This is a genomic window from Streptomyces sp. NPDC059499, assembly GCF_042749285.1.
Taxonomy (GTDB): Bacteria; Actinomycetota; Actinomycetes; order Streptomycetales; family Streptomycetaceae; genus Streptomyces.
Map to the genome: position 1 here is coordinate 24921 of NZ_JBHYTT010000019.1, position 110450 is coordinate 135370.

116 protein-coding genes, 1 tRNA gene and 1 pseudogene (1 of these 118 only partly in view) are annotated in these 110450 nt (G+C 70.6%); 57 read left to right on the forward strand and 61 right to left on the reverse strand.

Annotated features, from left to right (window positions below):
- The 3 genes from ACFW9O_RS31390 to ACFW9O_RS31400 all read right to left on the reverse strand — a co-directional run.
- Nucleotides 1-536: YncE family protein (locus tag ACFW9O_RS31390; protein WP_384614047.1), on the reverse strand; the 536-nt coding region annotated here is incomplete at its 3' end.
- Entirely contained in the window at nt 533-1147 is a 615-nt protein-coding gene (locus tag ACFW9O_RS31395) for an ankyrin repeat domain-containing protein (protein ID WP_384614049.1), read from the reverse strand. The genes ACFW9O_RS31390 and ACFW9O_RS31395, both read right to left, overlap by 4 nt.
- A 41-nt stretch (nt 1148-1188) precedes the next feature.
- Nucleotides 1189-1746, reverse strand: coding sequence for a heme-binding protein (locus ACFW9O_RS31400; RefSeq protein WP_351172905.1), 558 nt, complete (start codon nt 1744-1746; stop codon nt 1189-1191).
- Between the two features lie 354 nt (nt 1747-2100).
- Here ACFW9O_RS31400 and ACFW9O_RS31405 point away from each other — a divergent pair, with 354 nt between their 5' ends.
- The 3 genes from ACFW9O_RS31405 to ACFW9O_RS31415 all read left to right on the forward strand — a co-directional run bounded on the left by ACFW9O_RS31405 (nt 2101) and on the right by ACFW9O_RS31415 (nt 4722).
- Nucleotides 2101-3447 carry a sensor histidine kinase gene (locus tag ACFW9O_RS31405; protein ID WP_384614052.1) on the forward strand — a complete coding sequence of 449 codons (1347 nt, stop codon included), beginning with the start codon at nt 2101-2103 and terminating at the stop codon, nt 3445-3447.
- Nucleotides 3444-4082, forward strand: a complete 639-nt coding sequence (locus tag ACFW9O_RS31410) for a response regulator transcription factor (protein ID WP_351172911.1) — start codon at nt 3444-3446, stop codon at nt 4080-4082. The genes ACFW9O_RS31405 and ACFW9O_RS31410 overlap by 4 nt, the downstream gene beginning before the upstream one ends.
- A gap of 142 nt (nt 4083-4224) precedes the next feature.
- Nucleotides 4225-4722, forward strand: coding sequence for a hypothetical protein (locus tag ACFW9O_RS31415; protein WP_031093423.1), 498 nt, complete (start codon nt 4225-4227; stop codon nt 4720-4722).
- Nucleotides 4723-4729: 7 nt separating this feature from the next.
- On the opposite strand, the gene ACFW9O_RS31420 is transcribed toward ACFW9O_RS31415, so the two are convergent.
- Nucleotides 4730-5437 (reverse strand): pentapeptide repeat-containing protein, encoded by a 708-nt coding sequence (locus tag ACFW9O_RS31420; RefSeq protein WP_384614055.1) that lies wholly within the window; start codon nt 5435-5437, stop codon nt 4730-4732.
- 97 nt (nt 5438-5534) lie between these two features.
- On the opposite strand from ACFW9O_RS31420, the gene ACFW9O_RS31425 reads away from it, so the two are divergent.
- Nucleotides 5535-6728, forward strand: coding sequence for an NAD(P)-binding protein (locus ACFW9O_RS31425; protein ID WP_384614057.1), 1194 nt, complete (start codon nt 5535-5537; stop codon nt 6726-6728).
- A gap of 50 nt (nt 6729-6778) precedes the next feature.
- Nucleotides 6779-7780: a zinc-binding dehydrogenase gene (locus ACFW9O_RS31430; protein WP_384614059.1), complete on the forward strand. Its 1002-nt coding sequence runs from the start codon at nt 6779-6781 to the stop codon at nt 7778-7780.
- Between the two features lie 23 nt (nt 7781-7803).
- On the opposite strand, the gene ACFW9O_RS31435 is transcribed toward ACFW9O_RS31430, so the two are convergent.
- Nucleotides 7804-8280, reverse strand: coding sequence for a GNAT family N-acetyltransferase (locus ACFW9O_RS31435; protein WP_384614061.1), 477 nt, complete (start codon nt 8278-8280; stop codon nt 7804-7806).
- A gap of 162 nt (nt 8281-8442) precedes the next feature.
- Between ACFW9O_RS31435 and ACFW9O_RS31440 the strand changes: the two genes are divergently transcribed.
- From ACFW9O_RS31440 to ACFW9O_RS31450, 3 genes are all read left to right on the forward strand, one after another.
- Nucleotides 8443-9843: an FAD-dependent oxidoreductase gene (locus ACFW9O_RS31440; RefSeq protein WP_351172926.1), complete on the forward strand. Its 1401-nt coding sequence runs from the start codon at nt 8443-8445 to the stop codon at nt 9841-9843.
- A gap of 269 nt (nt 9844-10112) precedes the next feature.
- Entirely contained in the window at nt 10113-10799 is a 687-nt protein-coding gene (locus tag ACFW9O_RS31445; protein ID WP_384614063.1) for a TNT domain-containing protein, read from the forward strand.
- A gap of 81 nt (nt 10800-10880) precedes the next feature.
- Complete coding sequence (locus tag ACFW9O_RS31450; protein ID WP_384614064.1) at nt 10881-11246, forward strand: hypothetical protein; 366 nt, start codon at nt 10881-10883, stop codon at nt 11244-11246.
- A 100-nt stretch (nt 11247-11346) separates the two neighbouring features.
- Here the strand turns inward: ACFW9O_RS31450 and ACFW9O_RS31455 are convergent.
- A tRNA-Thr gene (locus ACFW9O_RS31455) sits at nt 11347-11421 on the reverse strand.
- 177 nt (nt 11422-11598) lie between these two features.
- Here ACFW9O_RS31455 and ACFW9O_RS31460 point away from each other — a divergent pair.
- The 3 genes from ACFW9O_RS31460 (at nt 11599) to ACFW9O_RS31470 (ending at nt 14141) form a co-directional block, all read left to right on the forward strand.
- A complete protein-coding gene (locus ACFW9O_RS31460; RefSeq protein ID WP_384614065.1) occupies nt 11599-12735 on the forward strand; it encodes an ABC transporter ATP-binding protein in 1137 nt (378 codons plus the stop codon).
- Nucleotides 12736-12971: 236 nt separating this feature from the next.
- Nucleotides 12972-13385, forward strand: coding sequence for a hypothetical protein (locus ACFW9O_RS31465; RefSeq protein ID WP_351172943.1), 414 nt, complete (start codon nt 12972-12974; stop codon nt 13383-13385).
- A 36-nt stretch (nt 13386-13421) separates the two neighbouring features.
- Nucleotides 13422-14141: a nucleotidyltransferase family protein gene (locus tag ACFW9O_RS31470; RefSeq protein ID WP_351172946.1), complete on the forward strand. Its 720-nt coding sequence runs from the start codon at nt 13422-13424 to the stop codon at nt 14139-14141.
- Nucleotides 14142-14214: 73 nt separating this feature from the next.
- Here the strand turns inward: ACFW9O_RS31470 and ACFW9O_RS31475 are convergent, their stop codons facing one another.
- A complete protein-coding gene (locus ACFW9O_RS31475) occupies nt 14215-15819 on the reverse strand; it encodes a DoxX family membrane protein (RefSeq protein WP_384614067.1) in 1605 nt (534 codons plus the stop codon).
- 162 nt (nt 15820-15981) lie between these two features.
- On the opposite strand from ACFW9O_RS31475, the gene ACFW9O_RS31480 reads away from it, so the two are divergent.
- Together ACFW9O_RS31480 and ACFW9O_RS31485 are read left to right on the forward strand one after the other, a co-directional pair.
- On the forward strand, nt 15982-17463 hold the full coding sequence (locus ACFW9O_RS31480; RefSeq protein ID WP_351180175.1) for a hypothetical protein: 1482 nt from the start codon (nt 15982-15984) through the stop codon (nt 17461-17463).
- A 30-nt stretch (nt 17464-17493) separates the two neighbouring features.
- Nucleotides 17494-18117, forward strand: a complete 624-nt coding sequence (locus ACFW9O_RS31485) for an NUDIX hydrolase (RefSeq protein ID WP_384614069.1) — start codon at nt 17494-17496, stop codon at nt 18115-18117.
- A gap of 33 nt (nt 18118-18150) precedes the next feature.
- Here ACFW9O_RS31485 and rlmB read toward each other — a convergent pair whose 3' ends face one another.
- The 5 genes from rlmB to ACFW9O_RS31510 form a co-directional block, all read right to left on the reverse strand.
- On the reverse strand, nt 18151-19107 hold the full coding sequence (gene rlmB, locus ACFW9O_RS31490) for a 23S rRNA (guanosine(2251)-2'-O)-methyltransferase RlmB (RefSeq protein WP_351180170.1): 957 nt from the start codon (nt 19105-19107) through the stop codon (nt 18151-18153).
- A 108-nt stretch (nt 19108-19215) separates the two neighbouring features.
- Nucleotides 19216-20616, reverse strand: coding sequence for a cysteine--tRNA ligase (cysS, locus tag ACFW9O_RS31495; protein ID WP_351180167.1), 1401 nt, complete (start codon nt 20614-20616; stop codon nt 19216-19218).
- 181 nt (nt 20617-20797) lie between these two features.
- Nucleotides 20798-21307: a 2-C-methyl-D-erythritol 2,4-cyclodiphosphate synthase gene (gene ispF / locus ACFW9O_RS31500; RefSeq protein ID WP_329208670.1), complete on the reverse strand. Its 510-nt coding sequence runs from the start codon at nt 21305-21307 to the stop codon at nt 20798-20800.
- Complete coding sequence (gene ispD / locus ACFW9O_RS31505) at nt 21297-22061, reverse strand: 2-C-methyl-D-erythritol 4-phosphate cytidylyltransferase (RefSeq protein ID WP_351180163.1); 765 nt, start codon at nt 22059-22061, stop codon at nt 21297-21299. Before ispD ends, ispF begins: the two co-directional genes overlap by 11 nt.
- A 268-nt stretch (nt 22062-22329) precedes the next feature.
- Nucleotides 22330-22812: a CarD family transcriptional regulator gene (locus tag ACFW9O_RS31510; protein WP_006380568.1), complete on the reverse strand. Its 483-nt coding sequence runs from the start codon at nt 22810-22812 to the stop codon at nt 22330-22332.
- Nucleotides 22813-23436: 624 nt separating this feature from the next.
- On the opposite strand from ACFW9O_RS31510, the gene ACFW9O_RS31515 reads away from it, so the two are divergent.
- Nucleotides 23437-24111: a DUF461 domain-containing protein gene (locus ACFW9O_RS31515; RefSeq protein ID WP_384614073.1), complete on the forward strand. Its 675-nt coding sequence runs from the start codon at nt 23437-23439 to the stop codon at nt 24109-24111.
- Nucleotides 24112-24225: 114 nt separating this feature from the next.
- On the opposite strand, the gene ACFW9O_RS31520 is transcribed toward ACFW9O_RS31515, so the two are convergent.
- Together ACFW9O_RS31520 and ACFW9O_RS31525 are read right to left on the reverse strand one after the other, a co-directional pair.
- Complete coding sequence (locus ACFW9O_RS31520) at nt 24226-24906, reverse strand: response regulator transcription factor (protein ID WP_006377546.1); 681 nt, start codon at nt 24904-24906, stop codon at nt 24226-24228.
- On the reverse strand, nt 24903-26174 hold the full coding sequence (locus ACFW9O_RS31525) for an ATP-binding protein (protein WP_351180156.1): 1272 nt from the start codon (nt 26172-26174) through the stop codon (nt 24903-24905). Before ACFW9O_RS31525 ends, ACFW9O_RS31520 begins: the two co-directional genes overlap by 4 nt.
- A gap of 226 nt (nt 26175-26400) precedes the next feature.
- On the opposite strand from ACFW9O_RS31525, the gene phoU reads away from it, so the two are divergent.
- Nucleotides 26401-27078, forward strand: coding sequence for a phosphate signaling complex protein PhoU (gene phoU, locus ACFW9O_RS31530; RefSeq protein ID WP_351180153.1), 678 nt, complete (start codon nt 26401-26403; stop codon nt 27076-27078).
- A gap of 188 nt (nt 27079-27266) precedes the next feature.
- On the forward strand, nt 27267-27416 hold the full coding sequence (locus ACFW9O_RS31535) for a hypothetical protein (protein ID WP_351180150.1): 150 nt from the start codon (nt 27267-27269) through the stop codon (nt 27414-27416).
- Nucleotides 27417-27558: 142 nt separating this feature from the next.
- Here ACFW9O_RS31535 and ACFW9O_RS31540 read toward each other — a convergent pair whose 3' ends face one another.
- Nucleotides 27559-28821: an MDR family MFS transporter gene (locus ACFW9O_RS31540; RefSeq protein WP_384614076.1), complete on the reverse strand. Its 1263-nt coding sequence runs from the start codon at nt 28819-28821 to the stop codon at nt 27559-27561.
- Between the two features lie 201 nt (nt 28822-29022).
- Between ACFW9O_RS31540 and ACFW9O_RS31545 the strand changes: the two genes are divergently transcribed.
- Nucleotides 29023-29784: a phosphoglyceromutase gene (locus ACFW9O_RS31545; RefSeq protein WP_356426355.1), complete on the forward strand. Its 762-nt coding sequence runs from the start codon at nt 29023-29025 to the stop codon at nt 29782-29784.
- Nucleotides 29785-29885: 101 nt separating this feature from the next.
- Here ACFW9O_RS31545 and ACFW9O_RS31550 read toward each other — a convergent pair whose 3' ends face one another.
- From ACFW9O_RS31550 to ACFW9O_RS31585, 8 genes are all read right to left on the reverse strand, one after another.
- On the reverse strand, nt 29886-30377 hold the full coding sequence (locus ACFW9O_RS31550) for a DUF5959 family protein (RefSeq protein ID WP_384614077.1): 492 nt from the start codon (nt 30375-30377) through the stop codon (nt 29886-29888).
- A gap of 334 nt (nt 30378-30711) precedes the next feature.
- Complete coding sequence (locus ACFW9O_RS31555) at nt 30712-32097, reverse strand: hypothetical protein (RefSeq protein ID WP_384614079.1); 1386 nt, start codon at nt 32095-32097, stop codon at nt 30712-30714.
- A 705-nt stretch (nt 32098-32802) separates the two neighbouring features.
- Nucleotides 32803-33363, reverse strand: coding sequence for a tetratricopeptide repeat protein (locus ACFW9O_RS31560; protein ID WP_384614081.1), 561 nt, complete (start codon nt 33361-33363; stop codon nt 32803-32805).
- Nucleotides 33364-33448: 85 nt separating this feature from the next.
- On the reverse strand, nt 33449-33850 hold the full coding sequence (locus tag ACFW9O_RS31565; protein WP_384614082.1) for a thiol-disulfide oxidoreductase DCC family protein: 402 nt from the start codon (nt 33848-33850) through the stop codon (nt 33449-33451).
- An 84-nt stretch (nt 33851-33934) separates the two neighbouring features.
- Entirely contained in the window at nt 33935-34726 is a 792-nt protein-coding gene (locus ACFW9O_RS31570) for a phosphatase PAP2 family protein (protein WP_384614084.1), read from the reverse strand.
- Complete coding sequence (locus ACFW9O_RS31575; RefSeq protein WP_351178218.1) at nt 34727-35680, reverse strand: YihY/virulence factor BrkB family protein; 954 nt, start codon at nt 35678-35680, stop codon at nt 34727-34729.
- 1 nt (nt 35681) lies between these two features.
- The gene (locus tag ACFW9O_RS31580) at nt 35682-37466 is read right to left on the reverse strand and encodes a diacylglycerol kinase family protein (protein ID WP_384614087.1); all 1785 of its coding nucleotides are present in this window, start codon (nt 37464-37466) and stop codon (nt 35682-35684) included.
- A gap of 235 nt (nt 37467-37701) precedes the next feature.
- Nucleotides 37702-38646 (reverse strand): MerR family transcriptional regulator, encoded by a 945-nt coding sequence (locus tag ACFW9O_RS31585; protein WP_384614089.1) that lies wholly within the window; start codon nt 38644-38646, stop codon nt 37702-37704.
- A gap of 233 nt (nt 38647-38879) precedes the next feature.
- Here ACFW9O_RS31585 and ACFW9O_RS31590 point away from each other — a divergent pair, with 233 nt between their 5' ends.
- From ACFW9O_RS31590 to ACFW9O_RS31600, 3 genes are read left to right on the forward strand one after another with little or no spacing between them, the layout of a single operon-like run.
- On the forward strand, nt 38880-39128 hold the full coding sequence (locus ACFW9O_RS31590) for a hypothetical protein (protein ID WP_351178224.1): 249 nt from the start codon (nt 38880-38882) through the stop codon (nt 39126-39128).
- Nucleotides 39125-39367, forward strand: a complete 243-nt coding sequence (locus ACFW9O_RS31595) for a hypothetical protein (protein WP_351178227.1) — start codon at nt 39125-39127, stop codon at nt 39365-39367. Before ACFW9O_RS31590 ends, ACFW9O_RS31595 begins: the two co-directional genes overlap by 4 nt.
- A gap of 17 nt (nt 39368-39384) precedes the next feature.
- Complete coding sequence (locus ACFW9O_RS31600) at nt 39385-40389, forward strand: phosphotransferase family protein (protein ID WP_384614091.1); 1005 nt, start codon at nt 39385-39387, stop codon at nt 40387-40389.
- Between the two features lie 24 nt (nt 40390-40413).
- On the opposite strand, the gene ACFW9O_RS31605 is transcribed toward ACFW9O_RS31600, so the two are convergent.
- From ACFW9O_RS31605 to mshA, 3 genes are all read right to left on the reverse strand, one after another.
- Nucleotides 40414-42174 carry a glycosyl hydrolase family 28-related protein gene (locus ACFW9O_RS31605; RefSeq protein WP_384614092.1) on the reverse strand — a complete coding sequence of 587 codons (1761 nt, stop codon included), beginning with the start codon at nt 42172-42174 and terminating at the stop codon, nt 40414-40416.
- Between the two features lie 120 nt (nt 42175-42294).
- Nucleotides 42295-42804, reverse strand: a complete 510-nt coding sequence (locus ACFW9O_RS31610; protein ID WP_384614094.1) for a YbjN domain-containing protein — start codon at nt 42802-42804, stop codon at nt 42295-42297.
- Between the two features lie 37 nt (nt 42805-42841).
- Nucleotides 42842-44194: a D-inositol-3-phosphate glycosyltransferase gene (gene mshA, locus ACFW9O_RS31615; RefSeq protein ID WP_351166755.1), complete on the reverse strand. Its 1353-nt coding sequence runs from the start codon at nt 44192-44194 to the stop codon at nt 42842-42844.
- Nucleotides 44195-44390: 196 nt separating this feature from the next.
- Between mshA and ACFW9O_RS31620 the strand changes: the two genes are divergently transcribed.
- From ACFW9O_RS31620 to ACFW9O_RS31630, 3 genes are all read left to right on the forward strand, one after another.
- A complete protein-coding gene (locus tag ACFW9O_RS31620) occupies nt 44391-45176 on the forward strand; it encodes a class I SAM-dependent methyltransferase (protein WP_384614096.1) in 786 nt (261 codons plus the stop codon).
- 223 nt (nt 45177-45399) lie between these two features.
- On the forward strand, nt 45400-46473 hold the full coding sequence (locus ACFW9O_RS31625; protein WP_384614098.1) for an NlpC/P60 family protein: 1074 nt from the start codon (nt 45400-45402) through the stop codon (nt 46471-46473).
- A 245-nt stretch (nt 46474-46718) separates the two neighbouring features.
- Nucleotides 46719-48047, forward strand: a complete 1329-nt coding sequence (locus tag ACFW9O_RS31630; protein ID WP_384614100.1) for a PP2C family protein-serine/threonine phosphatase — start codon at nt 46719-46721, stop codon at nt 48045-48047.
- Here ACFW9O_RS31630 and ACFW9O_RS31635 read toward each other — a convergent pair.
- From ACFW9O_RS31635 to ACFW9O_RS31650, 4 genes are all read right to left on the reverse strand, one after another.
- Complete coding sequence (locus tag ACFW9O_RS31635; RefSeq protein WP_351166733.1) at nt 48029-48364, reverse strand: DUF2516 family protein; 336 nt, start codon at nt 48362-48364, stop codon at nt 48029-48031. The genes ACFW9O_RS31630 and ACFW9O_RS31635 overlap by 19 nt on opposite strands.
- Nucleotides 48365-48478: 114 nt before the next feature.
- The gene (locus ACFW9O_RS31640; protein WP_384614102.1) at nt 48479-49108 is read right to left on the reverse strand and encodes a hypothetical protein; all 630 of its coding nucleotides are present in this window, start codon (nt 49106-49108) and stop codon (nt 48479-48481) included.
- Nucleotides 49109-49135: 27 nt separating this feature from the next.
- Entirely contained in the window at nt 49136-49645 is a 510-nt protein-coding gene (locus tag ACFW9O_RS31645) for a helix-turn-helix transcriptional regulator (RefSeq protein ID WP_351166729.1), read from the reverse strand.
- Between the two features lie 231 nt (nt 49646-49876).
- Nucleotides 49877-51001 (reverse strand): FAD-dependent oxidoreductase, encoded by a 1125-nt coding sequence (locus ACFW9O_RS31650; RefSeq protein ID WP_384614103.1) that lies wholly within the window; start codon nt 50999-51001, stop codon nt 49877-49879.
- A 58-nt stretch (nt 51002-51059) separates the two neighbouring features.
- On the opposite strand from ACFW9O_RS31650, the gene ACFW9O_RS31655 reads away from it, so the two are divergent.
- The 4 genes from ACFW9O_RS31655 (at nt 51060) to ACFW9O_RS31670 (ending at nt 55207) form a co-directional block, all read left to right on the forward strand.
- Nucleotides 51060-51752: a TetR/AcrR family transcriptional regulator gene (locus ACFW9O_RS31655; protein ID WP_384614105.1), complete on the forward strand. Its 693-nt coding sequence runs from the start codon at nt 51060-51062 to the stop codon at nt 51750-51752.
- 41 nt (nt 51753-51793) lie between these two features.
- The gene (locus ACFW9O_RS31660; RefSeq protein WP_384614106.1) at nt 51794-52603 is read left to right on the forward strand and encodes a hypothetical protein; all 810 of its coding nucleotides are present in this window, start codon (nt 51794-51796) and stop codon (nt 52601-52603) included.
- An 85-nt stretch (nt 52604-52688) separates the two neighbouring features.
- Complete coding sequence (locus ACFW9O_RS31665; RefSeq protein WP_384614108.1) at nt 52689-54671, forward strand: hypothetical protein; 1983 nt, start codon at nt 52689-52691, stop codon at nt 54669-54671.
- A gap of 74 nt (nt 54672-54745) precedes the next feature.
- Nucleotides 54746-55207, forward strand: coding sequence for an NUDIX hydrolase (locus tag ACFW9O_RS31670; RefSeq protein WP_384614110.1), 462 nt, complete (start codon nt 54746-54748; stop codon nt 55205-55207).
- A 36-nt stretch (nt 55208-55243) separates the two neighbouring features.
- Here the strand turns inward: ACFW9O_RS31670 and rox are convergent, their stop codons facing one another.
- From rox to ACFW9O_RS31695, 5 genes are all read right to left on the reverse strand, one after another.
- On the reverse strand, nt 55244-56674 hold the full coding sequence (gene rox / locus ACFW9O_RS31675) for a rifampin monooxygenase (protein ID WP_384614112.1): 1431 nt from the start codon (nt 56672-56674) through the stop codon (nt 55244-55246).
- 297 nt (nt 56675-56971) lie between these two features.
- Nucleotides 56972-57481 carry a DinB family protein gene (locus tag ACFW9O_RS31680; protein WP_384614114.1) on the reverse strand — a complete coding sequence of 170 codons (510 nt, stop codon included), beginning with the start codon at nt 57479-57481 and terminating at the stop codon, nt 56972-56974.
- Nucleotides 57482-57580: 99 nt separating this feature from the next.
- A complete protein-coding gene (locus ACFW9O_RS31685) occupies nt 57581-59968 on the reverse strand; it encodes an ATP-binding cassette domain-containing protein (RefSeq protein WP_384614115.1) in 2388 nt (795 codons plus the stop codon).
- Between the two features lie 138 nt (nt 59969-60106).
- On the reverse strand, nt 60107-60523 hold the full coding sequence (locus tag ACFW9O_RS31690; protein WP_351166711.1) for a VOC family protein: 417 nt from the start codon (nt 60521-60523) through the stop codon (nt 60107-60109).
- Nucleotides 60524-60533: 10 nt separating this feature from the next.
- Entirely contained in the window at nt 60534-60956 is a 423-nt protein-coding gene (locus ACFW9O_RS31695) for a helix-turn-helix transcriptional regulator (RefSeq protein WP_351166709.1), read from the reverse strand.
- Between the two features lie 115 nt (nt 60957-61071).
- On the opposite strand from ACFW9O_RS31695, the gene ACFW9O_RS31700 reads away from it, so the two are divergent.
- From ACFW9O_RS31700 to ACFW9O_RS31730, 7 genes and pseudogenes are all read left to right on the forward strand, one after another.
- Nucleotides 61072-61419 carry a hypothetical protein gene (locus ACFW9O_RS31700; RefSeq protein ID WP_384614117.1) on the forward strand — a complete coding sequence of 116 codons (348 nt, stop codon included), beginning with the start codon at nt 61072-61074 and terminating at the stop codon, nt 61417-61419.
- Nucleotides 61420-61489: 70 nt separating this feature from the next.
- Nucleotides 61490-61840, forward strand: coding sequence for a deoxyxylulose-5-phosphate synthase (locus ACFW9O_RS31705; RefSeq protein WP_384614119.1), 351 nt, complete (start codon nt 61490-61492; stop codon nt 61838-61840).
- A 51-nt stretch (nt 61841-61891) separates the two neighbouring features.
- Nucleotides 61892-62380 (forward strand): MarR family winged helix-turn-helix transcriptional regulator, encoded by a 489-nt coding sequence (locus tag ACFW9O_RS31710; protein WP_351166703.1) that lies wholly within the window; start codon nt 61892-61894, stop codon nt 62378-62380.
- A gap of 89 nt (nt 62381-62469) precedes the next feature.
- Nucleotides 62470-63921 (forward strand): MFS transporter, encoded by a 1452-nt coding sequence (locus ACFW9O_RS31715; protein WP_384614121.1) that lies wholly within the window; start codon nt 62470-62472, stop codon nt 63919-63921.
- 12 nt (nt 63922-63933) lie between these two features.
- Nucleotides 63934-64422 carry a TIGR03618 family F420-dependent PPOX class oxidoreductase gene (locus tag ACFW9O_RS31720; RefSeq protein WP_384614123.1) on the forward strand — a complete coding sequence of 163 codons (489 nt, stop codon included), beginning with the start codon at nt 63934-63936 and terminating at the stop codon, nt 64420-64422.
- A pseudogene (locus ACFW9O_RS31725) lies at nt 64419-65096 on the forward strand (HAD-IA family hydrolase); the annotation flags it as partial. The gene ACFW9O_RS31720 and the pseudogene ACFW9O_RS31725, both read left to right, overlap by 4 nt.
- Before the next feature lie 39 nt (nt 65097-65135).
- Nucleotides 65136-65738 (forward strand): HAD family hydrolase, encoded by a 603-nt coding sequence (locus ACFW9O_RS31730; RefSeq protein WP_384614206.1) that lies wholly within the window; start codon nt 65136-65138, stop codon nt 65736-65738.
- Between the two features lie 18 nt (nt 65739-65756).
- Here the strand turns inward: ACFW9O_RS31730 and ACFW9O_RS31735 are convergent, their stop codons facing one another.
- On the reverse strand, nt 65757-66410 hold the full coding sequence (locus tag ACFW9O_RS31735; RefSeq protein ID WP_384614124.1) for a TetR/AcrR family transcriptional regulator: 654 nt from the start codon (nt 66408-66410) through the stop codon (nt 65757-65759).
- A 19-nt stretch (nt 66411-66429) separates the two neighbouring features.
- On the reverse strand, nt 66430-67224 hold the full coding sequence (locus ACFW9O_RS31740) for a TetR/AcrR family transcriptional regulator (RefSeq protein WP_384614126.1): 795 nt from the start codon (nt 67222-67224) through the stop codon (nt 66430-66432).
- Between the two features lie 98 nt (nt 67225-67322).
- Here ACFW9O_RS31740 and ACFW9O_RS31745 point away from each other — a divergent pair, with 98 nt between their 5' ends.
- Both ACFW9O_RS31745 and ACFW9O_RS31750 read left to right on the forward strand, forming a co-directional pair.
- Complete coding sequence (locus tag ACFW9O_RS31745) at nt 67323-68279, forward strand: ATP-binding cassette domain-containing protein (protein ID WP_384614127.1); 957 nt, start codon at nt 67323-67325, stop codon at nt 68277-68279.
- The gene (locus ACFW9O_RS31750) at nt 68272-69045 is read left to right on the forward strand and encodes an ABC transporter permease (protein WP_384614129.1); all 774 of its coding nucleotides are present in this window, start codon (nt 68272-68274) and stop codon (nt 69043-69045) included. Before ACFW9O_RS31745 ends, ACFW9O_RS31750 begins: the two co-directional genes overlap by 8 nt.
- Here the strand turns inward: ACFW9O_RS31750 and ACFW9O_RS31755 are convergent.
- The 3 genes from ACFW9O_RS31755 to ACFW9O_RS31765 form a co-directional block, all read right to left on the reverse strand.
- On the reverse strand, nt 69026-70141 hold the full coding sequence (locus ACFW9O_RS31755) for a phosphotransferase (protein ID WP_384614131.1): 1116 nt from the start codon (nt 70139-70141) through the stop codon (nt 69026-69028). The two genes, ACFW9O_RS31750 and ACFW9O_RS31755, sit on opposite strands and share 20 nt — an antisense overlap.
- An 88-nt stretch (nt 70142-70229) precedes the next feature.
- The gene (locus ACFW9O_RS31760; protein WP_384614133.1) at nt 70230-71024 is read right to left on the reverse strand and encodes an HAD family hydrolase; all 795 of its coding nucleotides are present in this window, start codon (nt 71022-71024) and stop codon (nt 70230-70232) included.
- Nucleotides 71025-71124: 100 nt separating this feature from the next.
- Nucleotides 71125-71994, reverse strand: a complete 870-nt coding sequence (locus ACFW9O_RS31765) for a winged helix-turn-helix domain-containing protein (protein WP_384614208.1) — start codon at nt 71992-71994, stop codon at nt 71125-71127.
- 246 nt (nt 71995-72240) lie between these two features.
- Here ACFW9O_RS31765 and ACFW9O_RS31770 point away from each other — a divergent pair, with 246 nt between their 5' ends.
- Nucleotides 72241-72408, forward strand: a complete 168-nt coding sequence (locus tag ACFW9O_RS31770) for a hypothetical protein (protein WP_384614135.1) — start codon at nt 72241-72243, stop codon at nt 72406-72408.
- Between the two features lie 43 nt (nt 72409-72451).
- Here the strand turns inward: ACFW9O_RS31770 and ACFW9O_RS31775 are convergent, their stop codons facing one another.
- The 3 genes from ACFW9O_RS31775 to ACFW9O_RS31785 all read right to left on the reverse strand — a co-directional run bounded on the left by ACFW9O_RS31775 (nt 72452) and on the right by ACFW9O_RS31785 (nt 75527).
- A complete protein-coding gene (locus ACFW9O_RS31775) occupies nt 72452-73702 on the reverse strand; it encodes a GNAT family N-acetyltransferase (protein WP_384614137.1) in 1251 nt (416 codons plus the stop codon).
- A gap of 115 nt (nt 73703-73817) precedes the next feature.
- Nucleotides 73818-74786, reverse strand: a complete 969-nt coding sequence (locus ACFW9O_RS31780) for an asparaginase (RefSeq protein ID WP_384614139.1) — start codon at nt 74784-74786, stop codon at nt 73818-73820.
- Between the two features lie 54 nt (nt 74787-74840).
- Complete coding sequence (locus ACFW9O_RS31785) at nt 74841-75527, reverse strand: ABC transporter substrate-binding protein (RefSeq protein ID WP_384614140.1); 687 nt, start codon at nt 75525-75527, stop codon at nt 74841-74843.
- 115 nt (nt 75528-75642) lie between these two features.
- Between ACFW9O_RS31785 and dtd the strand changes: the two genes are divergently transcribed.
- A complete protein-coding gene (gene dtd, locus ACFW9O_RS31790; RefSeq protein ID WP_384614142.1) occupies nt 75643-76092 on the forward strand; it encodes a D-aminoacyl-tRNA deacylase in 450 nt (149 codons plus the stop codon).
- A gap of 29 nt (nt 76093-76121) precedes the next feature.
- On the opposite strand, the gene ACFW9O_RS31795 is transcribed toward dtd, so the two are convergent.
- The 6 genes from ACFW9O_RS31795 to ACFW9O_RS31820 all read right to left on the reverse strand — a co-directional run bounded on the left by ACFW9O_RS31795 (nt 76122) and on the right by ACFW9O_RS31820 (nt 81062).
- The gene (locus tag ACFW9O_RS31795) at nt 76122-77087 is read right to left on the reverse strand and encodes a YgfZ/GcvT domain-containing protein (RefSeq protein WP_384614144.1); all 966 of its coding nucleotides are present in this window, start codon (nt 77085-77087) and stop codon (nt 76122-76124) included.
- A 20-nt stretch (nt 77088-77107) separates the two neighbouring features.
- Nucleotides 77108-77602 carry a Fur family transcriptional regulator gene (locus ACFW9O_RS31800; protein ID WP_384614145.1) on the reverse strand — a complete coding sequence of 165 codons (495 nt, stop codon included), beginning with the start codon at nt 77600-77602 and terminating at the stop codon, nt 77108-77110.
- 60 nt (nt 77603-77662) lie between these two features.
- Nucleotides 77663-78235, reverse strand: a complete 573-nt coding sequence (locus tag ACFW9O_RS31805) for an FABP family protein (RefSeq protein ID WP_384614147.1) — start codon at nt 78233-78235, stop codon at nt 77663-77665.
- 255 nt (nt 78236-78490) lie between these two features.
- Complete coding sequence (locus ACFW9O_RS31810; protein ID WP_384614149.1) at nt 78491-79438, reverse strand: hypothetical protein; 948 nt, start codon at nt 79436-79438, stop codon at nt 78491-78493.
- Nucleotides 79435-80247 carry a hypothetical protein gene (locus ACFW9O_RS31815; protein WP_384614151.1) on the reverse strand — a complete coding sequence of 271 codons (813 nt, stop codon included), beginning with the start codon at nt 80245-80247 and terminating at the stop codon, nt 79435-79437. Before ACFW9O_RS31815 ends, ACFW9O_RS31810 begins: the two co-directional genes overlap by 4 nt.
- Nucleotides 80244-81062, reverse strand: a complete 819-nt coding sequence (locus tag ACFW9O_RS31820) for a hypothetical protein (RefSeq protein WP_384614152.1) — start codon at nt 81060-81062, stop codon at nt 80244-80246. The genes ACFW9O_RS31815 and ACFW9O_RS31820 overlap by 4 nt, the downstream gene beginning before the upstream one ends.
- Nucleotides 81063-81231: 169 nt before the next feature.
- On the opposite strand from ACFW9O_RS31820, the gene ACFW9O_RS31825 reads away from it, so the two are divergent.
- Complete coding sequence (locus ACFW9O_RS31825; RefSeq protein WP_384614154.1) at nt 81232-81594, forward strand: DsrE family protein; 363 nt, start codon at nt 81232-81234, stop codon at nt 81592-81594.
- Nucleotides 81595-81614: 20 nt separating this feature from the next.
- Here ACFW9O_RS31825 and ACFW9O_RS31830 read toward each other — a convergent pair whose 3' ends face one another.
- The 8 genes from ACFW9O_RS31830 to ACFW9O_RS31865 all read right to left on the reverse strand — a co-directional run bounded on the left by ACFW9O_RS31830 (nt 81615) and on the right by ACFW9O_RS31865 (nt 87040).
- Nucleotides 81615-81989: a DUF3099 domain-containing protein gene (locus ACFW9O_RS31830; RefSeq protein ID WP_384614155.1), complete on the reverse strand. Its 375-nt coding sequence runs from the start codon at nt 81987-81989 to the stop codon at nt 81615-81617.
- Nucleotides 81990-81998: 9 nt separating this feature from the next.
- Nucleotides 81999-82286: a DUF1416 domain-containing protein gene (locus ACFW9O_RS31835; protein ID WP_014154938.1), complete on the reverse strand. Its 288-nt coding sequence runs from the start codon at nt 82284-82286 to the stop codon at nt 81999-82001.
- Nucleotides 82287-82331: 45 nt separating this feature from the next.
- On the reverse strand, nt 82332-83171 hold the full coding sequence (locus ACFW9O_RS31840) for a sulfurtransferase (RefSeq protein ID WP_383187402.1): 840 nt from the start codon (nt 83169-83171) through the stop codon (nt 82332-82334).
- A gap of 150 nt (nt 83172-83321) precedes the next feature.
- Nucleotides 83322-83402 (reverse strand): putative leader peptide, encoded by an 81-nt coding sequence (locus ACFW9O_RS31845; RefSeq protein ID WP_350310325.1) that lies wholly within the window; start codon nt 83400-83402, stop codon nt 83322-83324.
- A 251-nt stretch (nt 83403-83653) separates the two neighbouring features.
- A complete protein-coding gene (locus ACFW9O_RS31850; protein WP_384614157.1) occupies nt 83654-84349 on the reverse strand; it encodes a DUF2993 domain-containing protein in 696 nt (231 codons plus the stop codon).
- A gap of 144 nt (nt 84350-84493) precedes the next feature.
- Complete coding sequence (locus tag ACFW9O_RS31855; protein ID WP_384614159.1) at nt 84494-85816, reverse strand: hypothetical protein; 1323 nt, start codon at nt 85814-85816, stop codon at nt 84494-84496.
- Nucleotides 85817-85826: 10 nt separating this feature from the next.
- Nucleotides 85827-86081 carry a MoaD/ThiS family protein gene (locus ACFW9O_RS31860; protein WP_351166650.1) on the reverse strand — a complete coding sequence of 85 codons (255 nt, stop codon included), beginning with the start codon at nt 86079-86081 and terminating at the stop codon, nt 85827-85829.
- Between the two features lie 41 nt (nt 86082-86122).
- A complete protein-coding gene (locus tag ACFW9O_RS31865; RefSeq protein ID WP_384614162.1) occupies nt 86123-87040 on the reverse strand; it encodes an alpha/beta hydrolase in 918 nt (305 codons plus the stop codon).
- A gap of 298 nt (nt 87041-87338) precedes the next feature.
- Here ACFW9O_RS31865 and ACFW9O_RS31870 point away from each other — a divergent pair, with 298 nt between their 5' ends.
- The 5 genes from ACFW9O_RS31870 to ACFW9O_RS31890 all read left to right on the forward strand — a co-directional run bounded on the left by ACFW9O_RS31870 (nt 87339) and on the right by ACFW9O_RS31890 (nt 92691).
- Nucleotides 87339-88142, forward strand: a complete 804-nt coding sequence (locus ACFW9O_RS31870) for a response regulator transcription factor (RefSeq protein ID WP_351166646.1) — start codon at nt 87339-87341, stop codon at nt 88140-88142.
- A 24-nt stretch (nt 88143-88166) separates the two neighbouring features.
- Complete coding sequence (locus tag ACFW9O_RS31875) at nt 88167-89210, forward strand: LacI family DNA-binding transcriptional regulator (RefSeq protein WP_329208754.1); 1044 nt, start codon at nt 88167-88169, stop codon at nt 89208-89210.
- 93 nt (nt 89211-89303) lie between these two features.
- Nucleotides 89304-90383, forward strand: a complete 1080-nt coding sequence (locus ACFW9O_RS31880; RefSeq protein ID WP_384614164.1) for a S1C family serine protease — start codon at nt 89304-89306, stop codon at nt 90381-90383.
- Between the two features lie 158 nt (nt 90384-90541).
- Complete coding sequence (locus ACFW9O_RS31885) at nt 90542-91273, forward strand: response regulator transcription factor (RefSeq protein WP_351166751.1); 732 nt, start codon at nt 90542-90544, stop codon at nt 91271-91273.
- Complete coding sequence (locus ACFW9O_RS31890) at nt 91270-92691, forward strand: sensor histidine kinase (RefSeq protein WP_384614166.1); 1422 nt, start codon at nt 91270-91272, stop codon at nt 92689-92691. The genes ACFW9O_RS31885 and ACFW9O_RS31890 overlap by 4 nt, the downstream gene beginning before the upstream one ends.
- Before the next feature lie 7 nt (nt 92692-92698).
- On the opposite strand, the gene ACFW9O_RS31895 is transcribed toward ACFW9O_RS31890, so the two are convergent.
- The gene (locus tag ACFW9O_RS31895; protein ID WP_384614168.1) at nt 92699-93592 is read right to left on the reverse strand and encodes a phosphatidylinositol-specific phospholipase C; all 894 of its coding nucleotides are present in this window, start codon (nt 93590-93592) and stop codon (nt 92699-92701) included.
- 161 nt (nt 93593-93753) lie between these two features.
- Complete coding sequence (locus ACFW9O_RS31900) at nt 93754-95568, reverse strand: bifunctional metallophosphatase/5'-nucleotidase (protein WP_384614169.1); 1815 nt, start codon at nt 95566-95568, stop codon at nt 93754-93756.
- Nucleotides 95569-95926: 358 nt separating this feature from the next.
- Here ACFW9O_RS31900 and ACFW9O_RS31905 point away from each other — a divergent pair, with 358 nt between their 5' ends.
- From ACFW9O_RS31905 to pstB, 12 genes are all read left to right on the forward strand, one after another.
- Nucleotides 95927-96616, forward strand: a complete 690-nt coding sequence (locus ACFW9O_RS31905; protein WP_384614171.1) for a hypothetical protein — start codon at nt 95927-95929, stop codon at nt 96614-96616.
- A gap of 120 nt (nt 96617-96736) precedes the next feature.
- On the forward strand, nt 96737-97660 hold the full coding sequence (gene mshD, locus ACFW9O_RS31910; RefSeq protein WP_384614173.1) for a mycothiol synthase: 924 nt from the start codon (nt 96737-96739) through the stop codon (nt 97658-97660).
- Between the two features lie 101 nt (nt 97661-97761).
- Nucleotides 97762-98172 (forward strand): GntR family transcriptional regulator, encoded by a 411-nt coding sequence (locus ACFW9O_RS31915; RefSeq protein ID WP_351166632.1) that lies wholly within the window; start codon nt 97762-97764, stop codon nt 98170-98172.
- Nucleotides 98169-99071, forward strand: a complete 903-nt coding sequence (locus ACFW9O_RS31920) for an ABC transporter ATP-binding protein (protein ID WP_384614175.1) — start codon at nt 98169-98171, stop codon at nt 99069-99071. The genes ACFW9O_RS31915 and ACFW9O_RS31920 overlap by 4 nt, the downstream gene beginning before the upstream one ends.
- Nucleotides 99068-100051, forward strand: coding sequence for a hypothetical protein (locus tag ACFW9O_RS31925; RefSeq protein ID WP_384614177.1), 984 nt, complete (start codon nt 99068-99070; stop codon nt 100049-100051). Before ACFW9O_RS31920 ends, ACFW9O_RS31925 begins: the two co-directional genes overlap by 4 nt.
- Before the next feature lie 267 nt (nt 100052-100318).
- Nucleotides 100319-102571, forward strand: coding sequence for an RNA degradosome polyphosphate kinase (locus ACFW9O_RS31930; RefSeq protein WP_351166626.1), 2253 nt, complete (start codon nt 100319-100321; stop codon nt 102569-102571).
- Complete coding sequence (locus ACFW9O_RS31935) at nt 102558-103577, forward strand: CHAD domain-containing protein (protein ID WP_384614179.1); 1020 nt, start codon at nt 102558-102560, stop codon at nt 103575-103577. Before ACFW9O_RS31930 ends, ACFW9O_RS31935 begins: the two co-directional genes overlap by 14 nt.
- On the forward strand, nt 103574-104005 hold the full coding sequence (locus tag ACFW9O_RS31940; RefSeq protein ID WP_384614181.1) for an NUDIX hydrolase: 432 nt from the start codon (nt 103574-103576) through the stop codon (nt 104003-104005). Before ACFW9O_RS31935 ends, ACFW9O_RS31940 begins: the two co-directional genes overlap by 4 nt.
- A gap of 272 nt (nt 104006-104277) precedes the next feature.
- Nucleotides 104278-105414, forward strand: coding sequence for a phosphate ABC transporter substrate-binding protein PstS (gene pstS / locus ACFW9O_RS31945; protein ID WP_351166616.1), 1137 nt, complete (start codon nt 104278-104280; stop codon nt 105412-105414).
- A gap of 127 nt (nt 105415-105541) precedes the next feature.
- Nucleotides 105542-106534 carry a phosphate ABC transporter permease subunit PstC gene (gene pstC / locus ACFW9O_RS31950; RefSeq protein WP_351166614.1) on the forward strand — a complete coding sequence of 331 codons (993 nt, stop codon included), beginning with the start codon at nt 105542-105544 and terminating at the stop codon, nt 106532-106534.
- Nucleotides 106531-107619: a phosphate ABC transporter permease PstA gene (gene pstA / locus ACFW9O_RS31955; protein WP_384614183.1), complete on the forward strand. Its 1089-nt coding sequence runs from the start codon at nt 106531-106533 to the stop codon at nt 107617-107619. Before pstC ends, pstA begins: the two co-directional genes overlap by 4 nt.
- 39 nt (nt 107620-107658) lie before the next feature.
- On the forward strand, nt 107659-108435 hold the full coding sequence (gene pstB, locus ACFW9O_RS31960) for a phosphate ABC transporter ATP-binding protein PstB (RefSeq protein WP_329208772.1): 777 nt from the start codon (nt 107659-107661) through the stop codon (nt 108433-108435).
- 148 nt (nt 108436-108583) lie between these two features.
- Here pstB and ACFW9O_RS31965 read toward each other — a convergent pair whose 3' ends face one another.
- Nucleotides 108584-109582 (reverse strand): inorganic phosphate transporter, encoded by a 999-nt coding sequence (locus tag ACFW9O_RS31965; RefSeq protein ID WP_329208773.1) that lies wholly within the window; start codon nt 109580-109582, stop codon nt 108584-108586.
- 5 nt (nt 109583-109587) lie between these two features.
- Nucleotides 109588-110208, reverse strand: a complete 621-nt coding sequence (locus tag ACFW9O_RS31970; RefSeq protein WP_329208774.1) for a DUF47 family protein — start codon at nt 110206-110208, stop codon at nt 109588-109590.
- Nucleotides 110209-110427: 219 nt separating this feature from the next.
- Between ACFW9O_RS31970 and ACFW9O_RS31975 the strand changes: the two genes are divergently transcribed.
- Nucleotides 110428-110450: the start of a metal-sensitive transcriptional regulator gene (locus ACFW9O_RS31975; RefSeq protein ID WP_329208775.1), read on the forward strand. The gene runs 334 nt beyond the window's last position; 23 of the gene's 357 nt are visible here — the first part of the coding sequence; the start codon lies at nt 110428-110430; its stop codon lies beyond the right edge, outside the window.

Consider the following 110450-nt stretch of genomic DNA (forward strand, 5'->3'; position numbering starts at 1 on the left):
TCGTAGGGCCGGCGGCCGACCGGGACGGTGGCGGTGACCTCGCGGGTCGCGGTGTCGATGACCTCCAGCACCCCGTTCCCGCCCGGGACGTTGACGCCGACGTAGACATGCGCGCCGTCGGGCGCGAGGGCGATGCCCATGCCACCGCCCCGGTACTCACCCGTCGTGACCGGGCCCGATTCCGTCGCGTAGGGGATGACGTCGAGACGGGTCCGCGTCGCCGTGTCGATGACCGCCACCCCCTCGGCGGTCGCCACCCAGGCCCGGCCGTCCTCGCCGACGGTCAGGCCGTACGGAGCGGTGCCGGCCTCCACCGACCCGTCAGGGCCCGCGCCCCGGCCCCGACCCGGATCGACGAACGTCACGGTGTCACCGCCGAAGTCGGCGACGAGAAGGGTCCCGTGCGGTGTGCGCTCCTGGGCCGCTCCCACTTCGAGCGTGGGCCGGGGCGCGTCCGCAGAGGTCTGGGTACCCGTCGCACAGCCCGCGAGCAACAGGGCGGCAGCCACCGCGGGCACCGCCCTGCGGACGCTCACCGGGAGCCCCCGGTGCCGGCCGCGTCCCGGAGCAGCGCCACCATCTCCGAGAAACCGCGACGCTCCGCGTGCTCCAGAGCCGTGACCCCGTCGCCGTCCGGCAGCCCGGGCGTCGCGCCCGCCGCCAGCAGCACCTCGACGATCTCCTGGTGCGCCCGTCCTCCGTCGCCGAGGATCACGGCCTCCAGCAGGGCCGTCCAGCCCAGCCGGTTGACGTGGTCGACGTCGATGTCGGTGACCCGGAGCACCTCCCGCACGTAGGCGACATGTCCGCGCTCGCTCGCCGGGATCAGCGAGATGCCGCCGAACCGGTTGCGGAGCGTCAGGTCGGGGGCCGCCGGCAGCAGGACATGCAGCATCGCCACGCTGCCGGTGACCCCGGTGACCAGCCAGGGGCTGTCCTCGCGGTTGTCCTGCGCGTCGGGGGAGGCGCCCGCCGCGACCAGCAGCCGCGCCGCTTCGACGTGGTCACCGAGAGCCGCCAGGAGCAGCGGGGTGCGCAGCTCCTCGTCGCGGGCCTCGACACGGGCCCCGCCCCCCAGCGCGGCCCGCACCCCTTCGGTGTCGCCGGTACGGGCGGCGTCGAGCAGCCGGTGGTCGACGGCGTTCATCTGCTTCTCCTTGCGACGTACGGGAACGAGGGCGGCGGCGACTACTTCGCCAGCGCCGCGACGCCCGCCGCGGCGAACTTCTCGTCGAGGTCGCCGCTCGGGGCCCCGGCCACTCCGATGCCCGCCACCGGGGCGCCCTTGACCTGCACGGGCGCGCCGCCCGCCAGGAACAGTGTGCCGGGGATGTCCTTCAGGTTCGGGGCCTGCTCCAGGCGCTGGGTCAGCTCGGAGGTGGGGGCGTTCCAGGACACGGCGGTGTACGCCTTCTTCACGGCGGACTCGGGGGACTGCGGGCCCGCGCCGTCGCCGCGCAGCGTCACGAGGGTGTTGCCGTTGCGGTCGACCACGGCGACCGAGACACGCTGGTTCTCCTTCTTCGCGGCGTCGAGGGTGGCCTGCGCGGCCTTCGTCGCGGCGGCCACGGTCAGGTGGGTGGACTGCTGGAGGTTCCGGTCGGCGGTGTCGGCCTTGACGGCGGCGGCGGGCGCGGCGGCCGGGGCGGACGCGTTCGCGGACATCGCACCGAACGTTCCGGCGCTCAGGGCGGCTGCGGCGACGGCACCGGTCAGGACGCGGGTACGCAGAGACATCTTCTTCATCGTGGGCTCCTCGGTGATTCGGCTCGGCCTTGTGCCTGCTCCGGTATCGATCCTCCGGCCGGATCCGGGCCCGTACGGTCGGCGTACCGGCTCGATGCCGCACGCAGGTCGGCCGACGGCCCCATCAGCCGATCGGTTGATGCGGGTGTGGCCCGCCGGGGTCACCATGGGGATATCCGCGCAGGCGGCACGGGGTCGGCACGGGCCGGCACCGGGTCGGCGCAGGGTGCACGGCAGTCGTCGCGGGCGGGCGCCGCGGGTCGACGGGCCGGCAACAGGTCGACGTCCGGGGTCATCGGCAGGTCGTCCGGATCACCGGTCGTCCAGGTCATCGGCAGGAGCGCGAGGTACGAGGTGCAGGACCGAAGCGAGCCGGTGTCCGCCGCGGACCGGACCCCCGGGCCCGGCCGGGGCACCCGCCCCGGCACCGGCCCGGACCCCCGCCCGGATGCCGACCCGGCCGCCGACCGCGCCGCCGACCCGGATGCCCGGTGGCTGGCCCTCCTCACGCACGCCGCGTTCTTCCTGCTGCTCGGCGCCTCGCTCGCCCGTTTCCTGATGCGCCACCCCGGCGAGACCCGCACCCCGTGGATCATCGCGTTGTCGGTGACCCTCGCCGTGCTCTATCTCCTGGGCCCGGTGCTCGGCTCCCGGCCCACGTCGCGGCGGCTGATCCGGCTCGGCGTCCTCGTCGTCGTCTGGATGGTGCTGGTCCTGCTCGCGCCGAGCTTCGCGTGGTGCGCGGTGCCGCTCTTCTACACCGGGCTGCGGATCCTGCCACCCCGCGCCGCACTGGCCCTGGTCGCCCTCCTCACCGTGTTCGTCGTCGGCGCGCAACTGCGGCTGGCGGACGGCTTCGACCCGAATCTGGTGCTGGCCCCGCCCGCCGTCGCGGCCGTCGCCACCGCCGTCTTCGTCCATATGCAGCGCCAGGCCGTACTCCAGCAGGAACTGGCCTCCCGTCAGCGCGAACTGATCGACGACCTGCTGCGCACCCGGCGCGAACTGGCCGCCACCGAACGCCGCGAGGGAACCCTCGCCGAACGCCAGCGGCTCTCCATGGAGATCCACGACACCCTCGCCCAGGGACTGTCGAGCCAGCAGATGCTGCTCCAGGCGGCGGACCGCTCCTGGGACGCCGATCCGACGGCCGCACGCCGCCATGTCCGGACGGCGACAGGCATCGCGGAACGCAACCTGGCCGAGGCCCGCCGCTTCGTGCACGACCTGGCCCCCGCCGACCTGGCGGAGGGCGGCGGCCTCGAAGCGGCACTGCACGCCCTCGCCGCACGCGAGACGGCACAGTCGCACGGCCGGATCGCCGTCCGCTGCCATGTGGAGGGCACCCCGCTCGCCACGCTGCCCGACCGGGTGCAGTCGGCGCTGCTGCGGATCGCACAGGGGGCGCTGGCCAACGTGACCGAACACGCCGACGCGACCGCCGCGGGACTCACCCTGACCCACCTGGACGACCGTGTCGTCCTCGACATCGCCGACGACGGCCGCGGTTTCGGCCCGGCCGAAACGGCACCACGCCCACCGGGCGGTGTACGCGGCCACGGGCTGCCCGCCATGCGCGCCCGGGTCCAGCAGCTCGGCGGCACACTCACGATCGAATCGGCGCCGGGCGAGGGAACGGTCCTGTCCGCCGTCGTCCCCCTGCCCGCCGCAACCGCACCCCCTCCGGAGGAACCCCGATGACGCCGCCCGACACCGGAGCCGTACGGATCCTCCTCTGCGACGACCACGCCGTGGTACGCGCCGGACTGCTCGCCCTCCTCGGCAGCGAACCGGACATCGAGGTCGTCGGCGAGGCCGGCAGCGGCGAGGAAGCCGTCGCCCTGGCCGCCCGGCTCACCCCGGACGTCGTCCTGATGGACCTCCAGCTGGGCCCGGGCATCGACGGCGTCGAAGCCACCCGCCGGATCGCCGGCACGGGGGACACCCACGTCCTCGTCCTCACCACGTACGACACGGACGCCGACATCACCCGCGCCATCGAGGCGGGTGCCACCGGCTACCTGCTCAAGGCCGAACGCCCGGAGGAGCTGTTCGCCGCGATCCGCTCGGCGGCACAGGGACGCACCACCCTGTCCCCGCCCGTCGCCAGCCGCGTCATGGCCCACATGCGCAAACCCCGCCCCACCCTGACCGAACGCGAACTCGACATCCTGGGCCAGCTCTCCCAGGGCCTCGGCAACCGGGACATCGCACGTGCCCTGTTCATCAGCGAGGCCACCGTCAAGACCCACCTGGGCCGGATCTACGACAAGCTCGGCGTCGACACCCGGGCGGGCGCGGTCTCCGTCGCCAAGGAGCAGCGACTCCTGCCGTAAGGACTGTCCCTCGTGCGGATCACGCCGGGCTGCCCTGTCCCTGCCCTGTCCCGCATGCGGATCACGCCGGGCCTGCCCTGTCCTCCCATGACCCCGCGGACGGGCGGACCGGACACGTCACCGGGCATGACACCATCGAACCGTGCTCGACATCGGCTACTCCCTCTCCCGGCGCTTCCCGGACCCCCCGCAGACCGACTACCGCCGGGCGGACGTCCGCGCCCTGCGGCACGACCTCTTCTCCGGCGACGTCTACCTCGCGGACACCAAGGCGGACCGCGAAGTATCCACAGCCTGGGGATGGGTGCCCGTACTCGACTTCGCCTGGGCCCTCTGCGACATCGTCGAACAGATCGACCGGGACCCCCGCGGCAACCGCTCGCACCGGCAGCAGTACGCCGAGCTCGACTTCACCGAATCGTCCGACCGCATGCTCTTCGAGCGCCGCTTCGGCTGGGTCGACGTCGAAGCCGACTGGATGCCCGGCGACGAGCCCCCGCTCACCTTCAGCCACTCCCTCCTGCGCCGCGAAGCCCGCGACTTCCTGCACGACCTGATCGCCGACCTGGCCGACATGCACGAAGGCCTCGCCGACAACCCCGTCGTCTGGGACCTGCAGGCCCGCTTCCCCCGCCTCTGAGGCAGGCTCACGCCTCCACCCGCACCCCGATCTGCGCCGCGAACGCCGGAGCGAGCTCCATCAGCTGGGACGGGCTGATCACCGCCCCGGCCAGCCGCTCCACCCCCCGTGCGATATCGAGCTCGGCAACCGTCCGCAGGTCCACCGACTCCATCCGCACGGCACTGAAGTCGGCCCGCTTGAGCACACAGTCGCGGAACTCCACCCGCACCAGCTGCGCCTCCCCGAAGTCCGGCTCCGACAGCACACAGCCCTCGAACACCACGTCCTTCAGCCGGGCCTTGCGCAGATTCAGGTAATCGATCTTCCCGCCGCGCACCAGCACGCGCTCCAGCACCGCACCGTGCAGCTGCACCCCGCCCAGGCGCGCGTCCACGACCTCCACATCGCGCAGCGACGCCCCCGCGAGATCGGTGCCCACTCCCCGTACGCCCGTCAGCACCGAGTCGATGAACCGGGCCCGGACCAGCTCCGTACGGTCCAGGGCGCATTCCCGCAGCTCACAGTCCATGAAGCGCGCACCGGGACCCGAGGCGTCCGTCAGATCGACACGATCGAACCGCACGCCGTCGTAGTCCCCGTCCGGCTCCAGCCCCTCCCCCTCGTACGTCACGAGCGGCGGCAGCCTGACCTCCGGCCGTCGCGCCGCCGCCACGGTGTCCTTCGCGCCCGCACCCCTGCCGCTCCTGTTGCCTCTGCCTGCCATGCACCCCATCGTGACGCACACCACCGACAACGCCCCGGACCGATGTCACAGACCCGCCCCGCCGAAACGTCCTGTGCACAGCAGCGCCCACCGCAAGGAGACCAACATGCAGCGCATCCACATCGTCGGCGGCGGCCTCGCAGGACTCACCGCGGCCATCACCGCCGCCGAATCGCGCGTCCCGGTCACCCTCCACGAAGCCCACCGCACCCTCGGCGGACGGGCCAGGACCGCCGAGGGCCCCTACCTCACCAACGAGGGCCCGCACGCCCTCTACCGCCGCGGACCGCACTGGACCTGGCTCGAGAAGCGAAAGCTCCTCGGCCCGCTCGCCTCCGTACCGCTCCTCGAAGGCACCCGCTTCCTCTTCCGCCGCAACGGCGCCCTGCGCAGGACCCCGCCCCTCGCCCTGCTCCGCCTCGCCCGCCGACGCGGCGCCCCCGTCGACACCGACTTCCTCAGCTGGGCCACCCGGCAGACAGGCGAGGAGGGCGCCCGCGCGGCCGCGCACTACATGGGCGTGGCGCTCTTCCACCACGACCCCGGATCGCTCTCGGCCGCCTTCGTACAGGAGCGGCTCCGGCGCGCCACCGCCCTGCCGCCCGAAGCCCACTACCCCATCGGCGGCTGGGCGCAGCTCGTCGAACGGATGGCCGCACGCGCCTGGGACCTCGGCGTGCGGATCGAAACGGCCCGGCGCATCGACTCCGGTGCCCTCGCCGACCTCGCACGCAACGGTCCGGTCATCGTCGCCACCCACCTGGACGCGGCCCGCACCCTGCTCGACGACCCCACCCTGGCCTGGGACAGCGGCAGGACCGCCCTGATCGACCTGGCCCTGCGGACCCGGCGCGGCGACCCGTTCATCATCTCCGACCTCGACGCCCCCGGCTGGATCGAACGGTTCACCGCCCAGGACCCCACCCTCGCCCCGGCCGGTGAACAGCTCATCCAGAGCCAGATCCCCCTCGCCCCCGGCACCCCGCGCGCCGACGCCGTCCTCCGCGCCGAGGAACTCCTCGACCTCGGCTTCCCCGGCTGGCGCGACCGCACCACCTGGCGGCGCGAGGCCCTCGCCTCCGGTCGCACCGGCGCCGTCGACAGACCCGGCACCACCTGGCGCGACCGCCCCGCCGTCGACCGCGGCAACGGAATCCTCCTCGCGGGCGATCAGGTCGCGGCCCCCGGACTCCTCAGCGAAGTCGCGTTCAACAGCGGCATCGCGGCGGCGGTACTGGCCCTGGGCCTCCTCGGAAAACCGGTACGGGACACCCCGCGGCTTGACCTCAAGGGCGCTTGAGGTCGGAAGGTGGACCGGTCGAGACCCGTCCACCACCCCGGGGAAGCCACATGTACGCCATCCGCCTCCACGCCTTCGGCCCCGCAGAGAACCTCCGCCACGAACAGACGGAAGACCCCGTACCCGCCCCCGGCCAGGTGCGGATCGCCGTCGCCGCAGCCGGCGTGCACCTCATCGACACCGCCCTGCGCGAAGGCATGACCGGCCCGTACCCGGCCCCCGCCGCGCTGCCCACGATCCCCGGCCGCGAAGTCGCGGGCGCCGTCGAGTCACTCGGCGAGGGCACCGACCCCGCCTGGATCGGCCGCCACGTCGTCGCCCACATCGGCATGGCCCCCGGGGGCTACGCCGAACTCACCGTCGTGGACGCCGACAAGCTCCACCCGATCCCCGAGGGACTCGACGCGGCCGAAGCCGTCGCCATGATCGGCACCGGCCGCACCGCCCTGGGCATCCTGCGGTTCACCGAACTCGGCCCCGACTCCGTCGCCGTCGTCACCGCGGCGGCCGGCGGCATCGGCACCCTCCTCGTCCAGCACGCCAGGAACACCGGCGCCACCGTCATCGGCCTGGCCGGCGGACCCGCCAAAGTCGCCCGCGTCAAGGAGAACGGCGCCGACCTCGCCGTCGACTACACCCTCCCCGACTGGCCCCGCCAGGTCCGCACCCATCTCGACGCCCTGGGCCGCCGCGCCACCGTCGTGTACGACTCCGTCGGCGGCATCACCGCCCGCGCCGCCGTCGACCTGCTCGGCAGCGGCGGACAGCACATCGTCTTCGGCTGGTCCGGCGAAGGACCCCACGACGGCCGGCCCCTCACCTTCACCGACGAGGACCTCGCCGCACGCGGCATCACGTCCCAGAACGTGCTCGGCCCGGCCATGATCGAGAAGGCCGGGGGACTGCGCGCCCTGGAAACCCTGTCCCTCGCCGAGGCCGCAGCCGGCCGCCTCCGCCCCACCGTCCAGCGCTACCCGCTCGCCGAAGCGGCCGCCGCCCACCGCGCCCTCGAAACCCGCGGCACGATGGGCAAGGTCGTCCTCATCCCCTGACCGGGCCCCGACAGCGGATCCGCTCAGGACGCGCCCAGCCCTGCCAACGCCCCGTCCGTCAGCCGGTACACCGTCCACTCGTCCTGGGGACGGGCACCCAGCGACTCGTAGAACGCGATGGACGGGGCGTTCCAGTCCAGCACCGACCACTCCAGGCGCCCGTACCCACGCTCCACACAGATGCGCGCCAACTGGGTGAGCAGCGCCTTCCCGTACCCGCCCCCGCGCCGCTCCGGGCGCACGTACAGGTCCTCCAGGTACACGCCGTGAACTCCGCGCCACGTCGAGAAGTTGAGGAACCACAGCGCGAACCCGACGACCTCGCCGTCCTCGTCCGACACCGCGACGTGCGCGTACGCGGCGGGCCGCTCCCCGAACAGCGCCTCACGCAACTGCTCCTCGGTGGCCTGCGCCTCGTGCAGCGCCTTCTCGTACTCGGCGAGTTCACGGACCATGGAGTGAATGACAGGGACATCGGCGGCGGTAGCAATACGAATCATGGACGCAGCCTAGAGATCCGCTCCCCCGCCCCGCAGACCACCTCCAGCACCCCCACGGGAACCACGGCAACGCCCCGGCCGATGACCCCGCACGACGAAACCCCCGGCCGCGCAGTAACGTCCCTCCAGCGACTCGGCTGCACACGGACAAGCAGGGGAAACATGAGCACCGTCAGTACCGTCAACGGCGGCATTTCGTTCTGGTACGCCCACGAGGGCACCCCCGCCCCGCGCGAACCCCTGCCCGGCGACACAAACGCCGACATCTGCATCGTCGGCGGCGGTTACACCGGCCTCTGGACGGCCTACTACCTCAAGAAGGCCGTCCCCTTCCTCAACATCACCGTCCTGGAAGCCAAGTTCTGCGGCTACGGCGCCTCCGGCCGCAACGGCGGCTGGCTCTACAACGGCATCGCAGGCCGCGACCGCTACGCCCGGCTCCACGGCCACGACGCCGCCGTACGCCTCCAGAAAGCCATGAACGAGACCGTCGACGAAGTCATCCGCACCGCCGCCGACGAGAACATCGACGCCGACATCCACCACGGCGGGGTCCTCGAGATCGCCCACACCCCGGCCCAGCTCGCCCGCCTCAAGGACTCCCACTCCGTCGAGATCGCCTTCGGCGAGACCGACCGCGTCCTGCGCGGCGCCCGCGAGACCGCCGAACGCATCCGCGTCACCGGAGCCGTCGGCTCCAGCTGGACCCCGCACGGCGCACGCCTGCACCCCGCCAAACTCGTCAAGGGCCTCGCCGACACCGTGGAGGCCCTCGGCGTCACGATCCACGAATCGACACCCGTCACCGAGATCCGGCCCAAGCACGCCGTCACCCCCTACGGCACGGTCCGCGCCCCGTACATCCTGCGCTGCACCGAAGGCTTCACCGCCGCGCTCAAGGGCCAGAAGCGCACCTGGCTCCCCATGAACTCCTCCATGATCGTCACCGAGCCCCTCCCCGCGTCCGTCTGGGACACCATCGGCTGGGAAGGCCGCGAGAACCTCGGCGACACGGCCCACGCCTACATGTACGCCCAGCGCACCGCGGACGACCGCATCGCGCTCGGCGGCCGTGGCGTCCCCTACCGCTACGGCTCCGCCACGGACAACGACGGACGCACCCAGCCCGCCACCGTCGAAGCCCTGCGCGACCTGCTCGTCCGCTTCTTCCCCACCACGGCAGGCACCCGCATCGACCACGCCTGGTCCGGCGTGCTCGGCGTCCCCCGCGACTGGTGCGCCACCGTCACCCTGGACCGCTCCACGGGCCTCGGCTGGGCAGGCGGCTACGTGGGCTCCGGCGTCGCCACCGCCAACCTCGCCGCCCGCACCCTGCGCGACCTCATCCAGCAGGACTCCGGCCAGGCCGGACCCACCGACCTGACGACCCTCCCCTGGGTCAACCACAAGGTCCGCCGCTGGGAGCCCGAACCCCTCCGCTGGCTCGGCGTCCACGCCCTGTACGCCGCCTACCGGGCCGCCGACCGCCGCGAAACGACGTCCCCGCACCCCGGCACGGACCGCATCGCGAAACTGGCGGACCGCATCTCGGGACGCCACTGACCTGAGCGGATGCCCGCAGCACCCGTACCGCACCGATACGCCGCCCGCACCCGGAAGAACCCGCGCACAGGACGTTCCCTAGGCCGATCAGGAGAAAGCGCGACTCCGAACGGGTGACGGCGCGTATCCCCGTCCTCGCCCGCCACCGCGAGGGCAATTGACTGAGGGCACCACACCACGGGCGCCCCTCTCACGGGGCGCTTTCGCGCGACCTCGACGCCCGCGTGCCCTCCATGGCCGGCGCGGGCCATGGGAAGGGAACCAACTCTATGCGGGTGCTGCGGAACGTTGTCTGGAGTGCGATCGCCTCGCTGCTCCTCCTCGTCGGACTGACGCCGGCGGCCGCCCACGCCGATACCGGCGACAAGGCCCGCCACGGAGCCAACTGCCCGACGGACGACCGGTCACGATCGGTCAACGGAGCACCCGGCACACCGCTGGAGCAGTACTACCTGGACGACTGGCGGCTCGGCCCCGAGGTCCTGCCGAGGACCGGTGCCATCGGCGCGATGCTGCGCGGCTACCACCGCACGGGCCCGACCTCGGCGTACTGGTTCCTCGGGTGCTACTGGCAGACCAACCCGACGACCGGCGAGTCCGGTTGGTGGTACCCGGACAACGACGGCTTCGTCCTCGACCGCGCCGGCAACCCGGTGAAGAGGACCCTGACCCTCCGCGTGGGGCAGCTGGTCGACCTCTTCGGCAGCGGGCGCGGCAATTTCCTCGCCCCCGCCGGCACCCCGTACGCCAAGCGCGCGATCCCGCCGAGCAACCTCGTCAGGTACACGAACGACTATCCGTACAGCTACCACCTGTACCGGGTCACGGAAGCCCTCACGGTGGAGGCCGGCCGTATCCGGCCGTGGTTCGGACAGCCCGGCCTGGGGATCCAGTACAAAACGGCCAAGCGGGTCTCGGAGCTGGTCACCGACCAGAAGCTCCAAGCCCTGAACTGATCACGACCGCACTCTCCCGGGGCGGGTTCCGGCACGGGCCGGGGCCCGCCCCGGGCATGTGCAGGAAGAGGGAGCGACGCGATGGACAGAACGGAACTCACCGAGCGGCTGCGCCGCGAGGGCGTCCCGGACGCGCTCTACGAGATCCCGGGCGTCCACGGCGTCCCCGTGCAGCTGGACGCCTACTACGTCCTGCGCCCGGAGGAGGACGCGTGGCCGGTCCTCCTCCGCCAGCGCGGACAGGACAGCGTCATCGAGCGCTTCGGGACCGAGGCGGAGGCGTGCCGCTACCTGTACGACACCCTCGTCGACGTCCCCCCACCCGTCCCCGGCGGCGCCGAACGGGTCGACCGGCTCCTGGCGGACACGGACGAGATCCAGCGCCGCGCCGAGGAGGACTTCGAACGGGCCATGGGCCACGACACGGACGAAGAACCCGGCACCTGAACCTCCCGGCCACGGGCCCACCGCTCTCCACCGGATCCACCCGACCCACCGAAACGAGGAAAGCCCAGCTCAGAGCGCATCTGAGCCGGGCTTTTCGTTGAGCCCCCTGTCGGATTCGAACCGACGACCTACGCATTACAAGTGCGTTGCTCTGGCCGGACTGAGCTAAGGAGGCAGCGGAAGCAGTGTAACCAACGCCGGGACCGGAACCCGCTCAATATTCGGGACCTTAGGACTGCTGACAGATCCGAAAACGCCAGGTAGCGTCACATCAGGCTCACTCAAGTGGACCAGACCACTCCCTTACTCGGATCGTCCGGCACGTTCCTGCCGGTGGAGGAGAAGATTCAGCATGGCCAGTGTCACGTTCGACAAGGCGTCCCGCGTCTACCCCGGCTCCACGAAGCCGGCCGTGGACCAGCTCGAGATCGACATCGAAGACGGTGAGTTCCTCGTCCTCGTCGGTCCTTCCGGTTGTGGCAAGTCGACCTCCCTGCGCATGCTCGCGGGTCTCGAGGACGTCAACGGTGGTGCGATCCGCATCGGTGACCGCGATGTCACGCACCTGCCCCCGAAGGACCGGGACATCGCCATGGTGTTCCAGAACTACGCGCTCTACCCGCACATGTCCGTCGCGGACAACATGGGCTTCGCGCTGAAGATCGCCGGGATCAACAAGACGGAGATCCGGGCGAAGGTCGAAGAGGCCGCCAAGATGCTGGACCTCACGGACTACCTGGACCGCAAGCCGAAGGCGCTCTCCGGTGGTCAGCGTCAGCGTGTGGCCATGGGCCGCGCGATCGTGCGTGAGCCCCAGGTCTTCCTCATGGACGAGCCGCTGTCGAACCTCGACGCCAAGCTCCGTGTGTCGACCCGTACGCAGATCGCCTCGCTGCAGCGCCGCCTCGGCATCACCACGGTGTACGTGACCCACGACCAGGTCGAGGCCCTCACCATGGGCGACCGCGTCGCGGTCCTCAAGGACGGTCTGCTCCAGCAGGTCGACTCGCCGCGCAACATGTACGACCGCCCGGCGAACCTCTTCGTGGCCGGCTTCATCGGCTCCCCGGCGATGAACCTCGTCGAGGTCCCGATCACGGACGGCGGCGTCAAGTTCGGCAACAGCGTCGTCCCGGTCTCCCGTGCGGCGCTCTCCGCCGCCGCGGACCGTGGTGACACGACCGTCACCGTCGGCATCCGCCCCGAGCACTTCGACATCCTCGAGCACGGCGGCGCCGCCGCGCAGACCCTCACCAAGGCTTCGGGTGACGCGCCGGCCGGTCTGGCCGTGTCGGTCAACGTGGTCGAGGAGCTCGGCGCCGACGGCTTCGTCTACGGTGCCGCGCAGGTCGGTGGCCAGCACAAGGACCTGGTCGTCCGTGTCGGCGGCCGTGCCGTTCCGGAGAAGGGCACCGAGCTGCACGTCGTGCCGCGCCCGGACGAGCTGCACGTCTTCGCGACCTCGACCGGTGAGCGCCTCACCGACTGACGTCGTCCACGCCGTACGACGGCCCCGCACTCCCGAGTTCAGGCTCGGGGGCCGCGGGGCCGTTTGCGTGGCGTTGCGCGCCTGCGGGTTTCGGACACGGGCAGCCCCAAATATCCTGGTACGACGGTCATTTCACCCCGGTACGTCAACCGGCGATTCGAAAGGCCACCTCGAACCATCCCCCGCAGGAGTGACGAAATGTCGCCAAGTCATCACTGACCGCTACGCTCGCCTGCGTGACCCACACCGCGCGCCGAATCGGCCGAACCCTCGCTCTCGTACTGCCCGTCGTCATGGTCCTCTCCGGGACCCTCGCGGTCACCCGCGTGCAGTGGTCGGCGCACAACACCGAGTCGCAGCTGCTGACGGCCGCTTCCGAGACCGTGTCCAAGCGCGCCAAGCCGCGTGAGCCGCAGGACGTCCTGCGGGACAAGCTGCTCCTGGAACTGCGGGAGAAGGACCCGGGCGTCGCGCTGACCGAGCTCCAGCGCACGGTGGAGGCGCGTCCGTCGCTGGCCAGGCACTGCATGTCGATCGCGAAGGCGCTGGGCAAGGCGGCCGTCGACCAGTACGGACCGACGCGTGCGCACCGCTTCTCCCGTCCGGTCTGCGACACGTCGTTCGCTTCGGGCGTCGCCCAGTTCAGCTGAGCCGGGTGCGCGCGGCCACGGCATATCGTGCCTGGCATGCAAACGTTTCCGACGCAGGCCGTGATCCTGGCGGGTGGCCAGGGCTCGCGGCTGCGCCCGTACACCGATGACCGTCCCAAGCCGATGGTCGAGATCCCGGGGACCGGGACCCCGATCATCGGCCATCAGCTTTCCTGGCTGGCCGCCGAGGGTGTCACCGACGCCGTGATCTCGTGCGGCCATCTTGCCGATGTGCTGCAGGAGTGGCTGGACTCGGCCGATCTTCCGCTGCGCGTCACGACCGTCGTCGAGACCGAGCCTCTGGGCCGCGGCGGCGGCCTCAAGCATGCCGCGACGCGGCTGCCCGACCCGTCGGAGCCGTGGTACGCGACGAACGGCGACATCTGGACGCGCTTCTCGTTGCGGGAGATGGCGGCGTTCCACGCCGAACGGGATGCCACCGCCACGCTCGCACTCGCCCGTCCGCGGATCCCGTGGGGTGCGGTGGAGACGGACGCGTTCGGGCACATCACGGACTTCATCGAGTCGCCTCCGTCGCCGTACCTGATCAATGCGGGCGTGTACGTGTTCGCGCCCGCGTTCACGTCGCTGCTGCCGGACCGGGGCGACCACGAGCGGACGACGTTCCCGCGGCTGGCGCGTGAACGGCTGCTGGCCGGCTTCCCGTTGCCGCACGGGGCGTACTGGCGGGCGATCGACACCGCGAAGGATCTGACCGAGGCGGCGAAGGAGCTGGGCGCCCACACGGGCGGCTAGACGGCACCGCGGACGTGCGCGAGGGCGGCCACCGGGTTTCCGGTGGCCGCCCTCGCGCTGTGCGGTGGGGGTGTCAGCCGAGCAGGCCGCCGATGGGGTTCTGGCCGGCGCCTCCGCCTCCGGTGGAACCACCGCCGTCCGAACCGCCGCCGCCGGAGCCACCGCCCGTGGAACCGCCGGAGCCGGAGCCGCCGGTGGAGGTGGGGCCGGCGCTGCTGGCCGGGGGCTGCTCCGGGGTCGTCTCCCGGGGCGGCTCCTGACCGGTGCCCTGGGTCTGGCTGGGCTGCCCGGTGTTCGCTCCGGTGGCCTGGCCGGACTCGCGGACGGAGTCCGCTCCCGGGGTGGATTCCTCGGCCGTCGGGCTGCTGGACCGGCTGGACGGGGAGGGTTCGGGGCGACGCCCCTCAGGGGTACCGGAGGGCTTGCGCTTGCCGGTGGACTCCTCGGGGAGCGGGGATCCGGGGAGCTGGTTGTACGGGTTGGCGGGGCCGGGAACGGTGACGACCTCGGAGGAGCGGACCGCTCCGCCGAGCATGGAGCCGACGAGCAGTGTCATACCGACGACGACGGTGGCGACGACGGTGCCGCGGCGCAGGACACGGCGGCGGAGGTCCCAGATGTCGGAGCGCGGGCCGAGCTTGCGCCAGGCTTCCCCGGCGAGGCGTCCGTCGAGGGAGTAGACGGGGGCGCCCGCGATGACGAGGGGGCTCCAGGCCGCCAGGAAGATGATGTCCGGTGCGTCGTACGCGGCGACGCTGCGCCAGCTGACCGTCACGAGGAGGGCCGCGGAGAGCAGTGCTCCGAAGGCGGCTGCGACGCGCTGCCAGAGGCCGAGGACGGTGAGGACGCCGACGACGACCTGGAGGAAGGCGACGGAGAGTCCGGCGCCGACGGGGTGGGAGAGCGCGAAGTCGCGCAGAGGTTCGGCGAGGGCCCAGGGCTGCAGCGAGGTCAGCCACTTGACCATGGAGCCCCGGTCGCCGCCCTCGAAGTAGACGGGGTCGCAGAGCTTGCCCATGCCGGCGTAGATGGAGATGAAGCCGAGGAAGACGCGCAGGGGGAGCAGGACGACGCCGAGGTTCATGCGGCGGCCGGGGTAGTACGCGTGCCGGACGTTGTCGGCGGCGTGACGCCGTTCCTGGGCGCTGTCGTCGAGTTCGTCGTCGAAGGGGTCGCGGGGCTCGTGGGGTCCCGTCTCGACGGCGTCGTAGGCGCCGACGGCCTGCCGCATGGGGGGCAGGAGCGGTCCGGTGCGGCCCGGTCCGGGCTGGGGTGCGATGAGTACGGGGTTGGGCTGGGTCTCGTCGAGGCGCGGGATGACCTGGGTGCCGAGGCCCGCGTCCTCGCCGGTTCCGGTGCCGCCGCCGGGCCTGGCGTCGAGGTGGCCCGCGGTGGAGTTCCGTACGGCCTGCAGGAGGCCGGTCGCTCCTGGATCGCCCGGCTCCGACCTGCCGCTCCAGACGACGGGGGCCCGCCTGCGTCCGCCCGCGCCGCTCATGGCGGGGATCCGGGGCTGTGCGGTGGCCAAGGGGCGCAGGCGCGTGCGCTGGCCCGGGGCGAGCTGCACCCGGAAGCTGGCGTGGTTGACGATGACCTGCGCGGGGTCGCTGTCCACCTTGGTCATGCTCAGGGCGGCGGGCTGTTCGTCGAACCGCGGCGTTCTGGTGTCCACACTCATCTAACCGAGTGATGTGTGATTAGGACACTGCCTTGACGTGGCCGAAGTGTCCGAGACCCGTCAAGATCCAGCCATTCCTTGCCACCCAGGAACTTTTGTTCACCTTCCGTACGTCAACCAGCGCGGCCATCATGTGCGTTATCCGTAGTCGACTGGGGAGTCATGGGCGGGCAGCAGCTTACTTTCAAGGACCTGACGCGGTATCCGGTGATGGCCCAGGCCCTGGACAACCAGTGGCTTCCCGGCGATCTGGCGGCGGCACGGCAGCGGGCGAACGCCGCGCCGGGCCGCTCCCCGGACGATGTGGACGCCTCCGCCGCCGAGTTGCGACGCGCGTTGGTGAACAGCGGCACCCTGGTGGTCAATCGGGCGTACTTCATCAACAACGAGGCGGTCTCGGCCAATTTCGCACCCGATGCCGATCCGGCCGAACGGCAGGCTTTCGTCCGCCTGCTGAACGAGAAGGCGCTCGTGCCCTTCCTGTACTCCGAGCGTGACCCCGCTGCCGAGTTCGCCTGGACGCACGATCCGCAGGCGCACCGGGCCTGGGGGCGGCTGCTCGCCGACGAGGCGGAGCCGGACCTGGTCCGCTTCGACTGGGACGACGCGGCGAACCGGGAGGCGACGGACAAGGTCAACCACTTCTTCTCCAGCCAGCTGCTGACGCTCCAGCGGCTCCGCGAGGAGCCGCTGAGGAAGAACCTGGGCATATCCCTCGCCCAGGCGCGGGCCATGAAGGAGGGCATCCTCACCGACATCCTCCTCTGGGCCGCGCGGCAGGATCTCTACTCGACGATCACGCGTGAGGCCGTGTACCGGGAGTTCCTGACCCGGCCGGGCACGCAGGTGCACGAGGGTCTGCTGCGGGAGGGTGATCACATCGTGCCCGCCAAGCAGCTGATCGACCTCCTGTACACACTGGGGGTTCCGAAGGCGAGCAGCATCACCGCTCTGACGCCTCCGGGTTCGCCGCCGCGCTCGGCGTTGCAGGAGCTGCGTGACGACGTCCGCAGCCAGAACGACGACCCGGAGCAGATCGGTCTCCTGCTGCGCGATCTGTTCGCCGACGCCCTGCACCGGGCCGTGGACGGCCCCAATTCCTACGGTTCGCTGTCGCTGTCCGACATCACGCGCCTGCGTACCACGGAGGAGTGGAACGGCTATGTGAACGCCCTGGACTCGTTCGTCCTGGGCAGCTTCAAGGACGGACGGGTGCCCAGCCCCGAGGAGTTCCGTGCCGGTACGGGCGATGTCGCCAAGCTGCACCGCGGGATGCTGCGGACCGCGCGCAAGGTGAGCGGTACCCGTCAGGGGTTCCAGCGGGAGATGAAGGTGGCCCTCGTCCTCGAGTCCGCCGGTATCGCCCTGCAGGTGACGTCCGGTGAGGAGGTGTCGCTGCTCGCGGGTTCCCTCCAGATGGCGACGGCCGTCGCGGGCGCCCTGAGTGTCCGGCTGGAGTTCTTCGACCAGGGAGGCCGGGGTTCGCGCAAGGGTCTCGGGCATTCGCTGACATTGCCGTCGCTCCAGCTGGGCAATGTCAGAAGGGACTGGGAGAAGATCCTCAAGTCGTACGGGGGCCGGGTCGTGGAGACCGGGTCGGCGCCCCGATGCGGCCAGGCGGATCAGCAGTCACCGCATGTGTGAGGCGTGACAGGCTCGAAGGGAGCACGGCAGATGGGTGTCGAGCGGTACGAACGGCTGCGTGCGGAGCGTCCGGGGCTGTTCGCGAACCAGCCCGGCGGTATCGAGATCCTCACCGAGCCGGAAGCGGTCTCGGCGGCGGGCGGGGTGCTGTACGAGGACCGGTACGTCGTGCTGCTGCGGGATCCGGTGCGCTTCCCCGACGGCTCCACGGGTACGTACATCCGCTCGATCAGCCCCACACCGGAGCAGGGGTGTGTGGTGCTCCCGCTCCTCGACGGCCAGGTGGTGCTGGTCGAGCACTTCCGGCACTCGACGCGTTCCTGGCAGTGGGAGGTGCCGCGCGGTTTCGGCACGGCGGGCCTGGAGCCACGGGCGAACGCGGCGAAGGAACTCCGGGAGGAGATCGGCGCGGTGGCCCTGGAGATCGTCCCTCTGGGTGAACTTCACCCGGACACGGGGGTGACGGCCGACCGGGTGTCGCTCTTCGCGGCACGGATCGAGGCGCTGGGGCCGCTGGAAACGGCCGAGGGCATCCGCAGCTCCGTCACGATGCCGTTCGCCGAGGTGGAGGCGATGGTGGCCGACGGGCGGATCACGGACGCCTTCACGATCGCGGTGCTGATGAGGGCGAGGCTGGCGGGCCTGACGGCGTGAGAACCGTCAGACCCCTGGCCCGCCCTGACCGGATCACGCGCGGCGGCGTGCGACCTCGTACAGGACGATGCCCGCGGCGACTCCGGCGTTCAGGGACTCTGCGCCGCCCGGCATCGAGATCCGGACCCGGTAGTCACAGGTCTCGCCGACGAGGCGGCCGAGGCCCTTGCCCTCGCTGCCGATGACGATGACGACGGGTCCCGCGAGGGCCTCGAGGTCCTCGACCGTGTGCTCGCCGTCCGCGGCGAGGCCGACGACGGTGATGCCGGCCTTCTGGTAGCCCTCGAGGGCGCGCGTCAGGTTGGTGACCCGGGAGACCGGGGTACGGGCGGCCGTGCCCGCGGAGGACTTCCAGGCGCCGGCGGTCATACCGGCCGCGCGGCGCTCGGGGACGACGACGCCGTGGCCGCCGAACGCGTTGACCGAGCGGACGATCGCACCGAGGTTGCGCGGGTCGGTGACGCCGTCGAGGGCGACGATCAGCGGCTCCTCGTTGTTGTCGTACGCGGCCGCGGTGAGGTCCTCGGGGTGCGCGTACTCGTACGGCGGGACCTGGAGGACGAGGCCCTGGTGGTTCAGGCCGTTCGTCATCCGGTCGAGCTCGGGGCGCGGGGCCTCCATGAGGTGGATGCCGCCGCGCTCACCGGCGAGCTGGATGGCCTCGCGGACCCGCTCGTCGTTGTCGATGTACTGCTGCACGTAGAGGGTGGTCGCGGGGACGCCGTCGCGCAGGGCCTCGAAGACCGGGTTACGGCCGACGACCATCTCCGACGTGCCCTTGGCGCCACCGCGGCGCGGGGCGGGACGGCGGGCCGCGGCCTGCTTGGCCTGGGCGTTCGCCACCCGGTTCTTCTTGTGCCCCTTGCGGTCGGCGGCGGGCGGCGTGGGTCCCTTGCCTTCGAGACCCCGGCGTCGCTGACCACCGCTGCCGACCTGCATGCCCTTCTTGTTGGACGTGCGGCGGTTCCTGCGCTGGCTGTTCCCGGCCATGACCTACCTGTTTCGTTGCTTCAGAAAAAGTGTCTCAAGTGAAAGTGTGCCGCCCGGATGGCCGGGCGGCACATTTGCGCTGCTCACGCATGGTGCGAAGGGTGCCGCTCAGCGCGGGCCGAGGGTCCACCTGGGGCCGCTCGGGCTGTCCTCGATGACGAGGCCGGACTGGTTGAGCTGATCGCGGATGGCATCGGCCGCGGGCCAGTCCTTGCGCTCGCGTGCCGCCTGGCGCTGGTCCAGGACGAGCCGCACGAGGGTGTCGACGACTCCGTGGAGGTCCTCGCCGCGGTCGCTCTCGCCCGCCCAGTGCGGGTCGAGGGGGTCCAGGCCGAGGACTCCGAGCATGGCGCGCACCTCGGCGAGGCGGGCGACCGCCGCTTCCTTGTCGTCGGCGGCGAGAGCGGAGTTGCCCTGACGGACGGTGGTGTGGACGATCGCCAGCGCCTGCGGGACGCCCAGATCGTCGTCCATCGCCTCGGCGAACGCGGGCGGCACCTCGGCGGCCGGGGCGACCACGCCGCCCGCCTTCTCGACGACGCGCTGTACGAAGCCCTCGATCCGCGCGAACGCGGACTCCGCCTCGCGCAGTGCTTCCTCGCTGTACTCGATCATGGAGCGGTAGTGCGGGGTGCCGAGGTAGTAGCGCAGGACGATGGGGCGCCACTGCTTGACCATCTCGCTGACCAGCACGGAGTTGCCGAGGGACTTCGACATCTTCTCGCCGGCCAGGGTGACCCAGCCGTTGTGCACCCAGTACTTCGCGAAGTCGTCGCCGAAGGCCTTGGCCTGGGCGATCTCGTTCTCGTGGTGCGGGAAGATCAGGTCGATGCCGCCGCCGTGGATGTCGAAGGCGCTGCCGAGGTACTTGTGCGCCATCGCTGAGCACTCCAGGTGCCACCCGGGACGGCCGCGTCCCCAGGGGGTCTCCCAGCTGGGCTCGCCGGGCTTGACCGACTTCCACATGGCGAAGTCACGCTGGTCCCGCTTGCCGGTCTCGCCCTCGCCGGACGGCTGGCGCAGGTCGTCCAGGTCCTGGTTGGACAGCTCGAGATATCCCTCGTACGAGCGCACGTCGAAGTAGACGTTGCCGTCGGCCTCGTAGGCGTGACCACGCTCGATGAGGCCGCGCATCATCTCGACCATCTCGGTGATGTGGCCGGTGGCGCGCGGTTCGTACGTGGGCGGGAGGCAGCCCAGGGCGTCGTAGCCGTCGTTGAACGCGCGCTCGTTCTCGTAGCCGATGGACCACCAGGGGCGGCCCTGCTCGGCCGACTTCTTGATGATCTTGTCGTCGATGTCGGTGACATTCCGGATGAACGTCACGTCGTAGCCGCGGTATTCGAACCAGCGGCGCATGATGTCGAAGTTCAGTCCGGACCTGATGTGCCCGATGTGCGGGGCGGCCTGGACAGTCGCGCCACAGAGGTAGATCGAGACACAGCCCGCTGTGAGCGGGACGAAGTCACGAATCTGCCGGGCGTTGGTGTCATGCAGGCGAATAGTCACCTCTCAAGGGTAGTGGGCCCGCACCAGTGCCCAGCGCCCCCTGTGGAAAACGTGTCACAACTAATCCGCGACGGTGGCCTCCGGTACCCCGGGAGCGGCCCGCGGGGCGGGTCCGGGGTGCCAGGAGCGCGCCTGCGGGGGCCCTGCCCCCGACGACGGCAGGCGCCCCGGGGGTCCCGGGTCAGCCGGTGCGGTAGACGAGGGCCGTCGCGATGCCCGCGATGCCCTCGCCGCGGCCGGTGAATCCGAGTCCGTCGGAGGTCGCGGCGGACAGCGAGACCGGCGCGCCGACCGCGTCGGACAGCACCTTCTGCGCCTCGTCGCGACGCTTGCCGATCTTCGGACGGAGGCCGACGACCTGCACGGCGACGTTCCCGATGCCGAAGCCCTCGGACCGCACGATCCGGGCTGCCTCGGTCAGGAGCGTGACACCGGAGGCTCCCGACCACTCGGGGCGGCCGGTGCCGAAGTGCTGTCCGAGGTCGCCGAGCCCGGCCGCCGAGAAGAGGGCGTTGCACGCGGCGTGCGCGACGACGTCGGCGTCGGAGTGCCCGGCCAGCCCGGGGCCCTCGCCCTCCCAGAGGAGCCCCGCGCACCAGAGCTCACGGCCCTCCTCGAACGCGTGGATGTCCGTACCGATGCCGACGAGCGGGATCAGGGGCACCGGCTGCTTCGCGGCTTCAGAATCCATCGTTCGCCCTCCGGCGTGCGAGAACGGCCTCGGCCAGGACGAGGTCCAGGGGCCTGGTCACCTTGAACGCCTCTTCGTGCCCGGGTACGACGACGACGGGCGCGCCGAGCTGCTCGACCATGCCCGCGTCGTCGGTCGCGCCCTCGCCGTCGACCGCCACGGTGCGGTGGGCCCGCACGAGCGTGTCCCGGTCGAAGCCCTGGGGCGTCTGGACGGCACGCAGTCTGGCGCGTACGGGGGTCGACAGGACCGGCTCGGGCTCGCCCGGCGTGCCGGGTTCGACTTCCTTGACGGTGTCGGCGAGCGGCAGGGCCGGTACGACGGCGGGCGCCCCGTCCCGTACGGCTTCGATGACCGCGTCCACGGTGTCGACGGGCACGAGGGGCCTGGCGGCGTCGTGGACGAGCACGACGGAGATGTCGTCGGGGAGCGCGTCGAGTCCGATCCGCACGGACTCCTGGCGTGTCGCGCCGCCCGGGACGACCAGGTAGTCGGTGCGCTCGGGCAGGGCGTGCTCGTCGATGAGGTTCTTGACGTCGGTCGCGCCGTCCGGCGGCGCGACCACGACGACGAGTGCGACCGCCCGTGATGCGGCCATGGCCCGTACGGCGTGGATCAGCATGGGTGTCCCGCCGAGGCCGCGGAGCGCCTTGGGGGCCCCGGGGCCGAGCCGAACGCCGCGGCCGGCTGCGGGAATCACCGCTGCGGTGCGGGAGGGGCGCGGTTCAGCAGGCGTCGGTGACATCGGTGACATCGATTGCACTCCGAAGCTTCGGCAGGTTTGTTTCCACGGCCGACATGGGTATGGCCACAGCGAGCCGGGCGCGACGCCTTGACTTGACCGGGACCCTTCCGTGACCCCTGGTCGGGCAAGCCGCAGCGGGGGCTCTCTGTGGTTGAGGGGATGGCGCCGATAGCGGATCCGACGGGATCCGAACATGCCGCAGCGCCCGACGACTTACCGTCAAGGACGGTTCGTCAGCGGGCACCGCGGCACATTCTTGCGACCGGTGTGATCCGGTTCAGGACGCGAGGACCTCGTCGAGCAGAGCCTCGGCCTTGTCCTCGTTCGTGTTCTCCGCGAGAGCGAGCTCGCTCACCAGAATCTGGCGGGCCTTGGCGAGCATGCGCTTCTCACCTGCGGAGAGTCCGCGCTCACGCTCACGACGCCACAGGTCGCGAACGACTTCGGCGACCTTGATGACATCGCCGGAGGCGAGCTTCTCGAGATTTGCCTTGTAGCGTCGGGACCAGTTCGTCGGCTCTTCGGCGTACGGCGCGCGCAGCACCTCGAAGACCCGGTCCAGCCCTTCCTGCCCGACTACGTCACGCACACCGACGAACTCCGCATTGTCCGCCGGCACACGAACAGTCAAGTCGCCCTGGGCGACCTTGAGCACCAAGTAGGTCTTGTCCACGCCTTTGATCTGGCGAGTTTCGATAGCCTCGATCAGCGCGGCCCCGTGATGGGGATAGACCACGGTGTCGCCAACCTTGAACGTCATGTGACAGGTACCCCTTCCGTGGCTATCCAGAGTAACACGAGAACTGCTTCTCCTGAATGGCGTTTTCGCAGGTCAGGGCATATCTCGGGGCTTGACAACAGCAACACGAACGTGCTGCGGAAGGCTTCCGGAAGGCGATATTCGCAGGTCGGAGCGGGCGCGCGGGCGAGCCGAAACGTGCGCGTCACACGGACCGGAAGCCCTCCGGAAGTGACTGAACGTCCCGTTTTGCCGGATTCTGGATGGTGATCTTTCCGCACTCCGTTCGGACGTCGATCACCCGTACGAGCCTTTGGGTCGATGGTCAATGAAATTGATCAACGGCCGGCCGCCGGGTGGATTATGCGCAAGGAATGCGCCGTCACCAGGGGAATTGATCACCGGCCGCCCGCTCGGCGATCACACGGGTTTTGTGAACGCCGTGCGAAACGTCGTGATCGCCGGGCGATCAGGAGCCGCGCCCATGCCGTAGGGCCATAGGGGGCGGGTCGGGTGCGGGCCCGGGACGGTGGCTCGGTAACCTGAGCCCGCTGACACACACTTAGGGCGGCTTTACCCCGCTCGGCCTTCCTGTCCGCAGAGTCCGAAGTCCGCAGTCCGAACGTTCAAGGAGTTGCCGCCGCCGTGAGCCGCAGCCTTCGACACGGCGCCCTCGCCGCCACTGCCCTCGTGTTCTCGATCGCCTCGTTGTCCGCGTGCAGTGCGGGCAACAACGCGGAGACGCTCAAGGTCAGGCCGGACAACGCAGCCACCGCTGTCGACCACATCAAGATCCAGAACGCGAACGTCATCACCCAGCCCGGGCACGAGACGGAGGGACCTGCCGCCGTCACCGCCACGCTGTTCAACAACGGCCCCAGCAGCGAGGTCCTGGAATCCATCACGCTGCCCGGCACCAGCGCCACCGTGGAACTGCGCCCCGCCAAGGGCAAGGGTCCCGTCGTGATCCCGTCCGGCGGGCGGGTCATCCTGGGCGGCAAGGGCAACGCCTCCGCCGTGGTCGAGGACGGCCGCCAGGCCGGTCAGGACGGCTCCGTACAGCAGGTCGTCTTCCAGTTCAGCAAGACCGGTGACATCGGACTCGGCGCCATGATCGTCCCGGCGGCCGGCTTCTTCAAGGGCTTCGGCCCGAGCTCCGCGCCGTCGCCGAAGCCCACCCCGAAGCCCTCGGAGGACGCCTCCGAGACGCCGGGCGAGGCGTCGGGCACCCCGTCGGATGCCGCGTCGGAGGGGTCTTCGGCCTCCGAGCCGGAGAGCGGCTCCGCCACGCCGACGGACGAGGCGTCCGCCGACCACTGATCCACGCGTGAAAGGGGGCGTCTCCGGCCGGGAGACGCCCCCTTTTCACGCGCGGACGATGCGGCTGCTGCCCGTACGGCCGGACGCGTTACCGGCGCCACCGCGGTCACCGGTTTACGGCTCGAACTTGTAGCCCAGCCCCCGCACCGTCACCAGGTACCGCGGCGCCCCCGGGTCCGGCTCGATCTTGGCCCGGAGTCGCTTCACGTGGACGTCGAGGGTCTTGGTGTCACCCACGTAGTCCGCACCCCAGACCCGGTCGATCAGCTGCATGCGCGTCAGGACGCGGCCGGCGTTGCGCAGCAGCATCTCCAGGAGGTCGAACTCCTTCAGCGGGAGGTCCACCTTGCCGCCGGAGACGGTGACGACGTGACGGTCCACGTCCATCCGTACCGGACCGGCCTCCAGGGCGGCCGGGGTGACCTCCTCCGGCTCCCCGCGACGGCGCAGGACGGCGCGGATGCGGGCCACCAGCTCCCGTGAGGAGAAGGGCTTGGTCACATAGTCGTCGGCTCCTATTTCCAGGCCCACGACCTTGTCGATCTCGCTGTCCTTGGCGGTGACCATGATCACCGGAACGTTGGACTTCACCCGCAGCTGCCGGCAGACCTCCGTACCGGGCAGCCCGGGCAGCATCAGGTCCAGCAGGACGAGGTCGGCACCGTTGCGCTCGAACTCGTCGAGGCCGTCGGGACCGGTGGCCGCGATGGCCACCTCGAAGCCTTCCTTGCGAAGCATGTAGGACAGGGCGTCGCTGAAGGATTCCTCATCCTCGACGACAAGCACTCGGGTCACGGAAGAGCCTCCGGGGCAGGAAATGGTTCAAAAGTGTCGGTCTCGTACGGCCCCTCGTCGTCAACGGAGTGACCGTTGACGATGAGCGGTCCGCCGGTGGTGCGCCCCCGTACGACGCCCGACTCGGGCAGTCGCAGGGTGAAGGTGGAGCCCTGGCCCTCAGAACTCCAGACGGTGACCTCCCCGCCGTGCGAGGCGGCCACGTGCTTGACGATGGCGAGGCCGAGACCGGTGCCACCAGTGGCCCGGGAGCGGGCCGGATCGACGCGGTAGAACCGCTCGAACACCCGCTCGCGGTCCTTCTCGGAGATGCCGATGCCCTGGTCGGTCACGGCTATCTCGATCAGATCCCCGCCGGGTGCGACCAGCTGCCGGGCAGCGATGCCGACGCGAGTGCGGGCGGGGCTGTAGTTGACGGCATTCTCCACGAGATTGCCGAGCGCGGCAGCGAGCTGTCCGCGGTTCCCCCAGACGAAGAGGTCCGCCGTACCGCCCGAAGCCATGGTGATCTGCTTGGAGCCCGCCTGCTGGCGGCACCGGTCGATGGCTTCGGCGACCAGTTCTTCCACCCGAACGGGTTCGGCGTCCTCGAGCGGATCGTCGTTCTGGACGCGGGAGAGGTCGATGAGCTCCTGTACGAGGTTGGTCAGCCGGGTCGCCTCGATCTGCATGCGTCCGGCGAACCGCTCCACCGCCTCCGGGTCGTCGGAAGCGTCCATGACCGCCTCGGAGAGCAGCGAGAGCGCACCGGTCGGGGTCTTGAGCTCATGGCTGACGTTGGCGACGAAGTCGCGCCGTACCGCTTCTATGCGACGGGCTTCGGTGAGGTCCTCGACCAGCAGCAGCACCAGCCGGGAACCCAGCGGAGCGACCCGGGCGGAGACGGCCAGCGCCTCGCCCCGACCCGTACCGCGCCGTGGGAGGTCCAGCTCGACCTGTCGTATCTCACCGTCGCGACGGGTGTCCCTGGCCATGTGGAGCATCGCGTCGACCGACAGGCGCCCGCCCCTGACCAGGCCCAGCGCATAAGCGGCGGAGCTGGCCTTGACGACGCTGTCGCTCTCGTCGAGCACGACGGCCGAGGAACTGAGCACGGAGAGGACCGTGTCCACCCCGGGGGGCAGCGCGGCATTGCTGTCGGGCCGCAGGGACGTACGCGTGGGCTGTCTCTGCTCGCGTTCGCTCCAGCGGAACGCCAGCATCGCGATGACACCGGTGCACAACCCGGCTATCGCGGCAGCTGCGGCGACTGCCGCGTTCACGTCCATGCTTCAAGGTTATGCGGGTGCGTCGGGTCTCTCCCAGCCATCCGGGTGCCATCTCGAACACTCGTCGCCCAGAGTTCACCGAGGAGAAAGTGCCGGTTCACTTCGGGGGCCGGATCCCGACTCGTTGCGCCCGCACCGTGGGAGCGTGGGGGTCTGCCCGCAGACCCCGGCTCAGTAAGACCGCCCCCCTGTGCCGGGTGGTCCAAGGATCTGGAGAGGGACTTCCATGCGCGACGCCTACCACGAGGAACTCGATTCGATCGGCGAAGGCCTGGTCGAGATGGCCCGGCTCGTCGGCTCGGCGATCGGCCGGGCGACGACGTCCATGCTCGACGCCGATCTCAAGCTCGCCGAGACGGTGATCGCCGCGGATCAGAAGGTCGACGACCTGCAGCACGATCTGGAGGCGCGGGCCATCGCGCTGCTGGCACGCCAGCAGCCGGTCGCGACCGATCTGCGGATCGTGGTCACCTCGCTGCGGATGAGCGCGGACCTGGAGCGCTCGGGCGACCTCGCCCAGCACGTGGCCAAGCTCGCCCGGCTGCGCTTCCCGAATTCGGCCGTGCCGCACGACCTGCACGCCACCATTCTGGAGATGGGACAGCTCGCGCAGCGGCTGATGGCGAAGGCCGCCGAGGTCATCATCACGAAGGACGTCGACCTGGCCCTCCAGCTGGAGCAGGACGACGACGAGATGGACCTGCTGCACCGGACGCTGTTCCAGCACCTGATGGACGACCGCTGGAAGCACGGCATCGAGACGGCCGTCGACGTGACGCTGCTCGGCCGCTACTACGAGCGTTTCGCCGACCACGCCGTGTCGGTCGCCAAGCGCGTCGTCTACCTGGTGACGGGTGAGCACGCGGACGAAATCCAGACGGCCACCCCGGTGGAAGGGGCGTAGGGGCGCGGAACGCGCGCGGTCGCACGTTTGTCTCCGCGCGCGTGCGCCGTTGATGCGCCCGCCGGGGTGGGCATGCAATGGGGGCGGGGGCGGCACGCCATGCCGTATGCCCCCGTCGTGCACAGCTGTCGTACGAGGGCTCAGGCAGCTGTCGTACGCCGCCGAGTCGTACCCCCCGAGGAGGGACCATGGCCGATTCGCCCATGACCGAACCCCAGCAGGAGACCCCGACCGAAGTGGTGCAGCTGACCGTGCTCGGAGCCTGCGGCTGCGGTGCGGGCTGCGGATGCGGCTGCCAGTCCGGCGCGCCGTGCCAGTGCGGCGGCTGCTCCGGCTGACCGGGCAGATGCGAGCGTGCCCCGCGGCGGACGCGTGTCGCCGCGGGGCATCGCCGCGCTCGCCTCCGCGCCGCAGGCCCCTTCGGACGGCAGACCGCTTCGGCCCCCCGGCCCCTTCGGACGGCAGACCGCCGGTCTCCGATCAGACCGCCGGCTCGGCGACCGCCCGCTCGGTGGCGAGGGGCGCCGCGGCCACAGGATCCGGCAGCTTCCGCATCAGCAGCCAGTAGCCGAACGCCGCCACGGTGCCCAGCACCGCGCAGGTCACCCACAGCCAGTCCGCGCCGTAGTGGTCGATCACGAAGCCGGACATCAGCGGTGCGACGAGTGCCGCAGCCGACCAGGACAGCGTGTACATGCCCTGGTAGCGCCCCCTGCCGTGTGCCGGCGAGAGCTGGACGACGATGCCGGTCTGCGTCGGGGCGTTGACGATCTCGGCGAGGGTCCAGACGCACACCGTCAGCGCGTACACGCCGACCGACCCCGCGAAGGCGGTCAGCCCGAACCCGTACCCCGCGAGCACGGACGAGATGATCAGCAGACGGCGTGGGTCACGGTGCTGGATGAACCGGGTGACCGGAATCTGCAGGACCACGATCAGCACGCCGTTGACGGCGATGGCCGTACCGAAGTCCGAGCTGGAGAACCCGTCCGCACCCATGGCCACCGGCAGCCCCAGGTGCCCCTGCTGGAAGATCAACGCGACCAGGAACGACAGCCCGACGACGCCCATGTAGCGCCCGTCGCGCATGACCGTGATCAGCCGCACGTCGTCCGGGGCGCGGCTCCCCGCCACCCGGGGCGCCACCTCGGGCCTGGATTCCGGCACCTTGAGGAAGACGACGACGGCGCAGACCAACGTCATGGCGGCCTCGCCCAGGAAGCCGGCCAGATAGCTGTACTCGGCGATGAAACCGGCCGCTGCCGAGGAGACGGCGAAGCCCAGGTTGATGGCCCAGTAGTTGAGCGAGAAGGCACGCACCCGGTCCTCGGGCCGGACGATGTCGGCCATCATCGCCTGCACGGCCGGCCGGGACGCATTGCTGGCCATGCCCACCACGAAGGCCATGGCGGCGATCGCGGCCGGATGGACCATGAAGCCGAGCACGGCCACCGACGCCGCGGTCGAGAGCTGCGCGATCAGCATGGTGGGCCGGCGTCCCAGCCGATCCGTCATCACCCCGGCCCCGAGCGAGGAGACGACTCCGCCGAGCCCGTGGAGGGCGGCGACCAGACCGGCGTACGAGGCCGAGTAGCCCCGGTCCAGGGTCAGGTAGAGCGCCATGAACGTGGCGACGAACGCCCCCAGGCGATTGACCAGCGTGCTGGTCCACAGCCACCAGAACTCCCTGGGGAGCCCGGCAACCGTCTCGTGTGCCGCCTTCCTGAGACCGGCGACGGACATAGGGCTCCCCCTGGGGACGTGCGAACGGATGCGAGCCGACAGATGTAAGCGGCCCTATAGCAGTCCGAACATTACGAAGAGGGAGTCCCGGACCGCCACTCGATTGACGCCCATCGTCAAACGGCGCAGGCCCGCACTCCCCTTTGTCCGCCCTGTGACCGGGCGCGCGGAGGCCGCGCGGGTTCGATTACGCTCGGAGCCATGGCCGACGCACCGTACAAGCTGATCCTCCTCCGCCACGGCGAGAGCGAATGGAACGCCAAGAACCTGTTCACCGGCTGGGTGGACGTAGACCTCACCGACAAGGGCGAGAAGGAGGCGGTCCGCGGCGGTGAGCTGCTCAAGGACGCCGGCCTGCTCCCCGACGTCGTACACACCTCCCTCCAGAAGCGCGCGATCCGCACCGCCCAGCTCGGGCTGGAAGCCGCGGACCGCCACTGGATCCCCGTCCACCGCTCCTGGCGCCTGAACGAGCGCCACTACGGCGCCCTCCAGGGCAAGGACAAGGCCCAGACGCTCGCCGAGTTCGGCGAGGAGCAGTTCATGCTGTGGCGCCGCTCGTACGACACCCCGCCGCCCGCCCTCGAGGACGGCACCGAGTTCTCGCAGAGCGACGACCCGCGCTACGCCTCCATCCCCTCGGAGCTGCGTCCGCGCACGGAGTGCCTCAAGGACGTCGTCGACCGCATGCTGCCGTACTGGTACGACGGCATCGTCCCGGACCTCCTCGACGGCAAGACCGTCCTGGTCGCCGCCCACGGCAACAGCCTGCGCGGCCTGGTGAAGCACCTGGACGGCATCTCCGACGACGCCATCTCGGGCCTCAACATCCCGACCGGCATCCCGCTCGCGTACGAGCTGGACGCCGACTTCAACCCGCTGAAGCCGGGCGGCACGTACCTCGACCCGGACGCGGCGAAGGCCGCGATCGAGGCCGTGAAGAACCAGGGCAAGAAGAAGTAACGCGACACCAACAAGCCCCCGACCTGCGATTTTCTCGCGGGGCGGGGGCTTTGTGGTGGGGCTGGGCCGCCTGTGGGGCCCTCAGTGGCTTGGTCAGGCCGTCAGACGTTGCGAGCACGCCGCCACTCGTAGGCGCCGGGTGATGTCTCGACGACCTCGCGGGGATAGGCCCGGCGGGCCTGGTCGAGCAGATCCCGCTGCTCGATGACCCAGGTCGGTGAGACGAACAACGGGACTTTGACAGTGACTCCGGATGACGGCCCGTCGTGCACGGACACCCAGAGCCCGCCGCCCTCGTCAGGCTCGAACTTCATCGAAGGAGTCCGCCCGGATACGAGCCACACGACGAACCGGCCGGACTCCAGGGTTGCCAAGGAGCCCTCCCAGTCCTCAAGGTCCTCAGGGAGGAGGGTCACCGCGAAGTTGCCATTGACGGATTCCGCGTTGATGACGATCTCGCAGTCGAGGAAGTCGTGGCCGGTCAGAATTCCCGGTTGATAGCGACCCAGGATGCGCACGGAGACACTTTGCCCGCTGGTGCCAGGCCTGTCGGCCAGGTGAATCAGATTGATGACGCCGTCCGTCGAGTCCACGGATTCCCTTCCGAAGTGACCAGGTCCGAGCATCCTGCCGGACCACCTGCGGCTCTCACGGTTCAGGGGCCAGACGATTCGAATAGACATCGGACACGGCTCTGCTGGTCCGCTCCCGGCCGGACGGCATGAGGTGCGCGTAGACGCGGAGCGTCAAGCCGGGGTCCGAGTGGCCATCGAAGGTTCTCGCCACGATGTGCACCACACCGCACTCCAAGAACACCCGCTCCACCGAAGTCGTCGTCGACCAGCGCCGGGCACGACACGCCCTCCGCGCTCCAGCGGGCGGCCAGCGGGATCATCGACATGGCGGAGCTGTAGGAAGGCGCCGTAGTCACCGAGCCTGTCGACGCGATCGTCTACGCCAGAAAAGCTGGGTTCGGCGCCGCCTGGGAGCCGCATCTGGGGCGGATAAGCCCAGCGATATGCGGCGGCGTGCGACCAGGCCTGCCGCGATCAGCAGCAGGAACGGTACCCAGGCGATCGCGTATGCGACACCGTAATGTTGGACGTCCAGGATCGACCGGCGCGGATCCACGTCGCTGCTGTTGACGCCGAAGTATGCGAGCAGCAGCGCGGGCGGGAGCGCGATGACTGAGCCGGCGGCGATCACCGAGGCCAACACCCGGTCGCGGCCCTCGGCGTACTCCTGGGACGCCGTCTCCAGGTCGACGCGTCGCGTCGCGAGCACAGCGTTCACCCGTTCGACAGTGCGGGACGTGTTGGTCAGCGCTTCTACCAGCGCGGAGACGCCGCGCAGCGACGAGTGGAAGCTTTCGACCAGCAGTTCCGGGATGAGGATCGTGTCGGCGTACATCTCGGCACTGAAGCTCAGGTCGAGCTGGAGATCGCTGAGCCGACGCGAGAGCTGCGCGACCAGGGTGCGGGCATCCTCCGTCGTCTCGACTACCGCGGCCTGGTCAAGCTCCAGAGCCTCGAACGCCTGCCGCCGGATCCGGTGCACGGCCGCGACCGCGTTGAGAATGCCGACCGCGGCCAGCCCGAACGCGTTCTCCACCGGCGGCGCGTAGCCGACGATCAATGACACGCCCCTGCCGTGCGCAACCATGGTCTGGCCTGGGTTGTTCAGCGTCTCAGGTCGGCGTATGCCCAGCGTGGCGCCGGTGCCGTCGTCCAGCGTGCCGCGCAGCACGATGGTCACCACATCCTGGCCGACCGCGTCGCCGGGCATGTGCTCGGCCAACAGCCCTTGTGCGAGCGCCGCTCCAGGAAAGACACTCTGGTGAACGTTCCGGCCGAACTCGAGGGGCAGTTGGTCGGCGGGTCGGTCCGTGATGCCGTACGTGCGCAGGCGCTCGTCGAGCCACTCGGTCAACGGCATCCCGCCGACGCGCGTCGCGGCGCGGTCCTGCCAGGTGGCATAGAGCGTGTCGGCGATTGCGTCCGAGCTGTCCGCGCCGTCCGTGATTTCGACGTCTACGAAGAGCAGCGGGTCCCCACGAGGCGTGACGGCCAGGGTGATTGCCGCACCGTCGACCCGGGCCGCGTTCGATGGCAGCGTGATCTCGGGGACGTGTTCGTGCAGTACCAGTTGGGGCAGCAGCCGTCCGGCGGCTTCGACGTGGGAGGCGAATCGGCCGAGGCCAAGCGCCTCCGTCAGCGGGCGGAGCATGGCGTCGGGCACCCGCACCTGCGGCGTGAGGTTGTACATCAGCAGCAGGCGTGTACGAGTCCTGACCGCTGTGTCGGAATGTGGCACGACGTCCCCCTCCGTCTGACACTCGTATGGGGCAACAGCCTATTGCTCGGGTTGTTCTTTGGCGGGTAGGTCGCTGCTCGCCCAACTTCACGCCTTGCAAACGTAGTTCAGTGCTCCGCTCCCGGATCGCCGGCCTCGTCCCAGCTGTGGAGAAGACGGCGCAGGCCAGACCCGACTCCTCCTCGACCAGGTACGGCTGGACCTCGCCACGACCGGTCTGCACGTCGCTCCGCCCGAGCCGCTCGCGGATGAGGGCCAGGGCGGCGTCGTGGTCTACATCAACGACGACGTCCAGGTCGTCGACTGGCTGCCCCACGCCCGGGCTCGACCGTGAGGTGCTCGGCGGGGTCGAACCCGACCGCACGGATGACGAGGCCGTCGTCCGCTACGAGGTGGCCCGATCTCCGATGGACACATCCCTGACAACGGCCCTGACTGAGCATTGGGCTACCGAGCGATCGCGCCGCTGAGCTCACGCACGCCGGAGGTACGGGGGTGGCTGACGACAGCGACGGCTGATGTACAGGGGTGGGGGCGGGCTTAGATATGAGGTGGGCGGCATGAGTGAGTCGACTGTTGAAACCGCCGAGACCGCATTTCAGCCTCGGAGAACGCCTGGTCGCGCTCGAGCGTGGGCCGCGCTTGGAAGACGACACCGGGGACCCGAAGGTCTCCACGGTCACCCAGTTCTACCGCTGAAATGCCTCAGCTGAGGCGGGCCACGGGCGGCAGGCGGTAGCTGGCCTCCTGCGCGACTCGCTCGGCCTCAGCAGCGTGCCGGGCCGCCGTGGCAGGGTCTCCAGTGGCCCGTCCTACGGCGGCGAGCGCGATCAGTGCGCGGCCTTCGGTCAGGCGCAGTTCCAGTTCCCGGGCGATGGTCAGGGCGGTTTCGGCGTGGTCCGCAGCAACATCCGAGTCGCCGGATCCCAGGCGGACGTGGGCGAGTCCGGCGTGAGCTTCGGCCTGCTGGTGGCGGAAGTCGCAGCGGCGGGTGATCCTCAGAGCCTCTTCCAGATGCGCGGAGGCCAGATCCACGCGGCCGTTGAGCTGGTGCAGGCTACCGAGGGTGATGAGGCAGTCGGTCTCGTTGGCCGGGTCGCCTGTTTCTCGGGCTCTGTGCAGCGCCTGCTCGGCGTGTGTGGAGGCGAGGTCGGTCCGCCCGGTGTCGCGGTAAACACGGGCAAGGATGGCGTTCGATTTCTGCAGGTAATCAGGTGCCTCCCAAAGTGGTGAACATCTGCTGTCCGTTCTCGTGAACAGATCCATTGGGACGCGTACACCTTCAACGTCGGTCCCGGGCCGGAGTGCCCCAGGTACTCGCTGACGGCCTGTCCCTCACACGCGGTCGCTCTCAGCCGGCAGGCCGCGTGCCGGGCCTTCGGTCCGCCGGCAATGCGCAGGCCGGCGTGCCGCCGGGCAGACGGTCACGGTTGGTGGCGATGAGCCGGTAGAGACCGTGGGCGATCCAGCGCATCGGAGGCAGGGTCAGCAAGCCGCCCGGCCAGGCCCAGACACCACCGGCACGCAACAGGAGTTTGGCGACGGCCTGAGCGCCGCCGTACACCGTGCCGGCCGGCGAGACGTACAGCAGCTCGCGTTCGGCTCGCTGCTGGGTGACGCCGAGAGCTTCCAGATCCGCGAACTGCCACGGCGTGACGGTGCAGTTCGGTCGCAATCGCCGCATGAGGTAGTTCACCGAGGTCGTACAGAAGGCGCAGTCACCGTCGTAGACCAGGACAGATCGATTCGACATGGACTCATCCTGTCTGAACGAACTCCCCTGCGTCGGGGCCCGGCCCCGTCCTCACCCCCCGTGGTCGCGACAGCGCGGAGGTGCTCAGTCACGGCGAGGGGCCGGGTCGGCCGACTCCGGGTCTTCGTCGCCCAGTTCCGGCTCCAGGCCCTCCGCCATCTCGGTCCGGCCGAGGCCCGCGTCGGCGCGCCATGCCTCGAAGGACCAGCCGGTCACTGCCACGACGGCGAGCCCGAGCGTCCAGCCGCCGACGACATCGCTGAACCAGTGGACGCCCAGCGCGATGCGGGTGAAGCCGACACCCAGTACGGAGACGGCCGCGACGGCCCAGCACAGGGGACGGAGGCCCGGGCGCACCAGGGGCAGGAGAACGAGCAGCAGGATCGCGAACGAGGTCGTGGCCGTCATCGCGTGGCCGGAGGGGAAAGAGAAGCCGGGGGCGTGCGCCACCGGGTCCGGCAGGTCCGGCCTCGCCCGCTCGACGACGCTCTTGACGAGCAGACCCGTCAGCCCTCCCGCCACGGCGGTGAAGGCCGACCATGTGGCCAGGCGCCAGGCACGCCGGTGCACCAGCCACAGGGTGAGCACCGCGACCGCCGCGCGCAGGGTCACCGGGTCCCAGACCACGTCGGAGAAGAAGCGCAGGGTGCCGGTCCACGCCGGATGGTCGAGGGCGGTCCGGTTCAGCCACCTCGCGGCGCCCGCGTCGAGGCGCCGCAGCGGACCCCAGCCGCTCTCCACGAGGACGAACAGGAGTCCGAAGAGGACGGCTGCGACCGCGGCGACGGCCGCGGAACCGAACAGCCGGATCCCGAATCTGCGGTCGGCGTCCCGGCGGATCCGTCGTCGGGCCGGGGCAGCGGGTCGGGCAGTCATTCAGGCTCCTGGATCGGGTTGTACGGGACCGGGCCGCTTGGCCCGCACCGCCTCCAGCTGGGCGGCGAAGGAGAGGCCGAGGAAGAGCGCGATGGAGGTGAGGTAGGCCCAGAGCAGCAGGGACATGAAGGCCGTGAGCGGGCCGTACACGGTGTCGAACGAACCGCTGACCTCGAGGTAGAGGCTGAGCAGCCAGGTCAGCGTGGTCCACAGCACCAGGTACACGGCGGCGCCGAAGGCCAGCCAGGTGTAGCCCGGTTGCCGGCGCCTCGGCGAACGGCGGAAGATCGCGCTCGCCGAAATGACCACGAGGACCACCCCGGCCGGCCAGCGCAGCAGGTCGCACGCGGACCGGGCACCGGCACCGAGGTCGTACACGTCGACGACGGCCGGCACCAGGTCGCCTCCGGCCACCATGACGACGAAGCCGATGCCGAGCGGGATTCCGGCGGTCAGCGACATCACCAGCCCCCGCAGGTACTTCAGATGGAAGACCCGGTCCCGTTCGACCCCGTATATGCGGTTGGCACCGCGCTCTATCTGGCACATCGCCGTCGTGGTGTTGGTCAGGGAGAAGACCAGTCCGAACCACAGGGCGAGCTGGGCCCCTTCGTCGGCCGTCCGCCGGCTGCGGTCCAGCGCGTCGTCGACCACCGCGGCGCTCGGCCCCGCCGTGATCCGGTGGATCGTCAGTTCCGCCACCCTGCCCAGGTCTTCCGTGTGCAGGGCCGTCGAGAGGCCGACGAAGGCGATGACCAGCGGCACCACGGCCAGCACGGTCTGCAGGGCGAGCGCCCGGGAGTGGCTGAAGCCGTCGGCGTACCGGAAGCGGACGAAGGAGTCGCGCAGCAGCGGCCATCGGCCGTAGCGCCGCAGGGCGGCCAGCGCCTCGTCGCCGGAGAGTTCGCTGCCGACCATGTCGCGGGTCTGCGGGACCCGGGTTGCGGTACCCATCTCACTCCCCCCGTTCAGGCATGAGCACGGTCAGCGCGCCGGGTCTGACCTGCGCGGTGAGGCGCCTGCCCGGGGCCACGGGGTCGCCGTCCGACTCGCGTGGCTGCGGTGCCTCGAAGCGGATGTCCGCGTGACGGAAGGTGAAGTACTCCACGGGCGACCGGCCTGTGTGGCCGATCTCCCTCTCCGGCCTTCGGCGTACCAGCGAGACGACGGCGCCCAGCCAGCCCATCGGTCCGCGCGGGTCGAGGATCATGAGGTCGAGCAGGCCGTCGTCGGGCCGGGCCGCCGGGACCAGCGCGGCACCGCCCTGAACCTTGCCGGTGTTGGCGACGAGCACCATCCGGGCGGTGCGGCGCAGGGGCCGCGCTCCGTCGAGGGCGACCGTCAGGCGCATCCGGGGCGCGCGCAGTTCCCGCAGGCCCGCCACCACATAGGCGGGCCAGCCGAGCACGGCCTTGGCGCGGTCGCTGGTGCTCTCCAGCATCGCGGCGTCGAGCCCGGCGCCGGACATCACCGTGAAGTGCGCGGGTGCCATGCCGTCGCCCTCGATCCGCCCGAGGTCGATGCGGTGCGGAGAACCGCGCAGCGCGACGGCCAGCGCCTCCGCCGGTTTCACCGGAAGCCCCAGGTTGCGGGCGAGGAGGTTGCCCGTGCCGCAGGGCACCACAGCGAGCGGTATGCCCGTACCGGCCAGCGCCTCCGCCGCCGCCCGGACCGTCCCGTCACCGCCGCAGACCACGACGAGTGACGCACCGTCCCGCACCGCGCGCGCCGTCTGTCCCTCCCCCGTGTCGTCGGCTGTGGTCGGTACGAAGTCCGCCCCGTGGTGACCGTGTTCCTCGAGAACCCGTCGCAGGCCGGCACAGGCCGCCTCGTCGGTGACGGTGGGGTTGAAGACCACAGTGGTGCTGCCGTGGGCCCGCCCCGTCGGCGCCCCGGCGGCCGGTGCCTCACCGGCCGACGCGTCGGCGGGCGCGGGGGCGGGTACGTGCGGTCCGGTCAGCAGGGCGCGGCCGACGATGAACAGGGACAGTCCGCCGTTGACCAGGCCGCCCGCGATGTCCGTCGGATGGTGCATCCCCCGGTACGCCCTGGCGACCCCCACCAGCAGGGGCACGAGGAGGAGGAGCACCGCCACGGCTCTGCGCCACGGCCCCTTCGTCCGGTGCAGGACCAGGATCGCGATGCCGGCGTACAGGGCTGTCGCCGCGCCGGTGTGGCCGGAGGTGTAACTGGAGGTGGGGGGCGAGGCGTCGAGCCGTTCGACGTCCGGCCGGGTGCGGTCCACGGCTTCGGTGACGACCAGGAAGACGAGGGACTGGAGCGAGACGGCGACCGCCAGGAAGAGCGCGTCCCGCCACCTGGGAAGCCGCGGGACCACGAGGAGGACGAGGCAGGCCAGGAGGGTGCCCCCGATGACCGTGGCCGTGTTGCCCGCCTCGGAGACGACGAGGGACACGGTGTCGAGCGCGCCGGTACGGGCACGCTCCAGCGCGTCGGTGACCTCGTCCTCGGACGTCAACGGCCATGCACGGGCCGCGGGTCCGGTGATCAGGAGTCCGAGCCCCACCATCAGGGCCGCCTGACAGGCCGCCGCCGAAGCGATGATTCCCGCGGCCCTGCCCACGCCCCCGGCGGTCTCCGGGGCACGGGGCGAGCGCTCCCCGACCGCCCGGGACGGCCGGGACGGCCGGCCCGGAACGTACTCGCCCACGGGGGGCGGCGTGGCGGACACGTGCCCACCGGGGAGGGCGGTGCGTCTTTCCGGTGTGTCGGTCGGCATGGCGTTCCCGTCGTATCGGTGGCCCTCGGGCTACGGCTGGAACCGGGGCTCACCCGGCGTTTCGCCGTGTTCCCCCTCCTCGTCGCTCCAGACCTGCCGACGGGAACCGCCTCTCTCCCCCTCACGGCCCGGCGGCTGCCCCGGTCGCAGCGGCCGGGGCCCTGTCATGCGCTGCAGAACGGCGTCGCAGCCGTCACCGCCGGGGCCCGCGGCCTGCCCATGGCGTCCTGCGACCTCAACGTCCTTGCTGTGTCCGGACGCGCAGAGCCTGTACGGACCAGTCCAGCACCGGAGCCAGACTCTCCGGGGCCGGCCAGCCGTTGACCACGGCAAGCAGCTGGAGGTACCGCTCCCTGCGGGGGTCGTTCACGCTCTCCAGCCGAGCCGCCAGCCGGCGGCGAAGCTCGACGTCGTCGGGGCGGGCGACCAGGTGCGCGTAGTGCTTCGCGAACGCCGCGACGACCGGATCGGCCTGGGGCGAGGCCGGGTCGATACCGGCGGCCAGAGCCGGGCCGGCCTGGTCACGAACGATGGCGACGATGTCGCGGCGCGGGCCCGCCGTCCCGCCTCGGGCCTGCTCAGCTGCTTGGTACTCGGTCATCCGCCGCAACACGGCGCGGAATTCCGGGTCCAGGGACATTTCAGCCAACTCCACCCATGCCTGGATCTGCTCCGGCTCCGGGTTGTCGGGCAGCTCGGGGGTCATCGAGCGCATGGCCCCCGCGAAGACGGGGGCCGCGTCAGGACCACCGAAGACGGCGTCGAGGAATTCGCCGGTCAGTCGACGGCGTTCGTCCTCGGAGAGCTGGGCAAGTCGGTGCATGAGTTCCGTCTCCTCAGGTGTGGACCCGCGCTCGGCGACCGCCGTCAGCACCGCGCGCCGCAGGCGCAGGACGCGGATCTGCACGGCCAGTGCGTCGGCGTGCGCCGCGGCGACCTCGGGGAGCGAGAGTTCGTGGTCCACGACCTTGCGGATCGTGGGAAGGTCCAGCCCCAGCTCGCGCAGCGTCCGCACGAGGTCCAGGCGTGCGACGGCGTCGGTGTTGTAGAGGCGGTAGCCGGCCGGGCTACGGTCCGTCGGCGCCACGATGCCGCGATCGGAGTAGAACCGGATGGTCTTGACCGTGAGACCGGTCCGCCGAGCGAGTTCGCCGATCGAGTGGAGCGTGTCGCCGTCCATGCCCCCATGTTCGCGTCTCCCCCTACTGGAGACTCAAGTCCGCAGGAGCGGTTCGAGGAGTACGGCGCCGATCGGGGGTTCGGGTGCAAGCTCCCCGGCCGCACGCAGGGGGTCCGGCGCCAACCCGTGCCGCACCGGCTAACGTGACGCCCGTGCCCGCCTGTTCCGAGGTGCTCAGGCAGCGCGGAACGGGTAGGCAGTGCACAGAGAGCAAGGAGATCGGGAGAGCGATCATGAGCGAGTCTCTGAAGACCTTCGTCGGCGGTGCCGAGGTCGAGGTGCCCAACAGCATCCCCGCCATCCGCGCCGCGCTGCCCGAGGACAGACGCGAGGAGTTCGACCTCGCGATCAACGGAGCCGGTGTCCACGAGATCCAGGCCGTCATGCGGCACTGGATGCTGGAGTCCGTCCCCGATCCGGAGGCCGAGCGGATCCTGGTACGGCTGGCGCGGGACGAGGCCGAGAGGCGGAGCGTCGCTTGAGTTTCCGCATCTCCTACGCGCCGCCGGCCGACGACACCCTGGCAAAGATGCGGGACGGCGACTTCTTCCGGGACGAGATGGCACGCACCCTGGCCAAGGATCCGTACGGTCACGGGTCGTCCGCCGTCAAACGGGAACACGACCGGCGCGAGGCGACGGTGTACGGGGCGATCGTCCTCTACTACGTCTCAGGATCCGTGCTGACGGTCACCGTGGTGAGACTCGTGCCCCTGCCGTGAACCGAGGAGATCCGTCAATGCAGACCGGCACAACTGCCGCCGTACTCGGAGCCGTCGGGGTCCCGGAGGGCTCCGTCGCCTCCTGCGAGCCGCTCACGGGCGGCACGTACAACACCGTCACCCGCGTCACGCTCCGGGACGGCCGGGACTGGGTGGTGAAGGTTCCGCCCCTCCGATCCACCGGGATGAGCTACGAACAGCGCCTGCTGGTCAACGAGGTCGTCTTCTACGAGGCCGCCGCGGCAGTGGGCGGCGGCAGGATCCCGCAGGTCGTGCACAGCGAGCTCGACTCCGGGGCACCGGCGGGCGCGTACGTCGTCATGACGGCGTGTCCGGGACGGCCCTGGAACGACGTGGCCGAGGACCTGGTGGACGGTGAGGAGCAGCGGCTGCGCACGGAGCTCGGGCGGATCGTCGGCCGTCTCCACACCGTGCGGGGACCGGCCGGGTTCGGGTATCCCGGCGGGGCGCTGGGGCCGCTCTCCCCCACCTGGCGCGAGGCGTTCACGGCGATGACGAGTGCGGTGCTCGCCGACGCGGAGAAGTACGGGGCCAGGCTGCCGCGCCCGGTGGCGGAGATCCGGTCGGTGCTGGACGCCGCCTCGCCCGTGCTGGACGAGGTGACCGTGCCGGCTCTGGTCCACTTCGATCTGTGGCAGGGCAATGTGCTGGTGACCGGGGAGCCGGGTGCCCGGTCCATCGGCGGGATCATCGACGGCGAGCGGATGTTCTGGGGCGATCCGGTGGCCGATTTCGTCTCGACGGCCCTGCTCGGCGATCTGGAGGAGGACAAGGACTTCCTCGCCGGGTACGCGTCCGTGACGGGCGGTCCGGTGGCGTTCACCGCGTCCGTACGGCTGCGGATCGCCCTCTACCGCAGCTACCTCTACCTGATCATGCTGACCGAGACGGTCCCCCGGGAGGCCCCGGAGGACGCGCTGGAGTGGACGTGGACGGAGGTGGCGCCGCGGCTCGTGGCGGCACTGGAGACGGTGGAGTCGGCGCCGCGCTCGCGGGAGTGAGCGCGGCGCCGGGGCGGCGGGGCCTCAGCGGGTCAGGGCGCGCTGGGCCTCGTACAGGTTGTGCGGGCGGACGGTCTCGGGAGTCCCGTACGCCTCCAGGCGGGTGTGCAGGTCGCCGGTGAAGTCGGGGACGTCGATCTGGTCGAACTCCGTCACCTCGCTGATGCCGACCGTCGCGCTGTACGGGGCGAGGCCGTCGATACGCATGAGGCCCGCGCGGCCGTTGGTCACCCTGATGTTCCAGTGGGTGAACCGGGCGCCGAAGAGGGGGCCGGCGCTGGCGTCGCCGCCGTGGCGCCCGTTGTTGTCGACCGTGATGTCCGTACGGACGTTGGCGAACGGCATGCCCCGGTGCGAGTCGAACGTACCCATCTCCATCCGCCCGTTCGACCAGACGTTGTAGCTGGACAGACCCTCGACGTTGATGCCGTGGAGCTGGGTGCCGACGGGCGCCGGGACCGTGCGCTCCTCGACGGTGAAGTCCTCGATCAGGTTGTCGTGCGAGCCCTCACGGCAGTAGTACGGGTGGTGCGCGCCCCGGCCGGCGACCTTCGTGCGGCGCAACGTGCAGGCGGACGCGCCGATCAGCCCGAAGCCGTTGTCGACGTGACGGACCGTGATGTCGTCCGCCCAGCAGTCGTAGGCGCACTGGAAGGCGACGCCGTTGTACCCCTTGTCGAGCAGGTGCGGCGCCTGCGGGGTCTCGACCGCTTCGAGGGTGAGGCCCTCGACACCGGAGTTGCTGAGCGGGGTGGCGAGGGTGGTGAGGCGGGGGTCCCACTCGGGACGCACGTCGAGCGGGAGGGGCCGCTCCAGGGTGACCTTCCGCCCGCGTACGGCGGTGATGCGCACCGGCCATTCGTAGGGGACGTACGAGGTCAGCTTCGTCTTGTCGTCCCAGACGTACGACGCGGCGCCCTCGCTGTCGCCCGCCATGTGCCGCAGCAGCGTGTGGCCGGCGTCGTCGGCGAGGCGCAGGAGGACCAGCCGGCCGGGCTTCAGGTGCCGTGCGGAGGAGACGGTGACCGTCCGGTCGCCGCGGCGGGCGGGGGCGACGGTGGCCAGGGTCCGCCACTCGTCACGCTTGTTGCCGGTCCAGCCCTCGAAGGGCCAGGCCTTCGCCCTGATCGCGTCGGTGAGCGAGGTCCAGCGGGCTTCCGGGCAGAGCCAGATGAGGCCGCCGGCCCAGGACCAGCTGGACTTGTCACCGCCGTAGCGGCTGCCGTAGGTGCCGATGAGCTCGGTGAGGTTCCTGGTCGCGTACAGCTTCGTCGCACCGCTGCCCGCCCCGCGCACCACCACGTCGCTGTGGCCGATACGGATGATGTCGTCGATGCGGTAGGTCCCTGCCGGGATGAGCACCGTGCCACCGCCACGCTCTCCGGCAGCGGCGATGGCACGGTTGATTGCGGGGGCGGCGTCGGCCGAACCGTCCGGCCTGGCCCCGTACTTCAGGACGTCCGCGACGAAGGGACGGGCGGCCCGGCGCGGGAGGGCGGAGCCCGAGCGGTAGCCGGCGCGGCCGATGAACGGGATCTGGGGGTGGGTGAACGGGGCGGCGGTGAACTCCCGCCACAGGGGCGACGATCCCGGGGTCCGGGCACCGGAACCTGCCGCGCCGGCCGTCCCTCCCGCCCCTTCCGCACCGGCGCCGCTCGCCGTGCGTGCCGTGCCGGCCCTGTTCTCGGCCCGTGCCGTGCCCGAGCCGCCGAGCGCCCCGGTGGCGGCCGCTGCGGTGACGGCGACGGCGCTGCCGAGCAGCCGGCGTCTGCTGAGGTTCCCCATGAGCCCGAACCGCCTTTCAGGTATATGAACGATGTTCATATCTGCGTCGGCGGCGAGCATGCCACGGCACGACAGCACAGCGGAAGATGCCTGCGCCGCCGAATTCGTGGGAGTCGAAGGTCAGTTGGCCGGGCGCTGGGTCAGATGGGTGAACGCGTCAAGATTCCGGGTGGATTCGCCCCGCTCGACCCGCCAGGCGTACTCCTTGCGGATCGCGCTCGCGAAGCCCAGTTCGAGGAGGGAGTTGAAGGCGCCGTCGGCCGCCTCGAGAACGGTTCCCAGCAGCCTGTCGAGCTCCTCGGGCGTGACCACCGAGAGCGGGAACTTGCCGACGAGGTAGACGTCGCCGAGCGGGTCGATCGCGTAACTCACTCCGAACAGGCGCAGATTGCGCTCCAGGAGCCAGCGGTGCACGGCCGCGTCGTTCTCGTCCGGGTGACGGACGACGAACGCGTTGAGGGAGAGGGAGTGCCTGCCGACACGCAGGGAGCAGGTCGTGGACAGCTTCCGGGTACCGGGCAGCTTCACGACGAAGGTGCCGGGCTCGGGGCTCTCCCACTCGAGCTCCGCGTCGTTCAGCGTCGCCTCGATGACCTGCGCCACTGCTGCTTCGTCGGATACGTCAGCCATGGTGCGAGCGTACGACAGAGGTACCGCGCACGAGACCTCAGCCGTGGTGCGTACGCGCCCTGCGGCGGTGTTCGTACATCGCCGCCGTGTACACGTCGGCGGTGGCCGAGGCCGCCGTGTCCCAGCCGAAGGACTGGGCGTGCGCGGCGGCCGCCCCGCCCATCCGGCCGACCAGCTCCGGGCTCTCGGCGAACCGGCCCAGCGCCTGCGCGTACGCGTCCGGGTCGTGGCCGGGGATCAGGAAGCCGCTCACCCCGTCCCGTACAGCCACCGGCAGACCGCCGACCGCCGCCGCGACCACCGGCGTACCGGAGGCCTGGGCCTCTATGGCGACGAGCCCGAACGACTCGCTGTACGAGGGCATGACCAGCACGGACGCCGCCCGGAACCAGTCGGCGAGCTGGTCCTGCCCGACCGGCGGGTGGAAGCGCACGACATCGGCGATGCCGAGGCGCGCCGCCAGCTTCTGCAGGCCCTCCGGCTTCGCCAGCCCGCTGCCGCTGGGGCCGCCGACGACCGGCACGACGATCCGGGAGCGCAGCGAAGGCTGACGGTCCAGGAGTACGGCGACGGCGCGCAGCAGCACGTCGGGGGCCTTCAGCGGCTGGATACGGCCGGCGAAGAGCGGGACCAGGGCGTCCTGCGGCAGTCCGAGACGGGCCCGCGCGGCGGCGCGGCCGTCGGCGGGACTGAAGCGGTCCAGGTTGACCCCGGGGTGGACGACGGCGACCGCGGCCGGGTCGGCCTCGTAGAAGCGGACGAGCTCGTCCGCTTCCTCCGCCGTGTTCGCGATGAGCCGGTCGGAGGCGTGCACGATCTGCGTCTCGCCGATGACGCGCGCGGCAGGCTCGGGGGTGTCACCCTCGGCGAGCGCCGCGTTCTTGACCTTCGCCATGGTGTGCATGGCGTGGACGAGGGGAACGCCCCAGCGCTGCGCGGCAAGCCAGCCGACCTGGCCGGAGAGCCAGTAGTGCGAGTGGACGAGGTCGTAGTGGCCGGGACGCTGGCCGGCCCATGCCTGCATCACGCCGTGCGTGAAGGCGCAGAGCTGAGCGGGCAGCTCCTCCTTGGCCAGGCCCTCGTACGGCCCCGCGTCGACGTGCCGGACCAGGACGCCCGGTGCCAGTTCGACCGACGGGGGCAGGGCGCCCGTGGTGGCCCGGGTGAAGATCTCGACCTCGATGTTGATCGCGGCCAGGCGCTTGGCCAGCTCCACGATGTACACGTTCATGCCGCCCGCGTCGCCGGTGCCCGGCTGGTGCAGCGGGGAGGTGTGCACGGAGAGCATCGCGACACGCCGGGGCTTGCGGTGGCCGCCGGAGAAACCGCCGGGAAAGCGGATGCGGGGTGCCACACGGCTGTTGCCGAGCCGGGAGACGTACTGGCTCACGTGGGTCCGCTCCTCCTCGCTCAGGGCATCACGCGTCGGGGGCACACGGCCCCTTTCAAGAGGCAAAACAGCGGAACCAGGCCTTTCATTTCCACTTTGCCAAATAATTGCCATGCGATCGGCGCGGCCCGGGCCCGCCCGGCCCCTCCACAGCTCCCCGCCTGCCCCGTCCGCGGCTTCGCATACGCTCGCTGTCATGCCCCAGCGCCCCATCGGCACCGCGACCCGCGGGACCACCAACCCCAACCGGCTGCGCCGCATGGACCGCTGGATCGCCGCCACCCACGGCCCCGCCCTGCGCCGCAGCGATTCCCCCGTCGCGGTCGACCTCGGCTACGGCGCGGCCCCGTGGACCGCGGTCGAGCTGCTGGAACGGCTGCGCACCGCCGACCCGCGCACCACGGTCGTCGGCATCGAGATCGACCCGGAACGGGTGGCCGCGGCGAAACCGTACGAGCGCGACGGCCTCACCTTCGTCCACGGCGGCTTCGAGATCCCGCTGCCCGGCCGGCCCGCCCTCATCCGGGCGGCGAACGTGCTGCGCCAGTACGACGAGGCGGAGGTCGGCGCGGTCTGGCAGCGGCTGTGCGCACGGCTCGCCCCGGACGGACTGCTCGTCGAGGGCACCTGCGACGAGATCGGACGCAGGCACGTCTGGGTGGCCCTCGGCCCCGAGGGTCCCCGCACCGTCACCTTCGCGACGCGCCTGGGCTCCCTGGACCGCCCCTCGGACCTCGCCGAACGCCTCCCCAAGGCCCTGATCCACCGCAATGTGCCCGGCGAACCGGTCCACGCCTTTCTGCGGGACCTCGACCGGGCGTGGGCGGCCGCCGCCCCGTACGCCTCGCTGGGCGCGCGGCAGCGCTGGATCACGGCGGCACGGGCGGTCTCCGCCGACTGGCCGCTGACGGACGGGGTACGGCGGTGGCGACAAGGTGAAATCACGGTGCGGTGGTCCGCCCTGAGGCCCAACACACGCTGAACGGAGCCCGAAGGAGTATCCGGTCCGGCCACTTCGGGAACCCGGACGGGGCACCGTTCGTGTGAGTATCGGCGGGTGTCCGCCGCGGTTGGCGCCTGCCTCTGTTGCTTTACGGGACGACATGGCACGATCGCGACGTTGCCAGAACGTTACTGACGGTAAGTCAGATGTCCGCCATCCGGCGGTCCGTACCTTTACTGCTTTCTGTCCGGAGGGGGAGCTCGTGAACCGACGCCACTGTGCCGCTGCCGCGATCACACTGGTCTGCGCGCTGGCTGTACTGGCCGCGCCGGTCCAGGCCATGGCCGCACCCGTGCCCGAGCCCTCCCCCACCGCCCCGGTGACGGTCCCCGCCAAGGGGCAGAAGACCCTCGAAGAGGTACGCGAGGAGATCGACACCCTGTACCGCAAGGCCGGGGCGGCCACGGACGCGTACAACCTCGCCGAGGAGCAGACGAAGGAGCAGTCCAGCGAGATCGTGAAGCTCGCCAAGGCGATCGCCGACGGCCAGGCACGGATCGCCGACCTGAAGAGCCAAGCGGGCGCCCAGGCCCGCGAGCAGTACCGCAACGGCGGACTTCCGCCGGGCGCACAGCTCGTGCTCAGCAACGACCCGAGCCTCTTCCTCGACGGCGTGAACCAGGTCAGGCAGGGCCAGCAGGCGACCAAGAGCGTCCTCGCCCAACTCAAGCGGACGCAGGAGGACTTGGAGACGTACACGCAGGACGCGAGCATCAACTGGACGAAGCTCGAGTCCAACCGCGTCAAGCAGGCCAAGGCCAAGAAGAGCATCAACGCCCAGATCGCCGCGGCGAAGAAGCTCGAATCACAGCTGGAGAAGAAGGAGCAGGCCCGGCTCCTCGAACTCGAGCAGCAGGCGGCTTCCACGGCGCAGGCCGCCTGGCTCTCCTCCGGCGCGCTGAAGGACATCAACCGCGAGGCGAGCGCGAGCGGCAGGCAGGCCATCGCCTTCGCGACCGCGCAGATCGGCAAGCCGTACGTGTGGGGGGCCGAGGGCCCCGGTTCGTACGACTGCTCGGGGCTGACCTCGCAGGCCTGGGCGGCGGCGAAGCGGCCGATCCCGCGGACGTCCCAGGAGCAGTGGCGCCTGCTGCCGCGCATCGCCATCCGCGACATGCGCCCCGGCGACCTGATCATCTACCACAGCGACGCCAGCCACGTCGGGATGTACGTCGGCGACGGCGCGATCGTCCACGCCCCGAGGCCCGGCCGCAACGTCACGCTGACCGGCGCCGGCTCCATGGCCATACTCGGCGTGGTCCGCCCCGACAAGTAGCCGACCGGGCGCAGGCCGCCCACCCCCCGCGGCGCGTGATGTTTGTCATGGCTCCCATGTCCGTTTCGCACACGCTCATCACGCCGGATCCGTGACAGGACGCGGCTTATGGCCGCGCATATGACAGCGGCCGATCTTCGAACGCCATTCCGTTCCCCTGCCGCGGACCGCTATCGTCCCGGTCTGGCGGGTCGTCGATCGTCGTCCCGCCGCGCCCTCGGGGGGAGGGAAGGAAACCCGAACCGATGCCCGTACCCGTACCGCAGCAGCGTGCTGTTCCCGCTGCGGAGACCACCCATGGCGCCGACCTCACCCTCCTGGTGATCGAGGACGACCCTGCGGGCACCTTCACCGTCCCCGAGCTGCCGTCCGCCGCCGGGACCCGGGTTCGCGTCCGTACCGCCCGCAACCTCACCGAGGCCGGACGGCTCCTCACCGACGACGTCGACTGCATCCTGCTCGACCTCGACCTGGCCCTGCCGACCGGAGCACGCGCCGACGCCTCCGCGCACCCGGACGAGCTCGCCACCCTCAAGCACATCCTGCGCATCGCGCCGCGCCACGCGGTCCTCGCCCTCACGGCGGAGAACGACGCGGAGCGGGCGGCCGAGGCCGTACGGGTCGGCGCCCAGGACTATCTCTTCCGCGGCGAGCTCGACGGGCGCCTCCTCAGCCGTGCCATCCGGTACGCGGTGGAGCGCAAACGCGCGGACACCGCCCAGCACCAGCTGACCGAATCCCGGCTGCGCGCCCAGGAGAACGCCAGGCTGGAGCGCGGGCTGCTGCCCACTCCCCTCCTCCAGGGATCCGACCTGGGCTTCGCCGCCCTCTACCGGCCGGGGCGCAGCCGCGCCCTGCTCGGCGGGGACTTCTACGACACGGTCCGCACCCCGGACGGCACGGTCCACGCGATGATCGGCGACGTCTGCGGGCACGGCCCGGACGAGGCGGCGCTCGGCGTCGAGCTGCGCATCGCGTGGCGGGCGCTGACCCTGGCGGGGCTCTGCGGCGACGAGCTGCTCTCCACACTGCAGCAGGTCCTGGAGCACGAACGGCAGAGCGAGGAGATCTTCGCGACGGTCTGCACCGTCGACATCGCGCCCGACGGCCGGCGCGCGGGTCTCTGCCTCGCCGGGCACCCCGCACCGCTGATCGCACGCCAGGGACGGGCGGCGCACCTGCTCCCGTACGAGGACGGCGGCCCGGCACTCGGCCTGCTGCCGCACGCCCGCTGGCCACGGCGGCAGGTGCAGCTGGGCGGCTCCTGGAGCCTGATGATGTACACCGACGGGCTGATCGAGGGGCGTGTCGGAGCCGGGGGAACCCAACGGCTCGGCCAGGACGGCATGGTCGCGATGGTCAACGGCCATCTCGACCGGGGGCTCGGCAGCGAGGCGCTGCTGGAAGCAACGGTCACCCAGGTGCAGGAGCTGAACGGCGGCGAGCTCACCGACGACGTGGCGGTCCTGCTGCTCGACCGCGACGAGGCCCGGATACGCGGACGGGGCCGGAGCGCTGTGCGCCCCCGCCCCGGCTCGGCCATACCCGCGGGCGCTCAGCGCCCGCCGTTGTAGGGGCCGTACGGTCCGTCGCTGCTGGAACCGCCGCGGCCACCACCGCCGCCCGTCACCGCCTTGATCGCCGGCCGGACGTCCACCATGAAGACGATGGACGCGATCACGCCCGCGATCTGCAGGAAGAGGATCGGGATGATCAGGTTCACGAAGACGGTGATACCGAGGATGATCAGCCAGAAGGACTTCTTCTGCTTGTCCGCCGCCCGGTAGGCGTCCTCGCGCGCGGTCGCGGCGAAGATCAGCGCGACCACGGCCAGGACGAGCATGGCCAGGTAGAGCATCTGAAGGAACGAGCCGAATGCTTCGAGCAGCATGGTGAGCACCGCCTAGTCAGTGGATGAGCGCCTCGCGGCCAAGGTACCGGGACAACGACCCGGCCACCCCCAAAGGTGCCCGGACCGTTCCCGGCAGCCCCGGAACCGCTCCCGCTACTTGGCGGACGGCGGAGTGGTCTTCTTCGCCGTGGGCTTGCGCACGGGCGCGGGCTTCCTCAATGGCGCGGCCTTGGCCTCGGCGGGCTTCGGCGCGGCCTTCTTCGGGGCCGGAGGGGCCGGCTTCGTCTGCGGGGCGGCCGCCTCGGACTTCTGCTTCGGCACCGACTTCGGCTCCGCCTCGACGACGGCGGCGATCTCGACGATCTCCTCGGCCGCCTCGCCGCGCCACGTCCGCACGGTCTTCTCGCCGCGCTCGGCGACCTTCTCGTACGTCTCCCGGGCACGCACCGCGTACTCGGCGGCCACGCCCACGCTCCGCAGAGCCAGGTCCTGGGCACTCTCGCCCAGCTTCTTCAGGTCGGTGTCGAGCGCCCCGATGACCTCGGTCACCTTCGCCTGAACGGTGGCCTGGGCCTCCTTGGCCTGCGTGGCCACCTTCTCCTGGACTGCCTTGGGGTCCGTGTTGCGTACGGCCTCGATCCGCTCGGGCGCCTCGGCCCGCAGCTGCTCGATCAGCGCCGGGACCTTGCGCGCCTGCTCGACGGCGAGGTCGGCCGTGCCGGCGGCGAAGTAGAAGGGGGTGCGGTCGGTGAAGGTCTTGCGCAGGTCATCGGTGATGGCCATGACTGTGGTCCTCCCGGATCATCAGAGTCAGTTCAGAGGTGTGTCTGCGTCACTGCCGCCGGCCGTGCGGGGGCCGCGGGCATCTGTACCGGCGCCGTTTCCGTCACCGGCACCGCTTTCCGCGTCGGCATCGATTCTGCTCCCCGCATCCGCAGCACCGTGTACCTCGGCGCCGGTGTCGGGCACGACGTCGAAACCGTTCTCCTTGCGGAAGGAGTCGTAGATCTGCAGCAGTACGTTCTTCTGCCGCTCGTTGATCGACGGATCGGCCAATATGACCGCTCGCGTCTCCAACTCCTCCCGCTCCCGCTCGTCGAGGATCCCGGCCCGCACATAGAGCGTCTCGGCAGAGATCCGCAGGGCCTTGGCGACCTGCTGCAGAACCTCGGCACTCGGCTTGCGCAGGCCGCGTTCGATCTGGCTGAGATACGGATTGGACACTCCGGCGGCGTCGGCGAGCTGCCGCAGGGAGAGCTGCGCGGTACGCCGCTGCTCACGCAGGTACTCGCCGAGATTGCCGACGTTGAGTGATGCCATGACTCGATAGTGCAACACCCTTGCTAACTATTGCAAGCGCCTGCTTGCAAAAGTGTTCGGGACCACGTGTGACCGGGCGGGCACAGTTCCGTCACGTGCGGGTGCCCCGTGTCCGTTCCCGGTGAGCGGTGGTTTGCCGGAAGGGCTGCGGCGGTGCCGTGCTGTCCCGTGGAGCCACGGCCTCGTGAAGCCACGGCGAGCTGCTGATGCCGGTGCTCTCGCGTTTGGCATTCAGGACGGCTGGACCTCGTCGAAGAGGGCCAGGGCTTCCGCCGGGTCCGGGCTCACGAGGCGTTCCAGACCGGCCGTCGTGATCTTCGCCCACCTGCCGGCCCGTACCCACATCTGTTTCTCGAAGGCGCGGACGGCCTCATCCAGATCCCCAGGGCTGGTTGCGCCGGCGATGGACTCGGCGAGTTCGGCGCCCTCCAGCATCGCGAGGTTCGCGCCCGCTCCCAACGGAGGCATCAGATGGGCGGCGTCGCCCAGGAGCGTCACCCCGGGGACGTGGGTCCAGGTGTGGGACACGGGCAGAACGTAGTGAGGGCGGTGGACGAAAGCGGTGCCGGGGCGAAGGAGGTCGAGAACGGGAGCGGCCCATCCGTCGAACAGGGCCAGCAGCCCCGATCGAACGGCCTCGACGTCGGCCAGGTCCACGTTCGCGTGCCAGTCCAGCGGCGCACGGAACTGGGCGTACACCTTGACGTGGCCGCCGCTGTTGCGCTGGGCGACGAGAGCCCGGTTCACGCCGTACACCGCCACGGAACCGTCGCCGACCAGCCGGGCGAGGTCGGGATGACGGGTGTCGACGTCGTCGAGGGAGGTCTCGACATAGGTGACGCCGGAATAGTGCGGCGTCGCCGACGAGACCGCCGGGCGGACCCGGGACCAGGCGCCGTCCGCTCCGATCACCAGGTCGAACGTTTCCTGCCACCCGTCCGCGCCATGGACCAGTACGCCGTCCCGGGTCCCTGGCACCACCTGCGTCACGTCCTGGCCCCACCGGACGTCGAGGGGACCGAGCAGCAGATCACGGAGTTGCCCCCGGTCGATCTCGGGATGGGCCCGGTCGTCCGGACAGGGTCGCCAGTCGCGCAGGACGGTCCCGCCCGTGCCCAGGATGCGCATGGCCTGCCCCTCGGGACGGGACAGCGCCTGGAACTCCGCCAGCAACCCCGCCTTTTTCAGCGCGAGTTGGCCCAGCCCTTCGTGCAGGTCCAGGGTGCCGCCCGGAGGGCGGGCGTCGGGGGCGGGGTCGCGTTCGAGGACAGTGACGAGGTGACCATGGCGGTGCAGGACGCGGGCAAAGGTAAGGCCGGCAGGACCGCTCCCGACCACTGCGATGCGGTGTCTCATGCCGATACACTGTATTTCCTCGTTACGTTGCATCGCAACGGTTGCGTACGGTGTGACCATGACTGTCTGGGACCGGCCCGAGCCGCCGACTCAACCCGTGCCGCTCGACCGGGAGCGGATCGTCGCCGCCGCCATCGCTCTGGCCGACGAGGGCGGGCTGGAGGCGGTGTCGGTACGCAAGGTGGCCGCCCGCCTGGACGCGGGCCCTATGCGGCTGTACAGATACATCTCCAGCAAGGAGGAGCTGTTCGACCTCATGGTGGATGAGGTCCAGGCCGAGATCCTCCCCGAGGAACAGCCCGGTGACTGGCGTGAGGCGCTGCGCGTCCTCGCCCAGCGCACCAGGAAGGCCGCTCTCCGCCACGCATGGCTGGCCGACCTGCTCGGCGGTCGCCCGGCCATGGGTCCGAACGGCCTCGCCGTGGCCGAGGCCACGCTGTCCGCCTTCGACAGCCTCGCCGACGTCGACACCGTCATGCGCGCCGTGGAGACGGTAAGCGCCTACTACATCGGCGCGATCAGGCGCGAGACCGCGCACCTGCGGGCCGAGCACGCCACGGGCCTGTCCAAGCACGACTGGCAGCGCGCCCACGGCCCCCACATGACGAGCATGCTGGCCACCGGCCGATTCCCGGCACTGGCCAACGTCGTCCACGACGCCGCGGACGTGGACGCCGAGACATCCTTCGCAACCGGCCTGGACTGGGTCCTCGACGCCGTGGCCACCAAACTCGCCCGGCCGCATGCGTGATGCTCAACTCTTGCCGACGATCGGACAGCTAGCGTGTTGACGTGCACATCCTCGATGACCCCTGCTTGTCGCCCCGTGTCCTGGCCCTGCTGACACGGGCAAGGCGCGGCCAGGCGATGTCCACCGATCAGATCCGTGACCTGGCGTGTGTGGAAGCTGCCGACGGGAGCGAGGCACCGGTGCCCGGCGAGGCCATCGAGGCGATGACGCGTTTCGAGGAACGCTATGGGGGCCTGTGGTACCCGCTCCTCGGCTCCAACGGAATGGAACACGGCCTGCACGGCGAGGCCACCGTCTACCCCGGCATTGATGGCTGGTCCTTCCCCGGCATCCTCGATGGTGACCAGACATGGCCTGTGGACGTCCTCCTCGACGAGCGCACCGTCATGACGCTTGCCGGGCAGCCCAGGATCATCAACAGCAGCATCGCCCAGCGTCTGGAGGCCCACGCCCAGTTGGCGCAGGTCCGGGACTGGCCCCATGTCACCTTGGGCATCGCTGTCGAACCCGGCCAGGAGCCGGCCGCCGCCGAGGTGGACTTCCCGGCGCTCGACGTCGAGGCGACCGGACCAGCCGACAAATGGTGGAGCAACGACGAGACCGCTATCCATCTCAAGCTCCACGCATGGTGGGGCTCTGAAGACATCTGGGTCGCGCGTTGCTTCGCCAAGCGGGCCGAAAACCTGACAGCCACAGTCGAGTCAGTACGGCATGCGGTGACCGGTGGCGTGTGGAGGGACGAAGACTGGTGCTCGTTGTGCGCCCACTTCAGGCGTCCGACGCAACCTTGCCTCCCTGGAACACCCACGGGACCCTCGGCACAGTGGCCACGAAGGAGCGGGGCCAGGTAGTCCCAACGAGACTGAGCCACGCGCGTACAGGCCGTCGCGAACTCGACCGAGCTTCGCGGGTGGCCCGGCCAGTAAGGTCGCGCGCATGTGGGTGGAAACGGATGCGGTCGACTGGGCTGGGCTGGAACACAACTACGGGTCTGCCGAGGACATACCCGGCCTGCTCCGCCGATGCGAGGGTCCGAATCCGGACGACGCAGACGATGCCTCGTCCGAGCTGCTCAACCTGCTCTTCCATCAAGGTGGATGGGTCTGTTCCGCCGCCCCGGCCGCACTGCCCTTCGTACTCCGCCTGGCTGCGACACCGCAGGTACCGAGCCGCTGCGCGCTGCTGGAACTGGTGGCGATGCTGGCAGCGGAAGCCGGTCGGGTCGAAGCGCGGTTCCTCGACCCCGGCTGGGCGCCCGCGTGGACGCAGGCCCTGCCTCGGGTGCTGGACCTGCTGGACGATCCCGAGCCGGAGATCCGGCGGGCCGCAGCCGACGTGCTCGGTGTCTGCGACAGTCCCGGCGAGTTGGTTCTGCCCGGTCTGCTGCGGCGCTGGGAAGCGGAGGATGATCTGGCAACCCGCCTTGAGCTGGTCCTCTCGCTGGGCCAGGCGTCCCTGCGGACGCCGATCGGAAGGCACGGGGCCAGGGTCTTCGACCTGCTCCGCGGTCTGCTCGACTCTCCACAGGCTCAGATACGGCTGGCAGCGGTGCACGCCCTTGCCCCGAACGACCCGGGCCTGCCTGCCCGACGGCTCGATCTCATCCTCGAAGCGGTCCGGGACCCAAGCATCGAGCTGTGGCGCCACACCAGCTCGGTACAGACCGGAGTACTGGGCGTCCACCACTGGGCCGCGGGGCTGACAGCCGGCCCCGCCCCCACGTTCACGCTCGGCCTGCTGGCAGACCATCACGACGACGAACAGCGGATCAGTGCCTTGGCCCAGGCCGGCAGGCTGCTCTCTCAGTGGCACTCACCGACCGACGTCCTCTTGCCACGTATCGTCTCGCGACTGGGCGATCCCGCCCCGGAAGCCCGCTTCCGGGCAGCCGAGTTGCTGGCCTGCCTCGGCCCGGCGGCCGTCGCCCACGCTGACGAGGTCGCCACACTCCTCACCGACACCGCCGCCCGAACCACACGTAAACGACAGACCGTCGGCGAGGCCGCCCTGTGGGCCCTCGCCCGGATGAACGATCCGCGCTGCCTGCCGGGCCTGATCGAACTGATCGCCGGCGCACGCTCCGGCTTCGCATCGGCTTCCGCCTACTACCCCACCACAGACCTGCACCATGTCGTCCTCCCCGCACTCGACGAGGTGCTGGGTTACCTCCCGGACCACGCCGACCGGCTCCTTCCGTCAATCTGCAGCCGGCTCGACACCGCTACGGATGACCGCCTGCTCGACCGGCTGTGCGGGGGACTCGCGGACTGGGGGCCCTTGGCAGGGGCAGCGGTTCCACAGCTGCTCGGCCTGCTGGAGGACGACCGGACCTGGGTGGCGGCGGCGAAGGCCCTGGCAGGGATCGGCTCGGCGCAGAACGACGCACGGGACCTGCTTCTCTCCCGGACGAGTGACGCCGGACCGCACGCGGAACTCGCCGCGTGGGCGTACTGGAGAGTCGGCGGCGAACCTGAACCGGCCCTGGACGTACTCGGCCGCAGCATTGAGGAGAGCAGATTCCGCCATCCTGCCCTGCGCAAGCTCGCCGGCCTCGGATCGCATGCCGCGCCCTGTGCGGACCGGCTCAGGGCGCTGACAGCCGACCCCGACCCCTGGACTCGCGTCGAGGCAGCGCACGCCCTGTGGGCTGCGACCGGCGACACCGAGACGGCTCTCCCCGTGCTCACGACGGCCGTGCTGGATCTGACCAAGGGCACCTACCTGCCCGTCATGCTGCCCGCCCTGAACCACCTTGCCCAGCTCGGGCAGGCGGCCCGGCCTGCCGCACACCTCTTGCGCGACGTACCCGCGCGTGACCAGCGGCTGCGCACCAACGGCGGCTGGCGAGGCTTCGTCCAGGACGAGAACGTCCGCACCGCCGTCAGGGCGCTGTTCAGCGCATCCGGCCTGTACGCGTGAGGTGCGGATGCGGGACCTGGCCCGCACCGCGCAGGAGCAGACTCCTCACAGCGGCCGCGTGGGAGAGTGCGGGTATGAGCTTCCGACTTGCGGCGTACGCCGTGTGCATCGAGAACGGACGGGTGCTGCTCGCCCACCACTTCTCAGGGAACTGGTCCCTTCCGGGCGGCAAGGTCGAGCACGGGGAGGATCCCTTCGACGCGGTCATCCGGGAGGTCGCCGAGGAGACCGGCTGCGACGCGGTGGCCGAACGCCTGCTCGGCGTGGACTCAAGGGTGATCCCGTCCGCCGAACGCACCGACCCCGTCGGAACGGACCACCAGAACGTCGGCATCTTCTACCAGGTCCGCATCACCGGCGGCCGGCTCCGGCCCGAGCCGAACGGCGAGACGACCGAATCGGTGTGGACGCCGCTTCCCGACGTCGCCGGCCTGTACCGGTCCTCGCTGGTCGACATCGGCATCGCCCTGGCGCAGACCCTGCCGGCGACGGGCCATGTCGCTTCCGTCCGGACAGGCGGCCTGATCCGGAACTGAGGCCACCGCCGGCGTCGGCCCGGGAGGGACCCGCGCTCAACCGGCGGCGGCGCCGAACCACTTCGGCAGACGGCTGAGCAGCTCCTCCTGATCGTCACCGACCCACGCCACGTGGCCGTCCGGCCGCAGCAGCACCGCCGGCACGTCCAGTTCCTCGCCGGCATCGACGACGTGGTCGACCCGGTCCGCCCAGCCCGCCACCGAGAGGCTGCCGGTCCGGTCGAGCAGCAGCCCGCGGCCGGCGTGCATCAGCTCGTACAGGCGGCCCTGCTTCAGCTCCACGTCGCGCATCCGTCGGCCGAGCAGTTCGTGGCCCTCGCCGAAGTCGTACGTCACGTCCACCGCGGCGATCATCCCGGTCACGTACCGGTTCACCTCCTCGAAGTCCATCAACTTCGCGAACAGCTCCCGCAGCGCGGTCGCACCCGGATCGCTCCCCAGCAGCGTGATCTGCGCGCGGGTGTTGTCCAGCACACGGGCGCCCACGGGGTGCCGTTCGGCCTCGTAGGTGTCCAACAGCCCTTCCGGTGCCCAGCCGTTGACCGAGGCGGCCAGCTTCCAGCCGAGGTTGAAGGCGTCCTGCACGCCGAGGTTGAGCCCCTGCCCGCCGGTCGGCGGGTGGATGTGCGCCGCGTCGCCCGCGAGCAGCACCCGGCCGACCCGGTAACGCTCGGCCTGCCGGGTGGCGTCGCCGAACCGGGACAGCCAGCGCGGCGAGTGCACGCCGAAGTCGGTGCCTGCGAACGCCCGCAGCTGCTTCTTGAAGTCGTCGAGGGTCGGCTCGGTCCCACGGTCCTCGGCCACCCCGTCAGCGGGTACGACGACGCGGCACACCCCGTTCTCATCGGGTGGGGCGACGCCGAACCGCAGTTGCGTCCTGTGGACTTCCGCGACGGCGGCCTCGATCGTCGCCCGGTCGTCGGTCACCTCCATCTCGCCGAGCAGCGTCTCGACCTTGGCGGGCTCGCCGGGGAAGCCGACGCCGAGCAGCTTGCGCACCGCACTGCGGCCGCCGTCGCATCCGACGAGGTAGCGCGAGCGCAGCCGCGTGCCGTCCGCCAGCTCGACGGTCACCCCGTGCTCGTCCTGACTCAGCCCGATCACTTCGCAGCCGCGCCGGAGGTCCGTGCCGACGTCGAGGGCATGCTCGTTGAGCAGCCGCTCGGTGACCGGCTGAGGGGTGGCGACGCCGTACGGGTGAGCCGTGTCCAGCCGGTCCGGCCACGGCTTCACGATGCCGCCGAAAAGGCCGCCGACCTGGAACTTCTCACTGACCGCGAGGAACCGGTCCAGCAGGCCGCGCTGGTCCATCACCTCGACGCTGCGCGCGTGCAGGCCCTGCCCGCGTGACTGCTCGGTCTGCGCGGGCAGCTTCTCCAGCACGACCACGTGCACGTCGTGCAGCCGCAACTCGGCGGCCAGCATCAGACCGGTGGGCCCGCCGCCGACCACGATCACGTCAATCATCAGAACGCCCATTTCAACGACATTGGATTTCGGCATTCTGAGGTACCGACAGGGCCTTGCCGCAAGCCCCCATGTGCGCTATATCTTGAGAGTGGCAAGGAGTGGGAAACCTCCTTGCCTTTTCTTTTTGCCATCGCGGGGCGGACGACGGCAGACAATCTGGCGGCCGCCGTACGCCACGGTTTCGAACCGGTCGGTCCTCTGCGGGTCCGGCTGCACGGCAGGTAATCCCGGTGCGGTGGCGCCGCGTTGAACCCGTCCCTGGTTCAGCGCCTCGGCCGCGCGACGGGCCGGTCGTCAGCCGACAACGCCGGTCGAGCCGTCCGTGAGCTCCCTGAGAATGTCGGCGTGCCCGGCGTGCCGGGCGGTCTCCTCGATCATGTGTACGTAGACCCAGCGGAGCGACACCTGCCCGAGCTCCTCCTGCGGCACCCGGTGATCGAGCTCGAACTTCGCGGCGTGCTCACGCGACCGGGCACAGGCCGCGACGTACGCCGCGAGCAGGTCCTCGACGGTCTCGTCCTCCCCGACCGTGAACGAGACGTCGGGGCCGGGGGCGGGCAGATCCGACGGCTGCTGCGTCAGGATCCGCTCGAACCAGTTGCGCTCGACGATCGCCAGGTGCTTGAGCAGCCCGGCGATCGTCGTCCCCGAGGGGACCGGCGTCCGCCGGGCCTGCTCGTCGGAGAGACCCGCGGCCTTGCGCCGCACCACACCTCGCTGGAAGTCCAGAAAGGTCTCCAGCACCTCGCGTTCACCGCCACCGCCCGCGGATCGCACCACGGCCAGCACATCAGGTTCCGTCATCGGCCCAAACTAGGAGGTGGGGCCGGCATTGCCAACCCCACCCATGCTCAAGGCCCTTGACGCCCAACCCCCCTCGACAGGGGCACTCGCGAGGACCGGTCAGGCGCCCACGTACTCCGCGAGGTGCTCGCCGGTGAGAGTGGAACCGTCGGCGACGAGGTCGGCCGGCGTGCCCTCGAAGACGATCTTGCCGCCGTCGTGGCCCGCGCCCGGGCCGAGGTCGATGATCCAGTCGGCGTGCGCCATGACGGCCTGGTGGTGCTCGATGACGATCACCGACTTGCCGGAGTCGACCAGCCGGTCCAGCAGACCGAGCAACTGCTCGACGTCGGCGAGGTGCAGACCCGTGGTCGGCTCGTCGAGGACGTAGACGCCGCCCTTGTCGCCCATGTGCGTGGCCAGCTTGAGCCGCTGCCGCTCGCCGCCGGACAGAGTGGTGAGCGGCTGGCCGAGCGTGAGGTAGCCGAGACCGACATCGGCGAGCCGCTCCAGGATCCTGTGCGCGGCCGGCGTCCGGGCCTCCCCGGCACCGAAGAACTTCTCGGCCTCGGTCACCGACATCGCGAGCACCTCGCTGATGTCGCGGCCGCCGAGGTGGTAGTCGAGCACCGAGGCGTCGAACCGCTTGCCCTCGCAGTCCTCGCAGGTGGTGGCCACGCCGGCCATCATCGCCAGGTCCGTGTAGATGACGCCGGCGCCGTTGCACGTGGGGCAGGCACCCTCGGAGTTGGCGCTGAACAGCGCCGGCTTCACACCGTTCTCCTTGGCGAACGCCTTGCGGATCGGTTCGAGCAGTCCGGTGTACGTCGCCGGGTTGCTGCGCCTGGAGCCCTTGATCGGGGCCTGGTCGACCGCCACCACGCCCTCGTCGGCCGGGATCGAGCCGTGGACGAGCGAGCTCTTGCCGGAACCGGCGACGCCCGTGATGACGGTGAGCACGCCGAGCGGGATGTCGACGTTCACGTTCCGCAGGTTGTTCGCCTTCGCGCCGCGGATCTTCAGGGCACCGGTGGGCTTGCGCACCGTCTCCTTCACGGAGGCCCGGTCGTCGAGATGGCGGCCGGTGACGGTGCCACTGGACCGCAGCCCTTCGAGGCTGCCCTCGTAACAGACGGTGCCGCCCGCCGTACCCGCGCCGGGACCGAGGTCGACGACGTGGTCGGCGATCGCGATGGCCTCCGGCTTGTGCTCGACCACGAGCACGGTGTTGCCCTTGTCGCGCAGCTGCAGGAGCAGGCCGTTCATCCGCTGGATGTCGTGCGGGTGCAGCCCGATCGTCGGCTCGTCGAAGACGTACGTGATGTCCGTGAGCGAGGAGCCGAGGTGACGGATCATCTTCACGCGCTGCGCCTCGCCACCGGACAGCGTGCCCGCCGGCCGGTCGAGCGAGAGGTAGCCGAGGCCGATCTCCACGAACGAGTCGAGGGTCTGCCGCAGCGCGAGGAGCAGCGGCGCCACCGACGGCTCCTCGATGCCGCGGACCCAGTCGGCCAGGTCCCTGATCTCCATGGCGCAGGCGTCGGCGATGCTCTTCCGCTTGATCTTCGACGAGCGGGCGCCCTCGTTGAGGCGGGTGCCGTCGCACTCGGGGCAGCTGCTGAAGGTGACCGCGCGCTCCACGAACGCCCTGATGTGCGGCTGCATCGCCTCCTTGTCCTTGGACAGGAACGACTTCTGGATCTTGGGGATCAGCCCCTCGTAGGTGAGGTTGATGCCGTTGACCTTGACCTTGACCGGCTCCCGGTAGAGGAAGTCCTGCATCTCCTTCTTGGTGAACCTGCGGATCGGCTTGTGCGGGTCGAGGAAGCCCGACTGGGCGTAGAGCCCCACGGTCCACTGGCTGTCCGACTTCCAGCCGGGGATGGTGAACGCGCCCTCCGCGAGCGACTTGGAGTCGTCGTACAGCTGGGAGAGGTCGATGTCGGAGACCTTGCCCCGGCCCTCGCAGCGCGCGCACATGCCGCCGGTGATGCTGAAACTGCGCCGCTCCTTCACGGTCTGCCCGGCGCGCTGCACCGTGACCGCGCCCGCGCCGCTGATCGAGGCGACGTTGAAGGAGAACGCCTTGGCCGAGCCGATGTGCGGCTTCCCGAGGCGGCTGAAGAGGATGCGCAGCATCGCGTTGGCGTCGGTGGCGGTGCCCACCGTGGAACGCGGGTCGGACCCCATCCGCTGCTGGTCGACGCTGATCGCGGTCGTCAGTCCGTCGAGTACGTCGACGTCGGGCCGCGCGAGGGTGGGCATGAAGCCCTGCACGAAGGTGCTGTACGTCTCGTTGATCAGCCGCTGCGACTCCGCGGCGATCGTGCCGAACACCAGGGAGCTCTTGCCCGATCCGGAGACACCGGTGAACACCGTCAACCGACGCTTCGGGATCTCGATGCTGACGTCCTGGAGGTTGTTCACACGCGCGCCGTGCACGCGGATCAGGTCGTGGCTGTCGGCATCGTGCGGCGCGGGCGACCGCGTGTCCTTCTTCGTGGCCATGCTTATCGTCTCTCCATCTGTGAGGCGGGGCCGCCGGGCGGTCCCGGCCGGTGTCGCCCGGGTCGATCCGACCGGCTTCGAGCACGTACGTCCGGTTCTACATGCGTGGGAACTGTCGCGGCAACGGTCCGGCGACGCTCATGCCGTGCGGGACTGGCTGAAGCGGATCATGTTCCCGGCCGGGTCGCGGAAGGCGCAGTCGCGGACGCCGTACGGCTGGTCGATCGGCTCCTGCAGCACCTCCCCGCCTGCTGTCCTGATGCTTTCGAAGGTGGCGTCGCAGTCGTCGGTGGAGAAGATCACGCCGCGCAGGTTGCCCTTGGCCAGCAGCTCGGCCATCGCCTGCTTGTCGGCCTCCGAGGCGTTGGGGTCGGCGAGCGGCGGCTCGAGGACGATCTCCACGCCGGGCTGCGTGGGCGAGCCGACGGTCACCCAGCGCATTCCCTCGAAGGCCACGTCCTTGCGTACCTCCAGGCCGAGGGCGTCGCGGTAGAAGGCGAGCGCCTTGTCGTGGTCGTCGACTGCGATGAAGCACTGCGAGAGGTTGATGTTCATGGCTTCGACGCTACGAGTCGACGGCGGGATTCGCTTCTCCGTTCCTGACCGGTCTCGTGATGATCTTGGCGACGCACGCCGGGATCGCGGCGCCTGCCTCGTGAGGGCGGGCCCTGTAGGCACTGGGGCTCTCGCCGACCAGCTCGGTGAAGCGCGAGCTGAACGACCCCAGCGAGGTACATCCGACCGCGAAGCAGACGTCCGTGACGCTGAGATCGCCCCGCCGCAGCAGCGCCTTGGCCCGCTCGACACGGCGGGTCATCAGGTAGCTGTAGGGCGTCTCCCCGAAAGCGGCACGGAAGCTGCGGGAGAAGTGTCCGGACGACATGAGGGCGACGTTGGCCAGTGCCGGAACGTCCAGCGGCTGCGCGTAGTCGCGATCCATCATGTCCCGGACGCGGCGCAGCCGCACCAGGTCCTCCAGGGGGGTCATGCTCACCAGCATGGCACGGTGGATGTGCTCCGTCCCGGTGATCGGCCCTCCTGGGCGATGTTCTGCCGACAGGCGATCCCCGGGCGCCGTTCCAGGTCCTGGATAGGGTGCGCCCATGAGTGAGGTCATGCCGCTCCTGGTTCTCGCGGGAGCACTCGCAGCGGTCCTGGGCTTCTTCACGTGGCTGGCATCCCGTGTCCGTCGCCGCGGTGTCGCAGGCGCGGCGATCAGCGCCGCCATGGCCTCGTACGACGAAGCGTTCAGAGTGACCGCCCATGACGCCCACTACGAGATCCAGGCGCAGGCGGAGCGCAAGGTGCCGCTCCTGTCGCCCGACGAACCGTGGAGGCGCCGACGCGACGAGGGACCGGGCGGGGCCGGCCCGAAGGCGTCACCGGTGCGGCCCCGCCGCCCGCAGCGCGGCGTCCGTCGCCGCATCGGACGTCTGTGGCGCGGCCGTTGATCCGGGGTCCGTCGTGGAGCCGGTGGGAAAACGACTCGAACGCGCCGGACCGAACCCCTACGCTGCCCGCATGCCTCATGGGAAAACCTCGTACGTCTGCCTGCCCTGCCGGGCCTCGTACAAGCAGCCGTACGACACGGACCGGGAGCGCGTCTGTCCGCGCTGCGCCGGGACGCTGATCCACGTGGGGTCCGCCTTCGCGCCGCCGCGACGGCGGGACACCGCGGCGTGGCGTGCCCTGTCGGTAGTCCTGAACGCGGGGATCCGTTTCCACAAGAGCTGCTGCGGCGGCCCCGGATACCGCCCGCGCACCCTGCGCGAGGTGAAGGAGCGGGTGGCGTACGCGGAGGCGAGCGGAGAGCCGTTCGCCCGTGCCCTGCTCCGAGGGGCGATCCCTGGCCCGGGACCGCGGAAGTCTTAGTGCGTCTCTTCCGGACGATCCGCCACGGAACGAATTGTTACGCTGGCTGACATGACCGCCATGACGCCCGCCCGCACCGCACCCGACCTCTCCTTCCTCCTCGACCACACCAGCCATGTCCTGCGGACCCGCATGGCCGCCGCCCTCGCCGAGATCGGGCTGACGGCACGGATGCACTGCGTCCTGGTCCACGCCCTGGAGGGGGAGCGCACCCAGATCCAGCTCGCCGAGATCGGCGACATGGACAAGACCACGATGGTGGTGACCGTGGACGCCCTGGAGAGCGCGGGGCTCGCCGAGCGGCGGCCGTCCAGCCGGGACCGGCGGGCCCGGATCATCGCCGTCACCGAGGAAGGCGCCCGGCTCGCCGCGCGGAGCCAGCAGATCGTCGACCAGGTGCACAAGGACGCCCTGTCGACACTCCCCGACAGCGACCGCGACGTGCTGCTGCGGGCCCTGAACCAGCTCGCCGAGGAACACCTGGCCACCCCCGTCGAGAACCCCCGCCCGGTCCGGCGCGCCCGGCAGGGCCAGAGTTAACGGCATCCGGTAGGGCCGTTAAATATAGTCTGCAACAAAACCATCTGCTACGGTCATTCCTGTCGACCCGTTCCGACAGGAGAAGACCGATGACTGCCACTGCGCCCCTTCCGCCGTGCGATACCGCCGGGCCCACCGACGCCCGCACCCGCCGACTGGCCCTCGGAGTGATCGCCTCCGGGATGCTGATGATGACCCTCGACGGCTCGATCGTGACCGTGGCGATGCCCGCCATCCAGCGCGACCTCGGATTCACCTCCGCCGGCCTCAGCTGGGTGGTCAACGCCTATCTGATCGGGTTCGGCAGCCTGCTCCTGCTGGCGGGCCGGCTCGGTGATCTGATCGGCCGCAAGCGCATGTTCGTCGCCGGGACCGTGGTCTTCACCGCGGCCTCCCTGCTGGCCGGCGCGGCAGCGACCCCCGGGATGCTGGTCGCCGCCAGGTTCCTGCAGGGCATCGGCAGCGCGATGGCCTCCGCCGTCGGCCTCGGCATCCTCGTGACCCTGTTCACCGAACAACGGGAACGCGCCCGAGCCATCGCCGTGTTCTCGTTCACCGGGGCGGCGGGAGCGTCGATCGGACAGGTGCTCGGCGGCGGCCTCACCGACGCGCTCGCCTGGAACTGGATCTTCTTCATCAACCTGCCGATCGGCGTCGCGGCCCTCCTGATCGCCCGCCGCGTCCTGCCCTCCGACCGCGGCATCGGGCTCGCTGCCGGCGCCGACGTCCTGGGCGCGGCCCTCGTCACCGCGGGTCTGATGCTCGGCATCTACACCGTGGTCAAGGTCGAGGAGTACGGCTGGACCTCCGCACCCATACTCGGCCTCGGCGCACTCACCCTCGTACTCCTCGTCGGGTTCGTCGTCCGCCAGGCCACCGCCCGGACGCCGCTCATGCCTCTGCGGATCTTCCGGTCCCGCAGCGTGGCCGGGGCCAACCTGGTCCAGGTGCTCATGGTGGCCGCCCTGTTCTCGTTCCAGATCCTCGTCGCGCTGTTCCTGCAGAACGTGCTCGGGTACGGCGCCGCCGAGACCGGTCTCGCCATGCTTCCGGCCGCCGCGGTCATCGGAGCCGTGTCGCTGGGCGTCTCGGCGAGGCTGAACGCCCGGTTCGGTGAACGCGCCGTCCTGCTGGCCGGCATCCTGCTGCTGATCGGCGCCCTCGGACTCCTCACCCGGGTTCCCGTACAGGCGCAGTACGTGACCGACCTCCTCCCCGTGATGCTCCTGGCCGCCGGCTTCGGGCTCGCCCTCCCGGCACTGACGGCGCTCGGCATGTCCGGCGCGGGGGACGACGACGCCGGGCTCGCCTCGGGCGTCTTCAACACCACGCAGCAGATCGGCATGGCCGTCGGCGTCGCGGTGCTGTCCACACTCGCGGCGGGCCGAAGTGAGCGGCTGCTGACCGAAGGCCACAGCAGGGCCGACGCGCTGACCGGTGGTTACCAACTGGCCTTCGCCGTCGGTACGGGCCTGCTCGTCGCCGCCTTCGCTCTCGCACTCCTCGTCCTGCGCCCCGCATCCACGGCCGCCCGTCCCTGAAAGGTGAATTCCATGAACCCGGTCGGGACATCGAAGCCGAAGAGCGGCCCCGCGCCCCGCGTCCTCACCGACGAGGAGCTCTCCCGAATCCTGCGGGAGCAGCCGTTCGGCGTGCTCGCCGCCGTCCGCGCCACCGGGCACCCGCACCTGTCGACCGTGCTGTACCGCTGGAACAGCGAGGACCGCACGGTACGCGTCTCCACCACCGCCGACCGCTTGAAGTCGCGCATGCTGCGCCGGAATCCGCGCGCCTCGCTGCACGTCCGGGGCGGCGACGAATGGTCGTTCGCGGTGGCCGAGGGCGAGGCGGAGGTGTCGCGGGAGTCGGTGGTGGCCGGTGACGCGATCGGCCGTGAACTACTCTCCCTGACGCCGGGCTTCGACGACCCGGCGGACGAGGCCGCCTTCCTGGCGCAGGTCGTGGCGGAACGCCGCGTGGTGATCCGCCTCCGGGTCTCCCGCCTGTACGGAACGGCCCTGGACATCCCCGCGGCGGAATGAGACCGGCCATGCAGGTGCCCGGAAAGTACGTGCTGTTCGATGTCGACGGCACCTTGATCGACGCGCTCGACAACCAGCGCGAGGTCTGGAACACCTGGGCGCTGCGGCACGGCCTCGACCCCGACGAGGTCTACCGGACGGCGCTGCGCACACGGCCCGTGGAGACCTTCGCCGAGGTCGCCCCGGACCGTGATCCGCGCGTCTGCCTGGACCTTCTGCACGAACTGGAGGACGACGACGTCCGTACCGGCGACTACACCGCGTTCGACGGTGCCGCGGCGCTGCTGACCGCCCTTCCCACCGGCTCCTGGGCCCTGGTCACGTCCAACTACGAGCACCGGGTCCGCGGCCGGTTCGCCCGTACGGGACTGCCGGTGCCCGAGGTGATCGTGGACGCCGCGTCGGTGCGGGAGGGCAAACCGTCCCCGGCGCCGTACCTGCTGGCGGCCGAGCGGCTCGGAGCCCGGCCGGAGGACTGCCTGGTGATCGAGGACGCCCCATCCGGGGTGCAGGCGGGGCTGCGGGCCGGGATGACGGTGTGGTCGGTGAACGCCCCGGCGGCCGACGGCGCCCAGGCGGGCCCGGCCGCTCCGGGCACCCGGTCCGGCGCGCACCGGCGCTTCGCCGCCCTGGGCGACGCGGTACGCGACATCCTCGCGTTCGCCTCCGCTTCCGCCGACGCGCCGGAACCGGCCGACCGGCCCTGTGACGCGGTGCTGTGCGACCTCGACAACGTCATCCGCTTCTACGACACGACTCACCTGACCTCGCTGGAACGGGCCGCGGGCCTCCCGGAAGGCACCACCGAGGACATCGCGTACGCACCGGCGACCGACCTCCCGCTGCTCCTGGGCCGGATCTCCCCGGACGAGTGGGTCGAGGCCATCGTGTCCGGACTCGCCGGCCGGGTGGACGAGACCCGGGCCCGTGAGCTGGGCCGGGCACTCGCCCGGGCGCCGTTCCGGGCGGACGAGGAGGTCGTGGCCCTGCTGCGACGGGTCAGAGCCCGGGTGCCGCTCGTCCTGGTCACCAACGCGACCCTCCGACTGGAGGACGACCTCGCCGCGTTGGGGCTCGGCGACCTGGCCGACCACGTCGTCAGCAGCGCCGTGGAGGGCATCGCGAAGCCCGACCCGGAGATCTACCGGATCGCCGCCGCACGCGCGGGGGTGCCGCTGGACCGGTGCCTCTTCGTGGACGACCGCCAGGAGAACATCGACGCCGCCGTCGCCCTCGGGATGACGGGGGTGCTGTTCCGTGAACCGGCGGATCTGCACGGCCCGTTCGGGTTCGCCCTCACCCCGGCGGACGCGTGAGCGACGAGGGGCACCCCGTCAGCGGCTGACCTGCTCCAGCCCCGTCCTCAGCTGGACGAAGGCGTTCTCGGCCGCCGCCACCGCGCCCCCGTACACCTGGCCCGCGCTCTCCCCGGCGTCGATCCGCCGCCAGTTCCCCTCGGCGAGGATCCGCAGGACGGCGACGATCTGCCCCGCCGCGAGCCGCGCCGGCATCCCGTTGCCCAGGGCGCGGGCGAGCGCCTTCTCGGAACGCCCCCGGTACGTGTGCAACCGGGCGACGAGGGACGGGGTGCCGTACAGCAGCCGGTGGAACGCCAGCACGGCCGGGGTGTCGCAGAGCCCCGTCACCGGGTCGCGCCGGTCGAGACCGTCCAGGTGGTGACGGCGCAGCGCGGCGAGGGGCGATTCGCCCGGGGCCCGGCCGGAGACCACCCGGGCCGCCTCGTCCTCGTGCGCGGCGTACCGGTGCAGCACCAGGTCCTCCTTGGCCGGGAAGTACCGGAACAGCGTCGGCTTGGAGATGTCGGCCGCAGCCGCCACCTCGGCCACGGAGACCTTGGCGAAGCCCCGCTCCAGGAACATCTCGATCGCGGCATCGGAGACCGCCTCGCAGGTCAGCTGCTTCTTGCGCTCGCGCAGACCTGTGGGCGCGAGCGCCGCCGGGCCGGTCTTCTCTCCGCTCATGACCATGAAGCGTACGCCCCGGACCTCAACCGGACTTGATGTCCTGACCCTCCGTGCGCCGCCGCCGGACCAGGGCCTCGGTTCCGTCGAGCAGCCGTGCGAGTCCGAACACGAACTCGTAGTCGGGGTCGTCCGGCTCGCTCATGACACCACTGCCCATCAGCCGGGTGAGCGCGGGATGCCGTACGGGATCGACCAGCCGGCCCATGGTCCGCTCCCACCGCGCCATCACCTCGTCGGCGGGCACGCCCTTCGCCGCGACGGCCGCGGCGATATCGCTCATCAGCAGCGCCTCGTTCCGTACGAAACCGGAGACGAGGAGGATGGTGGAGATCTTGTCGCCCTCGCTCAGTCCGCTGCTCTCCAGCGCCTGGAGGCCCTGCTCCCACCAGGCCACCGAGTTCGGGCTGGCGGGCGGGCCCGAGATCGGCATGCGCAGCGCCCACAGGTTGCGGTGGAACATCTCCCGCTGGGCCCATGCCCACTGGCTGATCGCCTCCCGCCAGCCCTCCCCCGCCTCCAGGGCGGGCAGCGGCGGGGGCTCGCCCATGGCCGCCTCCTGCATCAGGAGGTAGAGCTCCTCCTTCGCGGAGACGTACCGGTAGAGCGACATCGTGGACGCGCCGAGGTCCTTGGCGACCCGCCCCATCGAGACGGCCGCGAGCCCTTCCGAGGCCGCCACGGCGACGGCCGCGGCGACGATGCGCTCCAGGGTCAGCCCGGGCTTCGGCCCCTTGACCGGGCGGTCCCGCAGACCCCAGGCGGCCTCGATGCTGGCCGGGAGGCCCGTGCCGCCCGATGTGTCGTTCTTCTCCGTCACCCGAAGCCGCCTCTCCCAGTCCCGCCTTGACCTTCATCCTAGGTTTGCGTAATGCTTACGCAGTAACGCGTATGCCATACGCAGAAGGGTGGACTCCCATGCCCGGCGCAATGATCGAGGCCCACGGCCTCACGAAGTCCTACGGAAGACCGAACGCCCGGATCCGCGTCCTGGACGGCATCGACCTCCAGGTCGCCCACGCCTCCGTCCTCGCACTGCTCGGCCCCAACGGCGCGGGCAAGACCACGGCCGTACGCATCCTCGCCACCCTCACCACCGCCGACTCCGGCACGGCACGCGTCGCCGGGTACGACGTCGTCGCCGACCGGAGCCGCGTGCGCCGCGCGATCAGCCTCACCGGACAGTTCGCCTCCGTCGACGAGACCCAGACCGGCGAGGAGAACCTGCGGATGACGGCGAGACTCGCAGGCCTCTCGCGCACACAGGCCAGGCAGCGGGCCGAGGAGCTCCTCGTCCGCTTCGGCCTCACCGACGCCGCCCGCCGCCTTACCCGTACGTACTCCGGGGGCATGCGGCGCCGCCTCGACCTCGCGGCGGGACTGGTCGGCTCGCCCGAGCCCGGCGTCTTCTTCCTCGACGAGCCCACCACGGGCCTCGACCCGCGCAGCCGCCGGGAGCTCTGGCAGGTCGTCGGCGACCTCGCGCACCGGGGGGCCGCGGTGCTGCTCACCACCCAGTACCTGGAGGAGGCCGACAGGCTGGCCGACCGCATCGCCGTACTGGACAAGGGCCGGATCGTCGCCGAAGGCACCCCGGACACGCTGAAGTCGCACACCTCCGGCCACCGCCTCGACGTGGTCCTCACCAGCCGCGCGGCCTACCTCCGGCTCGCCACCGCCGCCGTCCACCACTCCCCCGGGACGCTGACCCTGGGCCTGCCCACCGACGGCACCGCAGCTCATGTCCGCGCACTGCTCGACGAGATCGACCCGCACCGCACGGACGTGGACCGCTTCTCCGTGCACAGCGCGACCCTCGACGACGTGTTCCTGGCCCTCACCGCACAGACCACGGAGGCACCGGCCCATGTCTGACGCACCCGGAGTCCTGACCCACGCCGCGGTCATGACCGGCCGCAGCCTGCGCATCAGCCGCCGCAACGTCGACGCCGTCATCACCTCGATGATGCTGCCGATCATGCTGATGCTGATCTTCGTCTACTTCTTCGGCGGCGCGATCGACACGGGGGCCGCCTACGACTCGTACGTCATGTACGTCGTCCCCGGAGTCCTGCTCCTGTGCGCGGGATTCGGCGCCTCCACCACGGCGGTCGCCGTGAGCGAGGACATGAAGGGCGGCATCATCGACCGCTTCCGCTCCCTGGACGTCGGCGGCACGCCGGTACTCGCCGGGCACGTCGTGGCAAGCACCGTACGCAATCTGGTCTCCACCACCCTCGTGTTCGGCGTCGCCGTCCTGATCGGTTTCCGCCCGGCGGCCACCCCGGCCGGCTGGGCGGCCGTCGCCGCCGTGCTCCTCGCCTACATCACGGCGCTGTCCTGGATCTCGGCGGCCATCGGCCTCCTCGCCCGCACCCCGGAGGCGGCCGGCGGATTCACCTTCTTCATGTCGTTCCTGCCGTACCCGAGCAGCGCGTTCGTCCCGGTCGACAGCATGCCCGGCTGGCTCCACGGCTTCGCCGACCACCAGCCGATCACCCCGGCCATCGAATCCCTGCGCGGCCTCCTGGTGAACCAGCCGGTGGGCAACACCCCGTGGATCGCGCTCGCGTGGGCTACGGGGATCCTGGCGCTGGCGGTGGGGCTCTCGGGGGTGCTCTTCAGGATGCGGACGCGGTGACGGCGGGGCGCGACCCGAACCACTCCTCGTAGGCATCCATGACCTGCCCCGGTGTGGGGGCGGCCTGCTCCCCGAACAGCGGCTGCGCGGCCGCCAACGCCTGATGGACCTGCTCGGCCACACCCCGGAGCAGGTGCCGGTTCGGCCCGCCCGCCGGCTCCTCCAGCACGAGCGCCCCTCGGATGACGTCCGTGTACACCGACTGGGCACGCTTGTAGGCGAGCAGCACGGGCAGATCCCGCCGCCACCCCGAAGTGGCGTCCGGCCGGGCCGCTTCGACCGCCGCCTCCCAGATCCCGCAGATCTCCTCCCGCTCCTCGTCCTCGTAGCGCATCAGATGCAGATGCGTCGCCAGGTCGTAGAGCGGGTCGCCGATCATGGCGAGTTCCCAGTCGATGGTCCACAGGTCACCGCGGAGATCCACGATGAAGTTCGCCCGGTGCAGATCACCGTGGACAAGCACGAAGGGCCGGGACCCCAGCCCCCGCGCCCTGCTCTTCAGCCTCTCCAGTGCGGCGTCACTCACACCCAGCCGTCCGAACAGCCCGTGGTACGGGGCGCCGTGCTCCCGGTAGACCCGCTCCTGGGTGAACGCGATCAGGCTGACCAGGAACCCGGCACTGTCGCCGTCCGCGGGCCGGTCCTTCGGACTGCAGATCCGCTCGATGTCGATCTCGTCCGTCTTGACCGCCGCCAACTCACCGAAGAGCTCGCTGAGTTGCCTGCGGTGCCGGGGGGACAACGGCCCGCTGGGCAGCACCCCCTGGCCCAACGTGCGTCCCTCGATGAAGACCTGCAGCCCGGCCTCATCGGCCTCGATGATTTCCGGAATCCTCCGCACCCGCCCCTGAAGGGCCCGCAACAAGAGCTCCTCGGACCGGAAGCACCGGCGGTCGTACCAGAACAGACCGGGACGCGGCTCCCGCACCTTGCCTCGCCTGGGCTGCGCACCTGGGTCACTGCTGGGCGGAAGCGGAATGACGTAGGTCTCGTGGTGGTACCCCTGGAGCGGGCCCTCGATCGCGCTGTCGTCGTAGTCCAGCCCGGCTCTCCCCGCCGCCGTCCGGCGGACTACGGACTCTGTGTGGACTGTCATGGATGGCGGCCTCGTGGGTACGGAACTCCGGAACTGACGAGGAAGGTACCGTGCTGATCGTCCGGGGCGGGGGAAATTGACATCGTCGTCACTCGGTCGTTTCCGGACGGGTGATTTCGCATCGAACACTCGCCGCCGCCGTTCGAGCAACGCTGGTGTTGCGCTCGCGCGGGGAACCGGCCGCACGGGCGAGCCCTTCGAGCGTGGAGACGCTCACCTCCGCTCCCGCGTCGCGCAGTTCCCTGTACTTCCGGGCGTTCTCCGCGTAGCCGAGAAAGGGAATTCCGGCCTTGTTGGCCGCCAGCCAGTCGGCGGGCGAGTCGCCGATCATCAGTGCGTCCCCGGCGTCCACCCCGGTCGTCCGGAGCGCGCGGTACAGGCAGTCCGGGTCCGGCTTGAGCAGGGCCGGGTCCGGGCTGCGGCCGTGTATGTGTCCGTCGAACAACGGGCCGAGACCCTCCCGGGCGAGATAGGAGGTCACCGCCGCGGGTGAGTTGTTGGTGGTCACCGCAAGGCGCGTACCGGCACCCGCCAGGGCCCGGACGAGCTCAGCGGCGCCCGGGGTCGGAGTGGCTCTTCCCGCCGCCACGACCTCCTCCTCGGTGAGCTGCTCGTCCAGCACAGCCATCAGCACGCGGTCGTCCGGGCGATGCTTGCGGACCGCCAGGAGCACTCCGATCGGGTCGGCGTCCCGCACGCTCGCGGCCACCGACACCGACACCGGATCATCGTCGAATGCCGCCAGCCTCCCGGAGAGCCTCTGCGCGACCCCCTCGGCCGAATGGCCGGCGAACAGCCGGCACATGGGGCCGTCGAAGTCGAAGAGAACGCATGCGGCGGATGAAAGGAGGGCATGCGGGTCGGTCGCGTGCGGTTGAATCACGTCGCTCCGTCCGTCGGGGCGCGGGCCGGGGCCGGCACTTCGCCTCCCCATACTGCCCGCGCCCCTCGCGGCAGAACTCGGTGAACACACGATCCCCGTATCAGGGCTCCAGGTTCAGATCGGTCGCCACGGTGGTCCAGAGGCCCTCGAACCACATCGACGACTGCGCGACGAATGCCTCGTCCCGCACCCCGCCGTCACCGTTGAACATGAAGAGCGTCGAGTCGCTCCCCAGGACGTCGAAGAGCTCGACCGGACTGCCGTCGATCTGCTCCTGGCGCCGGGTGACGGTGTAGTACGCGAACAGCGCCTCGGAGTCGTTCAGCAGGTAGATCTTGACGGGCGGGGTGAACGGCAGCGCCCGGAAGGTCACTTCGACGTCGAGATGGAGCGTGCTGCGCATCGCCAGCAGGTTGTGCCGCAGGGCGGCGCCCTGGATGTTGCGCAGGTTCAGCCAGCGCTCATGGACCTGTGCGGCGTCCTCGGCGTCATCGGCGGGCCGGGGGAACGCCAGATCCAGGTGGCGGTCCGGCAGCAGGATGCGCACCTTCACCGAGCGCGGCTTGAGTCGGCCGGACCGGATCCGCTGCAAGGGCTCCGCCAGGGCGAGCGAGAGGGATTCCGCCGTGAGGCAGAGCGCGTCGATCCGCACCTCGGGCGCCCCGAAGGCCGCCAGGATCTTCGGCCCCAGGACGGCCGCCGTCTGCTGGGGTTCGGCGTCGTCCGCCTCGCCGCCGACGGACGGAGGACCCGCGATGCGCGGCGGGGCGCCCCGGGTGACCGCGGTGAGCATCCCCTCGGCCTTCAGATGCTCCACCGCCCGGCGGATCGCGCCACGTTCGACGCCGAACTCCTCGACGAGCTGCGCCTGCGTCGGCATGTGTGCGCCGGTCTTGAGTACGCCGGTGCGGATCCGCTCCCGCAGGACGTCCGCCACCTCTTCGGAGGAGGGCTTCGTGGTGCCGTTCATAGCTCTGCGCTCAGGGGTCACAACAGAACGCTACAACTTCTTGCCATCTAACGGAACTTGTTCCCAAGTTGGTTATCTCCTCGCACCAAGTGGGGACAACTATAAGTAAGTTGGCAACCAACTTCGCCAACATCCTCTCGTACAGGGCACGTTCATCGCTGAGTCCGTCCACCGCCGTACGGATGCAGCTCGCGCATCGGCCGCTTCCCGGAGCCTTCGCTCCCCACCTCCTCAGGAGGGACCGCCATGCCCGTACTCATCTTCTTCCTCGAGCGGTATCTGGAGTGGAAATTCGGCGTCATGAGCACCGTCGCCGTCTCGTTGCTCGTCGGAGGCTGGAAGTCCGGCAGCGAGCAGTGCACCACTGCCGGCGCCGTGCTGCTGGCCGTGCTCGTGGTGGGCGCGGCCCTCTAGAGGACCCGGACCGCCCGGGCGCATCCGAAGCTCTCAGAATCCTTCAGAACACATCCGGGCACCACGGCCGCCGCGCCGTACGGAACACCGTCTCCGCCGTCGCCACGGCCCCCGCCCGGTTCTCCTCCACCCTGCCCAGTGCGGCGAGCCGCAGCGCCGACTCGTCGCCCAGGTACAGCGACGCCAGCTCCCGTACGTCCAGAGCGAGGTCGGCGCTCCGGGTCGTCGGGGTGCAGGAGGCGCCGGACGGGGAGACGTCCAGCAGGAAACGGCCTGCCGCCGGCCCCGTTTGGTCGCGGACGTCCAGGACCAGCGTCGCCTCGGTCGCGTACGTGCGGGCCTCCAGGGCCCGGGGTACGTCCAGGAGGCGCAGCCAGAGCCAGTCCGCCTGCGTCACGGTGCGGGCCGCCCGGGGGTCCGGGAGGAGCAGGGGGAGCAGGTCGTCGGGGGCGCGGTTGCCGGTGCGGACCGTGGTGATCCAGTCGATCGAGCAGACGTAGTTCCACAGGGCGCGTTCCGCCGCCGGGGTCACGGCGATCAGGCCGGAGACGGTGGCCTTGTTGTGCGGCTGGTTCGAGTCGCTCCATTCGGTGCCGGCACGGTAGACGACCAGCCCGTCGACCTCACCGTCCGCCGTGCGGTACACCCCGTAGAACGGCTCCGTCCACGCTTCGTGCGCCGGTACGCCGACGCCGGTGTGCCAGTCCCACCAGCGCTGGTCGCGGCTGACGATGCCCGGCTGCCGGGCCGCCAGACGGGCATGGAGCTCGGGACCCAGCTTGCGTACGTCCGCGCCGTCGACGAGCGCCACGCTGCCGCCGTCCGCCTCGGAGAGGGCGGGCCGGTGCGGGTCCAGGCCCGCCCGGGGGACGTCGATCTCCCACTCGGTGGTCCAGGTCGCCGGTCCGAAGCCGTACCGCCCGTAGATCGGGTACTCGGCCGCGATGAGCGAGGCGACCACGTCGCCGCGCTCCTTCGCCGCCGCCAGGTCTGCGGCCATCATCCGGCGGAGCAGTCCGCGGCGGCGGTGCGTGGCCGTCACCGTCACGGCGGAGACCGCGTCGGCCCGCACCGTGGCTCCGCCCACGACGGTCAGCTCCTGGGAGAAGGAAAGGAACGTGGCCACACAGCGCCCGTTGTCGAACACTCCCTGGACACGGGACAGATCGGTGTGCGCCAGACGCTCCGCGATCTCCTGCTCCGTGTCCGCGAGCGGCCGCAGGAACCCGTTGTTCACGGCGCGCAGCCAGTCGGGGTACTCGGACTCGGTGACGGTACGGAGTTCGGGGCTCATGCCCACCACGCTAGGCACACCGTGTCGGGAATGTCGCGCGGATTTCGGCCCTCTCGACGGCCCGCCCCTCAGAACGCCCCGCAAACGCTTCGCAGAACGCCCCGCAGAACATCGCTCAGAACGCCGCGCGGATCCGGCCGACCTCCGCGGCGCCGCCCAGCAGCGGTGCCCTGCCGATGCGGGACACCACCGGGGCGTCGACGCCGAGCATGTCCAGCGCACGGGCCAGCACCGGGCCCAGCGCCCGCGTCGAGCCGTCGTCGATCTTGAAGGCCATGGCCCTGCCGTCCGGGAGCGCCACCGCCTGGACCGCCTCGGCGCCCATCTTCGAGAGGGTTCCGGGCACTTCGCGCATCAGCCAGGTGTCCGGGCGGCGCGTCCCTGCGACGTACTCCGGGTACGCCCGCATCGCGTCCGCGACCCGGCGCTCCGCCGTGCCGGGCTCCGCCAGGACGAACGTACGGAACGCGCGGGCCAGGCCCACCAGGCCGATCGCCATCAGCGGGGCCCCGCAGCCGTCCGTGCCGACCGCCGCGACCGGCTCGCCCGCCGCTTCCGCGACCACCTGGCCGACGAGCTGCTGCAGGGGATGCGCGGGGTCGAGGTACGTCGAGGTGTCCCAGCCGTTCTGCACGCAGACGGCGAGCATCGCCGCGTGCTTGCCCGAGCAGTTCATCGTCAGCGGCTCCCGCACCCGCCCCGCGGCGAGGTACGCCTCCGCCTCCACCGGGTCCAGCGGAAGGTCCGGCGGGGTCTGGAGGTCGTCCGGCTTCAGTCCGTGCTCGGAGAGCATCGTGCGGACGAGGTCGAGGTGGAAGTCCTCCCCGGAGTGGCTCGCGGCGGCCAGTGCCAGCCGCTCCCCCGAGAGGTCCAGCCCCGCCCGCAGGATCGCGGCGGCCTGCATCGGCTTGTTGGAGGAGCGTGGGAAGACCGGGGCCGCCGGGTCTCCGAGCGCGTACTCGACACGTCCGTCGGCGGCCAGCACGACCAGCGATCCCCGGTGGTGGCCCTCGGTGAAACCGGACCGTACGACCTCGGCCAGAACCGGGAGCGCGGGGGACGCGGCGGGGGATATGGAGGTCATGGTGGCGAGTGGCCTTCCGGGGGCGGGGCGGGACCTGCCCCCGGAAGGGTCGCTTCAGGCGAGCAGATCGTCTACTTGTGCTTCTCCGTCACGGTACCTGCGGGCGATCTCCGCACTGCAATCGTCCACGGTGCGCTGGAGCCGGTGCCGGCGCCGGGAGACCTGCTGTTCGTAGCGGACGAGCCGTCCCATCGCGGTGAGCAGCTCTTCGTCCGTCCGGGCGTCGAGGTCGGACAGCTCGACCTCGGCGAGTGTGTCCGCGGCCAGCTGCCGGTACTCGTCGCTGCGCGGTGTGGTGAGGGTGACGTGCCGCGCCGAGGAGCGGTGGACGGACGGGGTGTCGGCGAGGATCTCCGAGAGCCGGTCCACCACCGGCGACTCCGGCCCGGAACGGCCCGCGAGCTCGGCGCGCAGGATGTCGATCCGGCCCTGGACCAGACGGCGTACGTAACTCAGGTCCGCCTCGTCGCGTTGCGCGTCACGGCGGAGCGTGCGCAGTTCCGGCAGCCTCAGTCCGCGGAACTCGGGCTGCGGACGCACCGAGGCGAGCCCTTCCCCGGCCCCGCCGCTCCCCGTCTGCCCCGGTACGGACAGGGGTCCGGTCATCGTCGTGGGCAGCTGCACGGGCAACGGGCCCGGTACGGGCGACGCGCCGGTCCGCTGTACGGGCGGGCGCACGGTACCGGCAGCACGTGTCACCGGTACGACTCCGGGTGATGGCCCGGTTCCATGTGTGGTCATGATGTTCCGTCCCCTCGACCGGTGCGTCGGCACACCGACATCGTGCATCGTGCCACTACGCACGGTGCTCACGCAGGTGCTCTGTACCCGTTCAGCCCAAGATAGGTTGGTCTGTATGCGTGCAGTGATACAGAGAGTGGACGGCGCCAGCGTCGCCGTCGCGGGGACCTCCGACGATCCGTCGGGGACGGGAACCGTCGGTGAGATCGTCGGCGAGGGACTGTGTGTGCTGGTGGGGGTCACTCACGGGGACACCGCGGAGAAGGCGGCGCAGCTCGCCCGCAAGCTCTGGACCCTGCGGATCCTGGAGGGCGAGAAGTCCTGCTCGGACGTGAATGCACCGCTTTTGGTCATTTCGCAGTTCACCCTCTACGGGGACGCGAGGAAGGGCCGCAGGCCCACCTGGAACGCCGCCGCCCCCGGCGAGGTCGCCGAACCGCTGGTCGACGAGGTGGTGGCGCAGCTGCGCGCGCTCGGCGCCCGGGTGGAGACGGGCCGCTTCGGGGCGGACATGCGCGTCTCGCTCACGAACCACGGCCCGTTCACCGTACTGATCGACGTGTAGCAGCGGGTGGACAGCCACGCGTAGGGGGTCTACGGCTCGACGACCGTCTCCTGGGCCGCGGCGGTGTCACCCGCCATCAGTTCCGCGTCCACGGCCACGTTCCGCTTCACCAGCGCCAGGGCGATCGGACCCAGCTCGTGGTGGCGGGCCGACGTGGTGATGAAGCCGAGCTGACGGCCCTCCTCCCCGTCCGCGGCCAGCCGGACCGGCGTTCCGTGGCCGGGCAGGAACACCTCGCTGCCGTCCAGGTGCAGGAAGACGAGGCGGCGCGGCGGCTTCCCCAGGTTGTGGACACGGGCGACCGTCTCCTGCCCCCGGTAGCAGCCCTTCTGCAGGTGCACGGCGGTGCCGATCCAGCCCAGCTCGTGCGGGATGGTCCGGTGGTCGGTCTCGAAGCCGAGGCGCGGGCGGTGCGACTCGATGCGCAGCGCCTCGTACGCCAGGATGCCGACGGCGGGACCGTTCGCGGCGGCGTACGTCTCCAGGTCGGCACGCGGCAGGAAGAGGTCACGGCCGTGCGGCGTCTCCCGCACGGCGACGCCGTCCGGGACCTCGGCGATGGAACCGGCCGGCAGATGGACGACGGCGAAGTCCTCGGTGCGGTCGGCGACCTCGACCCGGTAGAAGAACTTCATCGACTCCAGGTAGGCGATCAGCTCACCCTGCGTCTCCGGTTCGACGTGCGCCCACACCGTCGTGCCGTCGTCGACGAGGTAGAGGGCGTGCTCGATGTGCCCGTTGGCGGAGAGGATCAGCGCCTCGGTCGCCTGGTTCGGCGCCAGGTCGCTGACGTGCTGGGTGAGCAGCAGGTGCAGCCAGGCCAGCCGGTCGTCGCCGGTGACGGTGACGACGCCCCGGTGCGAGAGGTCGACGAGGCCGCGGCCGTCGGCAAGCGCGCGTTGCTCGCGGAACAGGTCGCCGTAGTGCGCGGCGACGCCTTCGTCGCGCCCTTCGGCGGGGACGGCGCCGGGCAGGGACAGCAAGGGGCTCTTCATGCGACCAGCGTACGACTCGGCTACGGCTCGCTTCGGGGTGCCTCCGCCGGAGCGGCCCCCTCGGGGCCGGCCTCCGCCCCGTTCGCCCCGTCCGCCGCCTTCGCCGCGCAGTCCGCGCACCGGCCGAAGATCGCGAAGTGCTTCATGTCGGTCTCGAAGCCGAACGCGCCGCGGAGCTTCGCCGTGAAGTCGGCGACCACGTCGACGTCGGCCTCGATGACGTTCGTACAGTCCCGGCAGACCAGGTGGATGTGGTGGTGGCGGTCGGCCAGGTGGTACGTCGGGGCCCCGTGCCCCAGGTGCGCGTGGCTGACGAGCCCGAGCTCCTCCAGGAGCTCCAGGGTCCGGTAGACGGTGGAGATGTTCACGCCCGACGCGGTCCTGCGCACCTCGCAGAGGATGTCGTCGGGCGTCGCGTGCTCCAGCCGGTCGACCGCCTCCAGGACAAGCTGACGCTGCGGCGTCAGCCGGTAGCCACGCTGCCGAAGATCGGTCTTCCAGTCGGTGCTCACCACAGGCCCAGTGTAGGGCGGGGCCGGGCACCGGCACGTCTGTGCCGGAAAGCCGGTCAGCTCCTACTTGAAGAAGGCGATGCCGTCGTCCGGCAGGTCCCCGAGGCCCCTCGCCATCTCGGCGACCTCCTCCGGAGTGACGACCTTCTTCAGGTGCGCCGACATGTACGGCCGCAGCTCCACATCCGGGGTGGCCTTCTCGCCGACCCACATCAGGTCACTGTTCACATAGCCGTAGAGCCGCTTGCCACCGCTGTACGGGCCGGAGGCCGCGGTGCGGGCCACCGCGTCGGTGACCAGGTCGATCTGCGGCTTCTGCTTGGCCAGCTCGCCGTACCAGATCTCGACGATGCCCTGGTCGCGGACCATGACGATCTCGACCTTGCGGTCCTTGTCGACGCGCCAGTAGCCGGACTCGGTCTCCAGCGGCCTGACCTGCTTGCCGTCGGCGTCCAGCACCCAGGAGTGCGAGACGTACTCGAGGAAGTCCCGGCCGTCGTGGCTGAAGGTGACTTCCTGGCCGAAGTTGCACTTCTCGGCGCCGGGGAAGTCGGAGACGCCCGCACCCGCCCAGTTGCCGAGGAGGAAGGCCAGCGGCACGAGGTCCGGGTGGAGGTCGGACGGAATCTCGATCATGAGCGGCTCAGTCGATCTGTGAGGTGTACGGGCAGGTGTTCGGCGAGGGTCAGCGCTGGCCCTGGTAGAGCTTCTTCACGGTCAGTACGGAGAAGGCGAGCACGCCGACGCAGACCAGGATCAGCAGGGCGGAGAAGAATGCCTCAAGCACGGGGAGCTCCTCGGGACTAACGACGTGACGGCAGTACAGGACCGGGCCCCCAGCCTAATGGGTGGGGGCCCGGCACGGCGGTCCGGGGTTTCCCCCGGGCGCGGTCAGCCCAGCAGCTGGTTCTGCAGGGCCACGGTCTGGTGGAACGGAACGGTCTCCGTGCCCGCCGCCCCCTTTCGCGCGTGGACGACGAGGGCGACCGTGTCCCCGGCCAGCACGTACGCGTGGCGGACCTGCTCCGAGCCGTACGGCTTCGCCTCGGAGTACACGCGGGGAGTGGTGTACTCCACCCCGCCCGTGCCCGGCCATTCGTCGTCGGTGGCGACATCGGTGAGCCCGGCGAGCGGCTGCGGGTACGACTCGCTCCCGAAGAGCTCGTCCTGGAACTCGGTCGAGTACGCGACCGAGTTGAACTGGAGCAGGTAGACCCGGGACGACGTGCCGTCCGGCATGGTCCAGCTGCGGGCCGCGATGTGCCGCAGGGCGGAGTCGTCCAGCCGCTGGGTGAGCTCCGCCCGGTCGTCCTTCGGGTACTCGGAGACGTACTGCGCGGTGGTGACCCAGCCGTCGGCCTTCACCTTCGCACCGGCCGGAGCCGGCAGGAGGAGGCGCCGCAGGTCCGCGTGGTGGACCTCCGCGGTGTTGGCGTCGCTGAACGGGCGGGGCGCGTCGGCCGGGAGGGCGGGCAGGGTCAGCCGGGGGTAGTCCCAGCGCCCGTCGTCCTCGGTGGCCAGTCCCGGTACGTCGGTGCGCTCCATCGACGTGATGCCCAGGGCCGTGCCCGTGCCGAGACCCCCGAGGACCAGCACGGCGGCGGTCCAGCGTGCGACGGCCCGCAGCACCCGGCGCGGCGGCCGGGGCGGGGCGGGCGGGAGGTGCTCCGCGAGGTCCGGCTGTGCAAGGTCCTGCTGTGCGAGGTCCTGCTGCGGTGCCTGCTGCTGAAGGTCCTGCGAGGGCAGGCCCTGCGGCACCGGAGGCGGGGGCAGCGGGGGGAGGTCCGCAGCGGGCGCGGGAGCGGCCTCGTCGGTCGGTTCCGCCGTCTTCTCGGTCATATGTACTCCCCCGGGGACGTGATGTGCTCCAGCTGGTCCTTCAGCAGTTCGGCCACGGCTGCCTTGTCGAAGGGCTTGATGCCGGCCGCCGAGACGCTGATGCCCAGCTCGCCCTCGTACGCCATGCAGACCATGTTCTCGAGCTTGTCCTTGCTGTCCTTGGGCAGCAGGAAGCACGTGGCCTTACGCGTCTGGCCCTTGATCTTCGGCCCGTCGCGGAAGATCCCGATGGCTTCGAAGAGCCCCTTCTTGAAGGTGTAGAGATCCCGGACGGCCTTCTTGTCCTTCATCCGCATGATCTGGGTGTTCACGACCAGGTCGTTGGACTCCGACACGTACGAACGGGCGGCGAAGCCCTGCACGCGGAGCTTGTCCACCCGCTTGTCGAACTCCCGGCGCTGCTTGCCCGCGAGACCGCGGTTGGACTGCTTCATCGCGGCGGCGGCCTCCTTGCCGCTGACCTCGCCGTCGTTGCCGAGATCCTCGACATCGGGTCCGAGCCGGTAGCCGGCGGGAACGGGCAGCATCAGCTTGCTGAGCTCGGTGTCGGCCCGGCCCCGCACGGTGTCGGCCGCCGGGTCCTTGAGGGGTCCGCGATCGGCCCCGTCCCAGACGGTCGTCTCCACGGACCGGTCCGCGCCGTCGACCGTGATCGTCGTGTACGCGGCCGCGCCGCCGACGGCACCGATCACCAGGACGGCGGGAAGCGCGGTGAGAAGGATCCTGCGGACCTTCCCCGGTCGTGCCGGGGCGTCCTGGGGCGGAAGCGCCTCGGGCGCGTCGGCGGCGGGCGGGATGACGTCGTTCACAGGAGCTCCAGCTGTCGCTCGGCCAGCGTCCGGATGTCCTTCTTGCTGATCGGCTCGGTGTCGAACACATTGATCTCGATCATGATGTCGCCGCGGTGCATGACGGCCCTGGCGCGGTAGAACGGCATGTAGCCGGGCTCCCGGTCGACGGCGTACACGTAGTAGCGGCCGCTGCCGCTGCCCTTGACCGGATCGCCGTCGTTGCCGGCGCCGCGCTCCTTCGAGGACATGTACGAGCGCTGGCCGTCGGCGTACGACGCCGCCTCGGCGAACGCACCGGAGCGGAACTGGACGAGCCGCACGTTGGCCTCGCGGTGCGCGCCCTTCTTCCAGGCGGCGGCCGCGATCCGGCGGACGTCGGACTCCAGGAGGTACTCGAGCTGGGAGTCCTCGTTCTCGAAGTCCCGCGCGTAACTGTCCACGCTCACCCAGCCGTCGTTCAGCCAGTCCGTGTCCTTGTCGTCGCTCCAGCCGGCCGGCCGCTTCACGATCAGCTTGCGCAGATCGCCGTCCGTCCGTACCTGGCGGTCCTGCGAGGCGGGCAGGGGGGCCGGGACCTTGTCCGCGGGCAGCGACTTCGCCGGGTAGGCCAGCTTCGCCTGGGACAGCGTCGGCGGCGGCGTCGGGGGACGCTCGGCCTGGACGCCGTAGCCGACAGCCGTACCGCCCGCGACGCCGAGCAGCGCCGCGGCGGCGATCAGCAGGGTCGTACGCCCGCGCGGGCGTACGCGTACGGCCGGGGCAGGCGGGGCGGAAGGCTCGGCGACGTCGGCGGGCAGGGCGGGTGCTGCGGGTGCTGTCGGTTCGGCAGGCACTGCCGGTCCTGCAGGTGCTGCCGGCTCGGCAGGCACTGCGGGAACGGTGTCGTTCGCTTCCAAAAGGGTCCCCCCATAGAGACCTGAGGCGCAGGTTCCATTACCTGCGCACACAACTGACCCACAGGTCCCGGGGGAGGTTGCCCGCCCGACGATTACAGTTCGGTACATGTCGAAAAAGCTCGTGATCAAGGTGACTGCCGGGGCCGATTCCGCCGAGCGCTGCTCCCAGGCCTTCACCGTGGCGGCCGTGGCCGTGGCCAGTGGGGTCGAGGTCTCGCTCTGGCTGACCGGCGAGTCCGCCTGGTTCGCGCTGCCGGGTCGTGCCGCCGAGTTCGAACTGCCGCACGCCGCGCCGCTGCCCGACCTGATCGAGTCGATCATGGCCGGCGGCCGGATCACGCTCTGCACGCAGTGCGCGGCACGGCGCGACATCACGGAGAAGGACGTCCTGGAGGGCGTACGCATCGCGGGTGCCCAGGTGTTCGTGCAGGAGGCCATGACGGACGGCACGCAGGCCCTCGTCTACTGATCGCCGGGAGCGGGGCGGCTCTACCGGCGGCGCTTCTTGTCGTCGAGTTCGTCCCACCACTCGTCCGACTTCGGGTCACCGGAGGGATCGTCCCACCAACGGTCCTCCGGCCCCCGCCGGTTGGCGACCACGGCCGCGACGGGCGGGATGACCATGGCGACCACGCACATGCCGACCGCCGCGGGGACGGACCAGAGGCGCACGAAGGCCCAGGCGGAGACGAAGAGGACGAGGCATCCGCCCATCAGCAGGAAGTAGGCGCGACGGCGTCGGGCGTACATGCCTCCAGCGTAGAACGGATCCGGCCGCCCGGCGGTGGCCCGGACGGCGCGAAGGGCCGCACCCCTGCTCAGGTGGCGTCCAACCCCCTGGGGTGCGGCCCTCCGGCCGGTCATGAGCGTGAACTACACGGCGATGGCGACCTCGGCGAGGCCACCCGTCTGCGCCACGACCGTGCGGTCGGCGGTGCCGCCCGGGACCAGGGCGCGGAGCGTCCACGTGCCCTCGGCCGCGTAGAAGCGGAACTGTCCGGTCGCCGAGGTCGGAACCTCCGCGGTGAACTCACCGGTCGAGTCCAGCAGACGGACATAGCCGGTGACGGGCTCGCCGTCACGGGTCACACTGCCCTGGATGGTCGTCTCGCCCGGCTTGATCGTCGAAGCGTCGGGGCCGCCGGCCTGTGCTCCACACATGGTGTTCTGTCCTTCTGGTCGGGGTGCTGATCAGGTCCTGCGGACTTACTTGTTGGCGCCGAGCTCGATCGGCACACCGACGAGGGAGCCGTACTCGGTCCACGAACCGTCGTAGTTCTTGACGTTCTCCTGGCCGAGCAGCTCGTGCAGCACGAACCAGGTGAGCGCGGAGCGCTCACCGATGCGGCAGTAGGCGATGGTGTCCTTGGACAGGTCCACCTGCTCGTCCTCGTAGAGCGCCTTGAGCTCGTCGTCCGAACGGAACGTGCCGTCGTCGTTGGCGTTCTTCGACCACGGGATGTTGCGGGCGCTCGGCACGTGGCCGGGGCGCTGCGACTGCTCCTGCGGGAGGTGCGCCGGGGCGAGCAGCTTGCCGCTGAACTCGTCGGGCGACCGCACGTCGACCAGGTTCAGGCTGCCGATGGCCTTCACGACATCGTCGCGGTAGGCGCGGATCGACTCGTCCTGGGCCTTGGCCTTGTACTCGGTGGCCGGGCGCGTCGGGACGGCGTCGGTCAGGTCGCGGGAGTCGAGCTCCCACTTCTTGCGGCCGCCGTCGAGCAGCTTGACGTTCTCGTGGCCGTAGAGCTTGAAGTACCAGTACGCGTACGAGGCGAACCAGTTGTTGTTGCCGCCGTAGAGGACGACGAGGGTGTCGTTCCCGATGCCCTTCTCGGACAGGAGCTTCTCGAAGCCGGCCTGGTCGACGAAGTCACGGCGGACCGGGTCCTGGAGGTCCTTCGTCCAGTCGATCCGGATCGCGTTCTTGATGTGGTTCTTCTCGTACGCCGAGGTGTCCTCGTCGACCTCGACGATGGCTACCTGCGGGTCGTCGATGTGGGCCTCGACCCAGTCGGCGTCGACCAGAACGTCTGCGCGGCTCATGTGTTTCTCCTCCGGGGCAGTCTGCGGCGGGGTGGTGCGTGTGCGAAGTGCGAGGTGTACGCGCAGGTGCTGGGAGCGGACGCGTACGGGACGGCACGGGTTCGGCCCTGACATCGTCGAAGGGCCGGGCGAAACGGGAGAACGTCCCGCTCAGAAAGTGCGACAGAGCATGGCGGCGACGCGGCACAGGTCTACTGCCCGCCGCTTCGTGAGGTCCGCCTGTCGCTTCATGTGTCCGATCGTAGGGAGGTACGGGCGGAGATGTCACCGTCGTGTCGGATGATGAGACACGATCGTCCGCGATGCGAGACGAGGTACCGATCGGGAGCGCGCCCGACGGGTGTACCGGCGGTTCGGGCCGCACAGTCATCTACGGGTCGGACGGGGTCGTCTCAGTATCTGGATCGGCTGTCACATCCGCCCGCGGGGTCCCCCTACCCCGTCCCGCCCGCGGCTATCCGCCGCTGTTCCAAGTGCGGCCGTCACCCGGCGAGTTCGACGTCCGAGCCCGTCACCGAGATCTTCAGGCCGTCCTCGGCCACCTCGATCCTGTCCAGCTTCAGCCCGGCAGGCAGACCGCCGATCTCGCGCTGGAAGTCGGTCTTCTCGCGGACCAGCTCCTCCAGACCGGGGATGCCCTCACCCGGCACCTCGTCCGCGCGCACCTTGACGGTGTCGCCGTCGACGAGCGTGACGGTGGAGAGCACGCTGCGCGAGACCGAACGGCCCAGCAGCGGGATCTCGACGGAGCCGGAGACCTTCACCTTGCCCTTGCCGCCGTACGCGACGGTGACACCGTCGTCCGCCGCCTCGGTGAGGTCCGCGTACGAGACGACGGCCGTCCCGGTCGCCCGGGAGGCCGTCGCGCTGGTGTAGCCGGCGCCGAGCTTCACCTGGTGCAGCTGGGCCTCGATCTCACTGATCCATATCGAACGGCCGCCCGCGCTGGTCCGTACGCCGCTGACCTTGACGTCGACCTGGTCGAGCTCCGATCCGGCGATCTGGGTCAGGAAGGGGAAGCCCTTGATGTCGACCTCGGTCGAACCGGTCTCCGCACCACCGAACGAGACTCGGTCCGCGGCCTCGGACTCCGCGAAGTACACCGCCGCCCTGTCCAGGGCGACGAATATGCCACCCAGTACCACAGCCATGATCAGCAGTATTCGCAGTGCGCGCATGCCTGTTGTTCCCCCACTCCGACCGGCCGGACCCCTCGTGCCCGTGAGCCTACTGCCGCCGCGCGGCGCGCCCGGAGTGATCGACGAGCGAAGGGCCCGGCCGGTTCCCCCCGACCGGGGACGGGAGGGGCGACATGAACGGCATCAGGCGATCGCACGGCCGATCAGATAGACGGCGGGGGCCGCGGCGGTGAGCGGCAGCGCCACTCCGGCCGTCATGTGCACGAACTTCGACGGGTAGTCGTAGCTCGCCACCCGCAGCCCGATGAGCGCACAGCCGCCGGCCGCGAGCCCGAGGAACGCGCCCTGCGTGCCGATACCGGTCAGCCCGCCCGCAGCGGCTCCGGCGCCCGCCGCGACGAGGAGCGCGACGACGACCGACGCCGGGCCGGGCAGCGGAAGGGCCCTGACGAGCACGGCCACCGCGACCGCGATCCCGCCCACCGTCACCGCGTCCGGGGCAGCCGCGAGATGCCCGGCGGCCAGGACCGCAAGAGCGGCCGAGGCGACGGTGGCGGTCAGGCCGTACATCCGCTCGTCGGCCCCGGCATGACTGCGCAGCTGGAGTACGAGGGTGAGCAGCACCCACACGCCGAGCGTGCCGAGGATGGCCGCCGGGGCGTTGTCCCGGCCCGCCACGAGCAGGACGACGTCCGCGACGAACCCACCGGCGAACGCGAGTGCGATGCCCTGCCGGGCAGGCCACATGCCGTTGAGCCGGAACCAGCCGGCGGCTGTCACGGCCTGGAGCAGGACCAGCGGCACGAGCAGGGCGTAGGGCCCGATCGCGGCTCCGAGCGCGATCAGGAGGCCGAGGCCCGCCGTGACGGCGGCGGGCTGCATCCCGGGCGCGATGATCGGCGAACGCCCCTCGGCGCGGGCCCGCTGGGCGTCGGTGATCCGGCTGTTGCCCAGCGTCGTGGGCGCGCTGTAGCCGGAGCCGCCCTGCGCGGGGGCACCCGCCGGGCCGGCCGGGGCCTCGGGGACGAACGGGACCTCGGGCGGCAGCGGGTACGAGCCGGAGGTGCTGCTCTGCGAGGCGAACTGCGAGCCGGACTGCGGGGCCGGCTGCGGTACGGGCTGCGCGGCCGGCCGGTAGGCCGCCTGCTGCTGGTAGGGATCGTCGTGCGGTGCCTGGTACGCGGCCTGCTGCTCCGGCCGGATCGTCGGCTGGTACTGGGTGTCCCAGGTCTGGCCCTGCCACGTCTGGGTCGCACCCTGGTCGGCGTGCCCGGGCACACCGCCCTGCGGGTTCACCGGCTCCTGGGGAGCCACGGGCGGCTGCTCCGGCTGACCGGCCGGCCACCCGGAGCCGTCCGGAGCGACGTCGTACGGCACGGAGCCGTAGGGGGTGGCGTCGTAGGGCGTCTGATCACCGTACGGCGCCTGCTGCCCGTACGGAGAGGGCTGCTGCCCGTACTCGGACGGCTGCTGCCCGTACGGATACTGCTGATCACTGTTGCTCATGGTCTGCGGTTCACCCTCCTGCGAACGGCGGGAGCACCTCGACCGTGCCGCCCTCGGCAAGCCGTACGGTCTCATGGCCACGGGTCCCGACGGGGTTTCCGTCGATCAGGAACGAGCACCTCCGCAGTACCCGCGTCAGCTCGCCCGGGTGCCGCTCCCGTACCCCGTCGAGCGCCTCGGCCAGCGTCGCCGCCGCGTACGGCTCCTCCGCGGTTCCTGCGGCGGCCTTGGCCGCGGCCCAGTAGCGGATCGTCCCCGCTGCCATGGCGACACCTCTTTCCTCGTGCGTCAGCTCTCCATCATGAATCACGCCGACGCCGTCCAGTCGGCGATGCGGGTGAGCAAGCTCTCGTCCGCCGCGTTCTCCGCGTGTCCCATCCCGCGCTCCAGCCACAGCTCCGCCGTGCCCCGCGCGGCCTCGGCCAGCATCCGCGGGTGGTCGAGCGGGAAGTACGGGTCCTGGTCGCCGTGCACGATCAGCAGCGGGGCCGTTGCGATCAGCGGGACCGCCTCGACCGGGGAGAGCGGGACCGGGTCCCAGTCCCTGCGGTCGATCCGGGTGCGGAAGCCGTAGCGGCCGACGACCCTGCCGGCGGGGCGGGTGACCACCCAGTGCAGGCGCCGCATCGGAGCCGTTCCCCGGTAGTACCAGCGGGCGGGGGCGCTCACGGAAACCACCGCGTCCGTGTGCGCTTCAATGCGCCCCGCGTGCGCCCCAGCGCGCTGGACCACCCGTTCGGCTCCCGCCGTGGAACCCGTCCCGACCGAATCCGCTACGTCCTGCGCCGTATACAGAGCAGCGTGCCGCAGCACCACGGAACCGCCCATGGAGAAGCCGACCGTAACGATCCGCCGGTGCCCCAGGGACCTCGCCCAGGCCACCGCGGCGGCCAGGTCCAGCACCTCGCGATCGCCCACCGTGGACCGTCCGCCGGACCTCCCGTGCCCCCGGAACGAGAACGTGATCACAGCCGCACGCTGGGCGAACACCTCGGCGGCGCGCCGCACGGCCGGCCGGTCGACGGAGCCGGTGAAGCCGTGCGCGACGACGACCGCCGTACCGGCGGAGCTCCCGTCGACGGCCGCCCCGGAACCTCGCGTACACGGCGTGTACACCGCCTCGATACGGACGCCGTCACCGGTCAGCAATGTCGTGCGCCGGGCGGTCGGCGTGATCGAGGGAACAAAAGAACTCATGAATCGACCCTCGGACACAGAACTCATGTGGGCTATTCTGCTGCGAAGAGGATCCGGGCAAAGTTGCCCCCGGGTCCTTTTGTGTTTTCCGCGCGTTGTTACGGAGACGTTTCAACAAGCTCAGCGGTCCCGGGGCGCGGGGCCGCACCGTAAAAACCGCATGACGGCCGCCGCAGGGCGAACGTCGTACGGGAGTACGAAGCAGTGCCGCATACTCCCCCGGGTCCGCCCCGGGAGTGCCCCTCTCGCAGGGAACGAGGAGGACCGACGTAATGGGCGAGCGAACCGTGCACGATCGACCGACGACCCAGGCAGGTGGGCGGCGATGAGTTCACTGCTGCTTCTGACGAATGCCCTTCAACCGTCGACGGAGGTGCTCCCCGCCCTCGGCCTTCTGCTGCACAGCGTGCGGGTCGCTCCCGCCGAGGGACCCGCTCTCGTCGACACCCCCGGTGCCGACGTCATCCTCATCGACGGCCGCCGAGACCTCCCTCAGGTGCGCTCGCTGTGCCAGCTGCTGCGGTCCACCGGACCCGGCTGTCCGCTGATCCTCGTCGTGACGGAGGGCGGCCTCGCGGCCGTCACCGCCGACTGGGGCATCGACGACGTCCTGCTGGACACCGCGGGCCCCGCGGAGGTCGAGGCCCGGCTGCGGCTGGCCACCGGCCGCCAGCAGATCACCGCCGACGACTCCCCGATGGAGATCCGCAACGGCGATCTGTCCGTCGACGAGGCGACCTACAGCGCCAAGCTGAAGGGGCGGGTCCTCGACCTGACCTTCAAGGAATTCGAACTGCTCAAGTACCTCGCGCAGCACCCGGGCCGGGTCTTCACCCGCGCCCAGCTGCTGCAGGAGGTCTGGGGCTACGACTACTTCGGCGGTACGCGCACGGTCGACGTCCACGTACGGCGGCTGCGCGCCAAGCTCGGCCCCGAGCACGAGGCGCTGATCGGCACCGTCCGCAACGTCGGCTACCGCTTCGTCGCACCGGAGAAGGTCGAACGGGGCTCCGAGGAGGCCAAGGCGAAGGCGGCAGCGATGCCGGTGGAGGACGGCGTAACCCGTTCGGAGCAGTCCATGGAAGCCGGGATCACGGAAGAAGCCCCGGTCCGACCTGCCAAGCGGTAGGTCGATCCGCGTAGACTGCCGCGCGTGGCCAAGGTGACGCGGGACGATGTGGCGAGACTGGCGGGGACGTCGACCGCGGTCGTCAGCTACGTCATCAACAACGGACCCAGGCCGGTTGCCCCGGCCACGCGCGAGCGGGTACTCGCCGCGATCAAGGAGCTGGGGTACCGGCCCGACAGGGTCGCCCAGGCCATGGCCTCGCGGCGGACCGACCTCATAGGCATGATCGTGCCGGACGCGCGCCAGCCCTTCTTCGCGGAGATGGCGCACGCGGTCGAACAGGCCGCCGCCGAGCGCGGGAAAATGGTGCTCGTCGGCAACTCCGACTACCGCGACGAGCGCGAGGTCCACTATCTGCGCGCCTTCCTCGGCATGCGGGTCTCCGGACTGATCCTCGTCAGCCAGGGCCCCAGCGAGCGGGCGGCGGCCGAGATAGAGGCCTGGGACGCCCGCGTCGTCCTGCTGCACGAGCGGCCCGAGGCGATCGACGACGTCGCGGTCGTCACGGACGACATCGGCGGCGCACAGCTCGCCACCCGCCACCTCCTGGAGCACGGGAACGCCTATGTGGCGTGCCTCGGCGGCATGGAGTCGACCCCGGTGGTCGGTGACCCGGTCGCCGACCACATCGAGGGCTGGCGCCGGGCGATGCACGAGTCGGGGCGGTCCACGGACGGCCGGCTCTTCCACGCCCCGTACAACCGCTACGACGCCTACCAGGTGGCCCTGAAGCTGCTCGCGGGCCCGGACAGGCCGCCGGCGATCTTCTGCTCGACGGACGACCAGGCGATCGGTGTGCTGCGGGCCGCGCGCGAGCTGCGGATCGATGTGCCCGGGGAGCTCGCGGTCGCCGGCTTCGACGACGTGAAGGAGGCGGGCCTGACGGATCCGCCGCTGACGACCGTCTTCTCGGACCGTCCCGCGATGGCACGGGCGGCCGTGGACCTGGTCCTCGACGACTCCCTGCGGGTCTCGGGGTCCCGGCGCGAGCGTCTGAAGCAGTTCCCGTCCGCGCTCGTGGTGCGGCGCTCGTGCGGCTGCGGGGAACCGACGGTCACGGCGCCGTAGCCGCGCGTCCCTTATATGGGGCATACACGGTTCTGCCGGGCTTCTCAGGACGTACTCAGGTCCCTCTCATGTTCGCTGTCCACTCTCGTAGACATGACCGACAGCCACCGCCCGAGCGGCGAGTACCCGTACCCGACGTATCCCTCGTCCGGCAACGGCGAGGCGGCTTACCCGCCTCCGCCGGCGTACGAACCCGCACAGCAGGACGCCGCGGAGCCCGGCCCCCACGCCTGGCCCGCCCCCACGCCCGCTCCGGAGCCGGCCCCGGCCCCGGAGCGCAGGGTCAAGCGGCCCCTCGCCCTCCTCGCGGCCGTGGCGATCGCCGCGGCGGCGATCGGCGGCGGCACCGCGACCCTCATCGGCGAGCTCGCGGACAACGGCTCGGGCAGCACCGGCTCCGGCAGCGTCGTCAGCGGCACCAACGTCTCGCAGAGCAGCGCCGGCACCGTCTCCGGCGTGGCGGCGGCCGTGTCACCGGCGATCGTCGAAATCAGCGCGAGCTCCTCGGCGGGTGACGCCACCGGCTCCGGCGTCGTCATCACCTCGGACGGCGAGATCATCACCAACAACCACGTGATCTCGGGTGCCTCGCAGATCGAGGTGGCCCTCAGCACCGGTAAGACGTACACCGCCGACGTCGTCGGCACCGACGCCGACAAGGACCTGGCGCTCATCAAGCTCCAGGACGCGAGCGGACTGAAGACCGCCTCCCTCGGCGACTCCTCCTCGGTGAAGGTCGGCGACCAGGTCGTGGCGATCGGCTCGCCCGAGGGCCTCACCGGCACGGTCACCAGCGGCATCGTCTCGGCACTGGACCGCGATGTCACGGTGGCCAAGGACGAAGACAGTTCCGGTCAGGAACAGCAGCAGCAACAGGGCGGCGGGAACTGGCCGTTCGAGTTCGGCGGGCAGCAGTTCAACGGCGACACGGGTACGTCCAAGACGACGTACAAGGCCCTCCAGACCGACGCCTCGCTCAACCCCGGCAACTCCGGCGGTGCGCTCATCAACATGAACGGCGAGATCATCGGCATCAACTCCGCGATGTACTCCCCCAGTTCGGCGAGCGGATCGGGCAGCTCGGCGGCGGGCAGCGTGGGCCTCGGCTTCGCCATCCCGGTCGACACCGTCAAGGCCGACCTGGACACCCTGCGGGGCGGCGACGGCTCCTGACGAGGAGGGCCCGGATGAACCGCGGCCCCGACACCACCGGCGCCCGCGTCACCGGCCTCGACGCGGGCGCGGTGCCGCGCGACGCCGTGCGACGGCCGTGCGAGGCTGAGAGCACAGCACCCAGGAACCGGCACGCGAAGGAAGAGGACGAAGTGGCGATGAGCCCCGCCGAAGACGATCCGCAGCGCGTTCTGATCGTCGACGACGAGCCCGCCGTGCGCGAGGCCCTGCAGCGCAGCCTCGCCTTCGAGGGGTACGGCACCGAGGTCGCCGTGGACGGTTACGACGCCCTCGCCAAGGCGGAGTCGTACGCCCCCGACCTGATCGTCCTGGACATCCAGATGCCCCGCATGGACGGCCTCACCGCCGCCCGGCGCATCCGGGCCACCGGCACGACCACCCCCATCCTGATGCTCACCGCCCGCGACACCGTCGGCGACCGGGTCACCGGCCTCGACGCGGGCGCGGACGACTACCTCGTGAAGCCCTTCGAGCTGGACGAGCTCTTCGCCCGCATCCGGGCCCTGCTGCGCCGCAGCTCGTACGCGGTCGCTGCGGGCGGGGCGCTTCCCGACAACGACGTGCTGGCCTTCGCCGACCTCCGGATGGACCTGAACACCCGTGAGGTCACCCGGGGCACCCGCCGGGTCGAGCTGACCCGTACGGAGTTCACCCTGCTGGAGATGTTCCTGGCGCACCCCCGGCAGGTGCTGACCCGTGAGCAGATCCTCAAGGCCGTCTGGGGCTTCGACTTCGAACCCAGCTCCAACTCCCTGGACGTGTACGTGATGTACCTGCGCCGCAAGACCGAGGCGGGCGGCGAGCCGCGGCTCGTCCACACGGTGCGGGGCGTGGGGTACGCGCTGCGGTCCGGCGGCGGTGAGGCGTGACCGGCCTGCTCCGCCGCTTCCGCACGCTGCCGCTCCGCTCCCGCCTCGCCCTGCTGGTCGCCACGGCGGTCGCGGTGGCGGTCGCGGTGGTGGCCGCTGCCTGCTGGTTCGTGACGCGTGAACAGCTGGAACAGCAGCTGGACAAATCGTTGCGCAGTTCCAAGGTCGACCAGCCCTACCTCGTGAACCTGTACGCGTACTGCAAGGGCGGCACCTCTCAGGAGCCGCCGCCCTTCACCGGTGTGACGGTCCAGCTCATCGACTCCCAGGGCACGGTCTGCGTCGCTCCCGGCACGTCGAAGTTGCCGGTGAGCGACGAGGACCTGGAGGTGACCGATCAGGACCGGCCCTACGCCCTGCACTCCGCGACGGCCGAGGACGGAACGGACATGCGGGTCTTCACCTCCCGACTGGAGGTACGGGGCGGCCCCGGGGCGGAATCCGGGAGCCTCGCGGTCTCCATCGCCCGCCCCATGAGCGAGGTCACCGCGCCGCTCTCCACGCTGGCCTGGGTGCTGGTCCTCGTCGCCGGCATCGGCGTCGTCGGCGCCGGCGCCGCCGGCCTGTGGATCGCCCGTACCGGCCTGCGCCCCGTGGACGACCTCGCGCACGCCGTCGCGCACGTCGCGGAGACCGAGGACCTCACCGTCCGGATCCCTGTCGAGGGCGAGGACGAGATCGCCCGGCTCTCCCGCTCCTTCAACTCGATGACCAGCTCGCTGGCCACCTCGCGCGACCGCCAGTCCCAGCTCATCGCGGACGCCGGTCACGAGCTGCGCACCCCGCTCACCTCGCTCCGTACGAACATCGAGCTGCTCGCCCGGAGCGACGAGACCGGCCGGGCCATCCCGCCCGACGACCGCAAGGCCCTGATGGCCTCGGTGAAGGCCCAGATGACCGAGCTGGCCGCCCTCATCGGCGACCTCCAGGAGCTCTCCCGCCCGGACGCCGCCGAGCCCGGCCCCCTCCAGGTCGTCGCCCTGCACGACATCACCCGCACCGCCCTGCAACGCGCCCGGCTGCGCGGCCGCGAACTGACGATCACCGCCGAGCTGGCCCCCTGGTACGTACGGGCCGAGCCGGCAGCGCTGGAGCGGGCGGTCGTCAACGTCCTGGACAACGCGGTGAAGTTCAGCCCGCCCGGAGGGACGATCGAGGTCGTCCTGCACCGCGGCGAGCTGACCGTGAGGGACCACGGCCCCGGCATCCCCGCCGAGGAACTCCCGCACGTCTTCGAACGCTTCTGGCGCTCCCCCTCGGCCCGCCAGCTCCCCGGCTCCGGCCTCGGACTGTCCATCGTGGCCCGCACGGTCCAGCAGGCGGGCGGCGAGATCACCCTGAGCCCGGCCTCCGGCGGCGAGGGCACGGTGGCCTCGATCCGTCTGCCCGGTGCACCGCAGCCGCCGCCGGAGCTGTGAGCGCCCCTCAGGCCGCCGGGTTGTGCCGGATCAGCGACTCGACCAGGCCGGAGCGGGTGGCCGGGTAGTCCAGCGGGACGATGCCGAGCCCGCTCCAGCCCGCCGCCTCCGCCCCGTCGAGGAACGAGTGGACCTGCGGGTTGAGCCGGTCGGAGTTCCAGCGCGGCGGCATCAGGGCGGCCGTGCTCACGTAGTTCATGAACAGCTTGCCGGGCTGCTGCGCGGCCTTGCGGAACTGCGCCTCGATCTTGGGGTACTTGCCGAACGGCTCGGCCATGTAGTCGTCCTGGATGTCGAAGACCGCCGGGTCGGCGTACCGGACGCCCGGCAGCCCGCCGTTGTCGGCGAGCACCACGACCTTGCCCCGGGCCCCGCCGAGGTCCGGGAGCACAGGGTCCAGGCGCAGGAGCGGGCGCCAGCCCTTGGCGTCGAGGTAGAGGTCGAAGATCCGCCGGAACGCGGCGTCGCTCTCCTGCGAGTACTCCTGCTTGACCCTCATCAGCACGGTCTCCGAAGGCCGCTGGGCCAGGAAGTCCCGGCAGGCGCCGAGCACGTCGTCGAAGTTCAGGTTCTGGTACGAGGCCCCGTGGTGGATGGCGTACGCGTCGCCGCTGATCCGGCAGCGTATGTCGAGGAAGCGGACGCCGCTGTTGAGCTGCTCGGCGATCGTGGTGTTCTGGCATGCCGTCCAGGGGCCGCCGTAGCGCGCCCCCGAGTTGTGGGTTCCCGGGATCGTGAGGCGTCGCAGCGGGGTGGCGTCGGCGATGCCGCGCATCCAGTCCTGGGTACCGAGGGCCCGCTCGGCGGCTGCCCCGGCGGGCGTCGCCCCGATGAGGACACCGGCGGTGGCGGCGAGGGCACCGGTGAGGAAGGTCCGGCGGCTGGCGGCGTAAGGGCTCATGCGGAAAGGCCTCCGTCGGCTGTGGGGGAGGCCTGAAATTATGTCGGGTACACCTCAATACGGGAACAGGGCCTGTCCCGGAGGCGCCGCCGGAAACGGCAGGAGCGGGGCGGTGGGCCCTTCCGGCCCGCCGCCCCGCTCCCGTGCACTGCCGCCGCTGACTACTGGATGACCGTGATCCTGTCCGTGGCCGGCGGGGCCAGCGGCGCGGAGGCCGTGGAGTGCGCCGCCAGGTAGGCGTTGAACAGGTCCAGGTCGGACGGGCCGACCAGCTTGTTCGTGCCCTGGCCGAGGGCCGCGAAGCCGTCGCCGCCACCCGCGAGGAACTCGTTCATCGCGACGCGGTACGTCTTCGCCGGGTCGATCGCCTCACCGTTCAGCAGGATCGAGGAGGCGACCACGCGGTCGGCGCCCGACTTCGTGAGGTCGAGCGTGTAGGTGAGGCCCTTCGAGACCTGGAGGATCTTCGGCGAGGCCGCGTTGGAGCCGCTGACCTGCTGCTGGAGCGCGGTGACGAGCTGCGCGCCGGTCAGGTCGACGACGTTCATCATGTTGGTGAACGGCTGGACGGTGAACGCCTCGCCGTACGTCACCACGCCGGCGCCCTCGTTGCCGGACGCCGCGTACACGAGGTCGGAGCGGATGCCGCCCGGGTTCATGAACGCGACGACCGCACCGCCCTTGTCCGCCGGGGCCAGGCCCTCCAGCTGGGCGTCCGCGATCACGTTGCCGAGCGGCTTCTCGGGGGCCGTGGAGCCGCGGCCGTTGATGTCGGCGGAGATGTAGCCCTGCGGCCGGTTGGAGATCGGCGCCGCGAGGGTGTTCCAACGGGCGATCAGCGCCGTCATGTCCGTGGCCTTGGCCTGGTCCCGGGTGACGACGTGGTTCTGCGACGTCGCCGACTTCACCGACGTACGGACGATGTCCTTGGTCCGGCGGTCGTAGGTGAGCGTCGTGTCCGTGTAGACCTTGCCGAACGAGGAGGCCGAGGTGACCATGCGCGGGTTGCCCGCCGGGTCCGGGACGGTGCACACGTACGCCTGGTGGGTGTGGCCCGTGACCAGGGCGTCGACCTTCGGCGTGATGCCCTTCGCGATGTCGACGATCGGTCCGGAGATGCCGTCGCCGGCGCCCGGGCTGTCGCAGTCGTAGTTGTACGAGGAGGAGGCCGGGGCCCCGCCCTCGTGGATCAGCGCGACGATGGACTTGACGCCCCGGCGGTCCAGCTCCTTGGCGTACTTGTTGACCGTCTCGATCTCGTCGTGGAACTTCAGGCCCTTGACGCCGTTGGCCGTGACGATGTTCGGCGTGCCCTCCAGGGTCACCCCGATGAAGCCGATCTTGACGCCGTTCTTCTTCCAGATCGTGTACGGCTTGAGGATCGGCCTGCCGGTCTTCTCGGCCGTCACATTGGCCGCGAGGTACGGGAAGTCGGCTCCCTTGAACTTCTTGCCCTGCTCGTAGCAGCCCTCGACGGGGTGGCAGCCACCGTTCTGCAGACGGGCCAGCTCGGTGGCTCCCTCGTCGAACTCGTGGTTGCCGACGGCCGTCACGTCGAGGTCGAGGCCGTTGAGCGCCTCGATCGTGGGCTCGTCGTGGAAGAGCCCGGAGAGCAGCGGGCTCGCGCCCACCATGTCGCCACCGGCCGCGGTGACGGAGTACGGGTGGCCCTCGCGCGCGGTGCGCAGCGAGGTCGCCAGGTACTCGACGCCACCGGCCGGGATCGACTTCACGGTGCCGTCGGCCTGCTTCTCGCTGACCGACCCGGCGGAACCGGCCGGCGGCTCCAGGTTGCCGTGCAGGTCGTTGAAGGAGAGCAACTGGACATCGACGGTACGGGCGTCGTGGCCGTGGCCGTGCCCCCGGTCATGGGCGCCGGCCGGCATCGCGGCGACGAGTGCGCCGACGGTGGCCAGTCCGGCCGCGGCGGCGAGCACCCGCCTGGACGCGCGGTTCTTCTGCGGAGTCGCTGACATCGGTCCCCTTGTGAGTTCAGCGGGAGGTCGGTGAGTGGTGACAGGTCTGGAGCCTGCTGCCGCAGCCTAGAGTCAACGCGCGTAGCGCGACAGAGTTACGGGGTTACGAGCTGGTTGCTTCCATGCCGGAAAGCGGCAGATCACCCATATCGCACAGTGTCACTGACGGTGCATCACTGTCACGGTTCCCGCACAGCAGCGCCACAGGTTGATCAGTCCGTCCGCCCGGTACGAGGACTCAGCCACCGCAGCGAGCCGCTTTCGCCCCGCCATATCCCTTGAAGTCACCCATCTTTGCCCCTCGGTGCCCGTCCGGCCCTGCATACGGCGTGTCAGTGGCGGCCCTTACAGTCCACTCATGAGAAATTCGAAGGTTGTGGTCGGCCTGGTCGCGGTCGGCCTGCTCACCGCCGGCTGTGGCTCCGACGGCAGCTCTTCCGCCTCCGGCGGAGACAAGGCACAGAAGGCCCTGCCGGTCGCTGTCGACGGCCCGCAGAAAGACGTACGCAAGCGTGGCGACGACAACATCAAGGTCACCCCGGCTCCCAAGCCCGGCGCACCGCTCACCGAGCAGGTGGAGCACAGGCTGCGCGAGGCCGTCCTCCTCGACGTGAAGGTGCCCGGCGAGACCAGCGCCACGTGCCCGGGCGGCGTGACCCAGAAGGCCGGGGCGGTCACCCGGTGCACCGTGACGTACGCGGGGGCCGAGATCCCCTACGAGGTGAAGATCAGCGACTCGTACACCAAGGGCAGCATGATCACCTCGTACACCACCACACCCCAAAAGGTCGTGCTGGCGGCGAAGGTCATGTACGACTTGCTCTACGAGCGGTACGGGGCCGAATCGGGGCGCGACGACGCGAGCAGGCTCGCCTGTGAGGAGCTCCCCGTCGCGAAGGCGGTGGACTGGGAGTCCGACACCGGCTACACGTGCCAGTACTGGAACAAGCACGCCAACGGGGGCGACGGCGGCTACCGGACGCTGCGGATCACGACCGGCCCGGCCGGCTACAACACCCCCGGCTTCGAGGAAGTGGAAGCCGACTGACACCCACTCACGCGATACCGGGCGGGGCGCCCCTTCACAGGGCGGCCCCGTCAGCCACAACGGCCACGACCGGTCGCGACGGCATGGAACGCCCCACCCCTCCGTCGTACGCTCGTACCCATGACGACTGACGTACCCCTCCCCGCCCCCGGCCGTGCGATCGAGACCCTCGACGCGCTCACCTCCGAGCAGGCCGACGCCGTCCTGGCCCTCCTCGGCGAGGCGGCCGGCACCGACGGCAGGGAGGCGGTCTCCGAGCAGGGGCGGCTCCAGCTCCGGGGCGGGCACCGCGAGGGCGTCCGGCACTTCCTGCTCACCGCCGACGGCGTACTCGCCGGCTACGCGCAGCTCGAGGACACCGACCCCGTCGAGGCCCCCGCCGCCGAGCTCGTCGTCCACCCCGCCCATCGCGGCCACGGGCACGGCCGGGCCCTCGGCGCCGCCCTCCTCGCGGCGACCGGGAAGCGGCTGCGGGTCTGGGCGCACGGCGGCAAGTCGGCGGCCCGGCACCTGGCCCAGGTCCTCGGCCTCTCCCTCTTCCGGGAGCTGCGCCAGCTCCGCCGGCCCCTGGACTCGATCGACATCCCCGAGCCGGTCCTGCCCCCGGGCGTCACCGTCCGCACCTTCGTGCCGGGCCAGGACGACGCGGCATGGCTCGCCGTCAACCACGCGGCCTTCGCCCACCACCCCGAGCAGGGCTCCCTCGCCCAGCGGGACCTGGACGACCGCAAGGCCTCGTCGTGGTTCGACCCGAAGGGCTTCTTCCTCGCCGAGCGCGACGGCGAGATCATCGGCTTCCACTGGACGAAGGTGCACGCCGAGGAGCAGCTCGGCGAGGTGTACGTCGTCGGCATCCTGCCCGAGGCCCAGGGCGGCGGCCTCGGCAAGGCGCTCACCGCGATCGGGCTGCGCCACCTCGCGGCGCAGGGACTGCCGAACGCGATGCTCTACGTCGACGCCGACAACCCGGCGGCCCTGTCGGTGTACGAGCGGATGGGCTTCGCCACGCACGAGGTCGACCTGATGTACCGCACGGAGTCCTGACACCCGGCAGCACCCTCACGAGCCTTCGGGGCGGCGTCGCTTGACGCCGCCCCTTCTTTGCGACACCCTTTCACTACTCAATTAGTGAAAGGGTGGTGAACATGGCAGAGCCCGCAGCGGTCGAGTACCGCATCGACCGGCGCAGCGGCGTCGCCACCTACCTGCAGATCGTGCAGCAGACCAAACAGGCCCTGCGTCTGGGCGTGCTGGAACCCGGCGACCGGCTGCCCACGGCCCGCGAGGTCGTCGAGGCGACAGCCATCAACCCCAACACCGTCCTCAAGGCCTACCGCGAACTCGAACGCGAAGGCCTCGTCGAGGCCCGCCGCGGCCTCGGCACCTTCGTCCGCCGCACCCTCGGCAGCGCCGCGGCCGCGGGCGACGCACCACTGCGGGCCGAACTCGCCGACTGGGCCCGCAGGGCCCGCGCCGCGGGACTGGACAAGGACGACGTGGGCGCTCTCTTCACCGCCGTACTGGACAGCACATTCAAGGGGGACCAGGACTCATGACAGGCGCCGCGATCGAGGCGACCGGCCTCGGTATGAAGTACGGGCGAAAGGCCGGGTGGGCGCTGCGCGACTGCACGTTCCGGCTGCCCGCCGGACGGGTGTGCGCCCTCGTCGGGCCCAACGGTGCCGGGAAATCCACCCTGCTCACCCTCGCGGCGGGCCTGCTCCGGCCCACCGAGGGAACGGTGCGGGTCCTCGGCTCCGCCACCCCCGCCGAAGCCCGGCCGCGCATCGCGTACGTGTCCCAGGACAAGCCCCTGTACCCGCAGTTCACCGTGGCCGACACCCTGTGGGCCGGCCGGGAGCTCAACCCCTCGACCTGGGACGGCGCGGCCGCCGAACGGATAGCCGGACCGCTCCCGCAGGACGCGAAGGTCCGCACGCTCTCCGGCGGCCAGCGCACCCGGCTCGCCCTCGCCCTCGCGCTGGGCAAGCGACCCGAACTGATGCTGCTGGACGAGCCGATGGCCGACCTCGACCCGCTCGCCCGGCACCAGCTGATGGGCGTCCTGATGGCCGAGGCCGCCGAGCACGCCACCACCATCGTGATGTCGTCGCACATCCTCACCGAGCTGGAGGGCGCCTGCGACTACCTCCTGCTCGTCGACGGCGGCACGGTCCGGCTCGGCGGCGAGAGCGACGACATCGTCGCCGCGCACGCCGTACTCACCGGCCAGGTCCGCGACCTCGCCCCGCACACCGTCGTCGAGTCCCGCACGACAGGGCGTCAGCTCACCGCACTCGTACGGAAGGAGGGCCCGGTGGACCTCGCCGCCTGGGACGTCACGGAGCCTTCGCTGGAGGAGCTCCTGCTGGCCCATCTCCGCTCGCCCGAGGCCCCGCCGCTGCTCACACCGAGCGCGTGCGGCAAGCCGAGCAAGGCGGAGGCCGCCGTATGAGCACCCTCGCCCTCCTGCGCGGCCCCGCCCGCGTCGCCGTACGCCAGCACCGGCGCACCCTGCGGATCGCGGGTCTGGTCGCCGTGGCCGCGATCGTCGTCCTGATCGGCTTCGCGCTGCGGACGTCCCACCTCATCGACGCCTTCGCGGCGAGTACCTGCAAGGCCTCGGGCGTCTCCGGCCCCGCGTGCGACCAGCGGATCGTGGACTTCAACGGGTCGATGTCCCTGTACAGCACCCTGCTCATGTACGCGCAGCTGGCCCTGATGGTCCTTCCCGGGGCCGTGGGCGCGTTCTTCGCCGGTCCCGTGATCGCCAGGGAGCTGGAGAGCGGTACCTACCGCATGGCGTGGACCCAGTCCGTGACACCCACCCGATGGCTGGCGGCCAAGCTCGCCGCACCCGCCGTGCTGCTCGTCGCCGGTGTGACCGCACTGTCCGTCACCCTCTCCTGGGCGCAGACGCGGACGGCCGACGATTTCACGGTCGACTGGTTCGACGCCCCGGTCTTCGTCGCGACGCTGCCCCTGGTCCTCGGCTACACCCTGCTCGGCATCGCGGTGGGCGCGCTCACCGGCCTGCTGGTGCGCCGCACCGTGGCAGCGATGTCGGTGGCCGCACTCGTCACGGGCACGGTGATGGCCACACTCGTGAGCCTCCGCAGCGGCCTCTGGCCCCTGGAGACCCGCATCAGCCCCACCGAGGGGAACTCAGGCGTTCCGGAATCCGCATGGGTCGTCGACGTCGGCCGTGTCACCAGCAGTGGTGAGCGGCTGCCGCTCGAGGTGTGCTGGCCGCAGGCCGAGGCGGCCCAGGTGACCAGGTGTCTGGCCGAGCGCGACGTCACCGGCATGTTCGTCGACTACCACCCCGCCTCGCACCTCTGGCCGCTCCAGCTCGTCGAGACCGGCATCGTCCTCGCCCTCGCCGCCCTGGCCCTCGCACTCGCCTTCCGCGTACTGCGCCGCCGCCACGGCTGAAAGACCTCCCTGTCCGGGCCCGGGGGGAGCCCGGACAGGGAGAACGCATACGGTGAACGGGGACACCCTCGCAGTCACACCGCTTCCTGCATGTCATGTCGCCGTTACCAGCCATTCAGACACGCTTGCGACCCTCACGGGATGCAGCCAGCTCTGCCCACCCCCCGCAACGGGAGCGACCCAGGTTCTCCGGCCTCTCCCGCATCTTCCGTGATCTTTAACGGCTCCGACGCGCCCCTGGAGCCGAACGCACGGAAGAATAGGTCCATGAGCCAGCAGCCCAGCTCCGAGGTCCCGGTCCAGCCCGCCCAGCCGTCGGTCGGCTCCCTCGCCGCACACCGGCCGAATGCCGTCGCCGGCTCGTCGTCCGCGCCCGCCGGCCTGTCCACAGCCGCTGACCTGGACCCCGATCTGGACAACGACGCCGACGCGTACGAGCCGGACACGGACGGTGAGGAGCTGCCGCAGGGCCGGTTCCTCGACCGGGAGCGCAGTTGGCTCGCGTTCAACGAACGAGTGCTGGAACTGGCGGAGGATCCCGCCACGCCCCTCCTCGAACGGGCTAATTTCCTCGCTATCTTCGCCTCGAACCTGGACGAGTTCTTCATGGTCCGGGTGGCCGGGCTCAAGCGCCGTATCGCCACCGGCGTCGCCACCCGCTCCGCGTCCGGGCTCCAGCCCCGCGAGGTCCTCGACCTGATCTGGACGCGCTCGCGCGAGCTCATGGCCCGGCACGCCGCCTGCTACCAGCAGGACATCGCGCCCGCGCTCTCCGACGAGGGCATCCAGCTCATCCGCTGGCCCGAGCTGACCGAGAAGGAACAGGCCCGCCTGTTCACCTTCTTCCGGCAGCGCGTCTTCCCCGTCCTGACCCCGCTGGCCGTCGACCCGGCGCACCCCTTCCCGTACATCTCCGGCCTCTCGCTCAACCTCGCCGTCGTCGTACGCAACCCGGTCAGCGGCCACCGCCACTTCGCCCGGGTCAAGGTGCCGCCGCTGCTCACCCGCTTCCTGGAGGCGTCGCCGCAGCGCTACGTCCCCATCGAGGACATCATCGCGGCCCACCTCGAAGAGCTCTTCCCCGGCATGGAGGTCCTCGCCCACCACATGTTCCGGGTCACCAGGAACGAGGACCTGGAGGTCGAGGAGGACGACGCCGAGAACCTCCTCCAGGCCCTGGAGAAGGAGCTCATGCGGCGCCGCTTCGGCCCGCCGGTCCGCCTGGAGGTCGAGGAATCCATCGACCCGTACGTGCTGGACCTGCTCGTACGCGAGCTGAAGATCTCCGAGACCGAGCTCTACCCGCTGCCCGGCCCGCTCGACCTCACCGGACTGTTCGGCATAGCCTCCCTGGACCGGCCGGAACTGAAGTTCCCCAAGTTCATCGCGGGCACCCACCGCGATCTCGCCGAGGTCGAGTCCGCCTCCGCGCCCGACATCTTCGCCGCCCTGCGTGAACGCGACGTACTGCTGCACCACCCGTACGACTCGTTCTCCACGTCCGTCCAGGCCTTCCTGGAACAGGCCGCGGGCGACCCGGACGTCCTCGCGATCAAGCAGACCCTGTACCGGACCTCGGGCGACTCCCCGATAGTGGACGCCCTGATCGACGCCGCCGAGTCCGGCAAGCAGGTCCTCGTGCTCGTCGAGATCAAGGCCCGCTTCGACGAGCAGGCCAACATCAAGTGGGCCCGCAAGCTGGAGGAGGCCGGCTGCCACGTCGTCTACGGCCTCGTCGGCCTCAAGACCCACTGCAAGCTGTCGCTCGTCGTACGCCAGGAGGGCGACACGCTGCGCCGCTACTCCCACGTCGGCACCGGCAACTACCACCCCAAGACCGCCAGGCTGTACGAGGACCTCGGCCTGCTCACCGCCGACCCGCAGGTCGGCGCGGACCTCTCCGACCTCTTCAACCGCCTCTCCGGCTACTCGCGCCGCGAGACCTACCGCCGGCTGCTGGTCGCCCCGAAGTCCCTGCGTGACGGACTGATCGCCCGCATCAACAAGGAGATCACCCACCACCGCGCGGGCCGCTCCGCCTACGTCCGCATCAAGGTCAACTCGATGGTCGACGAAGCGATCATCGACGCCTGCTACCGGGCCGGGCAGGCCGGCGTGACGGTCGACATCTGGGTACGCGGCATCTGCGCGATCCGCCCCGGTGTCAGCGGGCTCTCCGAGAACGTCCGGGTCCGCTCGATACTCGGCCGCTTCCTCGAACACTCCCGGGTCTTCGCCTTCGGCAACGGCGGCGAGCCCGAAGTCTGGTTCGGCAGCGCCGACATGATGCACCGCAACCTCGACCGCCGGATCGAAGCACTGGTCCGGGTCACCGACCCCGCGCATCGCGCCGCCCTCTCGAGGCTCCTCGAAACAGGCATGTCCGACACCACGTCCTCCTGGCACCTGGGTCCCGACGGGAACTGGACCCGGCACGCCTCGGACGCGGACGGCCAGCCCCTGCGGCACGTACAAGAGATGCTCATCGACGCACGGAGGCGCCGGCGTGCGACGCCCTGACCACCTGACGACGACGCAGGCACCGGACCTCCCCGCCGAGGCCGTCCTCGCCCCCTACCTGCGGGAACAGGCCGCCGACTTCCTGCGGAGCCTGCGCCTGCACCGCGAGCACGGCGCCCCGACGGACGCCGGCACGCAAGGAGCCGAGAAGGCCGCCGGTTCGCTGCGCCGCTCCGCACGCCGCATCAGCGGCACCCTGCACACCTTCCGGAGCGTGCTCGACCCGGTCTGGGCCGACCAGCTCCGTACGGAACTGGCCTGGCTCTCCGGCACGCTGGCCCGCGAACACGGGTACGCCACCCGGCTGGCCCGGCTGCTGGAAGCACTCCACCAGCTCTCGGGCGCCTCGCTCCCGGCGGCGCGGGCGGCCGTCCCCGCAGCCGACGGCGACCCCGGCGACACCCGCGACAAGGAGCGGGCAGCGCTCGGCGTCGGTGCGGCGCGGGCCGGGGCCCTCCTCGAACGCCGGCTGACCCTCTCCAGGACCCGCGCCCACTCGGCGGCGCTCCAGGCGCTCGGCTCCTCCCGCTTCCACGCGGTCGCCGACGCCGTCGCGCTCCTCGCCTCCGAGGTCCCCCTGGCGCCCGCCGCCACGGACCCGGCCGTCGACGTGCTGAACGGCCCCGCGGAGCGGGCCGAGCAGCGGATGCTCGGTGCGGTGGCCGCGCTGCCGCCCGACGAGACGGCGGAGCCGTACAACGACGCGCAGGACGCCCTCTGGCACCAGGCCCGCCTGCTGCTGAGGCTGCACCGGTACGCCCACGAGGTGGTCCAGGGCGCCCCCGATCCGGTCCTGGCCGGGGCGGGGCACACTCTCGACCTGCACCGGGACGCGGCGGAAGCCGCAGCGGCCGCGGCAGCCGCGGCCCGCACCCCGCGGATCGCCCCGGCGACGGCGTACGCCCTGGGGGTGCTCCACGCCGACCAGCGGCACGAGGTGGAGGCGGCCCGCAGCGTGTTCCGGGAGACCTGGCCGTACGCGGCAGCTGCCGTGACGACACCGTGAGCCACCACCCCGGCAACCCCGCCGACGGCCCCGTTCTGGCCGCGGGCTGCGTGCTGTGGCGCCGGTCCCCGTACGACGGAGGACTGGAGATCTGCCTGGTCCACAGGCCGCGCTACGACGACTGGTCCTACCCGAAAGGGAAGCTGAAGCGCGGCGAGACCGCGCTGGAGGGTGCCCTGCGCGAGGTCCTGGAGGAGACGGGCCACCGCTGCACCCCCGGCCCCCGGCTGCCCACGTCCCGGTACCTGGTGAACGGGCGTCCGAAAGAGGTCACCTACTGGGCGGCCGAGGCGGCCGGCGGCACGTTCGTACCCAACGACGAGGTGGACCGGCTGATCTGGCTCTCGCCCACGGCCGCCCGCAACCGCCTCACCCGCCCCCGCGACCGCGATCAGCTGGACGCGTTCCTCAAGACGCCCACCGCCTGACGCGGGAGGGCGAGCGGTTCTCGGCCGGGGCCGCGCGCCCCGGCCCGGGCACCTGTCCGGCGACGAGGGCACCGCCCCCGCCGGGCCTTTAGCACCGGAACCAGCCCGCCCGGCACGGTTCACCTTCCGTTCACTCTGCCCCGTAGGGCGCTTCACCTGTTCTGCCTAATTTCGGACGTACCCGGTGCACGGCGCCAAGCCACGCACCATTCCTCATCGCACGCCGCCTCGCACCACCAGCCGCGGCGGCTCCTGGAAGGAACACCCCGAAAGTGAAGCTTCAGCGCAAGAACCGGCTTCGTGCCACCGCGCTCGGTGCCCTCGCCGTCTCCGGCGCCCTGGTCCTCACGGCGTGCGGTTCGGACGACAACACCGGTGCCGACGCGAACGGCGGCACCAAGACCAGCGCCGCCGCGTCGAACATCAAGTGTGACGGCGCCGAGGGCCAGCTGCGCGCCTCCGGGTCGAGCGCGCAGAAGAACGCCATGGACCTCTGGGTCAAGAACTACATGGCGGCCTGCTCGGGCGTGGAGGTCAACTACAACTCCTCCTCCTCCGGCGAGGGCATCGTGGCCTTCAACCAGGGCACCGTCGGCTTCGCCGGCTCGGACTCGGCCCTGAAGCCCGAAGAGGTCGCCGAGTCGAAGAAGATCTGCAAGACCGGCCAGGGCATCAACCTCCCCATGGTCGGCGGCCCCATCGCGATCGGCTTCCACGTCGAGGGCGTCGACAAGCTCACGCTGGACGCCTCCACGCTCGCCAAGATCTTCGACACCAAGATCAAGAAGTGGAACGACCCGGCGATCGCCAAGCTCAACGACGGCGTCAAGCTGCCGGACAAGGCCATCCAGCCCTTCCACCGCTCCGAGGACTCCGGCACCACGCAGAACCTCGGCAAGTACCTGAACGCCGCGGCCGCGAGCGACTGGAAGTACGAGGCCGAGAAGAAGTGGCCCGCGCCCGGTGGCCAGGCCGCCTCCGGCTCCTCCGGTGTCGCCACCCAGGTCAAGCAGGTCGACGGCTCCATCGGTTACTTCGAGCTCTCCTACGCCGCCTCGCAGGACATCACCACCGTGGACATCAACACCGGTGGCGCCGCCCCGGTCGAGGCCACCTCGGAGAACGCCTCCAAGGCGATCGCCGCCGCCAAGGTCAAGGGCACCGGCAAGGACCTGGCGCTCGACCTCGACTACACGACCAAGGCCGAGGGCGCGTACCCGCTGGTCCTGGTGACGTACGAGGTCGTCTGCGACACCGGCAACAAGGCCGAGACCCTCGGCACGGTCAAGTCCTTCCTGACCTACGCCGCCTCCGAGGACGGCCAGAAGGTCCTCACCGAGGCCGGCTACGCGCCGATCCCCGCGGAGATCAACGCCAAGGTCCGCGAGACGGTCGCCGCCCTCTCGTAACCCGTACCGCGCACGACGCACACGGCAGGCCGGTCCGGCGCACCCCTCCGGACCGGCCCGCCACCAGCCCCATCCGGTGCACCGCCGCCAGGGGAGCCGCCGCTCCCCCACACAGACCGGAAAGACCATGGCTTCCACGACACCGCTCGACATCCCACCGGCTCCGCCGGCAACGCGCGGCCGCCCCAGGACCACCGGGCGCGCCGGCGACAAGATCTTCCTGGGCCTCTCGCGGGGCTCGGGCATCCTGCTGCTCGTGATCATGGCGTCGATCGCCGTGTTCCTCACCTACCGCGCCGTCATCGCGATCTCGAAGGACGAGGGCAACTTCCTCACCACCTTCGACTGGAACCCGGCCGGCGACCCGCCGGTCTTCGGCATCGCGGTCCTCCTCTTCGGCACGGTCGTCAGCTCGATCATCGCGATGCTCATCGCGGTTCCGATCGCTGTCGGCATCGCCCTCTTCATCTCGCACTACGCGCCGCGCAGGCTGGCGGCGCCGATCGCCTACGTCATCGACCTGCTCGCCGCCGTGCCCAGCATCGTCTACGGCATCTGGGGCGCGCTCGTCCTCGTGCCGTACCTGGAGGGCCTGAACCTCTGGCTCGACCAGTTCTTCGGCTGGACGTACATCTTCGAGAAGACCGAGGTCGGCGTCGCCCGCTCGCTCTTCACCGTCGGCATCCTGCTCGCGATCATGATCCTGCCGATCGTGACCAGCGTCAGCCGCGAGGTCTTCCTCCAGGTCCCGAAGATGAACGAGGAAGCGGCGCTCGCCCTCGGAGCCACCCGCTGGGAGGTCATCCGCCTCTCGGTACTGCCCTTCGGCCGCTCCGGGATCATCTCCGCCTCGATGCTGGGCCTGGGCCGGGCGCTCGGCGAGACGATGGCCGTCGCCACGGTCCTGTCGCCGAGCTTCCTCATCTCGCTGCACGTGCTCAATCCGGGCGGCGGGACCTTCGCGCAGAACATCGCGGCCAAGTTCGGTGAGGCCGACGAATTCGGGCGCGACGCCCTGATCGCCTCGGGCCTCGTCCTCTTCGTCCTCACCCTGCTGGTCAACGGCGCGGCCCGGCTCATCATCGCCCGCCGCAAGGAGTACTCGGGGGCCAACGCATGAGCCACGCCACCACCACCGACGTCCAGGACAAGCGTCCGCGGACCTCGCCGGACCACCGCAAGGGCAGCCTCAGCAGCCGCAGCCTCCCCCGGTGGGCGCCGCTCGGATTCGCCGCTGTCGCGATCGCGCTCGGCGTCGGCATCAGCGTCGCCGCCGGCTGGCACAGCCGCGTGCAGTGGGGCCTGATCTCCGCCCTGCTCTTCCTGGCCGTCTCCTACGTCGTGACGACCGCGGTCGAGAACAAGCGTCAGGCCAAGGACCGCCTCGCCACCAGCATCGTCTGGGTGTGCTTCGTCGTCGCCGTCGTCCCGCTCGCCTCGCTGCTGTGGACCACCATCAGCCGCGGCTCCGAGCGCCTCGACGGATACTTCCTGACCCACTCCATGGCCGGGGTCCTCGGCTCGGAGGACAGCGGCGGCGTCTACCACGCGCTGATCGGCACCCTGGAGCAGGTCGGCATCGCCACGGTGATCTCCGCCCCGCTCGGACTGCTGACCGCCGTCTACCTCGTCGAGTACGGCAAGGGCGCGCTCGCCAGGTCCGTCACCTTCTTCGTCGACGTGATGACCGGGATCCCGTCGATCGTCGCCGGTCTCTTCATCCTGTCGATCATGCTGATCGCGAGCATCGAGCCGTCCGGCCTGATGGGCGCGCTCGCCCTGACGATCCTGATGATCCCGGTCGTGGTCCGCTCCACGGAGGAGATGCTCAAGCTCGTCCCGAACGAGCTCCGCGAGGCCTCCCTCGCCCTGGGCATCCCCAAGTGGCGCACCATCCTGAAGGTGGTCCTCCCCACCGCGATCGGCGGCATCACCACGGGCGTCATGCTCGCCATCGCCCGTATCGCGGGAGAGACGGCACCGATCATCCTGCTGGTCTTCGGCAGCCAGCTGATCAACACGAACCCCTTCGAAGGCGCCCAGTCCTCGCTGCCGTTCTACATCTACGAGCAGTACAAGGTCGGCGAGGCCGCGTCCTACGACCGCGCCTGGGCCGCGGCCCTGGTCCTGATCGCCTTCGTCATGATCCTCAATCTGGCGGCGCGCGGTATCGCCCGCTGGAAGGCCCCGAAGACCGGTCGCTGACGCGGCCACCAGCGACCTCCGAAAGAAGCAGTGATTTTCATGGCCAAGCGCATCGACATCGGCGGCCTCTCCGCCTTCTACGGCTCCCACAAGGCCATCGAGGACATCTCGATGACCGTGGAGCCCCGCTCCGTGACCGCCTTCATCGGCCCGTCCGGCTGCGGCAAGTCCACCTTCCTGCGGACCCTGAACCGCATGCACGAGGTCACCCCCGGCGGCCGCGTCGAGGGCAAGGTGCTGCTGGACGACGAGAACCTGTACGGGCCCGGGGTCGACCCCGTCACCGTGCGCCGCACCGTCGGCATGGTCTTCCAGCGCCCGAACCCGTTCCCGACCATGTCGATCTTCGACAACGTCGCCGCGGGCCTGAAGCTGAACGGCTCGTACCGCAAGAACCAGCTGTCGGACGTCGTCGAGAAGTCCCTGCGGGGCGCCAACCTCTGGAACGAGGTCAAGGACCGCCTGAACAAGCCCGGCTCCGGCCTCTCCGGCGGCCAGCAGCAGCGCCTGTGCATCGCCCGCGCCATCGCCGTCGAGCCGGACGTGCTGCTGATGGACGAGCCGTGCTCGGCACTCGACCCGATCTCGACCCTCGCGATCGAGGACCTGGTCGGTGAGCTGAAGGAGCGCTTCACGATCGTCATCGTGACGCACAACATGCAGCAGGCGGCGCGCGTCTCGGACCGTACGGCGTTCTTCAACCTCTCCGCGGTGGGCAAGCCCGGCCGGCTGATCGAGATCGACGAGACGGAGCGGATCTTCTCCAACCCGTCGGTCCAGGCGACCGAGGACTACATCTCGGGCCGCTTCGGATAACCACAGACGGCCTTGGGGTGCTGCATGGCGGTGCCACCACAAGGCAGAGGGTCCGCCCCCGCTCCCGGTCTTCCGATCGGAGCGGGGGCGGACCCATGCGACACGGTCACCCGGTACTCGCCGTCATCGTGGTTCGGCCGTCAGTCCGTCACCCGAAGAGCAGGGCCACGACGCCGTAGCTCAGCGCGGCGACCAGCGCCGCGGCCGGCATGGTGATGAACCATCCCAGGATGATGTTCTTGGCCACGCCCCACCGCACGGCGTTCACCCGCTTGGTGGCGCCCACACCCATGATCGCCGAGGTGATCACGTGCGTCGTGGAGATCGGTGCGTGGAACAGGAACGCCGAGCCGAACATGATCGACGCACCCGTGGTCTCCGCCGCGAAGCCCTGCGGCGGGTCCAGCTCGATGATCTTCCGGCCGAGCGTGCGCATGATGCGCCAGCCGCCCGCGTACGTACCGAGCGAGAGCATCAGCGCACAGGCGATCTTCACCCAGACCGGGATCTCGTCGTTGGGTCCCTCGACATCGGCGATGACCAGCGCCATCACGACGATGCCCATCGTCTTCTGCGCGTCCTGGAGACCGTGACCGAGCGCCATGCCCGCCGCCGAGACCGTCTGCGCGATACGGAAGCCGCGCTTGGCCTTGTGGGGGTTGGACTTCCGGAACATCCACATGATCGCGACCATCACCAGATAGCCCACGACCAGACCGATGACCGGTGAGAGGAACATCGGGATGACGATCTTGTCGAGGACGCCGTCCCAGTGCACCATCGTCCCGCCGGCCAGCGCCGCGCCGACCATGCCGCCGAACAGGGCGTGCGAGGACGAGGACGGCAGACCGTAGTACCAGGTGATGAGGTTCCAGATGATCGCGCCGACCAGCGCCGCGAAGAGGATTCCCATCCCCTTCTGCCCCTCGGGCGTGGCGATGATCCCTTCGCTGACGGTCTTGGCGACCCCCTGGCCCAGGAAGGCGCCGGCGAGGTTCATCACGGCGGCCATCGCCAGAGCCGCACGCGGGGTCAGCGCCCGGGTGGAGACCGAGGTGGCGATGGCGTTCGCCGAGTCGTGGAAGCCGTTCGTATACGTGAAGCCGAGCGCGACACCGATGGTCACGATCAGCGCAAAGGTGTCCACGAGGTTCAGGACTCCTTGACCGCGATGGTCTCCACGGTGTTCGCAACGTGCTCGAACGCGTCAGCGGCCTCTTCCAGCACATCCACGATCTGCTTGAGCTTCAGCACTTCCATGGCGTCGTACTTGCCGTTGAAGAGCTGGGCGAGCAGCTTGCGGTGGATCTGGTCGGCCTGGTTCTCGAGACGGTTGACCTCGATCCAGTACTCGGTGAGGTTCTGCATGGTCCGCAGGCTCGGCATGGCCTCGGCGGTCAGCTCCGCGGCGCGGGCCAGCACCTCGATCTGCTGCTCGACACCCTTGGGGAGCTCGTCCACCTGGTACAGCACGACCAGGTCGACGGCCTCCTCCATGAAGTCCATGATGTCGTCGAGCGACGACGCGAGGTTGTAGATGTCCTCGCGGTCGAACGGCGTGATGAAGGAGGAGTTCAGCTGGTGGAAGATCGCGTGGGTGGCATCGTCCCCCGCGTGCTCCGCTGCCCGCATACGCTCCGCGATCTCGACTCGGGAGGCAGAATCCGCCCCGAGCAGTTCCATCAGGAGTTTCGAGCCCGTGACGATGTTGTCCGCGGATGCGGAAAACATGTCGTAGAAGCTCGTCTCCCTGGGGGTCAGACGAAAGCGCACGTGGGGTCCTCGGGGTGCTTTGGATTCGGTCAGGCTGATGCTAGGCGCATCATCCGGCCACGGCTAACCGGCGTTATTCAGTGTCGCGCATCGGGCACAGTGATCAGCACGGCCCCCCGGTCACGTTTCGGCTGGATTCGTTACGATATACCCGGCAGGGGTATACAGACTGGGCAGACAGGTCTGCGGACGCAGAGCAAGAGGACAACGGAGGACCCCATGACCACGACCGAGGCCACTGA

Coding starts and splice junctions, on each gene's coding strand:
- ACFW9O_RS31600 (WP_384614091.1), top strand. CDS start 39,385: ATGCAGACCGGCACAACTGCCGCCGTACTCGGAGCCGTCGGGGTCCCG.
- pstA (WP_384614183.1), top strand. CDS start 106,531: ATGAGCCACGCCACCACCACCGACGTCCAGGACAAGCGTCCGCGGACC.
- ACFW9O_RS31785 (WP_384614140.1), bottom strand. CDS start 75,527: ATGACCACACATGGAACCGGGCCATCACCCGGAGTCGTACCGGTGACA.
- ACFW9O_RS31770 (WP_384614135.1), top strand. CDS start 72,241: ATGCCCGTACTCATCTTCTTCCTCGAGCGGTATCTGGAGTGGAAATTC.
- ACFW9O_RS31435 (WP_384614061.1), bottom strand. CDS start 8,280: ATGATTCGTATTGCTACCGCCGCCGATGTCCCTGTCATTCACTCCATG.
- ACFW9O_RS31840 (WP_383187402.1), bottom strand. CDS start 83,171: ATGAGCCGCGCAGACGTTCTGGTCGACGCCGACTGGGTCGAGGCCCAC.
- ACFW9O_RS31705 (WP_384614119.1), top strand. CDS start 61,490: ATGCCTCATGGGAAAACCTCGTACGTCTGCCTGCCCTGCCGGGCCTCG.
- ACFW9O_RS31460 (WP_384614065.1), top strand. CDS start 11,599: ATGGCCAGTGTCACGTTCGACAAGGCGTCCCGCGTCTACCCCGGCTCC.
- pstC (WP_351166614.1), top strand. CDS start 105,542: ATGGCTTCCACGACACCGCTCGACATCCCACCGGCTCCGCCGGCAACG.
- ACFW9O_RS31805 (WP_384614147.1), bottom strand. CDS start 78,235: ATGATCGAGATTCCGTCCGACCTCCACCCGGACCTCGTGCCGCTGGCC.
- ACFW9O_RS31860 (WP_351166650.1), bottom strand. CDS start 86,081: ATGGCAGCGGGGACGATCCGCTACTGGGCCGCGGCCAAGGCCGCCGCA.
- ACFW9O_RS31410 (WP_351172911.1), top strand. CDS start 3,444: ATGACGCCGCCCGACACCGGAGCCGTACGGATCCTCCTCTGCGACGAC.
- ispD (WP_351180163.1), bottom strand. CDS start 22,061: ATGTCACCGATGTCACCGACGCCTGCTGAACCGCGCCCCTCCCGCACC.
- ACFW9O_RS31640 (WP_384614102.1), bottom strand. CDS start 49,108: ATGGCCATCACCGATGACCTGCGCAAGACCTTCACCGACCGCACCCCC.
- ACFW9O_RS31400 (WP_351172905.1), bottom strand. CDS start 1,746: ATGAAGAAGATGTCTCTGCGTACCCGCGTCCTGACCGGTGCCGTCGCC.
- ACFW9O_RS31735 (WP_384614124.1), bottom strand. CDS start 66,410: ATGGTCATGAGCGGAGAGAAGACCGGCCCGGCGGCGCTCGCGCCCACA.
- ACFW9O_RS31545 (WP_356426355.1), top strand. CDS start 29,023: ATGGCCGACGCACCGTACAAGCTGATCCTCCTCCGCCACGGCGAGAGC.
- ACFW9O_RS31670 (WP_384614110.1), top strand. CDS start 54,746: ATGAGCTTCCGACTTGCGGCGTACGCCGTGTGCATCGAGAACGGACGG.
- ACFW9O_RS31560 (WP_384614081.1), bottom strand. CDS start 33,363: ATGGATCTGTTCACGAGAACGGACAGCAGATGTTCACCACTTTGGGAG.
- ACFW9O_RS31540 (WP_384614076.1), bottom strand. CDS start 28,821: ATGTCCGTCGCCGGTCTCAGGAAGGCGGCACACGAGACGGTTGCCGGG.
- ACFW9O_RS31525 (WP_351180156.1), bottom strand. CDS start 26,174: ATGGACGTGAACGCGGCAGTCGCCGCAGCTGCCGCGATAGCCGGGTTG.
- ACFW9O_RS31710 (WP_351166703.1), top strand. CDS start 61,892: ATGACCGCCATGACGCCCGCCCGCACCGCACCCGACCTCTCCTTCCTC.
- ACFW9O_RS31475 (WP_384614067.1), bottom strand. CDS start 15,819: ATGAGTGTGGACACCAGAACGCCGCGGTTCGACGAACAGCCCGCCGCC.
- ACFW9O_RS31810 (WP_384614149.1), bottom strand. CDS start 79,438: ATGACCGAGAAGACGGCGGAACCGACCGACGAGGCCGCTCCCGCGCCC.
- ACFW9O_RS31745 (WP_384614127.1), top strand. CDS start 67,323: ATGCCCGGCGCAATGATCGAGGCCCACGGCCTCACGAAGTCCTACGGA.
- mshD (WP_384614173.1), top strand. CDS start 96,737: ATGACGACTGACGTACCCCTCCCCGCCCCCGGCCGTGCGATCGAGACC.
- ACFW9O_RS31795 (WP_384614144.1), bottom strand. CDS start 77,087: ATGAAGAGCCCCTTGCTGTCCCTGCCCGGCGCCGTCCCCGCCGAAGGG.
- ACFW9O_RS31440 (WP_351172926.1), top strand. CDS start 8,443: ATGAGCACCGTCAGTACCGTCAACGGCGGCATTTCGTTCTGGTACGCC.
- ACFW9O_RS31535 (WP_351180150.1), top strand. CDS start 27,267: ATGGCCGATTCGCCCATGACCGAACCCCAGCAGGAGACCCCGACCGAA.
- rox (WP_384614112.1), bottom strand. CDS start 56,674: ATGATTGACGTGATCGTGGTCGGCGGCGGGCCCACCGGTCTGATGCTG.
- ACFW9O_RS31715 (WP_384614121.1), top strand. CDS start 62,470: ATGACTGCCACTGCGCCCCTTCCGCCGTGCGATACCGCCGGGCCCACC.
- ACFW9O_RS31485 (WP_384614069.1), top strand. CDS start 17,494: ATGGGTGTCGAGCGGTACGAACGGCTGCGTGCGGAGCGTCCGGGGCTG.
- ACFW9O_RS31695 (WP_351166709.1), bottom strand. CDS start 60,956: ATGACCCCCCTGGAGGACCTGGTGCGGCTGCGCCGCGTCCGGGACATG.
- ACFW9O_RS31395 (WP_384614049.1), bottom strand. CDS start 1,147: ATGAACGCCGTCGACCACCGGCTGCTCGACGCCGCCCGTACCGGCGAC.
- ACFW9O_RS31775 (WP_384614137.1), bottom strand. CDS start 73,702: ATGAGCCCCGAACTCCGTACCGTCACCGAGTCCGAGTACCCCGACTGG.
- ACFW9O_RS31845 (WP_350310325.1), bottom strand. CDS start 83,402: ATGAAGCGACAGGCGGACCTCACGAAGCGGCGGGCAGTAGACCTGTGC.
- ACFW9O_RS31635 (WP_351166733.1), bottom strand. CDS start 48,364: ATGCTGCTCGAAGCATTCGGCTCGTTCCTTCAGATGCTCTACCTGGCC.
- ACFW9O_RS31510 (WP_006380568.1), bottom strand. CDS start 22,812: ATGACGTTCAAGGTTGGCGACACCGTGGTCTATCCCCATCACGGGGCC.
- ACFW9O_RS31905 (WP_384614171.1), top strand. CDS start 95,927: ATGAGAAATTCGAAGGTTGTGGTCGGCCTGGTCGCGGTCGGCCTGCTC.
- ACFW9O_RS31765 (WP_384614208.1), bottom strand. CDS start 71,994: ATGAACGGCACCACGAAGCCCTCCTCCGAAGAGGTGGCGGACGTCCTG.
- ACFW9O_RS31420 (WP_384614055.1), bottom strand. CDS start 5,437: ATGGGGTGCATGGCAGGCAGAGGCAACAGGAGCGGCAGGGGTGCGGGC.
- ACFW9O_RS31865 (WP_384614162.1), bottom strand. CDS start 87,040: ATGAGTTCTGTGTCCGAGGGTCGATTCATGAGTTCTTTTGTTCCCTCG.
- ACFW9O_RS31480 (WP_351180175.1), top strand. CDS start 15,982: ATGGGCGGGCAGCAGCTTACTTTCAAGGACCTGACGCGGTATCCGGTG.
- phoU (WP_351180153.1), top strand. CDS start 26,401: ATGCGCGACGCCTACCACGAGGAACTCGATTCGATCGGCGAAGGCCTG.
- ACFW9O_RS31680 (WP_384614114.1), bottom strand. CDS start 57,481: ATGACGGAACCTGATGTGCTGGCCGTGGTGCGATCCGCGGGCGGTGGC.
- ACFW9O_RS31930 (WP_351166626.1), top strand. CDS start 100,319: ATGAGCCAGCAGCCCAGCTCCGAGGTCCCGGTCCAGCCCGCCCAGCCG.
- ACFW9O_RS31690 (WP_351166711.1), bottom strand. CDS start 60,523: ATGAACATCAACCTCTCGCAGTGCTTCATCGCAGTCGACGACCACGAC.
- ACFW9O_RS31780 (WP_384614139.1), bottom strand. CDS start 74,786: ATGACCTCCATATCCCCCGCCGCGTCCCCCGCGCTCCCGGTTCTGGCC.
- ACFW9O_RS31570 (WP_384614084.1), bottom strand. CDS start 34,726: ATGACTGCCCGACCCGCTGCCCCGGCCCGACGACGGATCCGCCGGGAC.
- ACFW9O_RS31470 (WP_351172946.1), top strand. CDS start 13,422: ATGCAAACGTTTCCGACGCAGGCCGTGATCCTGGCGGGTGGCCAGGGC.
- ACFW9O_RS31650 (WP_384614103.1), bottom strand. CDS start 51,001: ATGAGACACCGCATCGCAGTGGTCGGGAGCGGTCCTGCCGGCCTTACC.
- ACFW9O_RS31430 (WP_384614059.1), top strand. CDS start 6,779: ATGTACGCCATCCGCCTCCACGCCTTCGGCCCCGCAGAGAACCTCCGC.
- dtd (WP_384614142.1), top strand. CDS start 75,643: ATGCGTGCAGTGATACAGAGAGTGGACGGCGCCAGCGTCGCCGTCGCG.
- ACFW9O_RS31445 (WP_384614063.1), top strand. CDS start 10,113: ATGCGGGTGCTGCGGAACGTTGTCTGGAGTGCGATCGCCTCGCTGCTC.
- ACFW9O_RS31425 (WP_384614057.1), top strand. CDS start 5,535: ATGCAGCGCATCCACATCGTCGGCGGCGGCCTCGCAGGACTCACCGCG.
- ACFW9O_RS31620 (WP_384614096.1), top strand. CDS start 44,391: ATGCCCCAGCGCCCCATCGGCACCGCGACCCGCGGGACCACCAACCCC.
- ACFW9O_RS31880 (WP_384614164.1), top strand. CDS start 89,304: ATGACCGACAGCCACCGCCCGAGCGGCGAGTACCCGTACCCGACGTAT.
- ACFW9O_RS31665 (WP_384614108.1), top strand. CDS start 52,689: ATGTGGGTGGAAACGGATGCGGTCGACTGGGCTGGGCTGGAACACAAC.
- ACFW9O_RS31870 (WP_351166646.1), top strand. CDS start 87,339: ATGAGTTCACTGCTGCTTCTGACGAATGCCCTTCAACCGTCGACGGAG.
- ACFW9O_RS31580 (WP_384614087.1), bottom strand. CDS start 37,466: ATGCCGACCGACACACCGGAAAGACGCACCGCCCTCCCCGGTGGGCAC.
- ACFW9O_RS31605 (WP_384614092.1), bottom strand. CDS start 42,174: ATGGGGAACCTCAGCAGACGCCGGCTGCTCGGCAGCGCCGTCGCCGTC.
- ACFW9O_RS31720 (WP_384614123.1), top strand. CDS start 63,934: ATGAACCCGGTCGGGACATCGAAGCCGAAGAGCGGCCCCGCGCCCCGC.
- ACFW9O_RS31755 (WP_384614131.1), bottom strand. CDS start 70,141: ATGACAGTCCACACAGAGTCCGTAGTCCGCCGGACGGCGGCGGGGAGA.
- ACFW9O_RS31920 (WP_384614175.1), top strand. CDS start 98,169: ATGACAGGCGCCGCGATCGAGGCGACCGGCCTCGGTATGAAGTACGGG.
- ACFW9O_RS31565 (WP_384614082.1), bottom strand. CDS start 33,850: ATGTCGAATCGATCTGTCCTGGTCTACGACGGTGACTGCGCCTTCTGT.
- ACFW9O_RS31590 (WP_351178224.1), top strand. CDS start 38,880: ATGAGCGAGTCTCTGAAGACCTTCGTCGGCGGTGCCGAGGTCGAGGTG.
- ACFW9O_RS31750 (WP_384614129.1), top strand. CDS start 68,272: ATGTCTGACGCACCCGGAGTCCTGACCCACGCCGCGGTCATGACCGGC.
- ACFW9O_RS31855 (WP_384614159.1), bottom strand. CDS start 85,816: ATGAGCAACAGTGATCAGCAGTATCCGTACGGGCAGCAGCCGTCCGAG.
- ACFW9O_RS31825 (WP_384614154.1), top strand. CDS start 81,232: ATGTCGAAAAAGCTCGTGATCAAGGTGACTGCCGGGGCCGATTCCGCC.
- ACFW9O_RS31835 (WP_014154938.1), bottom strand. CDS start 82,286: ATGTGTGGAGCACAGGCCGGCGGCCCCGACGCTTCGACGATCAAGCCG.
- ACFW9O_RS31630 (WP_384614100.1), top strand. CDS start 46,719: ATGCCCGTACCCGTACCGCAGCAGCGTGCTGTTCCCGCTGCGGAGACC.
- ACFW9O_RS31685 (WP_384614115.1), bottom strand. CDS start 59,968: ATGGCCACGAAGAAGGACACGCGGTCGCCCGCGCCGCACGATGCCGAC.
- ACFW9O_RS31900 (WP_384614169.1), bottom strand. CDS start 95,568: ATGTCAGCGACTCCGCAGAAGAACCGCGCGTCCAGGCGGGTGCTCGCC.
- ACFW9O_RS31575 (WP_351178218.1), bottom strand. CDS start 35,680: ATGGGTACCGCAACCCGGGTCCCGCAGACCCGCGACATGGTCGGCAGC.
- ACFW9O_RS31830 (WP_384614155.1), bottom strand. CDS start 81,989: ATGACCGGCCGGAGGGCCGCACCCCAGGGGGTTGGACGCCACCTGAGC.
- ACFW9O_RS31655 (WP_384614105.1), top strand. CDS start 51,060: ATGACTGTCTGGGACCGGCCCGAGCCGCCGACTCAACCCGTGCCGCTC.
- rlmB (WP_351180170.1), bottom strand. CDS start 19,107: ATGGCCGGGAACAGCCAGCGCAGGAACCGCCGCACGTCCAACAAGAAG.
- ACFW9O_RS31645 (WP_351166729.1), bottom strand. CDS start 49,645: ATGGCATCACTCAACGTCGGCAATCTCGGCGAGTACCTGCGTGAGCAG.
- ACFW9O_RS31915 (WP_351166632.1), top strand. CDS start 97,762: ATGGCAGAGCCCGCAGCGGTCGAGTACCGCATCGACCGGCGCAGCGGC.
- ACFW9O_RS31885 (WP_351166751.1), top strand. CDS start 90,542: ATGAGCCCCGCCGAAGACGATCCGCAGCGCGTTCTGATCGTCGACGAC.
- ACFW9O_RS31585 (WP_384614089.1), bottom strand. CDS start 38,646: ATGGACGGCGACACGCTCCACTCGATCGGCGAACTCGCTCGGCGGACC.
- ispF (WP_329208670.1), bottom strand. CDS start 21,307: ATGGATTCTGAAGCCGCGAAGCAGCCGGTGCCCCTGATCCCGCTCGTC.
- pstB (WP_329208772.1), top strand. CDS start 107,659: ATGGCCAAGCGCATCGACATCGGCGGCCTCTCCGCCTTCTACGGCTCC.
- ACFW9O_RS31610 (WP_384614094.1), bottom strand. CDS start 42,804: ATGGCTGACGTATCCGACGAAGCAGCAGTGGCGCAGGTCATCGAGGCG.
- ACFW9O_RS31700 (WP_384614117.1), top strand. CDS start 61,072: ATGAGTGAGGTCATGCCGCTCCTGGTTCTCGCGGGAGCACTCGCAGCG.
- ACFW9O_RS31850 (WP_384614157.1), bottom strand. CDS start 84,349: ATGCGCGCACTGCGAATACTGCTGATCATGGCTGTGGTACTGGGTGGC.
- ACFW9O_RS31895 (WP_384614168.1), bottom strand. CDS start 93,592: ATGAGCCCTTACGCCGCCAGCCGCCGGACCTTCCTCACCGGTGCCCTC.
- ACFW9O_RS31925 (WP_384614177.1), top strand. CDS start 99,068: ATGAGCACCCTCGCCCTCCTGCGCGGCCCCGCCCGCGTCGCCGTACGC.
- ACFW9O_RS31450 (WP_384614064.1), top strand. CDS start 10,881: ATGGACAGAACGGAACTCACCGAGCGGCTGCGCCGCGAGGGCGTCCCG.